The following is a 115343-nucleotide window of genomic DNA, read 5'->3' as shown; positions in this document are numbered from 1 at the left end:
ATCGTGCCGATCACCTGGATCAGCTTGCGGTTGTGCACGCCGTAGCGCGCGGCGATCTCGAGTCGCTGGCTGTCCGAGCGCTGCCGGATGCGGCTGACGACGAACTGCTCGGAGATCGCCGCCGCGAGATCGGCGCCGTGCCGGCGCCCGATCAGGTCGAGCATCATGTCGATCGACGCAGTGCCGCCCGCGCACGTGATGCGCCGGTCGTCGATCTCGAACAGTTCCTGCGTCGCGTTCAGGCCCGGATAGCGTTCGCGGAACGCGGCCAGCGCTTCCCAGTGCAGCGTCAGCGGTTGCGAAGCGTCGAACAGCCCGGCTTCCGCGAGCACGAAGCTGCCCGTATCGATGCCGCCGAGCGTCGCACCGTGCCGGTGCTGGCGGCGCAGCCAGTCGCCAATCGCGCGCGTGTAGCACACGAGCGGATCGAAGCCCGCGACGACGAACACCGTATCGACCTGCGCGACGTCCGCGCATGCGGCTTCGGCGGCGACCGGAATGCCGTTGCTCGCGGCGACCGGCGCACCGTCGGCGCTGATCACGTGCCAGCGGTAGAGCTCGGTGCGGAAGCGGTTCGCGACGCGCAACGGCTCGACCGCGGACATGAAGCCGAGCGCGGAGAAGCCGGGCAGCAGCAGGAAGTGGAAATCCTCGGGCATCGGAGCAGGGGATGGAATCCGTTGGTCGTCGCACATCGCACGGGATTGCGGACGGACGGGCACACGCCGCGGCCGGCTCGCAGGTGCCGAACGGTCAGCGGGAGATTATCGCGGGTTTTGTCGGGCTTCAGCGCGTTTTTGCGGCGCGCACGCGTTGCTCCATGATGGTCCCCAAAAAGAACAATCCCCACTCGGCGGAGTCCGCCGGGTGGGGATCGGGCTGACCATCTCACTCACGCCAGCCCGAACGGGGCTGGCGTTTCGCTTCGAGTATGACCGGTATCAGAACTGGTTCATCGTGTTGTCCTTACCCGCCGCCTTCAGCGCTGCTTCGCCGCTGAAGTATTCCTTGTGGTCGTCGCCGATGTCCGAGCCGGACATGTTCTGGTGCTTCACGCAGGCGATGCCCTGACGGATTTCCTTGCGCTGCACGCCGGCCACATAACCCAGCATGCCCTGGTCGCCGAAGTATTCCTTGGCCAGGTTGTCGGTCGACAGCGCGGCGGTGTGGTACGTCGGCAGCGTGATCAGGTGGTGGAAGATACCCGCTTCGCGCGATGCATCTGCCTGGAACGTGCGGATCTTTTCGTCGGCGAGCGCCGCCAGTTCGGTCTGGTCGTATTCCACGCTCATCAGCTGCGCGCGGTCGTATGCCGACACATCCTTGCCCTCGGCCTTCAGCGCGTCATACGCCTGCTGACGGAAATTCAGCGTCCAGTTGAACGACGGGCTGTTGTTGTACACGAGCTTCGCGTTCGGGATGACCTTGCGAATCTCGCTGACCATGCCGCCGATCTGCGCGATATGCGGTTTTTCGGTTTCGATCCACAGCAGGTCGGCGCCGTTTTGCAGTGCGGTGACGCAATCCAGCACGCAGCGTGCTTCGCCCGTGCCGGCGCGGAACTGGAACAGGTTGCTCGGCAGGCGCTTCGGACGCAGCAGCTTGCCGTCGCGCTTGATGATGACGTCACCGTTGCCCAGTTGGTCGGCCGACAGTTCTTCGCAATCGAGGAACGAGTTGTATTGGTCGCCCAGGTCGCCCGGCGTGTTGGTCACGGCGATCTGCTTGGTCAGGCCGGCGCCGAGCGAGTCGGTACGGGCCACGATGATGCCGTCGTCCACGCCCAGTTCCAGGAACGCGTAGCGGATCGCGCGGATCTTCGCGAGGAAGTCCTCGTGCGGCACGGTGACCTTGCCGTCCTGGTGGCCGCACTGCTTCTCGTCGGACACCTGGTTTTCGATCTGGATGCAGCACGCGCCTGCTTCGATGAACTGCTTGGCCAGCAGGTACGTGGCTTCCGCGTTGCCGAAACCCGCGTCGATGTCGGCGATGATCGGCACGACGTGCGTCACGTGGTTGTCGATTTTTGCCTGGATGGCTGCCTTGGCCGGGCCTTCGGCCGCGTCGAGCTCGCGGAACAGGCCGCCCAGTTCACGGGCGTCGGCCTGGCGCAGGAACGTGTACAGCTCGCGGATCAGCGCGCTGACGGAGGTCTTTTCGTGCATCGACTGGTCCGGCAGCGGGCCGAACTCGGAGCGCAGCGCGGCGACCATCCAGCCGGACAGGTACAGGTAGCGGCGTTCGGTGCTGTTGAAGTGCTTCTTGATGGAGATCATCTTCTGCTGGCCGATGAAGCCGTGCCAGCAACCCAGCGACTGCGTGTACTTCGCCGGGTCGGCATCGTAGGCGGCCATGTCGGCGCGCATGATCTTCGCGGTGTACTTGGCGATGTCCAGACCCGTCTTGAACTTGTTCTGCGCACGCATGCGGGCGGCGTACTCGGGGCTGATGGCATTCCACGCGCTGCCGTGGTTTTCTTTCAAACCGGCAACTGCCTTGATGTCGTCTTGGTACTGGGCCATGTCAATCTCCTGGGAGCAAAGCGCGTTTGAGTAAATGGTTGAGCGTGGCGCTCCGTATATCGAAGCGAACTGCATGACTGAATAGTAACGCCGCCCGATGCGCTTTTGGTGATGTCTTATATAAGACATAAGACATAAATTTCTCTTGTTTTTCAATGGGATACGCAGCGATTTTTGCGATGCAAAACAAGTTTTCAAGCGGCGAAAAAGGGATGCTGCGGGAATTCGCGGCGAGTTCCGCAATATGAAATGCCCTTTCGGTTGCTGGAGGAAGGGCTGGCACGACAGTTCGAGCAACGATGGCTGGCGGGATGATTGGGTAGTCGCCAATTTCGACGAACGAACGGACGGCGTTCCATCGTGGGATCCATCGCGCCGCGGAGGCCGCCAGGCTGACCCGGCCACTTCATCCATGCGGCTCCGACACCCCGCGCCCGAAGACATATCGGCTCCCGCCCCGTCCCGGCAGACTCGAAAGCCTCGCGCCGCATGTGGACAAGCCTGTTTTATCGAAAACACACCCGGAATCCCCGCCCATCAAGCCTCCACAAAAACCTAGTGGTTTCCACTCATAGTCGCAAATAGTCAAGAACAGGTCGCCGGCGGTCTTCTCGCGGCCAATATGGCTCGTTACTTTTACTCCCACGATGCAGGCCGGCGCACACCCCGCGCACCGGCTGCCACGAGTCCCACCGGGAGGAATCGAACCATGAAGTCGACGAAGATTGCCGCGCTTGTCGCGGCCGTGCTGGCGACCGGCGCGTTCACGAACGCGGCACTGGCCGAAACGGATGCCGCGACCTGCCGCACCGTGCGTTTCGCGGATATCGGCTGGACCGACATCACGTCGACCACGGCGCTCGCGTCGACCGTGTTCGAGGCGCTCGGCTACAAGCCGACCACGACGATCGCGTCGGTGCCGATCTCGTTCGCCGGCCTGAAGAGCAAGCAGCTCGACGTGTCGCTCGGTTACTGGTGGCCCGTGCAGCAGAAGCAGCTCCAGCCGTTCCTCGACAGCAAGTCGATCAACGTCGTCGAAACGCCGAACCTGTCCGGCGCGAAGGCGACGCTCGCGGTGCCGAGCTACGAATACCAGGCCGGCCTGAAGACCTTCGAGGACATCGCGAAGCACCGTGCGGAACTCGACGGCAAGATCTACGGGATCGAGCCGGGCAGCAGCGCGAACGCGACGATCCAGAAGATGATCGACACGAACCAGTACGGGCTCGGCGGCTTCAAGCTCGTCGAATCGAGCGAGGCCGGGATGCTGGTGACGGTCGAGCGCGCGATCCGCGAGAAGAAGTGGGTCGTGTTCCTTGGGTGGGAGCCGCATCCGATGAACATCCAGCTCAGCATGAACTACCTGTCCGGCGGCGACGCGTCGTTCGGGCCGAACTACGGCGAAGCGCGCGTGTACACGCTGACGGCGCCCGACTTCATCGCGCGCTGCCCGAACGCGGGCAAGCTCGTCACGAACCTGCGCTTCTCGACGCAGCTCGAGAACCAGCTGATGCAGTCGGTGATGAACAAGACGAAGCCGGCCGACGCCGCGAAGGCCTACCTGAAGAAAAACCCGCAGGTGCTCGACCCGTGGCTCGCGGGCGTCAAGACGTTCGACGGCAAGGATGGCTTGCCCGCCGTAAAGGCATATCTCGGCCTGTAATGGCCCGTGCGCCTCATGAGGCGCGCACCGACTGAATATCAGTAATGCGAAACAATCAGAGTCAAGCGAGGCAATCAGTATGAACCATGAAGTCATCATCACCTGCGCCGTCACCGGTGCGGGCGATACGGTCGGCAAGCATCCGGCGATTCCGGTCACGCCGAAGGAGATCGCGGCCGCCGCGATCGAAGCCGCGAAGGCCGGCGCCACCGTTGCGCACTGCCACGTGCGCGATCCGCAGACGGGGCGCGGCAGCCGCGACCCGAACCTGTACCGCGAAGTGGTCGACCGCATCCGCTCGGCCGACGTCGACGTGATCATCAACCTGACGGCCGGCATGGGCGGCGATCTCGAGATCGGCCCGGGCGAAGACCCGATGCGTTTCGGCAAGGGCACCGATCTGGTCGGCGGCCTCACGCGGCTCGCGCACGTCGAGGAACTGCTGCCCGAGATCTGCACGCTCGACTGCGGCACGCTGAATTTCGGCGACGGCGACTATATCTACGTGTCGACGCCCGCGCAGTTGCGCGCCGGTGCGAAGCGCATCCAGGAACTCGGCGTGAAGCCGGAGCTGGAGATCTTCGATACGGGCCATCTGTGGTTCGCGAAGCAGTTGCTGAAGGAAGGGCTGCTCGACGATCCGCCGCTGTTCCAGCTTTGCCTCGGCATTCCGTGGGGCGCGCCGGCCGATACGGGCACGATGAAGGCGATGGTCGACAACCTGCCGCCGGGCGCGCACTGGGCCGGCTTCGGGATCGGCCGCATGCAGATGCCGATGGTCGCGCAGGCGATGCTGCTCGGCGGCCACGTGCGCGTCGGCCTCGAAGACAACATCTGGCTCGACCGCGGCGTGCATGCGACCAACGGCACGCTCGTCGAGCGCGCCCGCGAGATCGTCGAACGGCTCGGCGGCCGCGTGCTGACGCCGGCCGAAGGCCGCCGCAAGCTCGGCCTGCCGGCACGCGGCGAGCGCCCGCTCGAACGCCGCGCGATCGCCGAATTCGCGTGAGTTTTTTCGCTGACCGATACGACAGGGCGGCGCGCATCGGCGTGGCCGCCCACCGATTTCCCCTGATTTGAAGGATGCGTTGACATGGCTGTGAAGACCGACATCAAGACGTTCGCCGCCATCGGCACCGGCGTGATCGGCAGCGGGTGGATTTCCCGCGCGCTCGCGCACGGTCTCGATGTGGTCGTGTGGGATCCCGCGCCGGGCGCGGAAGAACGGCTGCGCGCGAACGTCGCGAACGCATGGCCCGCGCTCGAACGCGTCGGCCTCGCGCCGGGCGCCGATCCCGCGCGGCTGCGGTTCGTGTCGACGATCGAGGCATGCGTCGCCGATGCGGATTTCATCCAGGAAAGCGCGCCCGAGCGCGAGGCGCTGAAGCTCGAACTGCACGAGCAGATCAGCCGCGCGGCGAAACCCGACGCGATCATCGCGTCGTCGACGTCGGGGCTGCTGCCGACGGATTTCTACGCACGTGCGACGCATCCGGAGCGCTGCGTGGTCGGCCATCCGTTCAATCCGGTCTACCTGCTGCCGCTCGTCGAGGTGCTCGGCGGCGAGCGCACGTCGCCGGAAGCGGTCGAGGCGGCGATGGAGATCTACCGCAAGCTCGGCATGCGGCCGCTGCATGTGCGCAAGGAAGTACCGGGCTTCATCGCGGACCGGCTGCTCGAAGCGCTGTGGCGCGAGGCGCTGCATCTGGTCAACGAAGGGGTTGCGACGACCGGCGAGATCGACGACGCGATCCGTTTCGGCGCGGGCATCCGCTGGTCGTTCATGGGCACGTTCCTGACCTACACGCTGGCCGGCGGCGACGCGGGCATGCGACACTTCATGCAGCAGTTCGGCCCCGCGCTCGAACTGCCGTGGACGAAGCTGGTCGCGCCGACGCTCACCGATGCGCTGATCGACAGCGTCGTCGAAGGCACGACCGAACAGCAGGGCACGCGCAGCATCAAGGAACTCGAACGCTATCGCGACGAGTGCATCACCGAGGTGCTGAAGTCGATCGCCGCGGTGAAGGCGCGGCACGGGATGCGATTCGAGGACTAAAGGACAGGCGATGACGGGCGATACCCCGCTGACGATTTACCGCGACGTGGTGCGGCCCGAGTGGGTCGACTACAACGGCCACCTGCGCGATGCGTTCTACCTGCTGATCTTCAGCTTCGCGACCGATGCGTTGCTGGATCGCATCGGCCTCGACGACGCCGCGCGTCGCGAGCGAGGCCGCTCGGTCTACACGCTCGAAGCGCACGTGAACTACCTGCACGAGATCAAGGAGGGCACGCAGGTGCGCGTCGATGCGCGCGTGCTCGCGCACGACGCGAAGCGGCTGCACCTGTATCTCGAACTGTTCGCGGATGGGCACGACGACGCGGTGTCGGCGAGCGAGCAGATGCTGCTGCACGTCGATACGCGCGACGGCGCGAAGTCGGCGCCGTTCGACGAAGACGTCGCCGCGCGCGTTGCAGAGCTTCATGCGTTGCAGCGCGATTGCGCGGCGCCGGCCTATGCGGGCCGCGTGATCGGGCTGCCGCCGCGCCGCTAGCGTCGTCAATCTTCAATCGCGGAGCGCACACGATGCTCGAAGCGGAAATCGCGGCGTTCGTCGCGGCCGTCGACGCGTGGTATCCGGCCGATGCGGCGGCGCGCTCGCCCGACGAGCAGCGCCGCCTCTACGACCGCTTCGCGGCCGAGTGGACGCCGGCGGCTCTGCCGGCCGGCATCGTGCAGCAGGATGCCGTGTGGCACGCACCGGACGGACGCGCAATCGCGCTGCGGCGCTACACGTCCGCGCACGGCGAGCCGCGCGGCACGGTGCTGTTTTTTCATGGCGGCGGGTTCGTCGTCGGCTCGCTCGACAGTCATGCGCTGATCACCGCGCAGCTGGCGGCCGACACGGGGCTCGACGTGATCGCGGTCGACTACCGGCTGGCACCCGAACACCGCGCGCCGGCCGCGCTTGACGATTGCCTCGCGGTCACACGCGCCGCACGCGATGCGCGCTGGCCGTTCGGGGCGTGCGTGTATCCGCTGACGCTCGCGGGCGACAGCGCGGGAGGCATGCTTGCGGCGGCCGTCGCGACCGCGCTGCGCGATGCGGGCGAACGCGGCATCGACGGCATCGCGCTCGTCTATCCGATGCTCGGGTTCGAACCGCAATCGCCCGCGCGCGAAACGGAAGCGCATGCGCCGATGCTGACGCTCGACGACGTTCATCGCTATCGTGCGTTGTACTGGGACGACCGGTTGGGCGGCCAGTTGGACGGTCAGTTGTCCGATGCACTGCTGGACGGCAGCCCGCTGCTGCGCGCGTCGGTGCCGCTCGCGGCGGCGCGTTTCGACGGCTTGCCGCCCGTGCTCGCGATCGGCGCGGAACACGATCCGCTGCGCGACGATGCGCGCGTGTACGTGGAACGGATTCGCGCGGCCGGCGGGGCCGCGCACTACTGGATGGGAGAGGGGCTGGTGCACGGCTGCTGGCGCGCGCTCGGGACGAGCCCGCAGGCGGCACGGATGCACCGGACGATCGGCGGGTTTCTGCTCGCACCACACGCGTAGCGGGCGTTTCCGGGAGGCAACGATGCAGGCAGCGCAACACCGTATCGAGGACTGGCGGACGTTTTCCGCCGACGCGGCCATTGCGGCGGCGACCATCGGCGACGGAGCGGTGGACGTCGAGTGGAGCGACACGCGACGATCGCCGTTCCATTTCGACTGGCTGCGCGACAACTGCGCGTGTTCCGCATGCGTGCATGCGGTCACACGCGAGCAGGTGTTCGAGATCGCCGACGCGCGCGACGACCTGTCGGCGCTCACCGTGCACGTCGAAACCGACGGCGCGCTGCATGTCGAGTGGAACGACGGGCATCGCAGCGCGTGGTCGCCGGGCTGGTTGCGCGCGCATGCGTACGACGACGCGTCGCGCGCCGAGCGCCAGGCCGCGCACGGGCGGCACGTGTGGGCCGGCGACGACGCGACGGCGATCGGCGTGTTCGCGTGGCGCGACGTGATGGAGGACGACGGCGCATTGTTCGCATGGCTCGCCGCGTTGCAGCGCACCGGGTTGACGCTCGTCGAAGGCGTGCCGGCCGAGCGTGGCCGTGTCGACGAGATCGCGCGCCGCGTCGGCCTGATCCGCGAAAGCAATTTCGGCGTGCTGTTCGACGTCGAATCGAAGCCGCGTCCGGACAGCAATGCGTATACGTCGCTCAACCTGCCGCCGCATACCGATCTGCCGACGCGCGAGCTGCAGCCGGGCGTGCAGTTCCTGCATTGCCTCGCCAACGACGCAACAGGCGGCGACAGCGTATTCCTCGACGGTTTCGCGCTCGCGGACGCGCTGCGGCGCGAGCATCCGGCCGATTTCGAGCAACTTGCGTCGACGCCGTTCGAGTTCTGGAACAAGAGTGCGAACAGCGACTACCGCTGTTCGGCGCCGGTGATCGGGCTCGATGCGCGCGGCAACGTGACCGAGGTGCGCGTCGCGAACTTCCTGCGCGGGCCGCTCGATGCGCCGGCCGGATCGGTCGCCGCGGTCTATCGCGCGTACCGGCGGTTTCTCGCGCTCGCGCGCGAGCCGCGTTTTCGCGTGCAGCGCCGGCTGCGGGCGGGCGACATGTGGGCGTTCGACAACCGGCGCGTGCTGCATGCACGCACCGAGTTCGATCCGTCGACCGGCCGCCGGCATCTGCAGGGCTGCTATGTCGATCGCGACGAACTGCTGTCGCGGTGGCGCGTGCTGTCGCGTTCGGTGCCTGCCGCAGCCGCGGCGCGCTGACCGGCGCACACGGCTTCATCCCGCATGCATGCACACACGCATGCCTCACAGACGAAAAAGCGCCCGGACGCCAAGCGCCCGGGCGAAGCCACCCGCTGCCGGGCGGCGGAGGTATGCGTTTCATAAAAAAGACGAGCCTCGCAAAGGAGGCTCGTCTTTTCCTTGCTTTATCGCGCGACGCGCGGCGCCCGCCGGGGGCGCATCGGCTTACTGGCCGAAGAAGATCGAGTCGCGTGCGTTCGACGACGCTGCGGCAGCCGGGGCGCCCGAGTGGACGAGCGGAGCCGGTTGCGCGCCGTAGCCGCTGGCGTCGGCGCCATGAACGCGCGCTTCGGCGCTCTGGATGTCGTTCGGGTAGTACGGGCTCGACACGCCCGGCTTGTAGCCGGCTTGTTCGAGCTGGACCAGTTCGTTCTTCACTTGCGCGCGGGTCACGGTGCTTTGGGCGAATGCGCCGAACGAAGCGGACAGGGCGACAGCGGCAACGACTGCGGAAACGAGCGATTTCATGATGACCTCCGGTGTTTTATTGAGTTCGCTGTCGACACCATGTCTTGAGCGATTGACCAAATCTTAGTCACCGGAGGGTTGAGGGTAAACGCTGATTTTGACGATAAATTGTTTCCTGGGCGGTAACAGTGGTGCGCCGAATCAGTCTTTCAACCGGCTTTCTTTTCGGTTGATGTAATAAGTGTGAAGAATATGGCGGATGGCGGCGCGCGGTTCAACGCGCCTCGGCTGTCGTGTCGAACGGCCGGCCCGGCGAGCGCCCGGCCGGCGCGCCCGAGCTGAGGAAGCGCACGCCGGTCGAGGCTTCCGACGCTTCCCACAGCAACGCCGCCGAAGCCACGTCGCGCGCCGAGCGCGGCACGCTCGCGGGCGCCGGCAGCCCGCGCGATTCGAACCAGCCGGACGGCCCGATATACGCACCGCCCGCGAGATCGGGCGCGGTGGCCGCGTGGATCGCGGGCAGCGCGCCCTGGTCGGCCGGCTGCGCGAGATAACGGTTCGCGGCACGCATCAGCGCGGCGCGGGCGGGCGAGCTGTCCATCGTCGGGCCCGCGAACTGCAGGTTGGTCGCCGCATAGCCGGGATGTGCGGCGACGCTGATTCCGGCGAACGCCGCGCGCTGGAAGCGGCGCTGCAGTTCGATCGCGAACACGAGGTTCGCGAGCTTGCTGTCGCAATAGGCGAGATAACGGTTGTAGCGATGCTCGGCGCGCAGGTCGTCGACGCGAATCCGGCCGCCGCGGTTGAAGCCGCTCGACATCGTCACGACGCGCGCACGCCGGGCGGCGCGCAGCGCGGGCAACAGGTGGCCGGTCAGCGCGAAATGGCCGAGGTGGTTGGTGCCGAATTGCATCTCGAAGCCGTCGTGCGTGCGCCGCAGCGGCAGGAACATCACGCCGGCGTTGTTGCAGAGGATGTCGACGCGGCCGTGGCGTTCGGAGACGTCGGCCGCGAAGCGTTCGATCGACGCGAGATCGGCGAGGTCGAGCGCGTCGACTTCGACGCGTGCATCGGGATGGAGCCGGCGGATCGCATCGGCGGCCTGCACGGCGCGCACGGCGTCGCGGCAGCCCATCACGACGGTCGCGCCCTTCGCGGCCAGCGTTTCCGCGAGCTGCCAGCCGAGGCCGCTGTTGGCGCCGGTCACGACCGCGACCTTGCCGCCCTGCGCCGGGACGTGGCGCGCGCTCCATGCATGCATGTCTGCCTCCATCGGCGCAACCGGTCGGCCGCACACGTAATCGTTACATTGAGTGGTGTAACGATAGTGCGCGCGGGCGTGGCAGACAAGCGGGGGAATTAGACCGGCACTTCTAGGGCCGGCACGCGGCGTGGCGCAGCGGGCCGCGGCACGCGGTCGGCAGGATTTACCTGCCCCCGGCGAGGCCGAGCACTTCGGCGGCGGAGATCATCGCGGCCGCATTCGCGGGCGCCGGGCGTTCGGCCGGGCGGAAGACTTCGTCGCCGCGGTGGATGACCTGGCGCGACAGTGCGCAGGTGCCCGTGCGTTGCGCGAAGCGGCGGCGCCAGCGCTGTTCACCGTAGTGACAGCGGCCGGGTTCGACCCAGCGGACGACGAGCAGCGTATCGGACTGTTCGAGGATTTCGACGTGGACGTCGGCGGGATCGAGCGCAGGCAGGGATTTGGAGGCCTTCATTTGCCGTTTCCTAAAGCTCGTGCGGTTTCGGCCGTGGCAGTGGATGTCACTACCCGATGGCGAATCCGTAGCGGTTTCCATGAGTGGTGCGCTAAATGTAAGCGTCTGTGACCGGAAAAAACATCCTGTCTGGCTCAAATTACCTTTTGCCGATTTAGAAACAATCCACGCTTATTTTCTTGGGATCCACGGACAAAAACGCCCCGGACGGAAAGTCCGGGGCGGAAAATCGGCCCGCGCGCCGTGTCTGCTCGCCCAGTCACGGAGTACATCGCCGGGGGACGGAGGTGCCCGCAGGGATCGAACGCGGGCGGGGAGGCGACGTACCGGAAGCGCGGTCCGGCAACGCCATGATGGCGCGCGCATCCCGTTGAGACCCTGACGCGGACATGACTTTTTCGTCAGTTTGGCGCGGCGGGCGCGCCGGGCGTGCGCGAAAAAGGGCTGAGGGCCCCGCCGGTATTGGGTTTGCGCGAATCCCCAAACGTGCTGCCAGGGCCGGTCGAGCGCCGGATTCTTGTCCCCCCGCCGGATTTACCTGCCCGGGTAAATACTGAATCCCAATTTCGTGACAAACGGGCGATCACTCCCTATGATTGGTTGGACCTTTAGTCCTTTGTGCCAATCGGCCGTCTGGCGGCCGGCTTTTCGGGAGAGATGCTCATGAGATTGCAGGGCAAGCGCGCGCTGGTGACGGCGGCCGGGCAGGGCATCGGCCGCGCGACCGCGCTGCGGTTCGCAAGCGAGGGCGCCGACGTGCTGGCGACCGACATCAACGAAGCCGCACTCGCGCGGCTCGCGGCCGACGCCGAGCGTGCGGGCGGACGGCTGACCACGCGGCGGCTCGACGTCACCGACGCACAGGACGTCGCGGCACTCGCCGCGAACGAACGCGCGTTCGACGTGCTGTTCAACTGCGCGGGCTACGTGCATCACGGCTCGATCCTCGACTGCGACGACGACGCATGGGCGTTCTCGCTGAACCTGAACGTCACGTCGATGTACCGGCTGATCCGCACGCTGTTGCCCGCGATGCTCGAAGCAGGCGGCGCGTCGATCATCAACATGGCATCGGCTGCGTCGAGCGTGAAGGGCGTGCCGAACCGTTTCGTGTACGGCACGACCAAGGCGGCAGTGATCGGGCTGACCAAGGCGGTCGCGGCGGATTTCGTCGGCCAGGGCATTCGCTGCAACGCGATCTGCCCCGGCACGGTCGAGTCGCCGTCGCTCGAGGCACGCATCACCGAACAGGCGCAAAAGCAGAACACGACCGTCGATGTGGTGCGCGCCGCCTTTGTCGCGCGCCAGCCGATGGGGCGCGTCGGTACGGCGGACGAGATCGCCGCGCTGGCGGCCTATCTGGCGTCCGACGAGTCGGCCTTTACGACGGGCGCCATTCACCTGATCGACGGCGGCTGGTCAAACTGACCGTGTCAAACTGACCTTGCCTCCCCATCCACTCTCCGCTTCCGTTCGGACAACTCCATGAAACTGCTGAGATTCGGCGACAAACACCATGAAAAACCGGGCCTGCTCGATGCGCAGGGCCACATCCGCGACCTGTCCGGCGTGATCGACGACATCGCCGGCGATGCGTTGTCGCCGGCCTCGCTCGCGCGGCTGCGCGACATTCCGCCGTCGTCGCTGCCGCTCGTCGAAGGCACGCCGCGGCTCGGCGCGTGCGTCGGCCGCGTCGGCAAGTTCATCTGCATCGGGCTCAACTATTCCGATCACGCGGCCGAATCGGGGATGGAAGTGCCTAAGGAGCCTGTCGTGTTCGGCAAGTGGACGAGCGCGATCTCGGGGCCGAACGACGACGTCGAGATTCCGCGCGGCTCGGAGAAGACCGACTGGGAAGTCGAGCTCGGCGTGGTGATCGGCCGGGGCGGCCGCTATATCGACGAAGCCGACGCGCTGTCGCACGTCGCCGGCTACTGCGTCGTGAACGACGTGTCGGAGCGCGAATACCAGCTCGAACGCGGCGGCACGTGGGACAAGGGCAAGGGCAACGACACGTTCGGCCCGCTCGGCCCGTGGCTCGTGACGGCCGACGAAGTGCCCGATCCGCACGCGCTGCGGCTGTGGCTCGACGTCGACGGCCACCGCTACCAGAACGGCTCGACCGCGACGATGGTGTTCCGCGTGCCGCACCTGATCAGCTACCTGAGCCGCTTCATGAGCCTGCAGCCGGGCGACGTGATCTCGACCGGCACGCCGCCGGGCGTCGGCCTCGGGCAGAAGCCGCCCGTCTACCTGCGCGCCGGGCAGGTGATCACGCTCGGCATCGACGGGCTCGGCGAGCAGCGCCAGCGCACCGTGCAGGCCTGATTTCCTTTAACGGACGGTTCGTCATGCCTATCATTCGATCGATGCGCGTCCTCGACGTGCGCTTTCCGACCTCGCAGCAGCTCGACGGCTCCGATGCGATGAATCCGGACCCCGATTATTCGGCTGCCTACGTCGTGCTCGAAACCGACCGCGACGGGCTCGAAGGTCACGGGCTCACGTTCACCATCGGGCGCGGCAACGAAATCTGCTGCGCGGCGATCGACGCGATGCGCCACCTCGTCGTCGGCCTCGACCTCGACTGGATTCGCGAGGACATGGGCCGCTTCTGGCGGCACGTCACGTCGGACAGCCAGTTGCGCTGGATCGGCCCCGACAAGGGCGCGATCCACCTGGCGACGGGCGCCGTCGTCAACGCGGTGTGGGATCTGTGGGCGAAGGCGGTGGGCAAGCCGCTGTGGCGGCTCGTCGCCGACATGAGCCCCGAGGAGCTGGTGCGTGCGATCGACTTCCGCTACCTGACCGACTGCCTGACGCCGGACGAAGCGCTCGACCTGCTGCGCCGGCAGGCGCCCGGCAAGGCCGCGCGGATCGCGACGCTGGAGCGCGACGGCTACCCGTGCTACACGACGTCGGCCGGCTGGCTCGGCTACAGCGACGACAAGCTGCGCCGGCTGTGCCACGAAGCGGTGGACGCGGGGTTCGACTACGTGAAGCTGAAGGTCGGCGCGAACCTCGAGGACGACATCCGCCGCGTGACGATCGCGCGCGAGGTGATCGGCCCGGACCGCAAGCTGATGATCGACGCGAACCAGGTGTGGGAAGTCGACGAGGCGATCGACTGGGTGCGCGAGCTGGCGTTCGCACGGCCGTGGTTCATCGAGGAGCCGACGAGCCCCGACGACGTCGAAGGGCATCGCAAGATCCGCAAGGCGATTGCACCGGTGCAGGTCGCGACCGGCGAGATGTGCCAGAACCGCGTGCTGTTCAAGCAGTTCATCGCGCGCGGCGCGATCGACGTCGTGCAGATCGACGCGTGCCGGCTCGGCGGCGTGAACGAGATTCTCGCGGTGATGCTGATGGCCGCGAAGTACGGGCTGCCCGTGTGCCCGCATGCGGGCGGCGTCGGGTTGTGCGAATACGTGCAGCACCTGTCGATGATCGACTACGTGTGCATTTCCGGCACGAAGGAAGGGCGCGTGACCGAATACGTCGATCACCTGCACGAGCATTTCGTCGAACCGTGCGTGGTGCGCGGCGCGGCGTACATGCCGCCGACGGCGCCCGGTTTCTCGATCGAGATGAAGCCCGAATCGCTGGAGCAGTACCTGTTCCGCGGCTGAAGTACGGCGCCGCACGCCGCACGACGTACGCGGCGACAACATGAACGACGGAGACGCGAAGTGGATTTGAACCTGCAAGACAAGGTCGTGATCGTGACCGGCGGTGCATCGGGCATCGGCGCCGCGATCTCGATGCGGCTCGCCGGCGAAGGCGCGATTCCGGTGGTGTTCGCGCGTCACGCGCCCGACGACGCATTCTGGCGCGAACTCGAGCAGAAGCAGCCGCGCGCCGCGTGCGTGTCGGTCGAACTGCAGGACGACGCGCAGTGCCGCGATGCGGTCGCGCAGACCGTTGCGCGCTTCGGCCGCATCGACGGCCTCGTCAACAACGCGGGCATCAACGACAGCATCGGGCTCGACGCCGGGCGCGACGCCTTCGTCGCGTCGCTCGAACGCAACCTGATCCACTACTACGTGATGGCGCACTACTGCGTGCCGCACCTGAAGGCGACGCGCGGCGCGATCGTCAACATCTCGTCGAAGACGGCCGTCACCGGGCAGGGCAACACGAGCGGCTATTGTGCGTCGAAGGGCGCGCAACTCGCGTTGACGCGCGAATGGGCCGTCGCATTGCGCGACGACGGCGTGCGCGTGAACGCGGTGATCCCGGCCGAGGTGATGACGCCGCTTTACAGGAACTGGCTCGTCGGTTTCGACGAGCCCGATGCGAAGCTCGCTGAAATTGCCGGCAAGGTGCCGCTCGGCAAACGCTTCACGACGGCTGAGGAAATCGCCGACACGGCCGTGTTCCTGCTGTCGGAACGCGCATCGCACACGATGGGCCAGTGGTTGTTCGTCGATGGCGGTTATACGCATCTCGATCGCGCGATCGGCTGAATGCAGCGGAATCCCGAACCCATGCAACCCGACCCGAACCTGAACGCCGCGCCGCCGCTGATTGCATTGAGCGGCATCGGCAAGCGTTTTCCGGGCGTGCAGGCGCTCGACGACTGCCGTTTCGACCTGCGTGCCGGCGAAGTGCATGCGCTGATGGGCGAGAACGGCGCCGGCAAGTCGACGCTGATGAAGATCCTCGCGGGCGTCTATCAGCGCGACGACGGCGAGATCCGGATGGACGGCCGCGCAGTCGAGATCGCCGATCCGCGCGCCGCACAGGCGCTCGGGATCGGCATCATCCATCAGGAGCTGAACCTGATGAACCATCTGAGCGTCGCGCAGAACATCTTCATCGGCCGCGAGCCGCGCGGCCGCTTCGGCGTGTTCGTCGACGAAGACAAATTGAACCGCGACGCGGCCGCGATCTTCGCGCGGATGCGACTCGATCTCGACCCGCGCACGCCGGTCGGCCGGCTGACGGTCGCGAAGCAGCAGATGGTCGAGATCGCGAAGGCGCTGTCGTTCGACTCGCGCGTGCTGATCATGGACGAGCCGACCGCCGCGCTCAACAACGCGGAGATCGCAGAGCTGTTCCGCATCATCCGCGACTTGCGCGCGCACGGCGTCGGCATCGTCTATATCTCGCACAAGATGGACGAACTGCGCCAGATCGCCGATCGCGTGACCGTGATGCGCGACGGCAAGTACGTCGCGACCGTGCCGATGGCGGAAACGTCGATGGACGCGATCATCGCGATGATGGTCGGCCGCCAGCTCGAGTCGGAGCACCGCACGCCGCCCGATACGTCCGCGAACGACGTCGCGCTCGAAGTGCGCGGGCTGTCGCGCGGCCGCACGATCCGCGACGTCGGCTTCACGCTGCGGCGCGGCGAAATTCTCGGCTTCGCGGGGCTGATGGGAGCGGGTCGCACCGAGGTTGCGCGCGCGGTGTTCGGGGCCGACCCGGTCGACGCGGGCGAGATCCGCGTGCACGGCAAGACCGTGACGATCCGCACGCCGGCCGATGCGGTCGCGCACGGGATCGGCTACCTGTCCGAGGATCGCAAGCACTTCGGGCTCGCGGTCGGGATGGACGTGCAGAACAACATCGCGCTGTCGAGCATGCGCCGCTTCGTGCGCCGCGGCGTGTTTCTCGATGCACGCGAAATGCGCGACACCGCGCAGGCGTACGTGCGGCAGCTCGCGATCCGCACGCCGTCGGTCGCGCAGCCCGCGCGGCTGCTGTCGGGCGGCAACCAGCAGAAGATCGTGATCGCGAAGTGGCTGCTGCGCGACTGCGACATCCTGTTCTTCGACGAGCCGACGCGCGGCATCGACGTCGGCGCGAAAAGCGAGATCTACAAGCTGCTCGATGCGCTCGCCGCCGACGGCAAGGCGATCGTGATGATCTCGTCGGAATTGCCCGAGGTGCTGCGCATGAGCCACCGGATTCTCGTGATGTGCGAAGGCCGCGTCACCGGCGAATTGCGCGCGGCCGACGCCACGCAGGAAAAGATCATGCAGCTCGCGACGCAGCGCGAGTCGACCGTATTGTCCTGATTCAGACGCTTACCCGATCATGTCCAACGATACGCATCCCGTCCCGCCCATGGCTTCCGGCGATTCGCAGGCCGGCGCACCCGGCTTCCGCGCCCGCTTCTTCAACCCGGCTGCGAGGCAGAAGCTGCTCGCGTTCGCGAGCCTCGTGCTGCTGATCGTGTTCTTCAGCATCGCGTCGCCGAACTTCCTCGAAGTCGACAACCTCGTCACGATCCTGCAGGCCACCGCCGTGAACGGCGTGCTGGCCGTCGCCTGTACCTACGTGATCATCACGTCGGGCATCGACCTGTCGGTCGGCACGCTGATGACGTTCTGCGCGGTGATGGCCGGCGTCGTGCTGACGAAGTGGGGGATGCCGCTGCCGTTCGGGATCCTGGCCGCGCTGCTGTTCGGCGCGCTGTCCGGCTGCGTGTCGGGCTTCGTGATCGCGAAGATGAAGGTGCCGCCGTTCATCGCGACGCTCGGCATGATGATGCTGCTCAAGGGGCTGTCGCTCGTGATCTCGGGCACGCGGCCGATCTACTTCAACGACACGCCGGGCTTCACGTCGATCGCGCAGGATTCGCTGATCGGCAACCTGATCCCCGCGCTGCCGATTCCGAACGCGGTGCTGATCCTGTTTCTCGTCGCGGTCGGCGCATCGATCGTGCTGAACCGGACGATCTTCGGCCGCTACACGTTCGCGCTCGGCAGCAACGAGGAAGCGTTGCGGCTGTCCGGCGTGAACGTCGACGCGTGGAAGATCGCGGTCTACACGTTCAGCGGCGCGGTGTGCGGGATCGCCGGGCTCCTGATCGCGTCGCGGCTGAATTCCGCGCAGCCCGCGCTCGGGCAGGGCTACGAGCTCGATGCGATCGCGGCCGTCGTGATCGGCGGCACGTCGCTGTCGGGCGGCGCGGGCAGCATCGTCGGCACCATCATCGGCGCGTTCATCATGAGCGTGCTGACCAACGGCCTGCGCATCATGTCGGTCGCGCAGGAATGGCAGACGGTCGTGACGGGCGTGATCATCATCCTCGCCGTCTACGTCGACATCCTGCGCCGGCGGCGCCGTTGACGCACGCAGGCATGCGCTTCACCGCCGGTTTCGGCCGGCATTCCATTCGATACGAAAAAAGGAGACGCGAAGTGATCAGGAGCAAGGTGTTGAACGCGATCGTCGGGCTGACGTTCGCCGTCGGCGTCACGGCCGGTGCGCAGGCGCAGGAAACCTATATCCCGCTGATCTCGAAGGGCTTCCAGCATCAGTTCTGGCAGGCCGTGAAATCGGGCGCGATGCAGGCCGCGAAAGACTACAAGGTGAAGGTGACGTTCGAAGGGCCGGAAACCGAGGCGATGGTCGACAAGCAGATCGACATGCTGTCCGCCTCGATCGCGAAGAAACCGGCCGCGCTCGGCTTCGCGGCGCTCGACAGCAAGGCCGCGCTGCCGCTGCTGAAGAAGGCGCAGGGCGAGAAGATCCCGGTGATCGCGTTCGACTCGGGCGTCGACAGCGACATCCCGGTGACGACGGCCTCGACCAACAACAAGGCCGCCGCATCGCTCGCCGCCGACAAGCTCGCCGCGCTGATCGGCGACGAAGGCGAGGTGGCCGTGGTCGCGCACGACCAGACGAGCCGCACCGGCATCGATCGCCGCGACGGCTTTCTCGAACGGATGAAATCGGCGCACCCGAAGGTGAAGGTCGTGACCGTGCAGTACGGCGAAGGCGACCAGCTGAAGTCGACCGAGGTGACGAAGTCGATCCTGCAGGCGTATCCGAAGCTCAAGGGGCTGTTCGGCACCAACGAAGGCTCGGCGATCGGCGTGGTCAACGGCGTGCGCGAAATGAAGCGCAAGGTCGTGATCGTCGGCTACGATTCCGGCAAGCAGCAGAAGGACGCGATCCGCAGCGGGCTGATGGCCGGCGCGATCACGCAGAACCCGGTCGGGATCGGCTACAAGACGGTCGAGGCGGCCGTGAAGGCGATCAAGGGCGAGAAGCTGCCGAAGGTCATCGATACCGGTTTCTATTGGTATGACAAGACCAATATCGACGATCCGAAGGTCGCGGCGGCGTTGTACGACTGATGGGCGGGTCATGGCGTCGCCGCACGCGGTGGGTAGCGCGTGCGGCGGCGTGAGGTGGCTGGCCGGAGCGGAACACGAGGACACCATGGGCGCAGTGCGTATCGATTCCCATCAGCACTTCTGGCGTTATCGCGCGGCCGACTATCCGTGGATCGGCGCCGGGATGGGCGTGCTCGCGCGCGATTACCTGCCCGACGCGCTGTGGCCGCCGATGCATGCGCAGGCGCTCGGCGCGTCGATCGCGGTGCAGGCGCGTGCCGGGCGCGACGAGACGGCGTTCCTGCTCGATCTTGCGCGCGACGATGCGCGCATCGCGGCGGTGGTCGGCTGGGAGGATCTCGGCGCGCCGCAGCTTGCCGACCGTGTCGCCGAATGGCGCAGCCCGAAGCTGCGCGGCTTTCGTCACCAGGTGCAGGACGAAGCCGACGTCGGTGCGTTCGTCGCCGATGCCGGTTTCAATCGCGGCGTCGCGTGGCTGCAGGCGAACGGCTATGTGTACGACGTGCTCGTGTTCGAGCGCCAGTTGCCGGACGTGCGCGCGTTCTGCGCGCGGCACGATGCGCACTGGCTCGTGCTCGATCATGTCGGCAAGCCGGCGCTGGCCGAGTTCGAGCGCGACGAAACCGCGTTGCCGCGCTGGCGCGCGGCGCTGCGCGAACTGGGCGCGATGCCGCATGTCGCGTGCAAGCTGTCGGGGCTCGTGACCGAAGCCGACTGGCGGCGCGGCCTGCGCGCGCAGGACATCCGGCATATCGAGCAGTGCCTCGATGCGGCGCTCGACGCGTTCGGCCCGCAGCGGCTGATGTTCGGGTCGGACTGGCCCGTGTGCCTGCTTGCCGCGACGTACGACGAAGTGGCGTCGATCGTCGAGCGCTGGGCCGAATCGCGGCTGTCGGCCGCGGAGCGCAACGCGCTGTGGGGCGGCACGGCCGCGCATTGCTATGCGGTGCCGTGCGAGACGAAGCGCGGCATATAAAATAGGCGCGAACGGCCTGTGCGATTCGTCGGACCGTCCGCAACGAAACCGATCACCTGCATCAACGTATGTCCATCCAGCCGATTCAGAACCGCCGCCTCTACCAGCAGATCGCCGACAAGCTCAGTGCGATGATCGAGTCCGGCGATTTTCCGCCGGGCAGCTATCTGCCGCCCGAGCGCGAACTGGCCGAACAGTTCGGTGTGTCGCGCACGTCGGTGCGCGAAGCGCTGATCGCGCTCGAAGTGAGCGGGCTCGTCAGCGTGCGCGTCGGCGACGGCGTGAAGGTGCGCCACCCCGAAACGGCCGCCGAACCCGAGCCCGAACCCGGTGCGAAGGCCGCGCCGTTCACGATCGTCGAGATCGATCCCGAACTCGGCATCGCGCTCGATCTCGACACCGAAATCCCGCCGTTCGCGCTATTGCAGGCGCGCCGGCTGATCGAGCCGGAAGCTGCGGCGCTGGCCGCGAAGCACGGCTCGGACGAGCAGATCGAAGGGATTCACGAAGCGTTCCTGCGCAACCAGGAAGACAACCGCAGCGGCTCGCTCACGCATCCGGGCGACCGGCTGTTCCATATCCGCATCGCGGAAGCGAGCGACAACCCCGCGTATGCGCTGATGATCAAGCAGTTGCTTGCGCACAAGTACGACCTGATGTTCCAGCGGCTGCAGTCGCTGTACATGCCGAACGACATGCCGCACCGGTCGGAGCTGGAACACCGCGCGATCCTCGACGCAATCCGCGCGCGCGACCCGGAGGCCGCGCGCCGCGCGATGGCCGAGCATCTCGACGAAGTCATCCGGATCTTCGGGCGGGCGCTCGACTGAGCGCGTGCGTTGATTCCCTACGTGTTCAGAACCGGTCGGCACGATAGGGCGCCGGATCGGTGAAGGGAGTCTCGCCTGTCATCATCTCGGCCAGCAGGCGGCCGGTGACGGGCCCTAGCGTGAGCCCATGATGGTTGTGCCCGAACGAGAACCACAGCCCGCGATGCGCGGGCGCGGGGCCGATCACCGGGCGCATGTCGGGCGTGCACGGCCGGAAGCCGAGCCATGGCTGCGGGTCGAGCCGCTCGCCGAAACCGAACACGGGCCGCGCGACGCGTTCCGCGCGTTCGAGCTGCACGCCGGTCGGCGGCAGGCCGCGCCGCGCGATCTCGACGCCGGTCGTCAGCCGCAGCCCGCGCCGCATCGGCGCGATCACGTAACCGTATTCGCGATCGACGATCGGCGCCGACGGCACGCCGCGCGCGGACGGCGCGTAGTGCATGTGATAGCCGCGCTTCTCGCGCAGCGGAATCTTGTAGCCGAACTTGCCGAACACCGTGTCGGACCACGGGCCGAGCGCGACGACGACGGCCCGTGCGGCGGCCGTGCCGTCCTGCGTGCTGACCTGCCAGCCGGGCGACAGCGCGTCGAGGCTCGCGGCGTCGCCCGTCAGCAGCGTGCCGCCGCCTTGCACGAAGAGCTGCGCGTACGCTTTGACGAGCGCGGACGGATCGACGACGCTTTTCGGATCGAGCCAGTGCAGCGCGCCGCAGAAGCCGGGCGCGAGGCTCGGTTCGTGCGCGAGCAGCGCGGCGGCATCGAGCGGCGTGATGCCGAGCCCGTGGCGGCGCGCGGTGAGGCCGGCTTCGGCTACGCCGCGTTCGAACGCGGCGGGTGTGCGGAACGCCTCCAGCCAGCCGTTCGCGCGGATAAGTTCGCCGGCGCCGGCCCGCGCGATCAGCGCGTCGTGTTCGACGAGGCAGCGCTCGATCAGCGGCAGCATGTCGCGCGAGGCTGCTGCATGACGCAGCGGCGCCGATTCCCACCAGAACCGCGCAAGCCACGGCGCGAACGCGGGCAGCGACGCGCTGTGCCAGTAGAGGTCGGTCGAGCGGTTCAGCGCATAGCGCATCAGCGTGAACGGGCTGCGCGGGAACGGATACGGTTCGACCGACGAGCGCTCGATCAGCCCCGCGTTGCCGAAGCTCGTGCCTTCGCCGGGCGCGCCGCGATCGACGAGGGCGACCTTGCGGCCGCGATCCTGCAGGTGCAGCGCGGCGGAGACGCCGACGATGCCTGCGCCGAGAACGATGACGTCGAAGTCCATGGGTGGTAGATGGCGGTTGGCTACGCAAGCGCGAGGTTGCATTCGCTGCGCTGCCGGTGTGGGAAGTCGTTCGAGCTACAAGCATACTCGCGAGCGCATGACGCACCAAGAACTCGGCGGCATGAGAACGCCGCCGAGCCAGGGGCGGCGGAATGCCGGGCGGTGAGGAACGCGTGGTTCGTGAGATTCGTCGAGGATGCCGGCGCGCGGTTTGACGTAATCAGGCATCTGTTGTGAATGTGCGACACGACGAAATTCGTACCGATCGTATTCGACCTATTGTGATGACTGATGAATCAATAAAACTGGTGTCAATGAAATTGAGGTTGGTCTATCGGGATAAATGATTCGCGTAATCGAAGTTCGTGAGAGCTTGGGTCTCGGTAAAGAAAATTGGATTTTGATGGAAATGTGTTTGCGAGGATATTTGTTGCGGATTCCATGAGAATAAAAATTGAGATTGTCGTGATTCGATAGCCGAAGGAGGCGGGTGAGGTGGCGTTCCGGCTGGTCAAGGTATCGAAAAATATAAACATGCCAGCGCCGAAAAAGATTTCAGATCGTCAAATTCATTGTGCTGGTGACGATGGCTGCACAAGAGGCGTCCGTAAAAATATAGGACGAGTTTGAAAGGCGAGGCGAAATAACAATCGGACGTCGATTATTCGTATTTAAGACAATATACCTGAATATGTTTCATTGGATTACGATGCGTGCGAGACCAATCATTACGCCGCCAACCCATGAAGCATCGAGAAACTTCGGCCGTGTTGATTTCGGTGTTGGCGAGTGTTTCCGCGTTAGCGCAAGGCGTTCCGTCGCCCGAAATGACGCCTGGCCCGCAAATTCAGCGTTTGCAGCAGCAACAACTGGAAGCCGTCAAGGAACTGAATCCGCGCGCCAATGTGCTGACGCCAACCGGAGAATCGTCGTCGAAGGCCGGTGTCGCGAGCCTGCCGCTCGACACGCCGTGTTTTCCGGTCACGACCATCGCGCTGGAAGGCAATACGTTCGGATGGCTCGCACGCTTTTTGCAGCCGGTCGTCGGGCAATGTGTCGGCAAGACCGCGCTCAAGCAGATTCAGGACGCCGCCAATAACGCACTGATCGGGCGCGGTTATGTCACGGCCCGCGTTCTCGTGCCGACGCAATCGATGCAATCGGGGACGTTGACGCTGCGTGTCGTCCCGGGGCGCATCAGCGACGTCCGAGCAGATCCATCCACCATCGGCTGGTTGCGCACGGTGCTGCCGACTTCGACCGGTGCGTTGTTGAACCAGCGCGACATCGATCAAGGGTTGGAGAACCTGCGCCGCCTTCAATCGCAGTCCGATGCCACCTTCGACATTGCACCGGGTGTGGAGCCCGGCGACTCGGAGGTCGTCCCGCATCCCGGAACCGGCAAGCGCTGGCACGCCGTCATCGGGTCGGACAACGCGGGCCTCGACTCGACAGGCAAGTACGAACTGTCAGGTTCGATCACGTTCGATTCGCCGTTCCACCTCTACGACCAGCTGCAAATCGCCGGTACGACGAACGCGAACTTCGGCGCATCCGACCACGGCAACCAGTCGGTGTCAGCCAACTACAGCGTGCCGATCGGTTACGCGATGCTGACGTTGAACGCGAGCCGCTCGCGCTACAAGCAGACCATCGCGGGGTTTGGCGAGCCGATCGAATACAGCGGTATTCAGTCCCAGCTTCAGGCCGGACTGTCCGGCGTGATCCATCGGAACGCCCACGCGCGGACGGAGTTGCGCGGCAACCTGTTCCGCAAGATCAGCCGCAACGCGATCGATGGCGTGGACGTTCCGGTGCAGCGTCGCGACATCATCGGTTATGAACTGGGTCTGGCGCATCGGCAAACGATCGGCAATGTCGTGCTCGACGGTTCGCTTGCGTGGCGCGCGTCGCTGCCGGGCTTGTCCGGCAACGCCGGCACGGTGGTGGGTGCGCCGGACTTCGACGGGAAGACGCAGGTCGAGCTGGCGAGCTTCAGTGCCCAAGTGCCTTTCAAGCTTGGCGGTCAGGCGTTCTCGTACCAGTTCGCGTGGAACATGCAGAACGCACGCACGCCGCTGACCCCTTCCGACTATTTCACGATCGGCACGCGTTATGCCGTACGCGGTTTCGATCAACAACTGACGCTCGCCGCGGAGAGCGGCTGGGCGGTTTCCAACGAACTCGACTGGTATGTGCCGACGCCGATCGGCACGCAGGCGCTGTATATCGGTGTCGATGCCGGGCGCGTGCGCGGGCCGGCCGCGCAATTCCTGATCGGCGAGACGCTCGTGGGGGCCGTCGTCGGCGTGCGCGGCCATCTCGCACCGAAAAACGTTCTCGGTGCGGCGCTGAACTACGACGTCTCGCTCGGCTGGCCGTTGTCGAAACCACCAGGTTTCAACACCGATTCGCCGACGTTGTTGTTTCAGGTCAGCACATTGTTCTGAGCGTAGTTGGGGTGGGCCGATCGAGGTCATGGATCTTGAGTCGGCAATTCGTTGATCGTCAAGTATAACTAAGGAGTAGCCATGAAATTGGTGTATGAGAAGCGTCATATCCTGCAAGCCGTGACGGCAACGTTTGCGGTGGTGGCCGCGCTCGGGCTGAGCGCGTGTGGTGGCGGCGACGACGGTGGCAGTGGAAGCGCCGCGGCATCGACCGACGCATCCGTCGGCGGTCATTTGCCGGGCGGTGCTGCGTCGTCGATTCGCGTAGAGGGTCAGTCGCAGGCCCTGTCGAGCAGCCTCGCGACCGTGAGTGTGATGACCCCGCCCGTATCGTGGAAAGCGGACGGTTCGTTCCCGGGTGGGTCGCTCACGCTGTCGACCAGTGGCGTCGACGCATCGCAACTCAAGTCGCAAGCACCGGGCGCGTACACCACGCTGCCGCTAAGCCGCGACTTGCTCAGTCTGTCGACCGGCACCGTGACCGACATCGCCGGCAATGGCGATTATGCGATCGGCCGCTGGACAGCGGGTAGCGACTCCGCCGGACATTCGTACAACGCGAACCAGGGCCAGGCCTGGGCGGTCGGCGCCCCGGTCACGGTCAGCCTGACCGATCAGACGCTGTTGAGCTGCACGCTTGCTGCCGCAACGCGTCCTACCTCGACCGACGGCAATACCGCACCGGGATCGCTTGCCGGTGCGACCGCGGTCGTGACCAGCCAGAAAGACGCATTCGGCAACCTCAACGCGCACGCGGCCTTGACGCTGCAGTACTCGATCGGCGCGGACACGAATCAGACGTTCATCGGCAGCACGCAGGTCGGTTCGATTTCGACGTCGGTTACGGCGCGATCGTCGCTGTTTACCCGCTTCATGGGACCGAATGCATCGATGCCGTATCTCGTCGTGTCGTATGGCGTTCATGCACCGACGGCGGGAGGTGTGAACGGTCTGGCGGTGCTGAGCTGCAAGTAACGTGTGAGCGCGGCCAGCGGCATCGAAGCATGAGCGATGTCGCTGGCCCGACGTATTTTCAGGAAGAAATCGATCATGAATTCCGGAATCTTTCGCCTGGTGTTCAATGCCGTGCGCGGCATGTGGGTGGCCGTCGACGAACATGCATCGGCGCACGGGCGCGGCGAACGCGGTGGTGTGCGGCGAACGGCACGCGCTGAAGCGGCGGAATCCGGATGCTCGATCTGGTTTGCCGCGCGTGCGATCGCGTTTGCGTCGCTGTGCACGTTCGGCATGCAACCGCTGGTCGCGGAAGCGCAGGCGACCCTGCCGATCACGCCGGATCGCAGCGGGCCGACCCATCCGGTCGTCGGCGTGTCGGCATCGGGCGTGCCGCTCGTCAACATTACCGCACCGAAGAACGGCGTCTCGCTGAACAGCTTTACGCAGTACAACGTCGGGACGAAGGGTGCGGTGCTGGTCAACAGCGGCCAGAATGCGCAGACGCAGCTCGCCGGCTGGGTTCAGGGGAATCCATTTCTCGGCAACAACACGGCGCGCGTGATCGTCAACCAGGTCACGTCGGGTCGTCCCAGTCAGCTACTCGGCCCGACCGAGATTGCCGGCAAGCGTGCGAATCTCGTGATCGCGAATCCGGCCGGCATCACCTGTGCGGGGTGCGGCTTTCTGAATGTCCCGCGCGTGACGCTGACGACCGGCGTGCCGACCTTCAATCCCGATGGCACTTTGGCCGGGTTCGACGTCAAGCAGGGGCACATCGGCGTCGGCGGCGCAGGGCTCGACGCCCACGGCAGCGCGATCGACCTGATCGCACGCGCGATGACGATCAACGGTCAGGTCTGGGCGGATTCGATCGACGCGGTGGCAGGCGTGAACCGCGTCGACTATGCGAGCAACACCGCACATGCCCAGTCCGGCACCGGCGCGGCACCGGGCGTCGCGATCGACGTGCAGGCACTGGGTAGCATGTTCGCCAATAGCGTCCGGATGATCGGGACCGAGGCTGGCGTCGGGGTGCGAGATGCCGGTTCCGTCACGTCACTGACCGGCGATATTCAAGTCTCGAACAATGGTGATGTAACGATTGCGCCGACGGCGCGTCTTCAGTCGGCCGCGAACACCCGGATCGATGGCGCCAACGTCGCCCAGCAAGGCACGATTGTCAGTACGCAGGCCACCGATCTGAACGCGTCTCAGGCGTTGTCGAATGCCGGAACGGTTTCGTCGGGTGGCAACACGAACCTGACCGCCGCCACGTCGTTCAACAACAGCGGCCAGGTATACGCGGGTGCAGATTCCGCTGGCAATCTCGTCGGCGGTGGCTCTGTCACGGCGCGCGCTGCGAATGTGACGAGCAGCGGCACGCTGGCAGCGGGCGATAACGTCAATCTGTTCGCAAACGACGTCACGCTCGACCACGGGACCGTGAACGCGGCCAGTGCAGTCAACGTCACGACGAATGGCACGTTGTCGAACGTCGCTGGCACGATGAGCGGCCAGAACGTGACGCTGAGTGCGGGGCAACTGGTCAACGATTCCGGGACGATCAGTTCGCACAACCTCGCGAACGTGACTGCGCAATCGGTTTCGAACCGGTCCGGCGCGTTGGTGGCGGATGCGCTGTCGCTGAACTCGGCTGGCGCGCTCGACAATACCCAAGGTCACATGACTGCGCGCACGGCGCAGATCGCGGCAACTGACCTGACGAACGTGGCCGGTGAGATTGGCACTTCGACGGGCGCGTTGACATTGGCGGCGACCGGGAACGTGTCGAACGACAACGGGAAGATCGCAGGCGGCAATGGTCTCACGCTGACGGCGAATACGATTTCCAACGCACAGGGCCAGATGGGCTCCGTGGCGGGCGATACTTTGCTCGACGTCACGCAATCGCTGAGCAACGCAAACGGCAAGGTTGCATCCGGTAACGACCTGTCGATTCACGCGACCCATCTCGACAACTCGGCCGGATCGATCAGCGCACACGCCGCACAGATCACAGCGACCGAAGTCGTGAATACGGGCGGCAAGATCGGCACCACTGACGCGCTGACCGTGACGGCGACGGGGGCCGTCTCGAATCAGTCCGGCTCCATGGTCGGCGGCAATGGTCTGTCGGTGACGGCAAACAGCATTGGCAACGCGGCGGGCACGATCGGATCGGCCGCCGGTGACACGACGCTGCGTGCGACGCAGTCCCTGACGAACACCGGCGGCACGGTGAGTTCGGCCAATGCACTCGTCGTTGCAAGCGACGGGATCGACAACTCGAGCGGCAGTATGACGGCCGTACGCGGTGCGCAAATCCAGACGGGGGATCTCGTCAATGCGGGCGGCCAGATTGGGTCATCGTCGGATGCATTGTCGTTGACCGCAACGCGCACGGTGTCGAACGATAGCGGCAAGCTGGTGGGGGCAACCGGGCTGACCGCAACGGCCGGCACGCTGAACAACCGTGCAGGCCAGATCGGCACGTCCACTGGCGACATGGCGCTGACCGTTTCTCAGGCACTCGACAATACCCAGGGCGAGATTACCGCTGCTGGCGTGCTGAATACGCAGGCCGGTACGTTCGACAATTCGCAAGGTGCGGTGTCGGCGAATACCGCGAAGCTCGATGTGTCAGGCGCATTGACGAATGCCGGCGGTACGATTGCGGCAACACACGACACGACCGTGACGGCGCAGACCGTGTCGAACCACGGTGGCACGATCGGCTCCGTCTCCGGCGCGTTGTCGGTGACGACATCTGGCACGACGGACAACGTTGGCGGCAAGCTGCTGGCATCGGGCGACACGGCCCTGACCAATGCCGGTTTGCTGAACTCGGGCGGCACGATCACAGGGGCGAATGTCACGCTCGCGTCCGGACAGGGGGCGATCGACAACACGCTCGGCAAAGTGGCGGCAAGCCAATCACTGACGAGCCGGTCGGGAGCGTTCGATAACCGGTCGGGGCTGGTGCAGGCAACGGGAGCGGTCGACGTCGATACGCACGGCCAGACGTTCGACGATGGAGTACTGGCAGGGCAATCTACGGGTGGTCAGGTTCTCGGCAACGGCGTCACGCTGACAACGGGGGCGCTGAGCAACGCGGGTGGTGCAATCTCGTCGAGCGGTGCGGCGACCGTCAACGCGGCATCCGTGACCAACGATGCGGGTTCGCTGGTGGCTGACGGCGCATTGACCGTACGGAGCGCCGGTACGGTGTCGAACGTGGCGGGCCAGATCGGCGGCAACAACGATGTGACGGTGTCCGGTACGATGGTCGACAACACGCGCGGGGCCATGCACGCGAGCGGCGCGCTGTCGGTGACGGGCGATACGATTCGCAATGCGCAGACCGCCAATTGGACGTTGCCGACAACGGCAGGCGTGCCGGGGCTGACTGCAGGGATGGAGGGCGCAAGCGTTACCCTTAACGCCAACCAGACGATCGACAATACGTCCGGTGCTATCCGCGCTGACAAGGAGGCGAAGCTCATCGCACCGACGATCGACAACACGTCGGGCAGCATCCAGTCGAAAGGCACGGCAACATTGACGGCGTCGAACACGCTGATCAATAGCCAGGGTGATATCAATGGCGGTCAGTAACTGACGGTCTCGACAGGTACGCTCAACCACGACGGCAAGCTCCAATCAGCGGGCGACGTCAACGTAACGACGCAAGGCGATCTGACCAACACCGGGCAGATCGTAGCGGGTCATGATCTGACGACCACGGTCGGCGGCGCGCTCGACAACAGCGGCACGCTGTCGGCAGGCAATGTTGCCAATGTGAACGCCAATTCCATTCGGAACCGCGCGACGGGCGAGATTTTCGGTGGGAGCGCTACGAACGTCCACGCGAACCAGTCGATTACGAACGAAGGTCTGATCGATGGCGGTACCACGACGGTGACGGCGGGGGACACCATCACGAACGCCGGTGGCCGGATCTATGGCGATACGGTCGCGGTGGGCGCGAACACAGTCGTTAACGACCAGAACGCGCAAGGCGTGGGCGGCGTGATTGCGTCGCGCGGCGACCTCGACATTGGCGCGCAGACGCTCAAGAACCAGAACAATGCACTGATCTACGCGAGCAACGACATCCGCGTCGGCGGCGCGCTGGACGCGAACCATCAGGCAACCGGCAGCGCGCAGGTCGTGACGAACAACGGGGCACAGCTCGATGCCGGTCGTGACATTACGATCGACGCGAACCGGTTCGAAAACCTGAATTCGAATTTCCAGACGTCGACTGTCACGACCGCCAGCGGCAACCAGCTGTGGTATCAGGTCCCCGGCTCGACCGAGAAGATCGACCCGTCGACCGTTTACCTGTACCAGAAGAACAGTCAGGAAATTCATCCGGGCACGGACTACCAGTGGGCACTGGACGACGACCAGAAGTTCATTCTGCTGCCGTCGACCAAATATCCGTTCGCCGAGTACGCGAAGTACACGATGAATGGTGTGGCGGGCAAGATCGATAACACTGCATATCCCGCGACGAACTTCGCGAATGGGGACACGGCTTCGCAGACCGGAGCTTATCGGACGGTGCCTGGCGACATCTGGGCGACGTTCGGTGTGACGCCGCCGCCTGATGCCAATTCGGCTTGGACTACGACAGGGCCGTTTTGGATGTCACCGGGCGTAGCACTGTTGACCGGTAGAAGCAACGTCGGTAGTGACTGGTTTTCCATCAAGGCTCCCACTGAAGCTGACGTAACGGGTGCAAAACCGGATCCCTTCGGTCCCCCGAGCCCGTCATGCGTGACGTCGACCAATGCGGCTTGTGCGCCTTTCCAGCAGTGGTACAAGGCGACCGTTGCCGCCTATCAGAATCTGAACCAGGCGTTGGTCGGCTATAACGCGGACGTGTCGAGCCGGCTCGTCCAGACCTATACCGTCTACACGGTCGATGTGAAATCGAGCAAGGATGTGGTAACGGCTTCACAACCCGGCACGATTACGTCTGGCCGGCACATCGCGATCAACACGCCCTCCGGCGTCAACGACAAGAGCCAGATCGTAGCCGGCGACGGCAACAATCCGACGAACGTGCAGAACATCGGTGCGACCGGTACTGAAACGTTCACCGGCTCGGGCAAGGCAATTTATACCTGGGTCCAGTCGGGCGGTGCCTTCAGTGGTGACGAACGCGCGACTTCCACGACCAACTACTCGCCGGCCATTCCGTCGCAAACGATCGATTTGCCGGTGGTACTGACCGACCCGAGCAAACCGTCCAATCCGATCAAGAGCGTGGCGGCAGCGACGTCCGTTGCGCAGGGCGCAAGCGGTACGGGCGTGACGCCGGTGGCGGGCAAGGATATTGGCGGGCAATTGCTGGTCGGCTCGGGCGTGTCCGGTGTCGGCGTGGGGAACGTATCGGCTGTGAAGGCGAATGTAGGTGATGTCGTCGTGCGCACGGTGACGCCGAACACACGTTTGCCCAACAACGCGCTGTATCAGGTCACGAGCGACCCGGGCAGCCACTTCCTGATCGAGACGGATCCGCGCTTTACCGATTACCGGAAATGGTTGTCGAGCGACACGATGCTGGATGCGCTCAAGGTCGATCCGAATGCCGTCCTCAAGCGGATCGGCGATGGCTTCTACGAGCAGCAGCTGATTCAGCAGCAGATCATCCAGACGACCGGCCAGCGTTTCATCGGCGACTATACGGACAACCAGAGCGAATATCAGGCGCTGATGGCGAACGGCGTGAAGGCATCGCAGCAGTTCGGATTGAACGTCGGTACGGCGCTGACCGACGCGCAGATGGCCGCGCTGACGAGCGACATCGTCTGGCTGGTGAATCAGACGGTGACCATGCCGGACGGCAGCCAACAGACGGTGCTGGTGCCGCAGGTCTATCTGCGCGCGAACGCGGCGGACGTGACCGGCGAAGGCACGATCATCTCTGGCAAGAACGTCACGGTCGATGCCAACGGTGCGTACAAGAACTCGGGCACAATTGCCAGCCGTAACGTGACGATCATCCATGCGGATTCGATCGACAACAGCGGTACGGTGTCGGGCGGAACGGTGCTCGCGAGCTCGAACCAGGATCTCAATAATCTTGGCGGGTCGATCCAAGGCAATACTGTAGCGCTGTCGGCCGGCCGTGATCTCAACCTGACGAGCACGACCAGTTCGGCGAAAGCGGCGAATGGCAGCGCGACCGGCATCGATCGTGTATCGACGGTCAATGCCGGCACGCTTCAGGCTGTTGCCGGTCGGGACCTGAATGCCAACGCGGCTGTTATCGCGACGACCGGCAATGCAGTACTGGCAGCGAACAACGATGTCAATTTGAATGCGGTTCGCCAGAGCAGCCAGGACGCAGTGAAGTGGGACGATCGCAACCATGCGGAACACTCTGCGTCGAGCGACACGGGTACGCAGATCGCGACGGGCGGCAACCTGGCGATTGTGGCAGGCCATGACGTGAATGCGACGGTTGCATACGCCAACGCGCAGGGCGCAATTGGCGTCAGCGCCGGGCACGATGTTAACCTGAACGCTGGCGAGCAGAGCGCGAGCGCGAACGACGAGCACTATCACAAAGAAAACGGCTTCCTGTCGTCGAAATCGACACACACGATCGATTCGAGCAGCTACACCAATGCGGTCGGCACGACGTTGTCGGGCAATACCGTCGCCGTGCAGGCTGGAAATGACCTGACGGCGAAGGCCGCAACAATCGCTGCAACCAACGACGTGAGCCTCGCCGCAGGACACGACCTGACGGTTACGACGGCGGACACGGCCTCGAGCGAGTATCACTACAAGGACGTAAAGAAGTCCGGCCTCGGTAGTCCTGGCGCCGGAATCTCGTATGGCACAAACCAGGCGATCGATGCCAGCCGCGATACGGTGAAGGGTTCGCAGGGCAGCCTGATCGGCAGCACGGACGGCAGCGTGTCGATGGTGGCTGGCAACAAGCTGCATGTGACGGGCTCCGACATTGTTGCCGGCAAGGATGTGACGGGCGTCGCGAAGGAAGTGACGATCGATGCGTCGCAGACGGATCGTCATCACGAAGAAACCCACGAGGTGAAGAGTTCGGGTTTCACGCTGGCGGTGAAGTCGCCGGTGATCGATGCGATCCAGAACGTGAATCAGCAGGCGCAAGGCGCGGGCGGTAGCCAGGACGGACGGGCGGCAGCGCTGCATGCGATTGCGGCGGCGGGCGGCATGGCCGATCTGGTCGGTGCGACGGGCAGCATGACGAATGCGCTGAACGATCCGAAGGGCAAGGTCGAGGCGAAGGTGGAGTTGAGCTTCGGCTCGTCGTCCAGCAAGTCGACGTTCACCGAGAACAGCACGCAGAACAACGGCAGCAGCGTGAAGGCCGGCGGTACGGCTGCGTTCATCGCGACGGGTGACAAGAATGCCGGACAGGGTAACGTGACGATCCAGGGATCGGACGTCACGGCGAAGAACGTGCTGCTGGAGGCGACGAACAAGGTCAATCTGATCAACAGCACGGACATGGACAGCACGCGCAGCACGAGCGAGTCGAAGAGCGCGGGCGTAGGTGTTTCGTATGGAACGGGCGGGTTCGGGGTGTCGGCGTCGATGGCGCGCGCGCACGGCGATGCGAACTCGGATGCGGCGACGCAGAACAACACGCACATCAACGCGAGCAATACCGCGACGATCATCAGCGGCGGCGATACCAATATCGTCGGGGCGAACGTCAATGCGCACAAGGTAATCGCGGATGTCGGCGGGAACCTGAATCTTGCGTCGGTGCAGGATACGAGCCAGAGCGCCGCGCATCAGAGCAGTTCGGGCGGCGGGTTCAACGCGAGCATGGGTGGCGCGAGCGCCAGCGTCAGCATGCAGAACGGTCGCGCGAGCGGTAACTATGCGGGCGTGCACGAGCAGACGGGCATTCAGGCGGGAGACGGCGGCTTTGACATCACGGTCAAGGGCAATACGGACCTGAAGGGAGCGTATATCGCGAGTACCGCGACGCGGGACAAGAACCAGCTGACGTCCGGGACGCTGATGTTCTCGGATATCCGGAATCACTCGGCATACGACGCGAGCAGCTTTGGGGTTAGTGCGGGTGGTGGTGTGGGTAATGGCGGTAACAACTACGCGACGCACGGGCCGACGAGCGGGAAGAACACGGGTGGTGTCTTGCCGCTGTATGTGAGCGAGAGCGACAGCAGTAGCGCAACGACGAAGAGCGCGGTCAGTGCCGGCAGCATCACGATTACGGATCAGGCGAATCAGAAGCAGGATGTGGCGACGCTGGAGCGTGATACGTCGAACCTGAATGGCACGGTCGGCAAGACGCCGGATTTTCAGCAGGTGCTGGGCAATCAGGCGGATCTGATCAATGCGGCGCAGGCGGCGGCGGAGACGATTGCGAAGCAGGTTGGATCGTATGCGGACAAGAAGCGCGATGAAGCGCTGAAGAATGCGGATGGCGCGAGTGATCCGGTGCTTAAGGCTCAGTATCAGCAGGACGCGAAGGATTGGGCAGAGGGTGGTGATAGTCGGGCTGCGCTACATGTTGCTGGTGGTGCGTTGACGGGCGGCTTGACTGGTGGTGGTTTGGGTGCGGTGGGCGGGGCTGCGGGTGCGGGCGTGTCGGCGAAGCTTGCGCCGGAATTGAATGAAATCGCCAAGTCGATCAAGGATGCGGGGCCGACGGGTAACGCGAACGTAGATGAGTTGCTGGGGAACCTTGCGTCGAATGTGTTGGCCGGTGGTGCGGGTGCGTTGCTGGGTGGTGGGGCGGGGGCGTTGTCCGGGGCGGGGGTGGATCGGTTTAATAGGCAGTTGCATCCTGAAGAGAAGAAGTGGATCAATGAAAAGGAAGCGACTTACGCGAAGAAATACGGCCTGACGCTCGAGCAGGCGCATAACGAACTCACGACGCAGGCCAATCTGCAAGTGCAGAACGGTTCGACTGGCACATGGAATCAGCGCGCAAGTGACTTTTTGGGTCAGGCGCACGGGATGCTGGAGGCGGATGGGAACAGCGGACTCGGGTATACGTTCTATGCGACGCCGGAGCAGAAAGCGAATGTGGAGATGTACGCGAAGCACTATCCGAATGATGTCGGGATGAACGTACCGGACGGCCAGGCGATAGCAAACTCGGCGGGCCGGGACAAGGGGCTCCAAAGCACATACGAGAAGCTCACGCTGGGTGCGGCAGTGGGTGCGGCGACGATAGCGGTAGGTGGACCAATCGCGGCGTTGCCGGGTGCGCCGATATTCAGTACGGGCGGGGTGTTGGGTTCGGGAGCGTTGGCGTCGCCGGTTGGGACGGGGGCGATCAGTGCGGGGATCAATGCAGGAACGCAGTACGGGAAGGATGGCAAGGTCAATTCAGTTGATGTGGCCGGTGCGTTTGCGACTGGTGTAGCCGGCTCGTATGGCAAGTTGGGCTGGAACGTATTCGTAAATACGATCGGTGGGGCGACGACAACTGCGTTGAATAATGTCTTGCAAGGGAAGAATGCCAGCATCGTCGATGCTGGCATTACGAGTGGCGCGCTCTCAGTGATTGGGTATTCAACCGGTAGGCTCGCTGAGTCGTGGATTAATTCAGCCCTTCGACCTACGGTTAACAATACCAATGGATGGGCTGCTAGCGAAGTTTGGGCCGGAAGTGGATGGAATCTGTTTCGGCCAAATACGACGGGAGTAATCGGAGGTACCCTTGGCGGAAGTGTGACTCAGGAAGCGGTTGGGCCGATGGTGCCTGTTCCCTCGAATGGAGGAGGAAAGAAGTGAGTCGTTGGATCGTTGCGTTTATTGGGGCTTGGGGAATTTGCATTACTGGGATGTATGTTGCGTGGCTGCTTGCACTAACTTTAAATTGTTTTTTTGCGCCGGGTTGTTTCGGGAAATTGAGCGTTGACGGATTGCTTTCGGCAGTGAATATCAGGGACGTGTTTGTAAGAGGGACTCTCCTCTCCATTGCCCTCATTGTCATTGCCCGGATTCGCCGCCAGAGACAATAACAAACCGCGAGCAGGCCGTGGTCGAGTCTGTCGATGAACAGTGGCAACGAGTCGGACGTTCGGCGGTTTGCGTATATGGTCTAATCGGAAGTCCGGACGAGGGCGGGGCAGCGTGAGCTAGCCGCACGCCCAATCTGCTGATCAATTCGCTGCCGTCCATGCTGAACCGACGATGGATGCCGCGCTCGTCACAATCGTCGTGCACAGCGCCGATTCAGCATACTTTCCGACGGTTTTAGCGGGTGTTTCCCACTGGTTGGTCATGCGAATTTTTACCTAAGATGAAGCAATCGTGCGCGCGATACGGTGCCTGCTCGCGTACGGAGGGAGGCAGGGGCAGCGCCGGAGCAACGCCAGCGGATGTTGCCATCATGGATGCAAAAGTGTGCGCGGCGGCTGTCAGTCTTGCGACTGCAATGACGCCAACGGGCGCGGCAGCGATTGCCGCGCCGAAGACGGGCCGGCACGGCCGTACTGCTTCGCTGCGCCACGCGTTACTCGCAATCGTTTGCGCACTGGGCGTAGCACCCACCATGCTCACCGGGGCGCCGGTCGATGTGGACGGTCAGGTCGAAACCATGCGCATCGTCGCCACCGCGAGCCCCGCAGATCCCGCCGTTTCGTCACACGACTCCGCCGTGCGTCAGGTCGTACTCGGCATCATCAGCTTCACGCACTGGCCGACGACGCCCGTTCGCCTGCATCTGTGCGTCACCGGTCGGCCCGACTACGCGCGCGGCCTGACCGACACGCTGCAGGCAGGCTCGACGCTGCTCGACGTGCAGCGTGTCCGCTTCGACGATCCGTCGCTCGGCATGGCCTGCGACGTCGTCTATCTCGGCATCCTGAGCGACGATGAGCGAAAGCGGGTGAGAGCCGCGGTGGCCGGCCACCCGGTGCTGACGATCTCGGAACACGATCCGTCCTGCACCGCAGGCGGCATGTTCTGTCTCAACGTCGACGGCGAACGCGTATCGTTCGACATCAACCTCGACGCGGTGGCGCGCAGCGGCGTGCGCGTGCACCCGAATGTGCTCAATCTCGCGCGACGGCCGGGGGCGCAATGACACGGTTCGCGCCTCACTTTTCCCCCTCGCGCGTGTCGCGCCCGACGCTGCAAAGCGTGTTGCGCCGCGCGCACCTGCGCCTCGCGTTCGTTGCCGTCGCAATGGCCGCCGTGTCGTTGATCGTGGTCGCCGTGATCGCGTTGCGCGCGTATGCCGGCAACAACCTGAACCTGCTCGCGCGCTCGCTCGGTTATACGGTCGAGGCGGCGCTCGTGTTCGGCGACCGCGTCGCGGCGAACGAGGCGATCGGGTTGATCGCCAGCGATGAGGACGTGGCGCAGGTGGTGGTCACGGACAGCAAGGACCAGCTGTTCGCGACATGGCAGTTGCCTGCCGCCAGCGAGATCGCCCGGCTCGAGCGCGTCGTCGCCGACTTTGCGTTGCCGGGGCCGGTGACGGTCCCGGTGATGCACGACGGTATCGTCGTCGGTCACGTCGTCGTACGCGGCCGCGGGCACCAGTTCTTCGGCTTCCTGCTCGGTGGCATCGGCGGCATTCTCGGCTGCCTGGCCGTCAGCGTGTTCGGCGCGTATGTCAGCTCGAAGCGCCTGCTGCGCAACATCGTTTCGCCGCTGCGCGCGCTGGCCGGCGTGGCGCACGCCGTGCGGCGCGAGCGAGCGTTCGCGCGACGGGTCGCGCCCGTGCCGATCGCCGAACTGAACGAACTCGGCGACGACTTCAATGCGTTGCTCGACGAATTCGAAGACTGGCAGAACACGCTGCGCGACGAAAACGCATCGCTCGAGCACAAGGCGACGCACGATGCGCTCACGGGCTTGCCCAACCGCACGCAGTTCGAGTCGCGTCTTGCACGTGCCCTCAGCGACGCCGGTGCGACGGGCGAGCGGGTCGGCATCCTGTATCTGGACTGCGACCGCTTCAAGGAGGTCAACGATTGCCTCGGCCACGACGCCGGCGACGCGGTGCTGATCGGCATCGCGGCGCGGCTGCGCACGCAGGTGCGCGAGGCCGATCTGGTCGCACGCCTCGGCGGCGACGAATTTGCGGTGATGCTGTCGGCGGCGCGCGATGCGGGCAGCGTGTGTCGCATCGCCGACGAGATATTGTCCGGCATGGCGCCGTCGATCGAACTGTCCGACGGCCGCATGGTGGCCACCATGATGAGTGCCGGCGTTGCGCTGTATCCCGACCACGCGTCGGACGCGAGCGGCTTGCTGCGCGCGGCGGATGCAGCGATGTATCGGGCCAAGCGCACTCGGCCAGGCTCGTGGCGGTTGGCTGAAAGTGTTGCAGGACCGGTTTGATGCCGATCGTTTCGCGCTGCGGGCGAGGCCGCGGCAGCGGATGACAAAAAGTGCACCCGACGCGGGCGCACTCGAAGGGGATGTGAAATGAACTACTCGTTTCCTGTGAGCCTGGGGCGGATGTGCGTCGGAAGCGCGCTGCTGCTGTGCATGCTGCTGGGGGGCTGCACGGCGCCGCCGCTTCACCGTGGGCTGACGCAGAAGCAGGTCTCGACGCTCAAGTCGGCCGGTTTCCACGAGACCGAAGAGGGTTTCGAGTTCGGCTCGACCGGACCGATCCTGTTCGATTTCGACCGCTATAACCTCAAGCCCGATGTGCGGCGGATCGTCGAGCGGATCGGGCGCACGCTCAGGTCGGCGGGGATCAACGGCGTGCGGGTTTATGGGTACTCGGATGAGGATGGCGCGGATGACTATGACGTCGAGTTGTCCAGGCGGCGTGCCGAGGTCGTGGAGATCGAGCTTGTCGACGTCGGGCTGGATGCGAAGCGCATCGCAGTCGTCGGAAGAGGGAAGCGCGACCCGGTGGGCGACAACCGTACGCCGGCCGGCAAGACGCAGAATCGGAGGGCGGCGATTGTGGTTTCGCCGCGGTGAGGAAAGGGGCGGCGCGTACTGGCACGCAGCGATGACGCTTGCGTTGCCTGCCGACAAGCAAGCCGCTCAGCCTGATCTGAAAGCACGGATACCGGACTGTCACGGTGCTGTCGGCTGTAACTGTTTGCCATCATTGCCATGCAGGCACCTGAGCGACTGTTCACAAGCAACGGACCTTGATGTTCACGGCTGATGGGACGGATCATTGGCCCAGGCTTTGATTGAAGATCGGAGGCCGCTGAATAAATTCGAAACGAGATTTTCAGTTGCCCGAATAGAATCGTTCCGCTCGATTTTTTGAATCCTGCATCGCCGCTTGGCGAGCACAGCGACGATCGGAACGTGTATGGCCATCGAACCCAAGGATCTTCTTCCGCACTTCGAACGCGAGATGGCGCTGCTGCGCCGATCGATGCAGGCGTTCTCGCAGCGTTTTCCTAAAATCGCCGCTCGCCTGGCGATCACCGGCGAGCATTCCGAAGATCCGCACGTCGAACGTCTGTTGCAGTCGTTCGCATTGATGTCGTCGTCTCACGACATCCGCCTCGACGATGATGTGCCCGCGTTTACGCACAGCCTGCTCGAGACGCTGCACGGCGCGTTCCTGCGTCCGTTTCCTTCCTGCGCGATTGCGCAATTTCATGTCGACCGAACCAGCAATCGGACAGAGCCCCGCGTCATCCCCTGCGGCGAGCACCTGGTTGCTCCGGCCGAGCGCGAAGTATTTCGCATGACGGATGAGGTCGCGATCGTGCCGCTGGCTGTTTCGGATGTGCGTTACACGACGTCGGCGATTGCACCGCGCGATGCGGCGTTGCCGCCCGAGGCGACCGGTTTGCTGACTGTCACGTTCGAGCTGACCTCGCCTGAAGCCGCGTTCGCGATCGTGCCGGACAGGTTGCGTCTGCACTTTACCGGCGCGCGCGAGATCGTCGCGGCACTCATGGACGCCATCCTGCTGTTTGCCGTACGCGGTTTCGCCGAGGCTGACGGATCCGGACGCTGGAAGCGTCTTCCGGGCGAGGTATTCACGGCCGTCGGCCTCGAGCCGGCCGATGCGCTGCTCGATATGCCGCGTGACGATGCGCTCGTGCCTGTTCACCTGCTGATGGAGTACTGCGCCGTTCCGGAGCGCTTCGATTTTGTCGACCTGGATATGCGACCGCTCAAACGGATCGCAGGCGGCAGTCGTCGCGTCGCACTGCATCTGGTGATCGCGGGCGTGCATCCGGATTCTCATCGGGCGCAACGTCTGGCCACAGCGACGGCTGAACATGTGCGTTTGTTTTGTACGCCCGCGATCAACCTTTTCCTGGACGACGCCGAGCCGATTGAGACCTGTACCGGTGGTTCGTATTACCCGGTGAAAGCGCTGGCACAGAAGAACGCGTCGCAGACGAACATCTGGTCGATCGACACGGTTCGCGAGATTTCCGACGCCGGTACGTCGCTCCTGCCGCCGTTCCAGTCGTTGCAGCATGGGATGGGCGCCCACCTCGGGCTGTACTGGGCCGTGTTGCGCGACGAGGCTCGGCGGGCGCCGAAGAAGCCTGTCGACCCCGAGGACAAAAAGGCGGGCAAGACGCCGTCCCCGGACGAGATTGCCGAGCAGCGCCGCGGCGTCGAACTGGCACTGATCGACCGGGACGGCCAACCTGCCGACCCCGGGCAGCGCAAACTGGCGATCCGGCTTTCCTGTACCCAGGGCGACCTGTCCGGGATGCAGGAACGCGAGCTGGCCTTGCGCGCAGGCGATCCGGTGGGGACGATCGCGCTGTTGAACCGGCCGACCCGGAGCCGGCCGCCGGCTTTCCGCTACGGCGAGCTGTGGGATCTGCTGTCATTGCTCGTACCGCAGGCGATTCGGCTCGACAACGGCGGTCTGGCCCAACTGACGCGGCTCTGCACCCGCTGGGCCGAATGCTCGGTCGACGCCGGGCGACGCTTCGACGCGCTCGTTTCGTTGTCGACCGCGCGCGTGCGGCGCTGGCTGCCCGGCAAGCCGGCGTCGGCGTTTGCGCAGGGGCTCGAAGTGCGGCTGGTGGTCGATGAACAGCGTTTCGCCGGGTTCAGTCTTGGCGGATTCGCACACGTGATGGATCGGTTCTTCGTGCCCTACGTTCCGGTTACCAGCTTTGTACAGGTGGTGCTGTTTTCAGCGCAAACCGGCGCGCTGCTTCGCCGTGGGCAACCGTGCCCCGGCGTCCAGCCGCTGGTCTAGGTTTTCGATTTTCGGGGCTCGAACGGAAACGTTTGCGGGTGCCTTTCGCGCGGTCGGAATTTGTCCTACATTAACGGGGCTTCGGGCCGGCCAGACGGCCCACGGAACCTGAGATCACACGCAAGGAACAAGAATGAGTTTCGCTCCGAACGGGGGTATTCCCAATGGTTTGGGCGGCAGCGCGCTCGGCTCCTTGAGCGCGCTCGGCGGCCTTGCAGGGCCGATCGCCTCGAGTGTTGCCGGGAGCCTCGGGCCGCTCGCGGGCCTGGCCGGGCACGTCGACACCGTCCAGCGTGCGATGCAGCTCGCACAGACCGGCTTCTCGCTGATGGACAAGACGCCCGGCGCGGTTGCCGAAGCGATCAACGGCGCCGCCAACCCCGCGCGCCTGACCCAGCTCAATCGTTACGTCACGCTCGATACGCCGCTCGGCCCGGATGTGCTGCTGGTCAGCGCCGCCGTCGTCGACGAGTACGTGAACCGGTTGCCGGAAATTCACCTCGACCTGCTGTCGCATCGCCACGACCTGCGCCCCGACGACCTGATCGGCCAGCAGGTCAAGATCCGGTTCGATCAGCAGGCGCGCCTGTCGACGCTCGAACGCGTCGTTGCATCGGGTGCCGGCGAGAACGACCGTTACTTCGACGGCTACGTTGCGTCGTTCGACCGCGCCGGCAATCCCGGGAATGTCACGCAGTACCACCTGACGGCGGTGCCATGGTTCTGGTTCCTGACGCGCTCGACCGACTGCCGGATTTTCCAGAACAAGACCGCGCAGGACATCCTCACCGAGATCTTCCAGGAGCACGGATTTTCGGATTTCGTGTTCGACATCCGGACGAGCCAGAAACCGCTCGAATACGTGGTGATGTACCAGGAGTCCTATTACAACTTCTGCGCGCGGTTGATGGAGCAGGAAGGGCTGGTATGGACGCACCGCTACGAGAAGGACAAGCACATGCTGGTGATCGGCGACACGAATCTGCTGTTCCGCCCGATCGACGGTCTGGCAACTGTGCCGTTCGCCGCCACCGAGGCGAGCGAGGACAGCGGCATCGACCAGTTGCACGAAGGCCGGCGCTTCGGCGTCGGCAAGGTCACGTTCCGCGACTTCAATCATCAGAATCCGTCGTCGCCGCTGATGCTGGTGGAAGCCGGCCCGCAGAACCTCAAGCACGCGCGGCTCGACTCGACCGAGCGGTTCGAGCACCAGTCGCTGTACGACCACGGCGACGACGGCAACCGCTACGCCCGTTTTGCGATGGAGGCCGAGGAGGCGCAGGCCCATCGCTATACCGGCGGCGGCTACGCGTGGCGCATGACCACGGCCGGCGCCGTCAACGTGGCGAATCACCCGGTCCTCGAGAACAACCAGGAATACGTGATCCTGCATGTGCGCCACGAGGCGGTAAACGATTACACGCAGCACAGCGCAAAACTGCCGTACCGCAACAGCTTCGCGCTGCTGCCGAAGAAGATTCCGTACCGTGCGCCGCGCGGTACGCCGAAACCGGTGATTCACGGCACGCAGTCGGCGATGGTCGTCGGTCCGAAGGGCGAGGAAATTTACACCAACGGCAGCGCCGTGAAGGTGCATTTCCCGTGGGACCGGCGCGGCAAGAAGGATGGCTCCGACTCGATGTGGGTACGCGTGTCGCAACCGTGGGCGGGCGACGGTTGGGGCGCGGCCGCGATTCCGCGGATCAAGCAGGAAGTGCTCGTCGCGTTCAATCAGGGCGATCCGGATAACCCCGTGATCGTCGGCCGCGTGTTCAACGGCGAGCAAGGCAACCCGTACCACGGCGCGGCCGGCCAGACGATGGGGATCAAGAGCCAGACGCACAAGGGGCAGGGCTCGAACGAGATCCGCATGACCGACACGAACGGCATGCAGGAATTCTTCATGCACGCGCAGAAGGACATGAACACCGTGGTCGAGAACAGCGAGACGCACAAGGTGCTGGGGCCGATGCGTACCGTGCTGGTGGCGACGGGTAGCGAAGAGAAGCAGATTCCGCAGGGCAACCTGACCGAGACGATCGCCGAGAAGCGGAGCACGACCGCGACCACGGTCGAGGTGACGACACCTGCCAAGGATGGCGGCGGCGGCACGCAGGTCTACGTGGCCGAGCGCGGCATCCTGCTGAAGGTGCAGGACAGCTCGATCTCGCTCGCGCCCGAAGGCATTCGCCTCGAGCACAAGGGCTCCGTGATCCTGATGACCGACGACGGCGTGATGGTCAACGGCCAGCGCATCGATCTCAACAAATAAACGAACAAAACCAGCCATGCACTACGCAATCCACGAAGGCACCTTCGAACTGCCGGACGCGGCGCTCGACCGCACCGTCAACATCCTCGTGATGAACGCCGGCCCCGGCGGCCTCAACCTCGTGATCGCCCGTGGGCGGCTGCGTGACGGGGAAGGTATCGATGCGTTCGTCGCGCGCGAATGGGAAGTGGCGTCGCGCGACGCGAAGATGCTCACCGAGAAGGCGCGCCGGCCGGTGACGGTGGCGGGCCGTTCGGGCATCCAGATCGATTCCACGCACGAGCGGGATGGCCGGCTCTGGCATCAGGTGCAGACCATGTTCCCGTCCGACGACGCCGGCCGCGTGCTGGTGATGACGCTGACCAGCGCGGCACCGCTGACCGCAGAGCAGCAGGCGATCGCCGACCGTATGCTCGCCAGCTTCCAGCCGCGCGCGGCTCGACCGACCCTGCTCGGACCGGGTGACGCGTCGTGAGTGCGGAAAACTTCGCGGCCGCTCGCTTCGAAGATCCGATCCAGCACACGTCGTTCCTGGGTGAGCTTGTCGGCACGGTCGGGTCGGTGGTCGGCGGTGCCATCGTCGGTGCATTGGTGGCGGAGGCGATGGAGGGGCTGGTGTTCGTCGGCCTCGCTGCGCTCGAGATCGGCACGGCAGGGTTGGCGACGCCGCTCGTGATTGCGATCGGCGTGGGGGTGGCGGTCGGCTCGGGCGCGCTGATGGAAGCGAGCGGGATGAACGAAGCCATCGACGACGGCGCGAAGGCACTGGCCAATTCGATCGTGCCGCCCGAGATCAAAGGCAAGATCGCGAGCGGGTCGGGGAACGTTTACGTCAATAACAAGCCGGCGGCGCGGGCGGCGAAGCCGGGGGATCTCGATACCGTCGCGTGTACCGATCATCCCGGGCCGCAGATGATCGCCGATGGGTCGGGGAGCGTCTATATCAACGATCATCCGGCCGCGCGCGTCGGCGACAAGACGACTTGCGACGGGACGATTGCCGAAGGGTCCGATAACGTTTTCATCGGCGGTGGTACGCAGCGGGTAAGGGACGTGAAGTCTGCTTCACGGCTTGGATGGCTGGGGGCGGCGCTTGGTATCGCGCTCGCGGTTTGCGGCCGCGGGAAGATGAGCTGGGGGCAGTTTCTGAAAGGTAAGTTGCCTTGCCTTGCGATCAATTTTGCAGCCGGTGCCTTCGGTACGTGGCTCGGCAGTTTGGCGAGGCCGTCTGCGGGCCACCCGGTCAACGTCATTACCGGCGGCAAGATTCTCGATGGCACGGACGATACCGACTTCGCATTGCCCGGGCCGCTGCCGATCGTGTGGAGACGTTTTTACAGCAGTCACGATGATCGTGCTGACAGCCTGTTCGGGCCGGGCTGGAGTGTGCCGATCAGCGTTGAGCTGCGGCTTGCGCGTGAGCATGGCGAGGTCACGTCGATCGCATATTGGGATGAGCAGGGGCGCGACATCGCGTTCCCGGCGGTGCCGCCGGGTGACAGCCATTTCAGCGTTCCCGAAGGCATTTACCTGATCTGTACGGCTGGCGGCCACTACGTGGTTGAGACGGTCGACGGGTTGTATCGCGATTTCGGCCGTGCTCGTAGCGATGCGGACAGCGAGACGCTCAAGCTGTGGCGTCTCGAGGATCGCAACGGTAACTGGATCGAGGTGGAGCAAGAGGCGGCCGATGAGGTTGTGCGGCCGGCCCGGCTGCATGACAGCGCTGGTCGCATGCTGACGCTGGTCTACGATAAATCGCAGCCGCGACGAATTGCCACGATCGAGCTGACTCGTGGTGTGGACGGTGAGCAACCCGACACGCTGGTGCGTTACGCGTACAACGGTGCAGGCGAGTTGGTGGCGGTTACCGATCGCAGTGGCCATACCGCGCGACGCTTCGCGTACGAGCGTGGACTGATGGTTCAGCACACCTTGCGCGGCGGTTTGCAGTGTTTCTATGCGTGGGAGGGCGTCGGTCGCGACGCGCGCGTCGTGCGCCACTGGACCGACGACGGCGAAGCGTACACGTTCAACGCGGACCTCGCGCAGCGTACGGTGACGATCACCGATCAGATCGGTCGCGTTACGCAGTGGACGTGGAACGAGGATCAGCAGCCGACGAGTCATACGGATGCAGAAGGTCATGTTTGGCGGTTAGAGTGGAGCGCGAAGCGGCAGTTGGTCAGTACGACCGATCCGGCTGGGAACACGACCCGCTTTGAATATGACGAGCGCGGGCGCCAGACCGAGCGCATAGACGCACTCGGTCAGGTTGAGCGCACCGAATGGAATGGGCACTACGACCTGCCTGTCGCGGAAACCGATCCAGCCAACTCGCGCTGGATCTACCGCTACGACGGTCGCGGCAACCTGACGATGACGCGCGATCCGGCGGGCTTTGCGACCGAGTATCACCGGGATGAGCGTGGGTTGGTGCACACGATCCGCGATGCGCGGGGTGGTTACAAGTTCCTCGAATGGAATGGTCGTGCGCAGTTGACCTCGTACACCGATTGTTCCGGAAAGATCACGCGGTTTGCATATGACGCACGGGGCGCGCTCGCGCGCGTGACTGATGCGGCCGGGCAGTCAACCGTGTATGAAGCGGATGCAATGGGGCGGGTTACGGGGATCGGGACGGCCGATGGTGCTCGTCAGACGTTCCGGTACGATGCGGCCGGGCGTCTCGTCGAAGTTGTCGATGCGAATCAACGCAGCACGCGCTATGAAATCAATGCGCGGGGGCTGCTGCTGTCGCGTACTGATGCGGCTGATCGTGTCGTGCGGTTTGTTTACGACGATGCGTTCAGGCTCGCGAGTTTGACCAACGAAAATCATGAGTCGTATCGCTTCCAGTATGACCGTCGTGATCTGGTTTCTGCACAAATCGGCCTCGATGGTCACAAGCGCACATATGAATATGACGTGTGCGGCCAAGGCACGATCGTACGGGATGGACAGATCGAGACGCGCTACGAGCGCGACGCGATCGGGCGACTGACGGCGAAGCAAGCTACGCATGAGCGTTGTGAGTACTTGTACGACAAGGCGAACCGAATCGCATCTGCCGAGTTGTACACGTTGGCCGCTCGTGGCCCGTCGCTGAAGAATCGAGTCAATCTGAAATACGACGCGCGCGGAGCGGTTCTCGAGGAATACACGCCGACCGGCTGGCTCGCGCATACGTACGACGAGCTTGGCAACCGTGTCAGCACCACAATCTCGGGCGAGCGCACGATCGATTGGCTGCATTACGGCTCGGGACACGTGCACCAGATCCGCGTTGACGGCGCTGCAGTTGCCGACATGGAACGCGATGATCTGCATCGGGAGGTGCTACGAACGCAGGGCAAGCTGACCAGTCATTTCGGGTACGACGCGGTTGGCCGGCGTGCGCGGCACGCTGCGCAGCGAGGCCGGGCGGCGGACGATCTGCTTGCGAAGCAGTGGCAATACGATGCAGCGGGCGACGTGATCCAGAAGCGAGATCAGCGTCATGGCACGACGAGCTATCGATATGACCCGACTGGTCGCATTGAACAGGCGGCAGGGCCGGGGGTGCCGTCGGAAGTGTTTCGCTGGGACGCGGCGGCCAACCTGGTGTCGAGCGATCACCCAGGCGGCTACGTCGAGCACAACCGGCTCAAGATGTTCGAAGACAAGCGCTTCGAGTACGACTCGTATGGACGGCTGGTTCGCAAGCTGAGTGGTCACGGGCCTGCAAAAGAGTTGGTTCTTGAATACGACGATTGGAACCAGTTGAAGACCGTCGTGACGAAGGACAGGCTAGGCATCGCGACGACGCATTTCGAATACGACGCGTTTGGCCGGCGGGTTCGGAAGCTCAATGGTGGCTATGCGAGTACTGATTTCCTGTGGGACGGCATGCGCCTCGTGCAGGAGACATATCACGACCGTCAGGGCGAGGAAGCGCTGACGTACTTGTACGAGTCCAATAGCTATGTGCCGCTTGCGCGGATCGATCAAGGTAAGCCGGCGGCTAATGATGCGGATGCGCGAGACGCCGTCTACTACTTCCACAACGACGTTTCGGGGCTGCCAGAGGAACTGACCGACGCCGACGGCGAACTGGTCTGGCAGGCCCGATACAAGGTGTGGGGCAACGCGGTGCAGGAGGAGTGGATTGCGCGGGCGCCGCAGAGGTCGACAGCCTCGTGGGGTGAAGTGTCGGTGGCCGCGGCGACGTCCATACACGTACCACGACCACAGAACCTGCGTTTCCAGGGACAGTATCTGGACCGTGAGACTGGGTTGCACTACAACACTTTCCGGTTCTACGATCCGGACATCGGGCGATTCATCAATCAGGACCCCATCGGGCTCGCCGGTGGGCACAACCTTTATCAATATGCGCCCAATCCGGTCTCGTGGATTGATCCGTGGGGATGGGCGGTAACTCCGCTGGATGCTCCTGGGTATTCCACGTATGGTCTTTACGAGCCCGGAGCGAATGAGCCCTACTACGTTGGCCATACCGGACAATCGCTCGACGATCGCCTCTCTGAACATGTAGGTACCGGACGAGCCGTTCGAGGGCAGACCGAAATTCGCTCTCTTGAAGGGCCTACAGGGACGTTGACATATAGTCAAGCAAAGGGATATGAGCAAGCATATAGAGAAAAATTCAATACCAAAACAGGGTTCCCCGGCAATGTCATCGAGCCTATCAATAAATTGAGAACAGATGAGCGCGGCCTATCTCATGTGAATTTTTATAATGATAAGGCAAAGGAAATTGGGTTGGGCCGATGTGGAGGTTAATGATATGGCATTGCTGAAAGTAATACCTGGCGATATTGTTGCAATTCCCTGCGAAATGAACGGGGAGTGGGGGTTTGTGTGTTCTCGGGTGATTCTGGTTGGGGCGACAAAATGGATTGAGGTTTTTGACGAATTTAGTGTTGACTTCAAGGTGGCATCAGAAGATGCGAAGTCGGGAAAATATTCAAAAAATTCCCGCCTATTTAATCCTATTCTGGCGTCTTTTGATTTTGGGAAAAACTTTTGCGCAGTGAAGTGGCCCATATTGTCATCAGATCCTCTCTATACGCCCGATCAATCGAATTTCTCAGAAATAGAATTTGAGGGGCCGTCATATGAGGAGTTGGGGATTTATTACAAAGGGGGCGAGAAATTTACTGAAAAGCAAGGGGTTCGCAGAAACTTAGAGGATATGACGATATTTTCCAATCCCCAGCTTGTTAGGCGTATAAATTTGTATCTTTCTGGATACATCAAAGAGGGCACGCCATGGAATTCAAGATTGGTAAAATCGATTATTGATAAAGAGGGTATGAATTGGTGGGTGGGCGGAATAAATGCATGCAATGACAAAGCAGATGCGGTCGCGCTTCTATTCAAAGAGTCGCGTACCAAAAAGAAGCGATGAAATTGTATCTGTTGACGCGGTTACAGACCGAATCAATGCGGCATGAGCGAGTGTCACGGGCGGCCATTCTCCGATATCGTGATTCTTGATGAAGCGATTTTCGCAGTGGTGTGCCATACGCGTGAATTCGTTGCCCCTCATCCAGGTGGATCGGGTTATATTGGATCTATAAAGGGGCCGGGGGCAATCCAATTTCTGCGATCACATGAAGGTAAATATGCGCCGGGTATCTTACTGGAAGCGGGAGCAATGTCGCTAGACGCATAGATCGGGGTGGGTGTAGCCTGATCCCCAACTGGAGCCGAGACGAAATGAACTGTTTGTCGGTGTTGGTCGGTCGACATTTCGAGGGGCATCTTCTAGCCCGACTACCTGTCAGATCGAGTTCCAGCTAATACATCTGATCCAATCGAACTGTTTCGAATCGTCAAGTTCTGATCAATCGCTCACTGTGACAGATCGACGTTCGCCATCAACGCTCGCAATGGCCGTAAGCATTGACCTCATTGTCTGCCTATAACCAACGGCTAACGTGTGCCCAAGCAACAAACACTGTCTAATAGGCAATGTCCAGCCGAAGATGATCGCGCGCGCGGATGGATACGTTGCACGTCCTGATCCACACGTCGAAGCCCCATTTGCACAGCCCCACCAACAAAGGAGGAATCCAAACCATCAAACCGCCGCAGTAAACGAGCGCGGGCCGCAAGTGCTACCAACACTCACGACCCGCTAACCACAGCCAACTAATGGAGAGTTGCCCATGGCTAAGCCGAATCATAAAGCACGACCACCGAAGACGGAACGTTTCGTAACGATCCAGGAAATGTGGGGTACGCCGAAAACCGACCTCAAGCCGGAGAAGTTCTACCCGTATATGAAGATCGGTGGGATGTGGCTGATCAGCGATGCGTGTTTTGTCCCGGGCCGAAAGGCGCGAATCGATATTGAGCCTGGCCGGCTGATCATCACGCAGTTGTAAAAGGCAACGCCGCGAGATGCGGCCGCGCTGCGCGAAGTCGCGCAGCGCGCGGGTAGGGCTGCTGCTACCAGCCGCCCGAACGCATCACCAGGCGATATTGCAGGACGACCGCGACGTCCTCGCACCGCCGGTAGCCGTGCAATGCGTGCCCGCGCCGTTGTCATAGAACGTGCGCGTTTCCGGTTGCGGCACCGACGGATCGAACGGATTCGGCGTACCGTGCGGGCCGCGCGCAGCATCGTACGGCCGCGTCGGCGCATACGAGCCGCCACCGCCAGCTGGGCGCGAGCCGTTATCTCGCAGGTACTCGTTCCAGTTCTGCTCGCGCTGCTTGTACCCCGGCAACGCGCGACCAAGACTATCGCTGCCACCTGCGCCGAGCGCGACGCGATTCGCGGGCAATACCAAATCGGGTTCGTGCTCCGACGAAGGCGGCGGTGCCACAAGCCTATCGCCCGACACACGCAACGGCCGCGTATCAGGCGTATCGAACGGACTACGCTCCACGGGCGCAGCGTACTGCACGCGGCGACGGTTCATATGTGCCGCATGCCCATCATCACGAGCAGCAGCACGCCGCTCCGAACGAAACACATTGGCACCAGCCGACCGATCGACGAGCGTATCGCGACCCGAAGCATCGGCAGCGGAAACAGAAAGCGCCCACGCAAGCGCGGCGGCGGAAGACAAGCGAAAAGGATGATTCATCGGCGATCCCAATCAGGTGATGTGCATTGAGCAAAAACGGCAGATCACTGGCTGGCGAGACTGAACGACGGACGGGCGTCGAAGCGGCCCTGAGGCGACGGCGAAGCGCGGCGGGCGCGACTCGCAGGAAGGCTGGCTGGATTGCAGAGGCGAATTCGTATTATTTCACACAAATATCAACGAGCTTTCGAAACAGCCGAATCTGTCGGCAAACGGAAGGATTTACCGCCCACGGCGAGCGCCCCGTGTTGGTGCTTCCCCTTCAAATCGTCAGCTGATTGATTTTCAGCGATCGGACCCTTAGCAGACCAAACACGCCCTGCACACAATCCAGGATCGCCAAACCCCATACCCAGCAAGGCAACCACCCAACCCGACACCCTCCATCGCAACCCGATTGCACCGAAAGCAAACGTTCTCGCCCCCGCCCGGTTGCCCCCCCGGTCGCCACCCCATCCCTACGTGTTTTCCCTCGGTCGACCGGCATTTTTGACAGACGATTTAAAAACGCCCATATAATTTCGACTGCCTTGCCAACGGCTGTCGGACCATCCCTCCGATCAAGCGGTTTGGCAAGCGGGGCAGGCGAAACGCTTGCGCAATGCAAGACGCATCACGATGATGTCTTTCCGAACCAGACGTCCCCTTCGGGGACTGCAAGAGCCGGGCCCCGCTACGCAACATTCCGCTGGAGTTCCGTCTTCTATGTGTCTCGGGCGTGTCCCATGTCCTCGCCCCGGGTGCTGTTCGATTGCGCAAGTCATGCCGCCTTTGCCCGTATGACTAAACAACATCGAGGAGCTCCCAGATGACGCTGTCCCGTCTTACGTCCATTTCCGTCGCCGCCGTGCTGTTCGCCGCGGGCGCCGCCGCCGCGCAAGCGGAAACCGTGAAGATCGCCATCGCTGGTCCGATGAGCGGCTCGGTCGCCCAATATGGCGACATGGTGAAGGCCGGCGCGCTGACCGCGATCGAGCAGATCAACGCGGCAGGCGGTGCGGGCGGCAACAAGTTCGAAGTCGTGCTGATGGACGACGCATGCGAACCGAAGCAGGCCGTCGCCGTCGCGAACAAGATCGTCAGCCAGAAGATCAAGTACGTGATCGGCCACGTGTGCTCGGGTTCGACGATCCCCGCATCCGACATCTACGAGAACGAAGGCATCGTGATGGTCACGCCGTCGGCCACCGCGCCGCAGCTGACCGAAGGCAAGAAGCGCCACTTCATCTTCCGCACGATCGGCCGTGACGACCAGCAAGGCCCGGCGGCCGCGCACTTCATCATCAACAACGTGAAGCCGAAGAAGGTCGCCGTCCTGCACGACAAGCAGTCGTACGGCCAGGGCATCGCATCGTCGGTGAAGAAGGACCTCGAAGCCGCGAAGATCCCGGTCGTGCTGTTCGAAGGCATCAACGCCGGCGATTCGGACTACTCGGCGATCATCACGAAGCTGAAGTCGCAAGGCGTCGATTTCGTCTACTTCGGCGGCTACCACCCGGAAATGGGCCTGCTGATGCGCCAGGCGCGCGAGCAGGGCGTGAAGGCCACGTTCATGGGCCCTGAAGGCGTGGGCAACAAGGACGTGACGGCGATCGCCGGCCCGGCTTCGGAAGGCATGCTCGTCACGCTGCCGGCCGACTTCTCGGCCGACCCGGCCAACGCGGCGCTCGTGAAGGCGTTCGCGGACAAGAAGCGCGACCCGAACGGCCCGTTCCAGATGCCGTCGTACGCAGCGGTGAAGATCATCGCCGACGCGATCGCCGGCGCGAAGACGACCGATCCGACCAAGGTCGCCGCGTACATGCACAAGACGACGTTCGACACGCCGATCGGCAAGGTGTCGTATGACGCGCAGGGCGACCTGAAGGCGTTCAAGTTCGTCGTGTACACGTGGCACAAGGACGCGACGAAGACCGCCGCCAAGTAATACGGAGTACCCGCCCCGCGCACCCGCTCTGCCCGTCACCCGGGCGGAGCGCGTGCGCATTTGGCCGTTCCGCGGCCAACGGGCGGCCCGAGACGACACCGTGCGTTGCGCGCGGCCGCAGCCGTGATCCGGCGCGGCACGCGACGCGGCGCCAACGGGAGCTTCCCGCACATGACTGACTTCTTTCCGCAATTCGCCCAGCAGCTGGTCAACGGCCTGACGCTGGGTGCGATCTATGCGCTGATCGCCATCGGCTATTCGATGGTCTACGGCATCATCGGCATGATCAACTTCGCCCACGGCGAGATCTACATGATCGGCGCGTACGTGGGCCTCGTGACCCTGACCGCCATCGGCATCTCCGCCGGCTATCCGCTGCCGCTCGTGCTCGGCGCCGCACTGATCGTGTCGGTGATCGTCACCGGCCTGTACGGCTTCGCGGTCGAGCGCGTCGCGTATCGGCCGCTGCGCGGCGGCCCGCGCCTCGTGCCGCTGATCTCCGCGATCGGCATGTCGATCTTCCTGCAGAACTACGTGCAGATCGGCCAGGGCGCACGCGACGTGTCCGTGCCGGTGCTGATCTCCGGCGCGTTCGACATCCACCTCGGCGGCGACTTCGACGTGACCATCCCGTATTCGCGCCTGATGATCGTCTGCGTGACGGTGGTGCTGATGATCGCGCTCACGCTGTTCATCGGGCATTCGCGGATGGGCCGGGCGTGCCGCGCGTGCGCCGAGGACATGAAGATGGCGAACCTGCTCGGCATCGACACGAACCGCGTGATCTCGTTCACGTTCGTGCTCGGCGCGATGCTGGCCGCCGTCGGCGGCGTGCTGATCGGGCTGACGATCGGCAAGCTGAATCCGTATATCGGCTTCGTCGCGGGCATCAAGGCGTTCACCGCCGCGGTGCTCGGCGGGATCGGCAGCATCCCGGGCGCGATGCTCGGCGGCGTGCTGCTCGGCCTCGCCGAAACCTTCGCCGCAGGCTACATGCCGGCCGAGTACAAGGACGTCGTCGCGTTCGGCCTGCTCGTGCTGATCCTGCTCTTCCGCCCGACCGGCCTGCTCGGCAAGTCGGACATCGAAAAGGTCTGAGGGAGACGCAGATGAGTACAGTCATTTCCGTTCGCCGCCCGGCCGCCGACGCTTCGTTCGGCCAGGCGCTGAAAAATGCCATGGCCGCCGCGCTCCTGACGGCGATCCTCACGATCCCGGTGCTCGGCCTGCAGCTGAAGCTCGACGGCTACCAGGTCGTGCTCACGCCGCACTGGCGGCCGGTGTGGATCGCGGTCGCGGCCGTGTTCCTGTTCCAGTTGTTCAAGCCGTGGCTCGTGCGCGCGAAATCGGCGGTGAAGCTGCCGGCGATGCCCGCGATGGGCGCGCAGCAGCAGCGCGTGGTCGTGTGGGTGCTGCTCGCGGTCGGGCTCGTGTGGCCGTTCTTCGGCTCGCGCGGCGCGGTGGACGTCGCGACGCTCGCGTTGATCTACGTGATCCTCGGCCTCGGGCTGAACATCGTGGTCGGTTTCGCGGGGCTGCTCGATCTCGGTTATGTCGGGTTCTACGCGGTCGGCGGTTATACGTACGCGATGCTGAACCAGTACTTCGGGCTGTCGTTCTGGGAGTGCCTGCCGCTCGCCGCGATCGCGGCGGCGACGTTCGGCTTCCTGCTCGGCTTCCCGGTGCTGCGGCTGCGCGGCGACTATCTCGCGATCGTCACGCTCGGCTTCGGCGAAATCATCCGCCTGCTCGCGAACAACCTGACGAGCCTCACCGGCGGCCCGGACGGCATCTCGGGCATCGCGAAGCCGACGGTGTTCGGCTTCGAGATGGCGCGCTCGGCGAGCGTCGAAGGCGCGAAGACCTTCCACGAGCTGATCGGGTTGGAGTACAGCGGCGAGCACATGGTGATCTTCCTGTACCTGATCGCGCTGGTGCTGGTCGGCTTCACGCTGTTCGTGACGAGCCGCCTGATCCGCATGCCGATGGGCCGTGCGTGGGAAGCGCTGCGCGACGACGAGATCGCGTGCCGGTCGCTCGGCCTGAACCCGACGCGCATCAAGCTGTCGGCGTTCACGCTCGGCGCGTCGTTCGCCGGCCTCGGCGGCGCGTTCTTCGCGGCGCGCCAGGGCCTCGTGAATCCTGAATCGTTCACCTTCATCGAATCGGCGCTGATCCTCGCGATCGTCGTGCTCGGCGGGATGGGCTCGCAGCTCGGCGTGATTCTCGCGGCGATCCTGCTGACCGTGCTGCCGGAAGTCGCGCGCGGCTTCGCCGAGTACCGGATGCTGATCTTCGGTCTCGTGATGGTGTTGATGATGATGTGGCGTCCGCAGGGCCTGTTGCCCGCGAGCCGTCCCCACGTGGAGCTGCCCCAATGAGCACGAATGCAGAACTGTTGAAGGTCGCCGGGCTGCAGATGCGCTTCGGCGGGTTGCTCGCGGTGGACGGCATCGATTTCGACGTGCGCCGCGACGAGGTGTTCGCGATCATCGGGCCGAACGGCGCGGGCAAGACCACGGTGTTCAACTGCGTCGGCGGCTTCTACAAGCCGACCGGCGGCGACGTCGTGCTCGACGGTCACCCGATCGCGGGGCTGCCGAGCCACAAGATCGCGGTGAAGGGGCTGGTGCGGACGTTCCAGAACATCCGCCTGTTCAAGTCGCTGACCGTCGTCGAGAATCTGCTCGTCGCGCAGCATCGCAAGGTGAAGGCGGGGCTGCTGCCCGGCCTGTTCTCGACGCCCGCGTATCGCCGCGCCGAAAAGGAAGCGCTCGAACGCGCGGCCGTGTGGCTCGAACGGATGGGGCTGAAGTCGGTCGCCAACCGGCCGGCCGGCACGCTGTCGTACGGGCACCAGCGGCGTCTGGAGATCGCGCGCTGCATGATCACCGAGCCGCGTCTCTTGATGCTCGACGAGCCGGCGGCTGGCCTCAACCCGCAGGAGAAGATCGAGCTGCAGCACCTGATCGACAAGCTGCGCCGCGAGTTCGGCGTGTCGGTGCTGCTGATCGAACACGACATGAGCCTCGTGATGGGCGTGTCGGACCGCATCCTCGTGATGGAGCACGGCCGGCCGATCGTGATCGGCACGCCGGAAGCGGTCCGCAACGACCCGCGCGTGATCAAGGCGTATCTGGGGGAAGAGTGATGCTGAAGCTGGAACAGGTCCATACGCACTACGGCGCGGTCGAGGCGCTCGCGGGCGTGTCGATCGAGGTGAACAAGGGCGAGATCGTCACGCTGATCGGCAGCAACGGCGCCGGCAAGACGACGCTGATGATGACCGTGTGCGGCACGCCGCGCGCATCGTCGGGCCGCGTGATGTTCGAGGGCAAGGACATCACCGCGATGTCGACGCACCAGATCATGCGGCAGGGGATGGCGATCTCGCCGGAAGGGCGGCGCGTGTTTCCGAGTCTGACGGTGCTCGAGAACCTGAAGATGGGCGGGTTCTTTGCGAGCCGTCACGAGATCGACGACGGGATCGAGCACGTGTTCAAGCTGTTTCCGCGCCTGAAGGAGCGTGCGACGCAGCGGGCCGGCACGATGTCGGGCGGCGAGCAGCAGATGCTCGCGATCGGCCGCGCGCTGATGAGCAAGCCGCGCTTGCTGCTGCTCGACGAACCGACGCTCGGCCTCGCGCCGCTCGTGATCGCGCAGATCTTCGACATCATCCGGACGATTCGCGACGAAGGCGTCACGGTGTTCCTGGTCGAGCAGAACGCGAACAAGGCGCTCGGTGTGGCCGATCGCGGGTATGTGCTCGAAACGGGGAGGGTGGTGCTCGCCGATACGGGCGCGAACCTGCTCGCGAACGACCGGATCAAGCAGGCTTACCTCGGCGGTTGATGATGGAGGTCGCCGGCCTGCAATGGGCCGGCGGCGCTGCTGATCTGATTGGCGTCTTCTTCTTGTGACGCTTTGGAACACAGGTTTGCAGGAAATGTGTAGCCGATCCAGCTTCGATCGTAGCCGAATCGGCTACATTTAACTTGCCGATCCGGACTGACAAGAGCATTCGTCGGGACGATATCTCGTAGCCAATTCGGCTACAATCGTAGCCAATCATGCTACGATCCATTGCCTCGACCCTATTTAGCGACTACCGGCGCCGTGTGCTGGGCCTGCTCCTGTTGCGGCCTGATCAGGCGTTACACGTTCGCGAAATTGCCCGTTTGACGGGCACAACCCCCGGTACCCTGCACAAGGAACTGAGCAAACTGGCCGAAGCTGGCATCTTGAGCCGGGATCGACAGGGAAATCAGGTTGTTTATCGCGCCAATCGAAGCTGTCCGATCTATGAGGAGCTGGCTTCGATCATGCGAAAGACCTCGGGCATGGGTGACGTGCTGGCTGAAGCACTGTTGCCTTGCGCCGAGCAAATCGCCGTGGCGTTCGTGTTCGGCTCGGTCGCGCGCGGCCAGGAGACGGCGGACAGCGATGTCGACGTGATGGTGATCGGTTCGGTCGGGTTCGCTGCGGTGGTAGGAATGCTTTACGATGCTCAAGCGACATTGGGGCGGGATATCAATCCCCAAGTATTGTCGCCCGACGAGTTTCGTGCCGGTGTCGACCGGCAAGACGCATTCTTGCGGGACGTGCTTGGAAAACCCAAGATCTTCTTGATCGGTAGCGACGATGACCTTGCAGAACTTACTCGGCGTTAGCCTCGACGCGGTCCAGCCGGACCGGGAACAAGCGACGCGGCTGCTGGCTGCTGCGGAGCGAAATCTGGCGGATGCGCAACTCGAGGGATTGAGCAACGAAAACCGCTTTGACGCGGCCTATAAGGCGATCATGCAACTTGCGATGCTGGCGTTGCACGCGAATGGCTTTCGCACGATGACGAGCCGACCGGGACATCACCAGACAGCGATCCAGACGCTTCCGCAGACGATCGGCCTGCCGGTCGATCGCATGATCGTGCTCGACGCACTGCGCAAGCAGCGCAATCTGTCGGATTACTCCGGGGACGTGGTTCAAGCGTCCGCGGTAAATGAGTGTTTTGCCAGTGCGACGGCGCTCATGATCGACGTGAAGACATGGTTGACGACGAACAAACGCGAGTTGCTGGAAGCGCAATAGCTACGGCGGTTCTGAAGCGCCATCGTGCCTGGGTTTCGACTGCGACCTCGGACAATTCTCGTGACACGACTCGCGGAGACAACCGATGAAGGTCAAACGAATCGTCGCCAATATCGACACGCAGTCGGTCGACGACGCGAAGCGCTTCTATCAGCAGATCTTCGGCCTCGACCTGCTGATGGATCACGGCTGGATCGCAACCTACGGCAATGCCGAACAGATGGATGTGCAGATCAGCTTCGCGTCGCAAGGCGGATCAGGCACGCCGACGCCCGACCTGTCGATCGAGGTCGACGATCTCGATGAAGCGCTCTCGCGTGTTCGTTCAGCGGGCATTCCCGTCGAATACGGCCCGGCCGACGAGCCGTGGGGCGTGCGGCGTTTCTATGTGCGCGATCCGTTCGGCAAGCTCGTCAACGTGCTGGCGCATCGCTGACCGCAAAACAGCGGGCTGGCACCGGCGTTCATGCATGCAATGCCAGCCCTTTCACCGCCTTGTCCACGGCCTTCTTCGGCCCGTGCAACGCGAGCCCGACCAAATCCAGATTTGCCGCATCCTCGGCGCGAAACACCTCGCGGTTGGCCGTGTCGTGCCCGGTCGAAAACATCGCGCGCACGTAGGGCACGATCGTGATTTCGCGCGACAGCGCCTGCCGGTGCGCGGCCTGCAGGCCGTTCAAATCGGCCGCGAACACCAGCATCGGCTGGCCGAACATCCTGCCGTAGCGATTGCCGGCTGCATCCTCGTAAGGCTCGCCGAGCGCTTGGGGTGCGCCGGCCGCGACGCCCGTCGCGAGAAACGCGACGACATTGAGTTTCTGCCACGCCGCGAGATCGTCGCGCACGATCAGTGCCACTTTCGTATCGAACATGCTTGCTCCTCATTGGAGCACGCATGATCGGATGCCGCGCGCGATCAGTCTGGAACGTTTGTGCACATTTGCCGGTACGCGGCCGGCGTGATCCGGTACGCGCGGCGAAACCAGCGCCCCAGATGGCTCTGGTCGGCGAAGCCGACGTCGGCGGCCGCCTGCGCGGGCGTGCGGCCGGCCGCCAGCAGTCGCCGCGCGGCGCGCAGCCGCAAGCGCACCAGATAGGCGTGCGGCGACGTGCCGAATGCGCGCTGGAACAGCCGGGTCAACCGGAACCGGTCGATCCCGGCGACGCTGGCGAGTTCGTCGAGTCCGAGGTTGCCGTCCATCTGCGCATGCAGCAGCTCGCGCACGCGCACGATCGCGGGCGGCACGACGCCGCTTTCCAGCACGAGCGGGCTGCGCAGTTCGCCGCCGAGCCGCGTCAGCAGGCGGTCGAGCGTCTGGTCGCGCGCGAGCCTGCCCTCGTTGCCGTGGATCGCGAGAAACGCCTGCCGGATCGCGTCGACGAGGCCGCGGTCGTCGACGAGCGTATGACCGAACGCGGCTTCGACGCCGCTCAGGCCCGGCAGGTCCAGCCGCTGCGCCGCGCGCTCGACCCATGCTTGCGGCAGGTACAGCATCCCGTAGGTGAAGCCGCCTGCTTCGGGCGCATGGCCGTCGTGCATCGCGCCCGGCTCGATCAGGATCGCGCGGCCGGGCACGCTCGTATGCAGCGACCGGTGGCACTGGAATTGCTGCACGCCCTGTTCGGTGAAGCCGACCAGCATGTCGTCGTGATCGTGCGCGTCGTAGGCATGGCCGTTGAAATGCGCATGCAGGCTTTCGATGCCGGTTTCCGCATCGCGGCGCGCGACGAGCCAGTGGTCGGGCGTGCCGGTGTCTTTCGTCGCAGTCGTCATCGCTCGCTTCGCTACCCGCCGTTGCCTGCCTGCCGGGTAGTGTACGCAGATCGAACGCATCCCGTGCGGCAGCGACCGGCGGCGCGACTACAGCGCCCGTTCGATTGCCTGTCCGAGCAGCGACAGGCCAAGGTCGATCTCTTCCTCGCTGACCGTCAGCGGCGGCGCGATCCGGAACACGCCGCCCATGCCGGGCAACTGCACGATGTTCATGCTGAGCCCGAGGTTCATGCACTCGCGCGTGATCTTCGCGCCGAGCCCGTCCGCCGGTTCTTTCGTCCGGCGATCCTTGACGATCTCGACACCGAGCAGCAGCCCGCGCCCTCGCACGTCGCCGATGCAGTCGAACCGCTCCATCAGGTCGAGCAGGCCGCGCCTGAGCCGGTCGCCCATCACGTTGGCCCGTGCGACGAGCCCGTCGCGCTGCACCACGTCGAGCACGCGCAGGCCGACGGCCGCGGGCAGCGGATCCGACACGTGGGTCGTGTAGAACAGGTAACCGAGTTCGTGCGCGCGTTCCTCGATCGCCGCGGACGTCACGATGGCCGCGAGCGGCAGCCCGGCGCCCAGCGTTTTCGACAGCGTCAGGATGTCGGGCGTCACGCCGTCGCGCTGGCACGCGAACATCGTGCCGGTGCGCCCGACGCCCGTCTGCGCCTCGTCGAGGATCAGCAGCATCCCGCGCTCCTCGCACTTGCGCTTGAGCGCCGCCATATAGCCTTCCGGCAATTCGATGATCCCGCCCGAACTGAGGATCGGCTCCGCGATGAATGCCGCGAGGTTGCCGCTCGACTGGCGATCGATCAGGTCGAACGCGTAGTCGAGTTCGGCGAGATAGTCATAGGCGCCGTTGCGCTCGAAGCGCGGCCGGTACGTGAACGGCGCCGGAATCGCGAACGAGCCGACGGCGGCCGGCCCGACACCCTTGCGGCCCGCGCTGTACGTGGCCGATGCGGCCGCGCCGGTCATCCCGTGCCACGACTGCGCGAAGCCGACGATCTCGTACTTGCCGGTGACGAGCTTCGCCATCCGGAGCGCCGCTTCGTTCGATTCCGCGCCGGTGCTGAGCAGCAGCGCGCGGTCGAGCCCGTCGGGCGTGATGTCGGCGAGGCGCGTCGCGAGATCGACGACCGGCCGCGACAGCATCCCGCTGAACAGATGATCGAGCTTGCCCGCGTATTCGCCGATGACGGAGACGATCTCCGGATGGCTGTGGCCGAGCACCGCGCTCATCTGCCCCGACGTGAAATCGAGGATCGCGCGGCCGTCCGCGTCGTAGACGAAGCTGCCTTTCGCGCGCTCGATGATCATCGGCTCGAACGTGCCGCCGTAGCGGACCAGGTGCTGCCTGGCGTTGCGCCAGAAGGTTGCGTCGTCGTTCAGGGACATCGGGCTTCTCCGGGCAAAAGGGGCAGGGATCGCTTGCAGTCTAGGCGCGCGTCTGGTTTGATGGAAACGAATAGTTCTTATGCAAGGTAGAAAAGGAGCTAATACCTTGGGACTTTCGCTCGAAATCGACCTGCTGCGTTCGTTCGTCGTGATCGCCGAGGTGCGCGCGCTCAGCCGCGCGGCCGCGCGCGTCGGCCGGACGCAGTCCGCGCTCAGCCAGCAGATGAAGCGGCTCGAGGATATCGTCGACCAGCCGCTGTTCCAGCGCACCGGCCGCGGCGTGGTGCTGACCCACCCGGGCGAGCGGCTGCTCGTGCATGCGCAGCGCATCCTGCGGCTGCACGACGAGGCGATGGCCGACCTGTGCGGCACGGGGTTGTCGGGGACCATCCGGTTCGGGTGCCCGGACGATTACGCGGAGGTGTTTCTGCCGTCGCTGCTGCGGCAGTTTTCGAGCCAGCATCCGCAGGCGATCGTTGAAATCGTCTGCGGGCCGACGCCGCGGCTGCTCGAACAACTGGAGAAACGCGCGGTCGATCTCGCGATGATTTCATTGCCGGACGACGGGGCGAACGACGACATCATTCGCCGCGAGCAACTGGTCTGGATCGGCTATCCGGGGCTCGAGCCCGCGCATTTCGATCCGTTGCCGCTCGCGCTTTCCGATCGCGATACGCTCGATCACATCGCGGCTTGCGAAGCATTGAATCGTGCCGGCCGTGATTACCGCGTCGCCTATGCGAGCAGCAGTCTCGCGGGGCTGATCGCGCTGGTGCGCTCGGGGCAGGCGTTCGCGGTGATGACGCAGACGGCCGTGCCGGCCGACCTCGCGATCGTCAACGGCGATCCGCGGTTGCCGCCGTTGCCGGCCGTGGGCATTACGTTGAGGTTCGACCGGAAACGGCCTTCGCATCTGACGGCGGCGTTCGCCGAGCATATCCGGCTGACGCTGCCGTTGTTGTAACGCGCAACGCGCGGCAGTGCGGACGACGCACGTGACTGTCGCGCCGCCGTTTGCCTCGGTGTCGAATCAGCCGACCATCGACGAAGCCGACACCTGCGCGCGGCCATGCGCATCCACCGCCGCATCGCGCACCCGGATCGCCGCCTGCATGCCCGACAGTTTCAGTTCGGTTTCCTGATATTCGTTGACCGGATCGGAATCGGCGACGATGCCGCAGCCCGCGAACAGCCTGCACGCACCGCCTTCGACCAGCGCCGAGCGCAGCGCGACGATGAAGTCGCCGTTGCCGTGCGCGTCGATCCAGCCGATCGGCGCCGCATACCAGCCGCGATCGAATCCTTCATGTTCGCGGATGTGGTCGAGCGCCGCGTCGCGCGGATGGCCGGCCACCGCCGGCGTCGGATGCAGCGCCGCGACGACCTGCAGCAACGTGGCGTCCGCATTCAACGTCGCGCGGATCGGCGTGCTCAGGTGCTGCAGCCTCGGCAGCCGGTGCAGCGACGGCTGCGCGGGCACGTCGAGCGCGCGCGACAGCGGCGCCAGCGCGGCGCGGATCGCGTCGACGACGAGCGCATGTTCGAGCCGTTCCTTCGCGGATGCCATCAGTGCCGCGCCGAGTGCGCGGTCGTCGTCGGGCGTGGCGCCGCGCCGGATCGTCCCGGCGAGCGCATGCGTGCGCACGTCGCCGGCCTGGACACGTGCGAGGCGTTCCGGCGTTGCGCCGACGAAGCACGCACCTTCACGGCGGACCGCGAACAGGTGCGCATGCGCGTCGCGCCGCCGGAGCCGGCGCAGCAGCGGCGCAATCGCGACGGGCCGCGCGTACTGGTCGAGCACGTCGCGCGCGAGCACGACCTTGCCGAATGCACCGCCGTGGATGGCGTCCACCGCGCGCCTGACTTCGTGCTGCCATTCGCCTGCCTGCATTGCTTGCGTATGCAGCAGGTGCGGTGCGTCGTCCTCGACGGCCGGGGCGAGCGCAGCGAGCGATTCGATCCGGGCGAGACACGCATGCGCGAGCGCAGCCAGATCGTCGTGCGCGGCGACGACATGCTGGCAGACGGCCCAGTGCGCGTCGCCTTCACGCACGATCAGCAACCTGGCCACCGTCATGCTCGCGTCGGGAAACGGCGCCCAGTGCGCGCTGCGCGTACCGCGCGGATCGAACCGGAAGCCGCCGACGATACGCGGCGGCTGCGGGCCGGCCGTCACCGCGTCGCGAGCGAGCGTGCGCCAGCGCGCATCGATCTGCGCGAAGCGTGTGTCGCCGGTCGCGGTCAGTTCGAGCGCGCAGTCCCAGCCGAACAGCGCGACGGACGCATCGCCGGCTTCGTGGAAGAACCACGGCGTGACGCCATCGTCCCATGCGGCGATCAGGTCGAAGAAATCGAGCGGCCGCAGCGGCACCGACACCGACGCGAGCGTCGGCTCGCCGGTGGCGGCGGCGCGGCCGGCCGCTCGCGCGAACGTGTCGTGCAACAGCGGGAGGCCGGCGTTCATGCGTGCCCCCGTTGGCGGCGCCAGTGCTGCGTTTGCTGCGCGATGTACCACGCGATCAGGTTGGCGAACAGCGTCTCGACATAGTCGGCGTCGAGGCCGGCCTGTTCGGCCCAGCGGCGCCGGTCGGGCAGCATCGCGGCCACCCGTTCCGGCGCGGCGATGCTCGCTTCGTCGGGTTTGAAGCGCGACGCGGCCTTTACGTACTGCATGCGCAGGCCGAGTGTTGCGACGATATCGGCGTCCAGGCGATCGATGGCTTCGCGAATATCGGCGAGCCCCGTGCAGGCGTCCGGTGTCTTCATGTGTACTCCTTTCCGTAGCGGAGGGAATGGTCGATCCGTTCGACCAGGTGCGCGATCAGCGCCGGGTACTGGTGCCGCAGGTAGAAGTGGTCGCCGTCGAATGTCGCGATGCGGATCGGGCGCGACGCGACGTCCTGCCACGCATGCGCTTCGTCGTTGTCGAGTTCGGTATCGGCGAGCGGCACCATCACGCCGAGCGGCGTGTCGAGCCGCGGCGGCCGGTCGCGTCGATATGTCTCGATCGCGCGATAGTCGTTGCGGATCATCGGCAGGTAGATCGCGCGCATTTCCGGATCGGCGAGCAGTGCGGCGTGTTCGCCGGACAGCCGCGCGACATCGCCGACGAGCGCGTCGTCGGATTGAAGATGCAGGTCCGACAGGCGTTGACGATGCGGCGGCGGCAGAGCGGACACGGCCACGTAAAGCGGCGCCGCGCCGCGCGCTTCGAGCCGCAACGCAACCTCGTACGCGAGCGCCGCGCCGAGGCTGTGCCCGAACAGTACGAGCGGCGCGTGCGCGTAGCGTTGCAGCGCGTCGGCGGCGGGGCCGGCGAGTGCGTCGATCGACGGCAGGCACGGCTCGCCGAAGCGGTCCTCGCGGCCCGGATACTGCAGCGCCAGCAGGTCGATGTCCCATGGCAGCGCGCGGCTCCAGCCGCGAAAGAAGCTCGCGGTGCCGCCCGCGTGCGGGAAGCAGACGAGCTGCGCGCGCGGGCACGGCGACAGGCGCAGCTCGCGGATCCAGTTCGAATCGGTGGTTCGCACGGTCATGCGGCCGCCGCCTGCAACTGGCGGCGCAGCAGGTCGCGCAGCGATTTCTTGCTGGTCTTGCCGATGCCGGTTTCCGGGAAGCGCGGCATGAACTCGATGCGATCGGGGATCTTGAATGCCGCGAGTCCGCAGTCGCGCAGGTAGCGCTTCAGCGTCAACCGGGTCGGTGCCGGCGCGCGGGCGACGACGAATGCGCAGGTGCGTTCGCCGAGCAGCGCGTCGGGCATCGCGACCACGGCTACGTCGTGCACCTGCGGATGCGCGAGCAGCAGGTTCTCCACTTCCTCGGCGGACACTTTCTCGCCGCCGCGGTTGATCTGGTCCTTGTCGCGACCTTCGACGACGAGGTCGCCGTCCACGGTGCGCCGCACGCGGTCGCCGCTGCGGTAGAAGCCGTCGGCCGTGAACGACGTCGCGTCGTGTTCGGCGAGCCGGTAGTAGCCGCGTATCGTGTACGGGCCGCGCACCTGCAGTTCGCCGATCTCGCCGGGCGCGACCGGTTCGCCGGCGTCGTCGACGATCCGCACTTCGTCGCCCTCCGACACGGGGCGGCCTTGCGTGTGAGCGATGCGCTCGGGTGAATCGTCGAGCCGCGTGCAGCAGATGAGCCCTTCGGCCATCCCGAACACCTGCTGCAGCCGGCAGCCGAGCACGGGCGTCACGCGCGCGGCCGCGTGATCCATCAGCCGCGCGCCGCCGACCTGCAGCACGCGCAGGCTCGACAGGTCGGCCTGGCGTTGCGGCTGCTCGTCGAGCCACAGCAGCGCGAGCGGCGGCACGAGCGCGGTATGCGTGACACGCTCCTGCGCGATCAGCGCGAAGCTCTGTTCGGGTTCGGGCCGCCCGGTCGTCACGACGCGGCCGCCCGCGAGCAGTGCACCGATCGTGCCGGGGCAGCACAGCGTGAAGTTGTGCGCCATCGGCAGCGCGGCGAGATACACGGTGCCGGCGTCGAAGCCGCTCGCGACGCTGCACGCGCGCACGTTGTACAGGTATTCGCAGTGGCGGCGCGGAATCAGCTTCGGCGTGCCGGTCGTGCCGCCCGATAGCTGGAAGCACGCGATGTCGTCGGCGCGTGCCGCGCATTCGCGCATCGGCGGCGCGTCATACAGCGCGTCGAACGGCGTGAACGCGTGATCGTCGCCGGCCATCACGACGTGCTCGAGCGTCGGGCAGTCGGCCTGCAACGCGGCCGCGAGCGGCCGGCAGTCGAAGTCGCCGAGCTGCGCTGCGCACAGATACGCGCGTGCGCCGGCAAAGCGGCAGAACGCGCCGATCTCGTACTGCCGGTGCGCGGGCAGTGCGAGCACCGGCCGTACGCCGAGCTGGAACAGCGCGAAGCAGGTTTCGATGAAGCGCGCGCCGTTCGGCAAATGGACGACGACCGCGTCGCCGCGCGACAGGCCGAGGCGCGCGAGGCCGCCTGCGAGACGCCGGATGCGCTCCAGCAGGTCGCGGTAACGCAGCCGGCATGCGCCGTCAACGATCGCGAGCGCGTCGGGATCGCGCTGCGCGCACGCGTCGAGCGCGTCGAAGAACGTCGTGTCCTGCCAGTAGCCGGCGTCGCGATAGCGGCGCGCGAATGCGTGGGGCCAGTCGGGCGCGTCGGCCGGCACGGCCGGCGCCACGGAGGGAAGGGAGGAATGCATGCGCTGACCTCGGGTTCCGCAAGTTGTCAAAAAATGTAAATGAGAGGTATTATCATTTGTAACAAGTGCCGCGATAGCGTCGTTTCTTTCGATATCGCGGCAATTTCATTCGATCGGGCGCCTGTCGCGCGGCGCCCGCCCGGCCCGGCCGGACAATCGGCCGGTAGCCGCCGGCGCGCGCCGGTCCGCGCGTGCCGCCAACCAACGGACCCTCCGATGAGCTCGACCTCCTTCGCTTCGTCACGACGTCACCCGCCGGTGCTCGTGCCCGGCAACCATCCGGGCGTGGTGCACATCGACGCGGGCATGAAACTCATGAGCGGCACGCTGTGCTCGGACAGCCGCGACTGGTACGAGGAGCCGCTCGAGAAAGGGCTGAAGCTCGTCCTCGTGCAGAGCGGGCAGCTGCGCTGCCGCGTGCCGGGCCAGCCCGAGCAGTGCATCAAGGGGCCGGGCCTGTGCGTGATCGCCAACGACGGCGAATTCACGACGCACCAGATCTACGACCGCGACGTGCCGCTGCGCTACACGATCGTGCAGCTCGGGCTCGACGCGCTCGACCGCAACCTGAGCCTGCTGCCGGAGAAGATGCTCGCGCCGACGGGCGGCGATCCGCGCATCGTCAGTTGCCCCGCATCGAAGGCGCTGCAGGCGCTCGCGGTGCAGATCGCGACGTGCCCGTTCGAAGGCGCGGTGCGCGAGTACTACCTGAAGGCGAAGGCGTTCGAGCTGACCGCGCTGAGCGCGCAGTTGCTCGCGACGCAGCGGCAGTCCGCGCCGGCCGATGTGCGCGTGACGTCGTCGGATGTCGAGCGCGTGTACGCGGCGAGCGACATCCTGACGCGCGAGCTCCAGCAGCCGCCGACGCTCGACGCGCTCGCGGGCCGCGTCGGGATGAATTCGCGCAAGCTGACGGCCGGGTTTCGCAAGGTGTTCGGCACGAGCGTGTATGCGTACCTGCAGGAATACCGGCTGCGCACCGCGCACGCGATGCTGTGCGCGGAGGATGCGAACGTGTCGACCGTGGCGTACCGGGTGGGCTACAGTCCCGCGCATTTTTCGATCGCGTTCCGCAAGCGCTACGGCATTTCGCCGAGCGATATCCGTGTGTCGTCGAACGCGATCGACGACGACCAGCTGGCGAGCGCGGCGATCTAAAACAACTGACCGGCAGCCTAAAGGAATCGACCGGGCTCATGGGTGTTAATGAGATAGATTCTCATTCGCAGGTGGCCGCCGCCGCGCGGACCCGCCGTCGAACGACCCATACAAGGCGTGCCCATGAGCCAGACCGCTGTCGATTCCAATACCGACCATTCCGATCCTTCCTGTTGTTCCCCTGTCGCCTTTCGCTCGCAGCTCGTCGCGCTGATCGCGGCGTTGCTCGACGTATCCGTCGACGAGATCGCATCGCTCGACGATGACGAAGACCTGCTGAGCTGCGGCCTCGATTCGATCCGGCTGATGTATTTGCAGACGCGCGTGAACCGGCTCGGCTACGCGCTGACGTTCGATGCGCTCGCGCGCACGCCGACGCTCGGTGCGTGGGCTGCGCTGCTCGCGAACGCGCCGCGCAGCGCGCGCGGGACGACTGACGCTGATGCCGCGGATGTCGCCGATGTCGACGTGCACGCGCCGTTCGACTTGTCCGCGGTGCAGCAGGCGTACTGGCTCGGCCGACGCGATGGCGAAGTGCTCGGCAACGTGAGCTGCCATGCGTTTCTGGAATTCCGCAGCCGCGCGATCGATCCCGTTCGCGTCGAGGCCGCATGCCGGCGCGTGCGCGAACGTCATCCGATGCTGCGCGCGCGCTTTGCCGGCGGCCGCCAGCAGATCGTCGCGGCGCCGGACGCACCGCTGTTCGAGCATGCGGACTGGCGCGGCAAGACTGCCGCCGATGCCGAAACCGAATGGGCGGCGCTGCGCGCGTTCCGGTCGCATGAATGTCTCGACGTCGAGCACGCGCAGGTCTTCATGATGGGGCTCGTGCAGATGCCCGGCGGCGACGATCGCGTGTGGCTGAGTGTCGACCTGCTCGCGGCCGACGTGGACAGCGTGCGGCTGCTGATGCAGGAGATCGGCGTCGCGTATGCGGAGCCGTCGGCGTTGCCCGATGCGCCGTCGACGTGGTTCCCGGCCTGGCTCGCGCGTCGCGCGGCCGATATGCGCGATGCGCGGGCCGCGGCGCGCGACGCATGGCAGGCGCGGCTTGCGACGCTGCCGGAAGGGCCCGCGTTGCCGCTCGCCCGAGCGCCGGAAACGATTCACGCACCGCGCTTCAGCCGCATCTCGCACACGCTGAGCACGGCCGAGCTCGCACGCCTGCACGCGCAGGCCGCGCAGCATGGCGTCACGCTGTCGTCGGTGTTCGGCGCCGCGTTCGCGGCGGTGCTTGCGCGCTGGAGCGGCCGGCAAGCGTTCCTGCTCAACGTGCCGCTGTTCGACCGGCACGGCGATGCGCCCGATCTCGGCAGTGTGATCGCCGATTTCACGACGCTGCTGCTCGTCGAATGCGACGTGCGCGCCGACGCGAGCGCGGCCGACACGGTGCGTGCGTTCCAGCAGCGGCTGCATGGCGCGATCGCGCACGCCGCGTATCCGGCGCTCGACGTGCTGCGCGATGCGCGGCGGCAGGGCACGCCGCGCGCGGCCCCCGTCGTGTTCTCGTGCAATCTCGGCGATGCGCCGTTCGTGCCCGAGGCGTTTGCGCGCGTGTTCGGCGACCTGCACGACATGATTTCGCAGACGCCGCAGGTGTGGCTCGACCATCAGCTCTATCGCGTACCGGACGGCGCGCTGCTCGCGTGGGACAGCGTCGACGGCCTGTTTCCCGACGGGATGCTCGATGCAATGTTCGGCGCGTACGTCGCGCTCGTGCAAGCACTGTGCGACCGCGACTGGCGGCTGCCGATCGCGGTCGAGTTGCCGTCCGCGCAGCGCCGCGTGCGTGATGCGCTCAACGCGCTGCCCGCACCCGGCCGGCCGCGCACGCTGCACGACGATTTCTTCGCATTGGCCGCAAGCGAGCCGGCCGCCGTCGCGCTTCGGTGCGGCGAGCAGGTGGTGACGCGCGGCGAACTCGCCGCGCAGGCGCTCGCGATCGCGGGCGGCTTGCAGGCGGCCGGTATCGGGCGCGGCGATGCCGTCGAGATCAGCCTGCCGCGCGGGCCCGCGCAGGTGGCAGCGGTGTTTGGCGTACTCGCCGCCGGGGCGTGCTACGTGCCGCTCGACATCGCGCAGCCGGTCGCGCGCAAGGCGTTGATCGAGCGCGCGGCGGGCGTGAAGGCCGCGATCGGCGACACGGCGCGCGCGGATGCGCCGCTGCCGCATTTCGGCGTTGCCGCGCTGATGCGGCATGCGCCGCTGGCCGTGCCGCTCGCGGTGGCGCCGCAGGCTACCGCGTACGTGATCTATACGTCCGGTTCGACGGGCGTGCCGAAGGGCGTCGAGATGACGCACGCGGCGGCAATCAACACGATCGATGCAGTCGATGCGCTGCTCGGCGTGAACGCGCAAGACCGGTTGCTCGCGGTTTCCGCGCTCGATTTCGACCTGTCGGTGTACGACCTGTTCGGCGTGCTCGGCGCAGGCGCCGAACTCGTGCTGCCGACCCAGGACGAAGCGCGCGATGCGGCGCGCTGGATCGACCTGATCGCACAGCATCGCGTGACACTGTGGAACTCGGCTCCCGCGCTGCTCGAGATGGCGCTGGCGGTGCCGGCCGCGCGCGACGCGTGCCGCAGCGTGCGTGCGGCGCTGCTGTCCGGCGACTGGATCGCGCTCGACCTGCCGGTGCGCTTGCGCGAACGGTGCGGCGATGCGTGCGCATTCCATGCGCTTGGCGGTGCGACCGAGGCCGGCATCTGGTCGAACGTGCAGACGGTGCGCGACGTGCCGCCGCACTGGCGTTCGATTCCGTACGGCCGGCCGTTGCCGGGGCAGGCCTATCGCGTCGTCGATGCCGACGGCCGCGATGCGCCCGACCACGTGCCGGGCGAATTGCTGATCGGCGGCGACAGCCTCGCGCGCGGCTACCGGAACGATCCCGAGCTGACCGCGCAGCGTTTCGTGCAGCACGCGTCGGGCCGCTGGTATCGCACCGGCGATCGCGGCCGCTACTGGCCGGACGGGACGCTCGAATTCCTGGGGCGCGAGGATCGGCAGGTGAAGGTGCGCGGGCACCGGATCGAACTCGGCGAGATCGAGGCGGCGCTGGCTGCGCATCCGCAGATCGACGGCGCGTGCGCGAGCGTCGTCAACGGCGAGGCGGCGCGCATCGTCGCGGCGTTCGTGCCGGCCGATCCTGCGCCGGGTGCGACGATGCCACCGGCCGCGCTTGAGCAGGCTGACCGTGTCGATACGGTGCACGCGGAAGCGACGGTCGCGCGCGCGATCGCCGATCGGCTGCTCGACGGCGACGCGGGTTGGCCGTCGTCGCTGCGTGCGCATTGGCACGCGAAGAGCGATGCATCGATCGCGATCGACGGTGCGCTCGATCAGCTCGACTGGCATGCAACCGATCTCGACGATCTGACGGCATCGCTGCGCGCGCTCGCCGCCGAGCCAGACTCCGCCGCGCAGCGCGTGCTGCTCGATTCGCGCGCGGCGCCGCTCGCGTTTGCGGCGCGGTTGCCGGATGGCGCCCGCGCGCTGCGCCAGTTCGGCGGTGCGTTGCAGGCGCACGCCGCCGCACACACCGGGGCATTGCGCGTCGCGGTGCTCGACGCGCGTGCCGGGCAATGGTTCGACGCAGGGCTCGGCGTGCTCGACGATCTGCGCTTCGACGTGACGCTGTTCGACGCGTCGCCGGGCCTGCTGCGCAGCGCGCAGGCGCGCTTCACGCAAACGACACCCGCGTTGCAGACGATGCAGGACGGCTTGCTGCCGGCCCGCCATCTTGGGCGATTCGATTGCGTGATCAGTTTCGCGGCTGCACACCTGCGCGACGATCCGCGCGACACATTCAGATTCGCGGCCGCGCTGCTTGCGCAAGATGGCCGCCTGCTGCTCGCCGACGTGTTGCGCGATTCGCCGTTGCGCGAACTCGTCGCGGGCGTGACGGGCGATGCGGCGCTGCCGACGCCGTTCACGGACGATGCGCTCGCGGCGGCCGCACACGCGTGCGGTTTCTCGCTCGATTCACGAAGCTGGCGCTCGGCCGCGTTCGCATGCATCGTCGCGCGCCGTGTCGGCGAACCGGCCGCGCAGGCGGTGCTGGCCGACTGGTTGCGCGACCGGCTGCCCGACTCGATGCGTCCCGACGCGCTGTGGTGTGTGTCGCGCTGGCCGCTCAACGCCAACGGCAAGATCGATCGCCGCGCGGTGGGCGATGCGCTCGCGCGCGCGCTCGGTGACGCGCCGGCCGCGCACGATGCGTTCGTGCCGGCCGACGAACGGCAGGCGACGCTGCTCGCGTGCTGGGCTCAGGCGCTCGGGCACCCGGCGAACGCGCGCGACGCGACGTTCTTCGCGCTCGGCGGCGACAGCCTGCTCGCGACGCGCCTGCTCGCGCAATTGCGCGAGCGGCTCGGCGTGCGGATCGGGATGGCCGCGTTCTACCGGCAGCCGACGCTGGCCGGTCTCGCCGCACAGCTCGACGCCATGGCGCCGACCGGGCAATCGCATGGCGACGCGCAGGTCGCGACGATCGAGGAGGGCGTGCTGTGAGCTTCGACGACGTGCTCGAGCTCTGCCGCGAACGGCAGATCGAATTGTGGTGCGACGACGGCGGCCAGTTGCGCTATCGCGCGCCGGCCGGCGCGCTCGACGCGGACCTGGCCGCGCGCATCAAGGCCGAACGCGACGCGTTCGTCCGCTTCCTGCAGGACGGCGCGTGGCGTTGCGATCCGGCGCGCCAGCATGAACGATTTGCATTGACGCCGGTACAGGCCGCGTATGTGCTCGGCCGGCACGAATCGTTCGAATTCGGCGGCAGTGCATGCCATCTGTACGTCGAATACGGCGAGTCGAAGGATCTCGATTGCGTGCGCTTCGAAGCCGCATGGAATGCGTGCGTCGCGCGGCATCCGATGTTGCGCGCGATCGTCGAGGACAACGCATGGCAACGCGTGCTGCCCGACGTGCCGTGGCAGCCGCTGACGGTGCATGACTTGCGCGAGGCCGATGCGACCGCATTCGACGCACACGTCGGCCGCGTGCGCGAGCGCCTCGATCATGCTGTGCACGCACTCGATCGCTGGCCGGTGCTGCAGCCGGAAGTGAGCCTCGGGCCGGACGGTGCGGTGCTGCACCTGTCAGTCGATTTCACGCTGATCGACTATGCGAGCCTGCAATTGCTGCTTGCCGAATGGCGGCGCCGTTACGACGATCCGCAATGGCGGCCCGCACCGCTCGATGCGACGTTTCGCGACTACGTCGTTCATGAAGCCGATGCCGGTACGCGCGCCGACCATGCGCGCGACAAGGCGTGGTGGCTCGCACGCATCGACGATCTTCCCGCGCGCCCGGATCTGCCGGTGGTGCCGACGATGCGAACCGAGGCACGGCCGCGCTTCACGCATCGTCATGCGCGGCTCGATCATGCGCGATGGGCTGCATTGTGCGGGCACGCGAGCCGCTTCGGGCTGAGCGCGGCGAGCGTCGCGCTGGCCGCGTTCGCCGAAGTCGTCGGCCGCTGGAGCCAGTCACCGGCGTTCTGCGTGAACCTGACGGTGCTGAACCGTCCGCCCGTGCATCCGCGCATCGACGCGGTGCTCGGCGATTTCACCGCGTTGAGCCTGCTGGCTGTCGACGCAACGCAAGGGCGCGATTTCATCGAGCGCGCCCGCACGATCGGCGCGCGGATGTTCGACGACCTCGACCATCGCGCGTTTACCGGCGTCGACGTGATGCGCGAACTCGCACGGCGGCGCGGCAAGGATGCGGCGCTGATGCCGGTCGTGTTCACGAGCGGCATCGGCAGCGTCGGCCGCCTGCTCGGCGATGACGCGGCACGTGCGGAGCCGCCGCTGTACATGATCAGCCAGACGCCGCAGGTCTGGCTCGACTGCCAGGTGACCGACCAGTTCGGCGGGCTGGAAATCGGCTGGGACGTACGCGACGATCTGTTTCCCGACGGGATGCCCGCGGCGATGTTCGATGCGTACGTTGCACTGCTGGGCCGGTTGGCCGACGACGCCGAATGCTGGTCGCGCGCGGGCGACATCGTGCTGCCGTCCGATGAGCCTGTCGCGCACACGCATCCGGACGCGGATACGCATATCGCGGCCGGCTTCGCCGCGCAGGCGTTGCGTACGCCCGATGCGCCGGTCGTGATCGACGCGCAGGGCACGCGCACGTATCGCGACGTCGCGCAACACGCGGCGGCATTGCGTACCGCGCTCGAACAGGCCGGCGTGGGCGTGGGCGACACCGTCGCGGTGCTGATGCCGAAGTGCGCGCACCAGCTCGCGGCCGTGCTTGCGATCGTCCAGGCAGGCGCCGCGTACGTGCCGGTCGACAGCCGCCAGCCGGTGATGCGGCGACAGGCGATCCTGCGCAATGCGCGGGTGCGTGCGGTTGTCACGTTGCAGGGCATCGACATCGATCACGATGGTTGCGCGCGCATCGATATCGATACATTGCCGGCCGATCCGCAATGGCCGCCACGCGCGGCGCGCGACATCGACGGCGACGCGCTCGCCTACGTGATCTACACGTCGGGCTCCACCGGCGAACCGAAAGGCGTGATGCTGAGTCATGCGGCGGTGTGCAACACGCTCGCCGACATCAGCACGCGTCACGCGGTCGGCACGGGCGACGTGGTGCTCGGCCTGGCCGAACTGAGCTTCGACCTGTCTGTCTACGACTTCTTCGGCGCAACCGCGCGCGGCGCGTGCATCGTGCTGCCCGATCCGGCGCGCGGCAACGATCCGTCGCATTGGGCGGAGCTGATGGCGCGCCATCGCGTGACGCTGTGGAACTCGGTACCCGCGCAGGGGCAGATGCTGATCGACTACGTCGAAGGCGAGCCGGCGCTCGACGTGCCGGGCCCGCGCCGCGTGCTGTGGTCGGGCGACTGGATCCCGGTGACGCTGCCCGCCCGCTGGTGGCGGCGCTGGCCCGACAGCGCGCTGTTCAGTCTCGGCGGCGCGACCGAGGCGTCGATCTGGTCGATCGAGCATCCGATCCGTCCGGAAGACACGCAGCTCGCCAGCATTCCTTACGGCCGCGCGCTGACCGGGCAGACGATGGAGGTGCTCGACGCACTCGGCCGGCCGTGCCCGCCCGGCGTGCGCGGCGAGATCCATATCGGCGGCGTCGGGCTCGCGACCGGCTACGCGAACGATCCCGTTCGAACGGCCGAGCGCTTCATCCGTCATCGCGACGGGCGCCGGCTCTACCGCACCGGCGATCTCGGTCGCGTGCGCGCCGACGGTTCGCTCGAATTCCTCGGGCGGCAGGACGATCAGGTGAAGATTCGCGGCTACCGGATCGAGTTGGCCGAGATCGACGCGGCGCTGACCGCGCACCCGCTGGTCGGCGCGGCCGCGACGATCGTGCTTGGCGAAGGCGCGGAGCGCCGGCTCGCGAGCTTCGTGTCGCTGCATGGTGCGGAGCCGGCGCCGTCCGTGCAGGACGACACGCTGCTCGAGATTACGGCGCACGTACGCGCAACGTTCGACACCGCGCGCTGGCCTTCGCATGCGGAAGTATCGCGGTCGATCGCACAGCTCGAAGCGGCATGCGTCGCGTCGCTGGCCGCGTGGATCGTGCCGGCGGCCGGCCTGACGGCCGACGAGGCGACCGGCTTTGCGACGCTGTGCGAGCGGCTGCGCGTGCCGGCTGCGCGGCAGCATCTGCTGCGCCACTGGCTCGCGATGCTCGATGCGCATGGCGTGCTGCGCGCGGAGGCCGAAGGCGGCTGGCGCATGCGGCCCGATGCCGATCGCGCCGACGCGCACGCCTGCTGGGACGCGTTCGCGCAGCACGCATCCCCCGATCTGTGGCCGGCCGTCCTCATCGACTACTTCCGCGACAGCGCGGGATGCATCGACGTGCAGGTGGACGGCAGCGTGTCGCCGGCCGGCCTGATGTTTCCGGAGGGCGCGTCGCATATCGCCGACGCGATGTACAGCAACGGCGAGCATGCGCGCGCGCTGCATCGCGGAATGGCGCAGGCCGTGCGCGCGATTGTCGAGCGCGAGCCGAAGCGGCGTTGGCGGATTCTCGAAATCGGCGCGGGAACGGCCGCGGCGACGCGTGCGATCGTCGACGCGCTCGCGCCGCTGGTCGAAGCGGGCGCGCGGATCGACTACCTGTTCAGCGACGTGTCGAGCTACTTCCTCGCGGCCGCGCGCGAGCGTTTTGCTGCGTATCCGTGGATGCGTTTCGTGCGATTCGACATGAACGCGCCGTTCGATGCGCAGGGCATCGCGCCGCATTCGGTCGACCTGACGATCAGCTCCGGCGCGCTGAACAATGCACGCGATACGGTCGCGCTGATCGCGGGGCTGCGTACGCTGTCGGCGGCCGATGCGTGGTGGGTGATCCAGGAACTGACGGCCGAGCATCCGGAGATCAGCATCAGCCAGGGGCTGATGATGGAGACGCCGGACGACGCGCGTGCCGCATCGTCGCGGCTGTTCGTGCCGCGCGCGCAGTGGCTCGAATGGCTGCAGGCAGCCGCCGGCGATCGCGCGCTCGGCTGCGTGGCATCCGGCACGCCGCTCGATGCGCTCGGCTACGACATCCTGCTCGCGCATGTGAAGCGCGGCGCGGCGCGGATCGCGCCGGATGCGCTGCTCGCGTTCGTTGCGGAGCGCGTGCCGGGCTACATGGTGCCGTCGCAACTGCGTGTGCTCGACGGTTTGCCCGTGACGGCGAACGGCAAGATCGACCGCCGTACGCTGGCTGGCATCGCCGATATCCGCGAACCGGAGCCGGCGGTCGTTCGCCCCGTGTCGACGCAGGCAGCCGATCCGCTGATCGCGCGACTGATCGGCTTGTGGGAAACCGTGCTCGATACGCGCAACGTCACTGCGGATCAGGATTTCTTCGCGGCGGGCGGCGATTCGCTGCTGATTGCGCAACTCGTGTCGCGGCTGCGCGGCGAGGAACCGCTCGCGCAAGCGCATCCGTTCGACCGGCTGCTGCGCTGGGTGCTCGCGCAGCCGACGCCGGCCGCGTTCGCGCAATGCCTGCGCGATGCGGATGCGCAGCCGTCGGGCGGCGCGTCGCCAACTGCGGCTGCGGCACCGCGCGCGATGCACGCATCGACGGTCGTCCATGCGCCGGCACCACGCGTGCGCACTGGTGTGCGGCCGATTCCGCTCGCGCCGGGCGACGGCGTGCCGCGCGTGATCGTGCACGAAGGTCTCGGCACCGTGCATGCGTATCGTCCGGTGATGCCGGCGCTCGCGCGGCTCGGCCCGGTGCTCGGTTTCGCGGTGCGCGATGCGCAGGACTATCTCGACCTGCCGGCGCGCCACCTGAACGCGACGCTGGGCCGGCGTTACGCGGACGCCCTGTGGCGCAGCGGCGTGCGCGAGGTCGACGTGCTCGGCTACTGCTCGGGCGGGCTGGTCGCAGTTGAAATGGCGAAGTCGCTGGTGCAGCTCGGCGTCGCGGTGCGCACGCTCGATATCGTGTCGAGCTACCGGATTCCCTACCTGATCGAGGACGAACGGCTCGTGCTGTTCAACTTCGCGGCGACGCTCGGGCTGCCGCTCGACGCGCTCGGCTTTCCGGAAACGTACGTGCTGGCCGATGCGCTCGCCGATGCGTTGAAGGCCGACCCCGCACGGCTCGCGCCCGGCAGCCTGCAGGCGCAGCTCGAGATCTTCGGCGATCGCTGCGAGCCGCTCGACGCGCTGCGCGGTCGCGTGCTGCGCGCGGCCGCCGGTTTGTCGATGCAGGACGCCGTAGCGCATCCGCTGCTCGACGAACGCGAGCGGCTGTACCGGCTTTTCATGCATTCGGTGCAGGCAAGCCACTGGGCCGGCGATGCGCCGTACGCGGGCGCGCTGCGGCTGTTCGTGCCCGAGCGCTGCAACCCGCTGATTCCGCAGCAGCGCGCGGCGCTCACCGAGTACTGGACGGCGCAGGCGCTCGGCGGCATCACGCCCGTCGATATTCCCGGGGGTCACTTCGACTGCCTGAACGCTGCGTTCGTCGACACCCGCCTGAAGGAGGCGCAATGAAGGTCCATCCGCTGCCGGTCGTCGTGGCCGGCTCCCGCTTCGGCCAGTTCTATGCGGCTGGCCTCGCGGCGTCCGGCGCTTATCATGTCGCGGGCATTCTCGGGCAGGGCAGCGCGCGCACGGCGGCGCTCGCCGCGCGCGTCGGCGCGCCGGTGTTCGACTGCGTGGAAGCGCTGCCGGACGACGTGCGCGTCGCGTGTGTCGCGGTCGGCGGCGCGGCGCGCGGCGCGGAAGGGGCCGCGCTCGCGTGCCGGCTGCTCGAACGCGGGATCGACGTCGTGATCGAGCATCCGCTGCTGCCCGACGAATGGGACCGCGTGCTGCGCACTGCATCGCGCCACGGTCGCCGCTGCCTGCTCAACAGCTTCTATCCGAACCTGCCGGTCGTCGCACGCTTCATCGCGGTCGCGCGGCGGCTGCGCGAAACGAGTGTGCCCGTGCATGCGGATGTCGTGTGCTCGGTGCAGGCGAGTTACGCGGCGCTCGACGTGCTCGCGGCCGCGCTGCAGGGCGTGGGCCCGTGGTCGGTAGAGCCGGTCGGGCCGGCGCTGTCGTCGATGCGCGAGTGCGCGATGGTGCTCGCGGAAACACCGGTATCGCTGCGCGTGCACAACGAGATGGCGGCGGCCGACGACGGCCGCATGAGCGTGCTGTTCGGCATCACGCTGACGACGGACGCCGGCACGTGGACGCTCGCATCGCCGCACGGGCCGCTTTGGTGGGCGCCCGCATTGCGCGAGCCGGCGATCGACGAGGACGGACTGTTCCCGATCTTCGGCGACACGGCAGGCGACGACATGCCGAGCATCCAGATTTGCGACGATGCGCAGGACACGTGGGGCGAGATCCATGCGCGATGCTGGCCGCAGGCGGCGGCGCTCGCGGTCGATCGGCTCGTGTCCGGCGAAGGGCTGCACGCGTGCAACCAGCGCAGCATCGACGTGACGCGCGTCTGGCAGCAACTGACCGCGCAGCTCGGCTTTCCCGAACAGCCGCCGGGCGATGCATGCGCGGCGACGCTCGGCATGCTGCTGGAGCGTGCCGCATGAAGGGGCCGTTGCTTTCGATGCTGCGGCCGTTCGCGGTGCCGCTCGCGGCGGCGGTCGTGCTGCAGGCGCTGGCGGGCGTCGCGTCGCTGGTGCCGTGGCTCGCGCTCGGCCGTGTTGCCGACGCATGGCGCGTGACGGCGCAGCTCGACGCGACGGCGCGCGGCTGGCTCGTCGCGGCCGTGGTGGCCGGCGTGTGCTGGCTCGGCGGCCAGACGATCGCGCTGCACCTGACGCACCGCGTCGACGCCGATCTCGGCGACCGCTTGCGCAAGCGTCTCGCCGATCATCTGCAGCGGCTGCCGCTCGGCTGGTTCGCGCGCGCGGGCAGCGACCGCGTCGCGCGTCATGTCGACCAGGACGTGCGCGCGCTGCACCAGCTCGTCGCGCACGCGCCGGCCGATGTCACGCAACTCGTCGTCGTGCCGTGTGCGGCGCTTGCGTGCCTGCTTTATCTGAATCCCGCGCTGCTCGCGTTCGCGCTCGTGCCGCTCGTCGCCGGGGCCGCGTTGTTTCGCTGGATGCGCTCGGCACGGTTCGCGCTGGCGGTCGCGGCGCGCAATGCGGCGCTCGAACGGCTGATGGGCGACTACGCGCAGCTCGCGCAGAACCCGGCGCTCGTGCGGCAGTATCCGGGCGCGGGCATCGAGGCGGCCGCGCTGGATTCGACCGGGCGTTTCGCGCACGCGTTTGCGGCGTGGGTCGGCCGCATCGGCGGGCTCGGCGCATGCACGCAGGTGCTGCTCGGCACGCCGTTCCTGCTCGCGTGGGTCGTGTTCGGTGCGACGTGGTTCACGGCGGGCAGCTTGACGGTCGGCGAACTGTGCGCGTTCGCGCTGCTGATCTGGGCGGTCGCGGCGCCGGTGCGTGCGCTTGGCCACGGCGCCGACGCATTGCGCGAGGCGCGCGCGGCCGCGGCGCGCCTCGCTGCGCTGCTCGCGCAGCCGGGCCTGCCCGAGCCCGCCGATGGCGCGGCCCGCGTGCCGCGCGATGCGTCGGTCGAGCTGCGCGGCGTGAGGGTCGACATCGACGGTACGCCGATCCTGCGCGACATCGACGCGACGATCGCGGCCGGCACGACCACCGCGATCGTCGGGTCGTCGGGCGCGGGCAAGAGCACGCTGCTGATGCTGCTCGCACGCTGCATGGATCCGGATCGCGGCAGCGTGCGGCTCGGCGGCGCCGATCTGCGCCTGCTCGCGTCGCACACGCGGCGCGCGCAGGTCGCGATGGTGTTCCAGCAGGCCGCGGCGCTCGACGTGTCGATTGCCGCGAACATCGCGCTTTACCGGCCCGACGCCGATCTCGACGAGATTCGCGCGGCCGCGCGCACGGCCTGTCTCGACGATCGTATCGACACGCTGCCGGGCGGCTATGACTGCGTGTGCGGGCGCGACGTGCGCCTGTCCGGCGGCGAGCTGCAGCGCTTGTCGATCGCGCGTGCGCTGCTGTCGACGGCGCCGTTGCTGCTGCTCGACGAACCGGCGTCGGCGCTCGATCCGCAAACCGCGCGCGCGCTGCGCAACGCGTTGCGCGGCGACACGCGTACGCGCGTGATCGTCAGTCACGATCTCGATGCGATTCGGCACGCGGACCAGATTCTCGTGATGGATCGCGGCCGCATCGTCGAGCGCGGTACGCACGTGGCGCTGCTTGCTTCGGGCGGGCTGTATGCGCGGTTATGGCGCGAACGCGGCGCGGCACGCGGGGAGGCCGCACGATGATGACATCGCTCAAACGTTTGCGGTGCCTGCCGCGCGATACGCGCCGGGCGCTGTGGCGCGGCGTCGGCTGGGCGATCGCCGCCGCAGTGCTCGATGGCGCATGCGGGCTGCTGCTCGTGCCGCTGATTCGCGCATGGTTTGCCGGTGCACAGGCGGCCGTGCTGCACTGGACGATCGCGCTCGGCGCGCTGACGCTGTGCCACGCGCTGGTGCTGTACGTCGCGCAACTCGGCGGCTATCGCGCGGGCGGCGCGCTGGCCGCCGGGCTCGTCGAATGTCTGGTGCGGCACCTGCCGCGCATCGCGTCGTGGCAGGCCGTGCGCGACAGCCATCCGGCCGGGCTGCTGCGCGGGCCGGTCATGCAGGCGATGGGCATTCCCGCGCACCTGCTCGGGCCGTTGATCGGCGCGGTCGTCACGCCGCTCGCGGTCGTCGCGGGGCTCGCATGGATCGACTGGCGCATCGCGCTGTGCCTGGCGGCGGCGGCCGTGCTGCTGTTCGCGCTGCTCGAACGCGGCGGCACGCGCACGCTCGCGTTCGAACAGGCTCGCGCGGCCGGCGATCGCGACCTGGCCGTGCAGCTTCAGACCTTCGCCGCGCATCAGGGGCTCCTGCGCTTCGCGGGCCAGGAAGGCGACGCGCGCGCGGCGCTGCAGCGCGCGTTCGATGAACAGCATCGTCGCACGCGCGCGCTGATGCGGCGTTCGCTGCCGATCGAACTCGGCTTCGCGGGCGCGGTGCAGGGCGTGTTCGTCACGATGCTGGTCGGCGGCGCGTGGGCAGTCGCGGCCGGCCGGCTCGATGCGGCGACGGCGGTCGCGGTGCTCGTGCTGCTCGTGCGCTTCATCGAACCGCTGGCGCTGCTCACGCAGCTCGACCAGGCGCTGCGTGGCGGCTGGCGCGCGCTCGATGCAGTGCTCGCGGTGCTGCATGCGCCGCGTTTCGACAGCCCCGAGCGCGGCACGCCGGTGCACGATGCGAGCGTCGACGCGCTGCGCGTCGGCTACCGGACCGCCGCCGGCGCGACGCTGCTCGACGGCGTCGACCTGCATTGCCCGGCGGGCGGCTTCGTCGCGATCGTCGGCCCCACGGGGGCCGGCAAGAGCACGCTGCTCGGCCTGCTCGCGCGGCTCGACGATCCGTGCGCGGGACGCGTGCTGCTCGGCCGCGCCGACGCGCGGCACTTGAGCGAAGCGACGCTCGCCGCGACGCGCAACCTCGTGTTCCAGGACAACGGGCTGTTTCGCGGCAGCCTTGCATGGAACGTGCGGATGGGCCGCCCGGACGCGACCGATGCCGAACTGCGCGCCGCGCTGGACGCGGTCGGGCTGCTGCACGACGCTGAGCGGCTGCCGGGCGGCCTCGACACCGACGTCGGGCCGGGCGGGCAGTTGCTGTCGGGCGGGCAGCGGCAGCGTGCGTGCCTCGCGCGTGCGTTGCTGGCGCGTGCGCCGGTGCTGATGTTCGACGAACCGACCGCGAGCCTCGACGAATTCAGCGCGCGGCGCGTGCGCGACAGCCTCGTCGCGATGCGCGGGCAGCGCACGCGCATCGTCGTCACGCACCAGCCCGCGCTCGCGGCGGTCGCCGACACGATCGTCGTGCTCGACGCCGGCCACGTGCGGGCGACCGGCACGCATGCGCAGCTCGTCGACGCCGATGCGTGGTACGCGACGTTCGCGCGCGCGGGGCGGTCGCCCGACGGGATGTCGCTTGCGGAAGCCGATGCGGACACAGGCACGGACACGGACACGGAACCGGCCGTCCGGCCCGCCGAATCCGAACACTGACATCAACAATGCGGGCCGGCGTGCCCGGAATCGATAGGAAAAGGCCCTCGATCGAAAAAGCGTCTGCCGGTTCTAATTGATAATGAGAACGATTATCAAATACGGGGGCGTGGATGCGGTACGAGGTGCTGGAACCTGGGAGATCGAAGTCGAAGGGCGCGCGAGTCGCCCGTTTCGGGCGAGGCCGCTGGCGCTCGTCACTGTATCTCGGCCTGCTGATCGCCGCGCATCCGGCGGCGGCGTCCGCCGATGCGCCGCCTGCGGCCGATGCGGAAGTCCGGAAGGAAGAGGCGGCCGCCGCGCCACCCGCCGCGGGCGAACTGAAGGCGATTTCGGTGAACGCATCGCGCAGCGTGGCCGACGATCCGTCGGTCGCGACGATCGGCAAGATGCCGCTCGCATTGCGGGAGATTCCGCAGTCGGTCAGCGTGACGACGCGCGAGCGGATCGACCAGCAGAACCTGTACTCGCTCGACGAGGTGATGCAGCAGTCGGCCGGCGTGACCGTGCAGCCCTACGTGCTGCTCACCACCGCGTATTTCGTGCGCGGCTTCAAGGTCGATTCGTTCGAATTCGACGGCGTGCCGGTCGTGATCGGCGACATGGCGAGCGCGCCGCAGGACATGTCGGTGTACGAGCGCGTGGAGATCCTGCGCGGCGCGAACGGCCTGCTGCATGGCTCGGGCAATCCGGCCGCGACCGTCAACCTCGTGCGCAAGCGGCCGCAATACGCGTTCTCCGCGCACGCGACCGTGAGCGTCGGCAGCTGGGACCGCTATCGCGCGGAAGCCGATATCGGCGGGCCGCTCAACGCGGCCGGCACCGTGCGCAGCCGGCTCGTCGCCGCATACGAGGATCGCCATTTCTTCTACGACCATGCGAAACAGGACACGCGTTCGATCTACAGCGTCACGGAAGTCGACGTGACGCGCGACACGCTGCTCACGTTCGGCGCGCAGTACCAGACGACCAGGTCGGTGCCCGACATGTCCGGCGTGCCGATGGCGCGCGACGGATCGAGCCTCGGCCTGTCGCGCTCGACCTTCCTCGACACTGCGTGGGGCCACTTCGACTGGGACACGACGCGCGCCTTCGGCTCCGTCGAGCAGAAGCTCGGCGGCGGCTGGAAGGCGAAGGTCAGCGGCGAATACCAGAGCGTGCGTTCGGACCTGAAATTCGCGGGCTCGTTCGGTGCGATCGATCCGGCGACCGGCGCGGGCGGCAGGCTGACGGGCGCCGCTTACCAGTTCAGCACCTACAGCCGCAGCATCGACGCGAACGTGCAGGGCCCGGTGCATGCGTTCGGGCTCACGCACGACCTGCTGCTCGGATTGACCTACGCGAACAGCAGCAGCGGGCAGATGACGGCGCCGCTGCTGGGCGACGTGTCCGGCACGCCGGTGAACGTGTACCGCTGGAACCCGAGCAGCGTGCCCGAGCCCGGCATCGGGCCGTACCAGCAGTCGCAGCAGAACGACATTTCGCAGAAGGGCGTCTACGGGCTCGGCCGCATCAAGCTCGCCGAACCCGTCACGCTCGTGCTCGGCGGCCGGCTGAGCTGGTGGAACCAGGACAGCCTCGGCGCGCACTACAACACCGGCCACCAGTTCACGCCGTACGGCGGGCTGATCTGGGATTTCGCGCGCGACTGGTCGTGGTATGCGAGCTACGCGGAAGTGTTCCAGCCGCAGACCAAGTCGATGTGGGGCGGCGGCATCCTGACGCCGGTGAAGGGGCGCACGTACGAGACGGGCGTGAAGGGCGAACTGGCGGGCGGCAGGCTCGACGTGTCGCTCGCGGCGTTCCGCATCGATCTCGACAACAACCCGCAGGTCGATCTCGCGCATCCGTGCGCGGGGCCGAGCTGCTTCTACGTGAACGGCGGCAGCGTGCGCAGCCAGGGTTTCGAGTTCGAGGCGAACGGTCGCATCACGCCGTGGTGGAGCGTGTGGGCGAGCTACACGTACGACACGATGCGCTTTGCGGACAACCTCGCGAACGCGGGCTCGTCGTTCGCGCCGCTGCTGAACCCGCGCCACCTGTTCCGGCTGTGGACCAACTACGACCTGCCGTGGCAGGAGCGGCGCTGGAGCGTCGGCGGCGGCGTGCAGGTGCAGAGCAATTTCTCGGCGCAGGCAAACGGCGTCACGATGACCCAGGGCGGCTACGCGCTCGCGAGCGTGCGGCTCGGCTACCGCTACGACAAGCACTGGAGCGCCGCGCTCAACGTCAACAACCTGTTCGACCGCAACTACTACCTCAGCCTGAGCCAGCCGGGCTGGAACAACCGCTACGGGGAACCGCGCAACGTGATGCTGACCGTGCGCGGGCAGTTCTGATGGCGGGCGGCTGGGGCGCTCGCGCGGCGTTCGCGATCGCCGGCGTGCTGCCGGGTGCGGCCGCGCTCGCGGTCACGCTGGCCCGTCATTACCCGGCTGACGGATTGAACCGGCTCTATGCGGCCGTGCTGCTGACGCTCGCCGCGAGCGTCGCCGCGCTGCTGTGGGTGCTGGTCGCGCCCGGGCGGCGGCAGGCCGCGTGGCGTGCAGGCGTGTGGCTCGCGGTGCTCGTGCCGTGTGCGGTGTTCTGGGGAGGGCGCTGACATGGACGCTTCGTCGCGTTCGCGCTGGCGCGCGCTGCATCGCGGTGCCGGCGCGCTGTTCGGCGTGGTGCTGTTCGTCGTGCTGTTCAGCGGCACGTGGAGTCTCGCGTTCGATGCGATGCAGGGCTGGTGGCGGCCGCCGCCGGTTGCCGTCGCGCGTCCGTCGCTGCCGCTCGATGCGCTCGTCGCGCGTGCGGCGGCGCTCGGCGTGCCGTTGCGCGATGCGCGCATCGTGCTGCCGCAGCCGGACGATCCCGCGATCCGTTTCTGCGACGCGCGCCAGGCGTGCACGCTGGCGCTCGACCCGGCGACGGGCGAGCCGCTGCCGGACAGCGGCCGCGCGGCGTTGCTCGTCACGCTGCACAAGACGCTGTTCGCCGGTTTTCCCGGACGCATCTTCGTCAGCCTGTGGGGCGTCGTGCTGCTCGTGCTGATCGTCGCGGGCCTGGTCGTGCATCGCCGGCGCTGGCCGGACGCGGCGCGCATCCGGCGCGGTAACGGATTGCGCGTCGCGCTGTTCGACCTGCACGCGTGGATCGGCTTGTGGGGTTCGCCGTGGCTCGTGCTGTTCGCGTTCACCGGCGCGCTGTCGGGGCTCGGCGCGCTCGGCACGGTGTCGCTCGCGGGCGTCGCGTACCCGGGGCAGCCGCAGCGCGCGTTCGCCGAACTGCTCGGCGGGCCGCCGCCCGCCGCGGCCGGCGGCGCGTGGCGGCACGCGCCCGATCTCGACGCGCTGCTGCGAAGCGACGCGACGCGCGTGCCGGATTTCCGGCGCGAAGCCGTCGTGCTGCATCGCTGGGGCGATGCGAACGCGAGCGTCGAGATTGCCGGCACGGCCGCCGGGCTGCCGAGCACGGCGTTGTTCGAACGCCACCTGTATCGCGCGACGGACGGGCGATGGCTCGCGGATGTCACGTCGCGCGGCCGCGGTTTCTGGTTGCGTGCGTTCATCGCGGTGCAGCCGCTGCATTTCGCGCAATACGGCTGGGTCGGCGCGATCGGCGGCGTGCTGCGCGCGCTTCATTTCGTGATGGGTCTTGCTGCGTGCGCGCTGTGCGCGACGGGGCTGCATCTGTGGATCGAGCGGCGCCGTGCACAGCGCGATCGTTCGGCGGACGTGCTGGCCGCGCTCGCCGTCGGCGTATGCGGCGGCCTGGTGCTCGCGGGCGGCGTGCTGCTGTTCGCCGGGCGTGCGTTGCCCGACGGTGCGCGCGTCGACCACGCGCTTGCGCTGCTGTTCTGGGCCGTGTGGGGCGGCGCGGTCGCGCTCGCGGCCGGTGTCGCCGATCGCGCGGCATGGTTGCGCGTCCTGATGCGTGCGGCCGGCGTGTCGTACGGGCTGGCTGGCGCGACGCATTGCGCGATCGCGCTGCTCGGTGCGGGCGAGCCCGTGTACTGGCCGCTCGATGCGTCACTCGTCGTATTCGGCGCATTGCTGCTGCGTGCCGCCCGCCGTCCGCGCCGCGATACCGCGCGGCCCGCGCGCGTGCCGGCCGGCGCCGAACCTTTTTAACCTCATGCAACTGGAGACTTCGATGCGCGATTTGCTCGAACATCGCCGCCTGGTCATCACGATCACGCTGCTCTACCTGTCACAGGGAATCCCGATCGGCATCGCGATGGACGCGATGCCGACGCTGCTGCGCCACGACGGCGCGCCGCTTCACGCACTCGCGTTCCTGCCGCTCGTCGGGCTGCCGTGGGTCGTGAAATTCCTGTGGGCGCCCGTCGTCGACAACCGCTGGTCGCCGCGCATCGGCCGGCGGCGCAGCTGGATGCTGCCGATGCAGATGCTCGTCGTGCTGTGCCTCGCCAGTCTCGCGCAGATCGGGATGACGGTCGCGACGGCCGGCTGGGCGGTCGGCCTGCTGGCCGTCGCGTCGCTCGCGAGCGCGACGCAGGACATCGCGAACGACGGAATGGCCGCCGAGCATTTCAGCGGCGACACGCTCGCGAAGATCAACGCGATCCAGATCGCGGGCGTGATGATCGGCTTCTTCGGCGGCGGCGCCGGCACGTTGACGCTGATCGGCCTGTTCGGCCAGCGTGCGGCGTTTCTCGCGCTGGCCGCCGTGCCGCTCGCGAGTCTCGTCTGCGTGTTGTGGGTGTTGCCGCGCGATGCGGACCGGGCACGCGCGCGATCCGAACACAATGCGAGCCTCGCGCGGTTCGCGAAGCGGCCGCGCTCGTGGTCGCTGCTGTCGCTCGCGCTGCTGTCGGCGATGACGGCCGTATCGGGTTTCGGCCTGTCGAAGCTGTTCCTCAACGATGCGGGCTGGACCCTCGACGCGATCGGGAAACTCGGGATGGCCGGCGGCATCGTGACGGTCGTGCTCGGCTGCGGCGGCGGTGCGTGGCTCGTGAGGCGGCTCGGTCTGTGGCGTGCGTTCACGGCCGGCGTGAGCTGTGCGGGCGCCGCGGCGCTGCTGTGGTTCGCGCAGGCGAGCGGGTGGTTGCCGGTGTCGCCGTCGTGGGCGTGGCTCTGCACGGTGCTCGGCTCGTTGTCGACCGGGATCACGTCGGTGTCGATCATGACGGCCGGCATGCGCTTCGCGGGCGGCAGCGACCAGGCCGGCACCGACGTGACGGCCGTGCAGAGCACGCGCGATCTCGGCGAACTGATCGCGTCGTCGACGATCCTGTCGCTTACCGCGAAAGTCGGTTATACGGGCGGGTTTCTGGCCGGCGCCGCGCTGGCGGTGCTCGCCGCGTTGATCGCAATGCGGTTGCGGCAGCGCGAGTCGGTTTATGCGGTGAAGGGCGACGATGCGCTGGCGTCGTGATTGATGCGTGACACGCCTGATGCGTGGCGTGCCTGACTCAGGCGGCAAGTAAGCGGAAAGCGCGGTCCAACGCTCCCCGCACCCGTTACGCGCGGGCCAATCGTCGTGCAGCCAGCAGCCCGGCGGCGAGCAATACCGCGACATACGCGGCGACGCTCGCCCACGCGCCATGCTGCCAGAACGATCCGCCGACCGAACCGAGCACGCTCGACCCGAGATAGTACGCAAGCAGGTACAGCGAAGCGGCGTGCCCCTTCGCGGATCCCGCGAGGTAGCCGACCCAGCCGCTCGCGACCGCATGGGCGACGAAGAAGCCGATCGTGACGAGCACGATGCCGACGACGATCGCGACGAGCGAGTGCGACAGCGTCAGCGCGAGGCCCGCCGCGAATACGAGAATGCCGCTGACAAGCACCGGTGCGCGTCCGAGACGGTCGGCAAGCGCGCCGGCGCTCGATGACGACACCATCCCGAACAGGTAGGCGCCGAAGATCAGGCCGCACTCGGTCGAGCTCAGGTTGAAAGGGGCCGCCGTGAGCCGGAACCCCGCGTAGTTGTAGATCGTCACGAACGCGCCCATCACCAGGAAGCCGATCGCGAAAACGTACGGGAGCCGCGCGTGACGCAGTTGCGCATTCCACAGCCGAACATGGTGACGCAGCGTCAGATCGGTGCGCTTCACGAAGCGCCGCGATTGCGGCAGCAGCATCACGAAGGCGACCGCCGCGACGAGATCGACGACGCCGATCGTCAGCATCGCCGTCCGCCACGAGAAGTGTTCTTCCAGCGCGCTCATGCCGATTCGTCCGATCATGCCGCCGAACGCGGTCCCGCCGACATAGAGCCCCATCGAGAAACCGAGCCCGTCGGACGCGATTTCTTCAGCGAGATAAGCCATTGCGACCGCCGGGACACCGCCCAGCGCGAAACCCTCGAGCGCACGCCATACCAGCAGCAGGTTCCAGTTCGGCGACAGCGCGGCGAGCACGTTGAACAGCGCGGCCAGCGTCATCGACGCGAACATCAGCCCGCGTCGCCCGACGCGTTCGGACAGCGCGCCGGCGCACAAGATGGAGACCGCCAGCATCCCGGTCGACAGCGACAGCGACAGCGAACTCGACGCCGCACCCAGCCCGAACTCCCGTGCGAACGCGGGAAGCAGCGGCTGGACGCAGTACAGCAGCGAGAAGGTGGAAAAACCGGCAAGGAAAAGCGCCAGCGCGATGCGCTTGTACGCGGCCGAGCGCGGGGACACGCCGGCAGGCAGCGCATCGGATGCGGCGTTCTGCGTTGCGGGCGTGGATCGGGAAATCGAAGCGGAGGACATGGGTGCACTCGATGTGCGACGGAATGCCTGAATTCTTGCGCACGGTCATATATATGTCCAATATATGAAAGAAACCGCAGCGATATGTTTCACCACTGGCTGACGAGCCGGTCCGACTCACCGTGAGGTCACCTGGCGAATGGAACTCCGACATCTCCGATACTTTCTGGCCGTGGCGGCCACGTCGAATTTCACCAAGGCTGCCGAAACGCTCGGCATCGGGCAGCCGCCGTTGAGCCAGCAGATCAAGGCGCTCGAGAGCGAACTCGGCGTGGAGCTGTTCAAGCGGACCGCGCGCGGCGCGGAGCTGACGCTGGCGGGCGAGGTGTTCGCGGAAGAGGCGCGCCGCGTGCTCGACGATGCCGAGCGTGCGGCACGGGCCGCGAGGCGTGCCGCCCGCGGGGAAACCGGGCATTTGCGGGTGGGCTTCACCGGAACGGCGGCGTTCAATTCGAAAGTGTCGGATCTGATTCGCCGCTTTCGGGAGGCGTTTCCGGACGCCGAACTGACGCTGCAGGAGGCGACGTCGCGCGTCCTGCTGGAGGCGCTGGACGCCGGGCATCTCGACGTCGCGATCGTGCGGCCGGAACGCCGTGTCGCCGCGACGTTGCGGGTGTCGGACTGGGACGAGGAACCGATGTTCGTCGCGCTGCCCGTCGCGCATCGGTTGGCGCAGCGTCGGCGCATCGATCTGGCCGAGCTGGCCGACGAGTCGTTCGTGCAGGTGCCGCGGGAAGCCGGCAGCGCGCTGTTCGACGACATCGTCGCCGCATGCAACGCCGCCGGATTCGAGCCGCGGATGGCGCAACCCGCGCCGCAGATCGCGTCCGCGGTGACGCTGGTCGCTGCCGGGCTCGGCGTGTCCGTCGTGCCGAAGGCGATTACGCAGGTGCAGGTTGCCGGGGTCGTCTATCGGCCGTTCGCGGGCAATGCGCTGCGTGCAAGGCTGGCCATTGCGTCGCGATGCGACGAGCCGTCGGCGGTCGTTCGCAATTTTCTTTTGCTGGCCTAGCTGCCGGCCGCCGCTGCGGGGAGAGCGGGCCTGCCGAACGTCCTGCTATTGCGCGTAGGGCGGGGTGGTGCCGACCGACGGCGACGAGCCGCTCACTGTGCCGGCTGATGGCCCGCGTTCTGTCCGTTCGACGCTGCTACGCGTGCCTGGGCGGCCTGCAGGTTTTCGGGGAACTGCGTGTTTCTGGCCATGGACGGCTTATAACCCGCCTTTTCGATCTGAATGAGCTCGTTGCGAACCTCCGCGCGGGTCTTCGCCGGATTTTCCGGTTGGGCGAACGACACGGCGGGAACGGCGATCATCGCCGCGATGGCCAAAGCCTTAATAAAGGAATCCATAATGATTTACCTCCGATGCAGTTACGCACGGCGCCTTCTACCTTCTTGTCAGCTACCGGTAAAAACAGTGTAGCCGAGACCGCATTCCGGTGCTGGTAAAACATGATTGCTCGAGCGCACAATTTGGGTTCTGCGCACGTCACTTCGAAAAAATCGATCCATTCGATCGAAACGCTTGAGACATCGAGGAAGGAAAGTGACATAGCATCGTCTGATCGAAGACATGCCGGTTCGAAGGGCGTCCTGACCGACTCCCTGATAAAGAAGCCTGCAATGATCCGGATCGGTGCGCCAGAAGTTTTCCCCGAGCGGCACGAGATTCGCTCGAATGGTGAACCGGGTCGACGTGACCGTCAGTGTTCACCGCTGCGCAATGAATTGCTCGAGCAGATCCGGGCGATCGAACTTGTCGCGCCACCATTGCAGTGCGCGCCCGGCTTCGTCGTCGCGCCATGCCAGATAGCACTGGGTCGTTTCGCGCATGCCGGTCACGTGGCGCGTCACAAGCCTGCCTTCGTCGATTGCGCGGGCGGCAAGACCTGCGGGTAGCGTGCCGACGGCAAGCCCCTCGCACTGCACCGCGAGTTTTGTCGCAAGGGTCGGCACCGCGAGATAGGGTTGCGACGGCTGGAACGCCGCCGAGCGCAGCAGCGATTCGCGCGAAGGGCCGCCGACCAGCGCGCAACGATATTGAGTCACGGCACTGAGCGTGATCGGTTCCGGCATTGTCGCGAGAGGGTGATGCGGCGCGACCGCAAACACATAACGCAGCGTGCCGATCGGGCGCGCGACGATGTCCGTCAGCGCAGGGGGCTCGCCCGTTGCGCCGACGACGAGATCCGCGCGCCCCGAGACGAGCGCATCCCAGGTGCCGCCGAGCACCTCGGTCGACAAGCGCAAACGCGTGCCCATCTCGAGTGCGTCGAATTCACGCACGTAGGGCCAGAATCCTGCAAACGGCAGCACTTCATCGACGCATACGCGCAACTCGGTCTCCCAGCCGTCGTGGATCCGCTGCGTCCTCAGTTCGAGTTGCTCGGCGGCAGCGAGCAGCCGGCGGCCTTCCTCGACGACGACGCGCCCCGCGCGCGTCAGCTTCGCACGGCGGCCGCTGCGGTCGAACAAGGTGACTCCCAAGTCGCTCTCGATCTTCTGCACGAGATAGCTGAGGGTCGACGGCACGCGGTGCAGCAGCGCGGCCGCATCGGCGAACGTGCTCGTCCGGTCGATCGCATCCAGTGCTTCGAGGGCTTCGAGTGACAGTTTCAATTCCGCTTTCCTCAGTGCAATGACGGGCGCATGTCCGACATGCTGTCGTCGATCGTGGTGTGCCGCGAGCAGTCCGCGAAAGGCCATGCGGCGTGCTGCCGGTCCGATGGACTGCCTGCTGTCGCTATCGTCATCGATCAGGAAAATTCAGGTGTCTTAAGAAAAATCATCTTGCCGTCGTGTAACTTGTGAAGGCGTGAAACGGATGAAGCCACGGTCGATGCAAGTCGAACTGGCGCCGGCACGCAGCAGCTTGTCATTCGATCATCGACGAAAAAAGGAGAATCACATGTATCAGTCCAGCTTGAGACCGCTCGCACTCGCAGTACTGACCGGAGTCGTGCTGCTGGGTGCGCCGGCAGCGTACGCACAGGATTCGGATGCTGCGCCGGCAGCGGCCAGTGCCCCGATGTCGAAGCAGCAGTTGAAAGCGCAACGCAAAGCGCAGCGCAAGGAGGCTCGGCTGAAGCGTAACCAGGAACTGCGCACGCTCGAGAAGAACGGCTATCGCATGAGCAAGGACGATCACTATCCGCAGAGCCTCCAAAGGGCGGAACACAAAGCCGCAGAACAGAAAGCCGCCGCCGGCGCGTCCGCACCCGGGCAATAACGATTCGGTGCCGCATCTGCTCCGCTGCCAGGCGGGGCAGGTGACGGCGTCCGCCTGCACCTTCTTGCGCGCGCGTCGTGCGCCCGCGTCACGCAACCGTCGGGAAACGCGCGATACCTTGGCGAGATTTCATGCAAACGGTTGCGTTCCACAGGATACCCATATTCGCCGACCGGTTTCGGTATTTTAGGGTTAACGCTCTATCTGTCCGAGAAGTTCGACGGTACTATTGCATCAACTTATGCAAACGGTTGCATGGAGGGTGTCATGGTGGAACAAGCGGTATTGAGTGCGATTACCGACGATCCCGCGTCCGTTACCGCGATCGTCAAGGCGGCGATGGCGGGAACCCGGGACGCTCGGCTGAAGGAGATCGTCAATGCATTGGTCGATCACGGGCATGCGTTCCTGAAGCAGGTGAAGCTGACGGACGAGGAGTTCGAGCGCGGTCTGTCGTTTCTCCGGGCCGCAGGGCACGCATGCAACGAGCGGCACAACGAGGTTGTGCTTCTGTCGGATGTCCTTGGCTTTTCGACGCTGGTCGCATTACTGAACAATTCCGACGCGACCGACCGCACGCCGGGCGCGTTGCTCGGGCCGTTCTATCGCGGTGGTTCGCCGGTCTACGAAGACGGCCGATCAATCGCAAGCCCGGGGTCGCCCGGCTCGCCTCTTTTCATGCGGGGTCGCGTGCTCGACGTGTCGGGCCGGCCGGTCGGGAACGCGGCGGTCGATGTGTGGCAAGCGTCGCCGGTCGGTCTCTACGAGAACCAGGATCCGGGCCAGCCTGACCGCAATCTGCGCGGCCGCTTTCATACCGATGCGCAGGGGCGGTTCAACTTTCGGACCGTGCGTCCCGCCGGTTACCCGGTGCCCGTCGACGGCCCCGTCGGCACGCTGCTCGAGGCGCAGAATCGCCATCCGTACCGGCCCGCACACATCCACTTCGTGATCGTCGCGGAAGGTCATGCGACGTTGGTGTCGCAGGTGTTCGCCGACGATTCGGAGCATCTCGATTCGGACGTCGTGTTCGGCGTGAATCGTCGCCTCGTCGGCAATTTCGAGCGCCATGACCCGCAGACGGGGCCGTACGCGGAAACGGACGAGGCGTATTACACGCTCGATTTCGAATTCATCATGGCCGACGGTACGCCGACGTACCCGACGCCGCCCATCGACTGAACAGGAGGCGGCAGTGCCACGCAATCTGAACGATAAGGTAGCGGTCATTCTCGGCGGTACCGGCGGGATCGGCGTCACGACCGCAACGCATTTCGCCGAAGCGGGCGCGCGCGTTGTCGTGGTCGGACGAAGCGACCTGGACGCCACGCAGCGCATCGCCGACAAACTGCCCGGCGAAGGGCACTCGGCCGCGCTCGCGACGATCACCGACAGCGCGACGCTCGCCGCGCTCGCCGACGATGTGCGCAAGCGTTACGGGCGAGCGGACATCCTGGTGAATGCCGCCGGCTTCACGAAGCCGGTTCGCCATGCGGACCTCGACGCGCTGACCGACGACCTGATCGACGAGATCATGAAAGTCAACTGGCGCGGCCAGTTCGCGGCGATCCGGGCATTTCGTGCGCTGCTCGACGAATCGGGTAACGGGCTCGTCGTCAATGTGTCGTCCATCGCGGGTACGACCGGCAATGGCAGCAATGTCGCGTACTGCGCCGCGAAAGCGGGAATCGACGTGATGGCGCTGTCGCTGGGCCGCGCACTTGCGCCGCGCATTCGCGTCGTGAACGTGTCTCCCGGCGTCGTGGATACGCAGTTCGTTCCCGGGCGCGGCGACGATTTCAACGAGAAGGCCGCCGCGACGACACCGCTGCGCCGGATCGGCGCACCGGACGATGTCGCTGCCGCCATCGTCGCCTGCGCGACGACGCTGACGTTCAGTACCGGCGCAACGATCGTCGTCGACGGCGGCCGCCGGCTGAACTGACTGCCTGGAGATCTTTCGATGCATGCTCGCAAGACCATCATTACGTGCGCCGTCACGGGCAACATCACGCGACCCGACCAGCACCCGGGCCTGCCGGTCACACCCGAGCAGATCGCGAATGCGTCGCTCGAAGCCGCGCAGGCCGGGGCCGCCGTCGTGCACATCCACGTCCGCGACCCGGCCACGGGCCGACCCTCGATGGACGTCGATCTCTATCGCGACGTCATGGCCAGGATTCGCGCGGTCGATCGTGAGTTGATCATCAATCTGACGACCGGCCCGGGCGGACGTTTCATTCCGAGCGACGACGATCCCAGGGTTGCCGCGCCGGGCACCACGCTTCTGCCGCCCGAAAAGCGCGTGGAGCATATTCTCGCGCTCAAGCCGGACATCTGCAGCCTCGACCTGAACACGATGAATTCGGGGGCCGAGGTCGTCATCAACACGCCGAAGAACGTCACGCGGATGGCCGAGGTGATCCGTCGGGCCGGTGTCAGGCCGGAGCTCGAGATCTTCGACTCCGGCGATATCCATCTGGCGCGCGACCTCATGGCGAGCGGCGTGCTCGACGGGCCGGGACTCTGGACGTTCGTCAGCGGCGTCAAGTATGGTTTCGCCGCGTCGCCGGAAACGCTGCTCTATGCGCGCAGCCTGCTGCCGCCGGGGGCGATCTGGTCCGCGTTCGGGATCGGCCGTTTCGAGTTTCCGGTCGTCGCGCAGGCATGGCTCGCGGGCGGGCACGTGCGTGTCGGCCTCGAGGACAACATCTATATCGAGAAAGGTGTGCTCGCCGAGAGCAACGCGGCGCTCGTTGCGCGGGCGCGCGAGATCGTCACGCTGCTCGGCGGCGAGATCGCGACGAGCCGCGATGCGCGCGAATGCCTCGGCCTTGCATCGTGAGCGCAACCCGCCGCACGCTCATTCAGAGCGACGCATGGATGTGCGGTGGGCCGACGGTCGCCGCGCCATGTGTCCGAATCGACAATTTCCAGGAAACCATCGAGCATGAAATGCATTCGCGTCCAGCAGAAAAGCGCTGATATCAGCGCGCTCGCACTGAGCATCGACACGCAGCCTGTCCCGACGATCGATACGGCCGACTGCCTGATCGAGATCGAGAGCGCGGGCGTCAATCCGAGCGATGTGAAGGCCGTGCTCGGTTTCATGCCGCACGCGGTGTGGCCGCGCACGCCGGGCCGCGATTACGCGGGGCGCGTGATCGAAGGCCCGCCGGAGCTGGTCGGCAAGGAGGTCTGGGGCAGCAGCGGCGAGCTCGGCATCCGTCGCGATGGCACCCATGCCAGCCATCTCGTCGTGCCGGCGCACAGCGTGCGCGAGAAACCGACAAACCTGACGATGGACGAGGCGGGATCGATCGGCGTACCGTTCGTCACCGCTTTCGAGGGCTTGCACCGTGCCGGCGGCGTGCGGCGCGGCGATGTCGTGCTCGTTCTGGGTGCCAACGGCAAGGTCGGGCAAGCGACCGTCCAGCTCGCGACCATGGCGGGGGCGGAGGTGATCGGTGTCGTGCGCGACGATCCGTCGTACATCGGGCACGCCACCGGCGACGTGACGATGATCAACGCGTCCGCGGAGCCGTTCGACGAACTCGTGCTCGAGATGACGGCCGGCCGTGGCGCAAACATCGTCTACAACACGGTCGGGAGTCCGTATTTCGAGCGTGCGAATCGCGCGATGGGCGTGCGCGGCACGCAGATCCTCATCTCGACGATCGAGCGCGCGGTGCCGTTCGACATCTTCGCGTTCTATCGCGGGCAGCACACCTACGTCGGGATCGACACGCTCGCGCTCGACACGCGACACTGCGCCGACGTCCTCGACGCGTTGCTGCCGTCGTTCGAGCAGGGTTCGTTGAAACCGTTCCCGATCGATGCCGGCTTCGTGTTCGATCTTGCGGATGCGGCGCACGCGTATCGGACGGTGTTCGGCGGTACCGCGAACCGGGTGCTGCTCAAGCCATGAACGTGACGCGCTTTCGCGATGCGCCCGAATACTTCCCGCCGAATCACTTCGGGATGCAATGCGTACGCCTGCAAGGGCGCGAGGCGGGCCCGGCCGAATCGCTGTGGCTCGGCGTGTCGACGATCGAGCCGGGCGGGCACACGACGATGGACGGATCGGGCGTCGAGAAGCATTACGTCGTGCTGGAAGGTCGGGTGTGCGTAGACGCAGACGGCGTCGAAGTCGAATTGCAGGTGTTCGATTCGTGCCGCCTCGCGCCGGGCGAGCGGCGTTCGCTGCGCAACCGGTCGGACCGTCCCGCCAGGATCCTGCTCGCGATGCCGTTCGCGCGCCCTCCGCGCGACTAGGCGCGGAGGCGGGGCGGGTCGCGCAACGCTGCCCGCGCCCGCCCGATGCGGCCGCGATCGGCCGCGCCGGCCGCGAAAATCGGATGATCCGGCAAGCCGCACGCCATTTCGGTCAGGTTTCCGGACGCCCGCAACCTTATATTTGTCTCGGCCGATTCGCACTGGCGCGCCGGGACGGCAACGACCGTTTCGGTGGCCGGCCGATCGGCGCGACGCGTCAGTTCGCGCGCGCCCGGCCTCCCGCCGCCCGAGGTGCGCCCGTCGACCCGCGCACGATCAGTTCGGGCGGCAGCGTGATGCGCAACGGCGCCTTGCCCGGCGTCGTGATCATGCCGAGCAACAGGCGTGCGGCCTGCCGGCCCATCTCGCGATGCTGGATTCGGAGTGTGGTCAGTGACGGATTCAGCATGTCGAGCAGCGGCATGTCGTTGTGCCCGATCAGCGAAATGTCCTTCGGGCACACGATTCGCCGCTCGGCAAACACGTCATAGCAGCCGAGCGCAATCAAATCGTTCGCCGCGATGATGGCGGTCACGCTGCGATGCGTGTCGAGCAACTGTGCGCATGCGAGACGCCCGGCTTCGCGCGTGAACTCGGCCGCCTCCACGACGACGTTGGCTGCAAGATGGTGCTGCTGGGTGGCGATCTGGAAGCCCTGCAGTCGCGACAGGCCGGTCGCGAGGCGTTCCGGCCCGGACAGGTGCGCGATGCGCGTATGCCCGAGCCCGACCAGATGCTCGACCGCGAGCCGCATCGACAGGAAGTCGTCGTTGACGACTTCGGGCACGTGGCCGCCGTCCTCGCCGCGATTGACGAGCACGACCGGCACGCCGTCGAGGGTGCAGCGCCGTACGAGCGGGTCGTGCCGCGCGGCGGTCGCGAGGATCAGCCCGTCCACCTGGCGCTCGAGCATCTGCTCGAGCATCCGTTCCTGGTTCCTGGGCTTGCCGACGATGTTCGCGATCAGCACGCCATAACCTTCGGCCGCGAGCTCCTCCTCGATCCCGCAGACCATCGGCGGGAACACCGGGTTCGAGATGTCGGGCAGGCATACGCCGATCACCTTCGATTGCCCGCCGCGCAGTGCCGACGCAAGCCGGTTCTGTCGATAGCCGAGCGACTTGGCCACGGCGAGCACGCGGCGCACGACCTCGTCGCCGATCAGGTGGCGTGTGGCCGGATTGAGCACGCGCGACACCGTCGACGCATTGACGGATGCCGCCGCGGCGACTTCGCGAATCGTTACGCGGCCGGTGCCGCGCGTGTCGGAGGATTGGCTCATGGAAGCTGCTGGTGAATAAGGATCCGATTGTATCGGTGCAATGGGTTGCGATCAATGTTGCAGGTGAAACCCTAATGTTTTCAGCACTAAACCTCATTGACAGGGTAATTCCCTTGGGTAGGATGTGCATACGTTTGCATAAAGCGAATCACACGATCGATGCAACCGGTCGAAGCGGTTCCAGCGCCGAAGATGCCATCGGCGTTCGGGCCCGCAGAAACCCGAAAAAAGACGGGTCGACTTGAAGGTGCGACATGTAACGCCGATGCGTTACCCGGCCACCTTTTGTCTGAATTTATGCAAACGGTTGCACGTTAATGCCCAGGATGTCATGCCGGAAGGCGGCGTGGCCAATGTGAACGACGTACAGGAGCCAGTGGATGGAGACGAACCCTAAACCCGAACGGCAGCCGGCACGCAGGCGGGCCGCGATGTGCATCGTCACCGCATCTGCGGCGGCGATCGGCATCTTTCATGGCGCGAGCGCGCTTGCGGCAAGCGAGACGATCGCCGCCTTCTACAAGAACCAGGTCGATCCGCATTTCGCGCTCGTTCGCGCGGGTGTCAACGCCGAGGCGAAGCAGCTCGGCGTGTCGGTCACGCACTATGCGCCGACGCGCCCGAACGATCTCGGCGAGCAACTGAGCGAGCTGGAGGACGTCGGCGTGAAGAAACCGAACGCCGTGCTGTTCATGGGCGTGAATCCGCACGGCGTCGTGCCCGCGATCCAGAAGATCAACGCGATCGGCATTCCGGTCGTCAACTACAACGATCGCGTGGCGGGCGGCAAGTTTTCGTCGGTCGTCGTCGCGGACGACTACAACCTCGGCCTCGACGTTGCGCGGTACCTGTTCAAGAGCCTCGGCGGCAGCGGCAATGTCGTGATCCTCGAAGGCGTGAAAGGCTCGACGACGAGCGACGAGCGCGTGCGCGGGTTCAGGAAGGCCCTTCAGGAATTCCCGAACGTTCACCTGCTGGCGTCGCAGCCGGCGAACTATCAGCGGCTGCAGGCGCTGCAGGTGATGGAGAACCTGATCCAGTCGAATTCGAAGATCGACGGCGTGCTGGCGGCCGCCGACGTGATGGCGATGGGTGCGATCGAAGCCCTCGAGGCGGCGGGCCAGAAGCAGGTGAAGGTCGTCGGCATCGGCGGTGTGCCTGAATCGGTCAAGGCGATCAAGGAAGGGCGTTTGCTGGCGACCGCCGAGTTCAATGGCTTCAAGATGGGCTGCATCGCGACGATGGCCGCGGTTCGCACGCTGAGGAAAGAACCCGTGCCCGATACGGTGCTGATCAAGGGCATCGTGATCGACAAGACGAACTACGCACCGTTCGAACTACCGGGCGATCAGCGTCAATGCCCGACGTGGAGCGACGTGGCCAGCAAGTGACGCGCGGCCGGGCGGGCCGCAGTGCGGTACGGCAGCCCCGGCTGTCGCATGACGCACGGCTGTCCGCCGAACAGCACCGTGGAGATGAACATGGAAACCTCGACCGGGCGCGTTCCGCGTCTCGAATTACGCAAGATCTGCAAGCATTTTCCTGGCGTGGCCGCGCTGACCGACGTCGACCTCACGTTGTATCCGGGCGAAGTGCACATGTTGCTCGGCGAGAACGGCGCCGGGAAGTCGTCGCTGATGAAGGTGCTGTTCGGCGCTTACCGCGCCGATGGCGGCGAGATCCGATACGACGGCATGCCGGTCGTGATCGAATCGCCCGCCGACGCGAAGCGCCTGGGCATCGCGGTGATTTTCCAGGAGTTCTCGCTCGTGCCGCATCTGTCGATCGCGCAGAACATCTATCTCGGCCGCGAGCCTCGCAACCGCTTCGGCCTCGTCGATCACCGGCGCATGCATGCGGACGCCGCTGCCGTGCTGGCGCAGCTCGGGCTCGCGTACGACACCCGCGCCCATGCGGCGGACCTTGGCGTTGCGCAGCAGCAGATGGTCGAGATCGCGAAAGCGCTGTCGCACGACGCAAGCGTGCTCGTGATGGACGAGCCGACCGCGGCGATCTCGGACCGGGAAGCCGACGCGCTGTTCACGGTCGTGCATCGGTTGCGCGATGCGGGCGTTGCGATCGTGTACATCTCGCACCGGATGAAGGAAGTGTTCGATCTCGGCGATCGCGTGACCGTTCTGCGCGACGGCCGGCTCGTTACGTCGATGCCGGCCGGCGACGCGACCTCCGATCAGCTGATCGCGCTGATGGTCGGGCGCAAGGTCGGCGTGGTCTATGAGCGCCGCTATTTCGGCGCATGCGGCGAGATCGCGCTCGACGTGCGCGACCTGACGACGTCGACCGGTGTGAACGGGGTCGACATGCAGGTGCGTTGCGGCGAGATCGTCGGATTGTCGGGCCTGGTCGGCGCCGGGCGGACCGAGGTCGCACGCGCGGTGATCGGCGCCGATCCGATCCAGGGCGGCCGCATCGAGATTTTCGGCAAGCCGGTATCGGGCGGCCCGCACGAAGTCGTCAGGCGCGGCGTCGGCCTGATACCGGAAAACCGCAAGCAGGAAGGCCTCGCGCTGCGCCGCTCGGTGCACGAGAACCTGCTCGTGTCGAGCCTGTGGCGCCTGTTCCCGAAGGGCTGGTATCGCCCGTCCCGCGCAACGCGAGCGACGCGCGACCTGATCGACATGCTGCGGATCGCACCGGGCGATCCGGCGAAACGGGCGCGCAACCTGAGCGGCGGCAACCAGCAGAAGATCGTGATCGGCAAGTGGCTCAGTGCCGAGTGTCGCCTGTATATCTTCGACGAGCCGACGCGCGGCATCGATGTCGGTGCGAAGACCGAAATCTTCAACCTGATCGAGCGGCTGGTCGAGGAGGGCGCGGCCGTCCTGCTGATCAGCTCGGAACTGTCGGAGATCGTGCATGTTTGCGACCGCGCATACGTGATGCGCGGCGGTGCGATTTCGGGCGAACTGCAGCGCGAACAGTTGAGCGAGCAAAACATCCTGGGTCTGGCAATGCACGGAGGTTGACGATGTCGGTTGAAACGAAACGTAATGGCGGTGATCCGGCAGCGCGGCGCAAACGGCCGCTGCCTTCGATCGTGTGGGCCAGTGTCGCGTTGGTCGCAGCGGCGGCCTTCGGCGTACAGGGTTTCGCGTCGCGCGCGAATCTGGTCGACATCGGCCTCCAGGTCTCGATCCTCGTGATGATCGCGATGCCGATGACCCTGGTGATCCTGAGCGAGGGGCTCGACCTGTCGGTCGGCGCGCTGCTGAGCCTCGGCGGCGTCGTGTTCGCGCAGTCGCTTGGCGCCGGCGCCGGCATCGGTGCCGCGCTCGGCGCGGCGGCGGCGGTCGGTATCGCGATCGGCTTCCTGAACGGCACGCTCGTCGCGCGCCTGGGGCTGCCGCCGTTCGTCGTGACCCTCGGCACGCTCGGCGTCGCGCACGGTGTTGCGCTCGTGATGACCGACGGTAATGCGGTGGTCGTTTCGAATCCTGCCGTCGGCGCGCTTTACGGCTCGTCGGTACTCGGCGTGCCGTTTCCGATTGTCTGCGCGCTCGCGGCATACGCCGTCACGCATCTGCTGCTCTACCACACCCGGTTCGGCGCCTATGTGTTCGCGATCGGCGGCAACCGGGACGCTCTGACATTGGCGGGTGTGCGCGCCCGTGTCTATCACGTCGCGATCTACGTGATGAGCGGCCTGTTCGCCGGACTTGCCGCGCTCCTGCTCGTCGGACGCATGAATTCGGCGGAGCCGAATGCCGCGATCGGCATGGAGTTCGACGCAATCGCGGCAGTCGTTCTCGGCGGCACTTCGTTCGAGCGCGGCGAAGGGTGGTTGCCCGGTACGGCGATCGGCGTGTTGACGATCGGCGTGCTTCGCAATGCACTCAACCTGGTCGGCATCGAATCGTCGCTGCAGGTCGTGACGATCGGCTTGCTGGTTCTCGCGGTCGTCGTCGTCGATAGTGTCCGTAAATCCCGCGTCGCAGGAGCACAAGCATGAGTACCCGGAATCAATCTCCGTTTGCGGCGATGCGCGTCATGGGCCTCGAGCATCGTGGTCGCCTGTCCGAAGACGCGACCGCACTGATCTATCGCGCAGTGTTCGTCGGTGCGCTTGCCATCGCGCTCGCGTTCGCATCGGACAGTTTCGCTACATCGGGAAACCTGCTGAACGTGCTGCGGCAGGCGAGTCTGATGTTCCTGCTTGCGTCCGGCCTCACGATCGTGATCCTGTCGGGCGGGTTCGACCTGTCCATCGCCGCGAACCTCACCCTTTCCGCCTGTCTGGCGGCGGGCGCGATGAAAGCCGGCGTGTCCCCGTGGTTCGCCGTTGCGATTGCGATGTCATGCGGCGCGTCGATCGGGCTTCTGAACGGATTGGCGGTCACGCTCCTGCGGCTGCCGCCGTTCCTCGCGACCTACGGGATGCTGTGGGTCGTTCAGGGGCTCGCATTTCATTACATGGGCGGCAACGAGATCTTCGGTTTCCCGGCCGGCTTTCGTGCCCTCGGTACCGGCTTCTGGTGGGGCGTGCCGATTCCCGTCTACATGATGCTGCTCGTGCTCGTCGTCGGCTCGGTCGTCACCGCGCGCCTGAACATCGGTCGCGAGATCTACGCGATCGGGGCGAATCCGGAAGTTGCGCGGCTGTCCGGGATTCCGGTGCGCCGCCGCCGGATCGCGGTCTACACGATCAGCGGCCTGATGGCAGGGATCGCCGCGGTCGTCTATCTCGCGCGCGTGAATGCGGCCGATTCGGCGATGGGCGATCCGATCCTGCTGCCTGCGATCGCGGCGATCCTGATCGGCGGTGCGTCGCTGTTCGGCGGAACCGGCACCTTGCTCGGCACGCTGCTTGGCTGTTTGACACTGGCGCTCGTCATCGACGGGATGAACCTGCTGAATCTGAACGCGAACCTGCAGCCGCTGGTCGTCGGCGTGGTGCTCCTGATAGCGGTGCTCACCGACGCGCTCGGCCGCCGGCATGCCGAGCGGGTCGGCTGACGGCCCGCAAGCAAGACTCGCCCGACGAAAACAAAGGGACGATTTGACAAGCGACGGGACTCTTCGGCGACGGTCACCGACCGAAGTGTCCTTAACATGAACTCCAGGTGATCGGCATTACGCGATCCGGTTCGGGCGGTAAATCAGATCGGCTCTCGTGACCTTTCGCTTTCGAAGTAGCCGTCGGAATGATTAGCTATACATATTAAATAAGGCATTCCATTCACGGGCATCCGGTATCGAACGACTGAAATGGAGGGGTAGACAGTGGTGGAGATGAAAAAAACAGCGATCACGGCAGTGATCGGCATGGTGTTGAGCGGATCGGTCTTCGCACAGAGCAGCATCACGCTCTCCGGGAAGATCGACAACGGCCTGACTTACGTGACGAACGAAGGCGGGCATCACAACTTCAAGATGGACAGCGGCGTGCTGTTCCCGAACCTCTGGATCATGTCGGGTGCGGAAGAACTGGGCGGCGGTTACCGGGCGGTGTTCAAGCTGTCGTCGCTGTACAACCTGAACAACGGACAGTTGAATCAGCCCAATACGTTGTTCGGGCAACAGGCGTATGTCGGCGTACAGACGCCGTACGGCGTGATCACGCTGGGCAAGCAGTTCGACTTCACTGCCGAATTCCTCGCGCCGCTAAACGTCAGTTCGGCCGGCAGCGGCTATGCGATTCACCTCGGCGACTTCGACCGCACGAACAACGACCGGCTGACGAATTCGATCAAGTACATGAGCCCGACGTGGGGTGGATTCCAGTTCGGTGCGATGTACGGGTTCAGCAATACCCCCGGCAGCTTCCACGACGGCAGCGGCTGGAGCGCCGGTCTGCAGTACACGAACGGGCCGCTGACGCTCGCGACGATGTACACGTTCGTCGCAACACCGACGATCGATCCGTACGCGCAGATCGGGGTGCATTCGTTCTTCGGCCTTCCCGTTGCGACCGGGTCGGGAGACAGCGTCACCGACACTGCGCCGTCGTTCCAGATCCGCTCGCTCGGCACGCTCGGTGTCGGCGGGTCGTATGCGATCGGCGACGTCACGCTGTACGCGGACTACACCAATACGGTGCTGAAGTTCCAGGACGCGAAGTCGGTCATGAACGTCTATGAAGGCGGTGCAACGTGGCAGGTGACCCCCGCGTTCCAGCTCGTCGGCGGCTATCAGCACACCAGCTTCGAAGCGCACGCGTGGAATCAGGTAACGGCCGCGGCGCTGTATTCGCTGTCGAAGCGCACGACGGTCTACCTGTCGTCCGATTACCTGAAGGCGTCCGCGGGAGTGGATGCGGTGATCGGCGCGAGCTTTGCGCCGGCGCCGACCGGCCATCAGGCGGACATCCGGATCGGCCTCGCACACACGTTCTGACCGTATCGCGCGGCGGTCCGCCGACAGCGTGTCGGCAGACCGCGAAAGCTACGCATTCCGGTTCGTACCGGGTCTATCGATGAGTACCAGGAGGAGTCAAAGATGAAACAAGCCTATGTCGCATTCGCCATGATGAGCCTGACGGCCGCCGCCGCCGTAGCGTGGGGTGCCGATGCCGCCGGCGGCGGACCGAAGTTGATTACGACCATTCCGGTCACGAGCGAAAAGCCGTTCGGTTTCGATATCAGCGCAGCATCGGACGGCAACTACTACCTTGCTGACGGCGCGAACGGGACACTCGACGTATTCGACGCGACCACGATGAAGCTCCGCGACCGGATCAAGGCCGACTTCGCGGGCATCGGTCCGTCGCACGAAAAGTCGGGCCCGTCGGGCGTGCTGCCGATTCCCGGCACGTCGTTGGTGTATGTGGGCGACGTGAACGCCGTCAAGGTGATCGACGTCGCATCGAAGCAACTCGTCAAGCGCATCGAGGTCAGCTCGTCGGGCATTCGTGCGGACGAAGGCTGCCTCGCCCCCAAGCATCATGTCGCGATGTTCTCGAGCGGCGCCGAGCAGCCCCCGTTCGTGACCTTCATCAATACCGACACGCATTCGGTGATCGCGAAGATGCCGCTCGCGGATTCGACCGGCCTCGAGGCGTGCGAGTTCGACCCGAAGAACGACAACTTCGTGCTGAACAACGACGGGACGAAGGCCAACCCCAAGGGTGAGGTCGACCTGATTCCGGTGAAGTCGGTGCTCGAAGGCAAGCCGATCGTCCAGGCCGCGCTGAAGCTGAAGGGCTGCGAAAGCCCGAGCGGTCTCGCGCTCGGGCCGGGCAACGATGCGCTGATCGGCTGCGATCCCGACGAAGGCGGCAAGCAGACGACGCTGATCATCGACCGGACGAACGGTACGCCGCTCGCTCAATTGCCGTTCGGCGGCGCCGACGAGGTGGCCTACGACCCGGTTTCGAATCGCTACTTCCTCGCCGGCGGCCACCACTCGGCGGACAACGTATCGCGGGTCGGCGCGAAGGACGCGAAGTTCGACCCGTCCCTCGGGATCATCGACGCCAGCACCCGCAGCCTCGTCGCGATCGTTCCGACCGGCAAGTTCTCGCATTCGGTCGCGGTCGACGGTGCGTCGCATCACGTTTTCGTTCCGTACGGCGCCGGCTCGTCCGCGCAGTTCCCGGGAACCGGCATCGCGGTGTTCGCGACGGAATAAGGTCTCCAGTGTGGTGATTCTCCGCGGGAGATGGACTCCCGCGGATTTTTTTGAGCACCGCGCTCGACCGCTGCGTGAAACCGAATATCGGACTCGACGGTAAATCGCGAGGCTGGATGGTCAGGTCACGCGGCCTGGCCGGACGTACGCTGGGACTCGAGCGTGCTGGGCGAAGCGGAATCAGGAGATAGAAGTGAAATTCAGGTTACGGGTTCGGTGGTGGGTGAAGGTGCTGGGCGTCTGGGCCGGATTCGCCGGCGCGATGCATGCTTCGTTCGCCGAAGACACGCACGGCAACGTCGCGATGCCGACCTACGTTCTGAGCTACGCACAGACGCAGACGCTGCTCTCGCTCGCGATCGCCGACGCGAACGCGCGACACCTGGCGATGGGCTTCGCCGTCGTCGATCCCGGCGGGCATCTGCTCGCTGCGGTGCGGATGGACGGCGCATCGTTTTCGAGTATCGACTTCGCGCGCGGCAAGGCATTCGCGTCGGTCGCGCTCGGCGGCCAATCCGGCGTCACGCTCGAACATCGCTATCGCGACGATCCGTCCGAGTACAGCAACATGTCCGGCGCCGGTTATTACGCGCCGTTCCTGCCCGGCCGCGGCACGTTCCCCGTGTTCATGAACGGCCATCTGCTCGGCGCGATCGGCGCCGCCGGCGCGCCGTCGGAGATCGACGATCAGGTGGTCCTGAAGGCGATCGCCGGGCTCGGCGCTCAATCCGCGCGTTGAACGCGCATTGTCCTTAAAACCAGGTCTGGAAGACGTATGAGACACAACATGGAAATGGAACACTCGGGCGACGCCCCGGCAAGCGACATGGAGACGAGCGGCGCGGTGACGATGGACGGGACCGCGCAATGCCGCCGCACCCTGCTGAAGCTCGGCTTCGGCGCGATCGCGGCCGGTTTCGTCGGCGTCGCACGCGCGCAAACGGCGGCCCCGAAGGCGCGCGCAGCCACGATGCGTGTGGTGCCGGGCGGCAAGACGGTGAAGCTCGTGCCGTCGTGGAAAACGGTGCAGGTCGGTCAAATGACGCCCGATGCAGAGGCCGCGGCGTCGATCCGGTCCGGCGACACGGTCTGGTACGACGGCACGTGGACCAACTGGGGCAATGAAGCGAAGTACGGAATGGGATTCAAGGAGCGCGAGCCCATCCGCAAGAAATATCCGAACGGCGCATTCTCGTTGATCGGGCCCGTGGAGATCGCAGGCGCCGAACCTGGCGATGTCGTCGAATGCCGCATGCTGAAGATGCGACCGATCGATTGGGGCTGGAATTCCGCGCCCCCGGGCGTCGGCGCACTGCCCGGCGATTTCGGTCCGTATCTTCGTTACCTGAAGTTCGACGACGCGCGTACCTACGCGTCGTACGTACCGGGCGTGCAGATTCCGCTGAAGCCGTTTCAGGCGTATCTCGGTACCCAGCCGCCCGGCGACCGGGTGACCAGCGCGAACTTCGCCGGCAGCTACGGCGGCAATCTCGACTGCGCCGTGCTCGGCGTCGGGACGTCGGTATTCCTGCCCGTGCAGGTCGCCGGCGCTCGCGTGTGGACGGGCGGGTCGATGGGCGCTTCGGGCGAGGGCAATGTCGATCAGACGTCGATCGAATCCGCATTCGAGGAAATGCGGATCCAGTTCCTGCTCCACAAGCGGTCGTCGCTCAACGGCCCGATGGCCGAGACCCCGGAGCACTGGATCGGCTTCGGTTTCGCCGATAGCCTCGACGGTGCGCTCGTCGCATGCATTCGTCAAACGATCGGCTGGATGTCATCGGCCACCGGGATTCCGGCGGTCGATTGCTACGGCATCCTGAGTGTTGCCGGGAGCTTCCGGATCACGCAGTACGCGCACCAGACCGGCACCGTCTACAAGACGGAACCGCCGAAAGGCGTGCACTGCATGGTGCCGAAGAATATTTTCTCCGCCGAGATGCTGCGGCGTCTGTCGGATTCCGTGCGCGCGTAGGCGCACATTCCTTACGGCTTTGGAACGAGCGGCCGCACGGGCTGGGTCCGCGCTTCACGGCGAACCGGGCCGCGCGCGCCGCAGGAGGTTGCGTAGTGAAACTGAATGATCAAAAGACCGCAGGCGACGCCGGCATGTCGGCGGTCGGCGGCATGAGCCGGGCAGTCGCGCTGCTCGTTTGCTTTCTCGTCGTCGTGCTCGACGGCTTCAACACGACGTCGATCTCGTTCGTCGTTCCGACGCTGGCCCGGGAATGGCATCTCGCGCCCGCTGCATTCACACCGGTTTTCGTCGCGACGAACGTCGGCGCGGCGATCGGCTTCATCGTCACGGGCTCGCTGGCCAATCGCTTCGGACATCGCGCTGTCGGGCTCGCCAGCGTCGTGCTGTTCGGCGGCTGCACGCTGCTGACGATGTCTGCGAGCAGCGTAGCGTTGCTGTCGGTGCTGCGGGCCCTGGCGGCGATCGGGCTCGGTGCGGCGCTGCCGATCGCGATCACGGCCTCGGCGTCCATCATCGGCACGAAGCACAAGGTCGCCGCGTCGGTGCTGGTGACGACCGGGATGTCGGTCGGTGCCGTGACCGGCGGTCTGATCGGCGGCCCGCTGATGCACCGCTTCGGCTGGCAGTCGGTGTTCCTGATCGGCGGCGTATTGCCGTTCGTGGTCGCGCCGGCGTTTTTCCGGATCCTGCCCGCGCCCGCATCCACGACAACGAACGCGCAGCATCCGGAGCAGCCGGTGGCGAGTCCGGTGCGCGCGCTGTTCGCTGACGGGCGCGCGGGCTATACCGGCGTGCTGTGGCTGTTCTCGTTCCTGATCTTCATGGACGTCTATGCACTGTTGTTCTGGCTTCCGACCATGCTTCTGTCGTTCGGCTTCTCGCTCGATCGCGCACCGGCCGGCATGGCCGCGTTCAGTGTCGGCGGATTGAGCGGCAACCTGCTGATGACGGCTGCGGTGACGGCGATGACGGTTTCGGGGAGGCTGCGCGTGAAGTCGGCGCTGGCGGTGGGGATCGTCTGCGTGATCGCCGGCATTGCGGCGCTGAGTCAGGCCGTGTTGTCGCCGTCGACGGTGCTGCTGTCGATCGGCGTGATCGGCGCGGGACTCGTGAACGGGATCATGGGTCAGACGGCGCTTGCGGTCGCATTTTATCCGCCGGGCATCCGCGCCACCGGAGTCGGCTGGGGCCATGCCATCGGGCGGATCGGTTCGTTCGTCGGCCCTGCAATCGGCGGGGCGCTGCTCGCGACAGGCTGGGATCCGCGCGACATCGTACTCGTCGCCGTGGTGCCGGCGATCGCCGCGATCGCTGCGCTCGGCGTGCTGGCGATCGTCGGCCGCCGTGCGGCCAGTCGCGAACCGGCTGCGGGCGGCGCGCCGGCCGCGCACTGAATCGCTTTCGACACGTCTTCCTGGAAACTTGCGGAATCACGCTCAATCATGAAAATCATTGCTTACTCGGACGCGGGCCATCGAGCGCTCGGCGTCGTCACCAGCGACACGCATTTCGTCCCCGTCGCGGAAATCGCACCGGATCTGCCCACGAATCTGATCGAGATTCTCGAGATGGACGACGGGCTCGAACGTCTGCGCGCATCGGCCGCCGGCAAGACCGGCAATCGACTGCTCGCGTCCGTGACGCTGAAGCCGTTCCTCGGCCGGCCGAACGCGATGTGGGCGCTCGCGCTGAACTTCAAGAGCCACATCGCCGAGACCGGCCTGCAAACGAATCCCGACTATCCGCACCTGTTCCTGCGCACCGCCGCGTCGTACGTCGGCGCGGGCGAGTCGATCGTCGCGCCGCCGGAAGCGGTCGCACGCGCATTCGACTACGAGGGCGAGCTCGGCGTGATCATCGGCAAGCCGGGGCGCTACATTCCCGTCGAGCGCGCGCTCGAATACGTCGCCGGCTACACGTGCCTGAACGAGGGCTCGGTGCGCGAATACCAGGTGCACAACCGGCAATTCGGCCTCGGGAAATGTTTCGAAGCGTCGGGGTCGTACGGCCCGTGGCTGATGACTTCGGACGAGTTCGGCGACCCGGCGAAGCACACGGTGCTCACGCGCATCAATGGCGTCGTCCGGCAGCGCGCGCCCTTCGACGACATGCTGATCGACGTCGCGCGCACGGTCAGCTACCTGAGCCGCGGCTACCGGCTGCGACCCGGCGACCTGATCGCGATGGGGACGCCGGGCGCGCTGAAGCCGGGGCCGGACGACGTGGACGGGAATGACCTGTCGCGACAGTACGGGCCGTTTCCGACCCCGGGTCTCGTGCACATGCGCCCGGGCGACTGGGTCGAAATCGAGATCGACGGCCTGGGCGTGCTCGGAAATCCGGTGATTGCCGACCCGTCCGACCTGCTGGCCTGACCTGCGCCGCATGTGCGCAGCCGCGCGCATGCGGCAGACCGACCGCGCCGGTCAGTCGAGTCGCTCGAGATCGAGCTTCACCGAATGCCGGCGAAAATCGCTCGGCGGCACGCCCATGTGCTGCGCAAAGAAGCGAGTGAAGTGGCTATGCTCCTCGAAGCCGAGCTCGTCCGCGATGTCGGCGAGCGGCCGGTCACTCTCCGCGAGCAGCCGGATCGCGTGCGACATTCGAACCCAGTCGATGAAGTGCTGCGGCGAGATGCCCATGCAGCGCCGGAATTGCTCGAAAAAACGCGATCTCGACAGCCCGACCTCTGACGCGACCTGCGTGACCGTCATGTTCGCGGACGGCGCGCGCTTGATGAAGTCGAGCGCCTTCCTGATTCTGAAGTCGACCGGACGCGTCGACGGCGCGATGCGTGTCGTCAGCTCCGGATCGGCAAAATCGCGGCCGAGCGCCGTGACGAGATCCTCGAGGATCGGCAGGCAGCCGGCATCCTGCGCAACGAGATGATTCGTGATGGCGGCCGCCAGACGATCGACGTGATGCTGCACGTCCGGCGTCACGACAACCATCCTGCGCGGGAAAATATCGGCCGGGCCGCCGTCCGCCAGGCCGAGCCGTTTGCGCAGCCAGGGCGTTTCGATCACGAGCGACAGGATCAGCGACGGGGTGTCCTCGTTTGCGCACTTGGCGTGTTCGACCCATGGATTCAGGCAGATGGCGGCGTCGGCGCTGAGCGTGCATTCCTCGGCACCCATCCGGAAAGCGCAGTCGCTCCCGCCAAGCTTGAACAGGAACTGGTACTGCGAGTGCGCATGCGCGACAAGCGGCCGGCTGATGAAGTTCACCGTGGCACGGCCGAATTCGCCTTGCAGTATCCATACCGGCTTTTCCGATTCCATTGCTGCTAGCACCATTTCAACCTTCTCCGGTATCGCCGCGGCTGGCGCGCCGTCGCGATAAAGAAGCATCGCTTGAACGTCCGCACCAGCCGTCTACTTAATCAAATGCCCGGCGGCCCGTCAATCCGGGGAAGATCGCAGATGTTGCTTGCGCAACGCTCGACACGCATCGCCGTAAAAAACCGGACGATCGGGTAAGTGATCGCTTCAATCGACCATCGCCGAAGCACCGCGCACGATAGAGTGTGACGCGAGCGGGCCGCATGGCGCAGCCCCGATTGGTGTGAGCTGACGAGAGGCTGAGGATGAAGGCATGGTTTGAACGCGAGGGTATCCGTTTCGCCTATGAGGAATCGGGCCCGCAAGAAGCACCGGTGGTGGTTTTCAGTCATGGCTTTCTGATGGATGGCGAAATGTTTCGCCCCAACGTCGCGGCGCTGAACGACACGTTTCGTTGCGTCGTCTGGGATCAGCGCGGCTTTGGCTCGACGGGCCCGATCGACCGGGCGTTCAGCTACTGGGATTCGGCGCGCGACCTGCTCGCGCTGCTGGATCACCTTGAAATTGCGTCGGCTTCGCTGGTCGGGATGTCGCAGGGCGGGTTCGTGTCGATGCGGGCGGCGCTGCTCGAGCCTGCCAGGTTTCGCGCGCTCGCGCTTATCGCGACGCGCAGCGATCTCGACGACGCGTCGGTGACCGCGTCGTTCGAGGAACTCAAGACGGAATGGGCGCGTCATGGCGCGGCCAACGTCGCCGCGCACCTCGCCGGGTTCTTGCTCGGTGCCGGCTATCCCGCGTCGGCGTGGATCGGGAAGTGGCTGAAAATGCCGCGCGAAAACTTCGAATACCCGGTCGATGCGCTGACGGCGCGCGACGATATTACGCCGCGGCTCGGCGAGATCACGCACGCGTCGATCGTATTCCATGGCGATGCCGATGCAGCCATCCCGCTCCGTTGCGGCGAGGCGCTTGCGGAAGGGCTGCCGAACTCCAGGGGACTGGTCGGTGTGACCGGTGCCGGACACACGCCGAACCTGACCCACGCTGACGATGTCAATCCGAAGCTGAGGGATTTCCTGTTGCGCTACGGGCGCTGATCGAATCGATTCTTTCCCTCTGACGAGGCGGCTCTACTCGCGCATTCGCCAGATTTCGGGATTGAATAGAGGAATCCGAATGAAATCGGGTGTTCGTTGATCCGTCGAAGTCGATTCTATTCGTGAGTTGTTCTGCTTGGCGACGTGCGTGCTGGTCTTCGTATCTCGCATCGCCGAGACAGCCGGCGCAGACGATGAAATGCGGACGATCCGGTAAGCGGGCGCACCTTTCGGTCAACGCTCCGTGCGATGCGAGCCGTATAGTCGTGTCAACGAGAACCTGGACACGTCATCCGATGTGCGCCATTCGGCAGAGGCGGGCGGAGCGGGTCTCGCCGATGTCCGGCGGCGCTGCCGTCGGCGGCTCGCATCCCCCAAGGAAGGAACATGCTCTTCATCGTTTATTGCGTCGATCACCCGGGTATGGCGGAGCGTCGCCAGACCCACTTCGCAGCGCATAAGGCGCGGTTGCTGGCTTCACCGTTGAAGGCGCGGATTGCCGGGCCGCTCATCGATCCGGACGGCTCGGTGGGCGGGAGCCTGTTTCTCTATGAAGCGGACGATATCGACGCAGTGCGGCGACTCGTGCACGACGACCCGTTCAACACGGAAGGCATCTGGAAGACGGTCGATATCCGGTTCTTCCTGAACCGGGCAGACGAGCATTGATGCGTTGTTGCGCGCGGCCCATCGGATTCGGGTGGCGCTTCCGTGAGCGGGCACATGCAGATGCAGGCCGCCTGTTGCACGGTGTCGCCGGTCCGGTCCGTTTCAGTCGTTCCGCTGCGGGACATGGAACACGATGAATACAAAAAACCCGCGAGGCCATGTGCTGTCGCGGGTTGTTGAACATGCTCGAAACGCGGTGAAACCGCATCTGGTGCCGACGGCGAGACTCGAACTCGCACAGCTTTCGCCACTACCCCCTCAAGATAGCGTGTCTACCAATTTCACCACGTCGGCACTGCACTGCAAGGGGCGCAATTCTAGCGTCACATTGCGCGTTTGTGAAGGGGGGATGACACGATTGCGGTGTGCATGAGTGCGATCCCGGTAGAATTCGGGCGATCGGTCCGACGACCATCGCCATGGCTATCCGCTTTCTCCCCGTGACCACGACCCTCGAACAACTGCAGGCCGGACAACTGTCGGGCGCCCGGCAACTCAAGCTCGCGTGCGGCTTGACCGAGTTTCCGCGCGAGATTTTCGATCTCGCCGACACGCTCGAAGTGCTCGACCTGTCCGGCAACGCACTCGCCGCGCTGCCGGACGACCTGCCGCGGCTGCATCGCCTGCGCATCCTGTTCGCGTCCGGCAACCGCTTCACCGCGTTCCCGGACGTGCTCGGCGCGTGTCCGCAACTGGACATGATCGGCTTCAAGGCGAACCGGATCCGCACGGTGCCGCGCGGATCGTTGCCGCGTGCGCTGCGCTGGCTGATCCTGACCGACAACGAAATCGACGCGCTGCCCGCTGAAATCGGCGACTGCTCGCGATTGCAGAAGCTGATGCTCGCGGGCAACCGGCTGCGTGCGCTGCCTGCCGAAATGGCCGCGTGCCGGGCACTCGAACTGGTGCGCCTGTCGGCGAACCGGCTGGACGAACTGCCCGACTGGTTGCTGCGCCTGCCGCGCCTCGCGTGGCTCGCGTACTCCGGCAATCCGTTCAGCGCCGCGCCGGAAGCCGCGGCGTCGGCCGGGCCCGAGGTCGCGGACATCGACTGGGCATCGCTGTCGTGCGATCAGAAGCTGGGCGAAGGCGCGTCGGGCGTCATTTACCGCGCGCAATGGCGTGCGGACGGTCATCCGTCACGGGCGGTCGCGGTCAAGCTGTTCAAGGGCGCGGTGACGAGCGACGGGCTGCCAGACTGTGAAATGGCCGCGTGCCTGCACGCCGGCCGCCACCCGAACGTGATTCCGGTGATCGGCAAGGTGCGCGGTCATCCGGACGGCACGCACGGCCTCGTGATGGAACTGGTCGACCCTGCGCTCACGAACCTTGCCGGGCCGCCGAGCTTCGCGACCTGCACGCGCGACGTGTATGCGGCCGACGCGCGATTCGAGCCGGCGGAGGCCGTGCGGATCGCGCACGGCATCGCATCGGCCGCACGCCATCTGCACGCGCGCGGCATCATGCATGGCGACCTGTATGCGCACAACATCCTGCACGACGGCGCGGGCGGCGCGCTGCTGGGCGACTTCGGCGCGGCATCGTTCTACGACGCGAGCGATGTACGGCATGGCGCCCGGCTCGAACGGCTGGAGGTTCGAGCGTTCGGCCACCTGCTCGGCGAATTGCTCGCGCATTGCGCGCCGCACACGTGGGCCGGGGAGCATGAGCTGGAAGCGCTCGCGGCGGCCTGCGTGAGCGAGGACATCGACACCCGGCCGTCGTTCGACGGGATTGTCGACGCGCTGGACGGGTGGAAGGTCTGAGGGAGACGGGCTGCTCGCCGGGTCGTTCGTTGCCCGGCGTGCGTACGGTCGTCAAACCTGTCGCGCGGTCAGCAGCTTGATCCCGAGCCCGACGAACAGCAGCCCGCTGGCGCGCTTGAGCGCGCGCACCGCGCGGCTCATGCCGAAGCCGCGATGGAACCGGCGCACGCCGGCCGAATAGACGCTGTGAACGACCACGACGGTGCATGCGATCGTCGCGTACATCACGACGAACTGCAGCGCGAGCGGGCGGTCGTGCACGATGAACTGCGGCATGAACGCCGACAGGAAGATCATCGTCTTCGGATTGCTGCCCGACACGAACAGCGCTTCGCGGAACAGCTTCCCGCGGTCGGGCGCGGCGATCTCCGCCGCGCCGGTCGACGCGGCGGCCTTGCGGTCGCCGCGCAGTTGCCGGACGCCCAGCACCATCAGGTACGCGGCGCCGACGACCTTCATCGCGACGAACAGCGGCGGCATCGCGGCGAGCACCGCGCCGACGCCGAGTGCGACGAGCAGCACGACCACGCCCTGCGCGACGAGGTTGCCCGCGATCGTCGCGGCGGTGCCGTGCTTGCCGTAACGCACCGTGTTGCGGATCACGAGCAGCACGTTGGGCCCCGGCGACAACGTCGTGGCGAGATACGCTGCGGCAAACAGCATCCAGGTCTGAATGGACATGCGTCGCTCCGAAAGGCGGTTCCGGCGGTCGGGGTGACGCGATGATGCCACGCCAAAATGGCGCAAGCATCCGCCGGAACCGGCGCGGCGCGTCAGCGCGCGTCGCGCATGCAGTACGCGGGGATCGACGGCGGCGTATCGATCGCGGCAGGCCGCGTCATCCACGCGATCCACGCGGCCCATAACCCGCAGGCGATCAGCACGGCGACATTCAGCGGCGTCCGGTAGCGGACGATCAGGTCGGCCAGCGGCAGGCGGTTCTTCATGTGCGTCTCCATCTGTCGTTGCGCATGCAACGTTACTGACCGGTGTATGCCGGCGCCTTCGCGTCGCAGGTCACCGGCACCGTCGAGCCGTCCGCGAAATGCAGCCGGAACGGCACCTTCGCGCCGGGCGCGACAGGCTGGCGCGGTTGCTCCAGCATCACGTGATAGCTCTTCGGCCTGAACGTCACGGTGCCGTGCGCGGGCACCTCGACCGCGTCGACGTGAACCATCTTCGCGGTGCTGCCGTTCGTCTGCGTTTCATGCACCATCGCCATCCCGTATGCGGGGGTGTCGATGCCTGTCAGCCTGGCGGGCGCATCGCCGTCGTTCTTCAGCGTGAAGTAACCGGACGACGGCACCGTCGCCGGCATCGCACGGATCCAGCAGTTGTCGGCCTGCACGGCCGGTGCGGCGAACGTGGCGGGGGCTTGCAGCGCCAGCAGCGCGAAGAGCAGGCTGGTCGGAATCGGGCGTTTCATCGTTGGTTTTCCTTATGGGTGTGCCGCATGGGGCATCTAGGGCAATGCGATCGGTGCGGTATGCCGATGCGCATCGCGTCCATCACTTCAGCGTGAACGTGTAGCGGCCTTTCGTGCGATGGCCGTCGCTGGCTACCGCGATCCACGCGACCGTGTACGTGCCGGCCGTCAGGCCGGCCAGCGCGACGTGCATCCGCTTCCGGTTACCGGCGTCGACGGCCGATTTCCCGTCGGCGACCGACTGCCCGTGGCTGTCGGTGACGGCGATCGAGCTGAAGGCCGGTTCGAGCGCTTCGCTGAAATCGATCGTGACCGCGTGCGGGGCGCTCGAAAGCGTGGCGTTGGCGGCGGGTTCCTGAGTCTTCGGGAGCGCGTGTGCCTGGGCGGCCTGGATGACGAAGAAGCCGAGTGCGGCGAGTGCGCCGCGAACGAAAAGGGCGGTTTTCATGGCTGGTTGTGCGAGTGGCGAATCGGAGGGAGACACACGGAATCGACGGACGGATGCGCGAGCCGCATCGCAGCGGCACCGATGCCGGCTGCGGCCGGCGCGCACGTGCGCGGCCGGACGTTCGCAGGAGAGCGATGGTCGGCGCGGCAGTACGAACCGGAAGCGGCCAGCCGCACGCACGGCACGGCGCCGCGCGCAATACGGTGAGACATGATCGTCCTTCGAAACGTGACACGTCGCGCACGCCGGTGGCGCGCGCTGACCGCGCGATGCATTAC

General features: G+C 66.0%; 93 protein-coding genes and 1 tRNA gene (1 of these 94 only partly in view). 68 read left to right on the top strand and 26 right to left on the bottom strand.

The genetic code is table 11. From position 1 onward, the window contains the following. From LXM88_RS26980 to LXM88_RS26970, 3 genes are all read right to left on the bottom strand, one after another. On the bottom strand, positions 1–659 hold the 5' portion of the coding sequence (locus tag LXM88_RS26980; protein ID WP_111018779.1) for a GlxA family transcriptional regulator. It extends 286 nt beyond the left edge of the window; the window shows 659 of its 945 coding nt (coding positions 1–659); the start codon lies at positions 657–659; its stop codon lies off the left edge, out of view. A gap of 282 nt (positions 660–941) precedes the next feature. Beyond that, complete coding sequence (locus tag LXM88_RS26975; protein WP_262545766.1) at positions 942–2522, bottom strand: isocitrate lyase; 1581 nt, start codon at positions 2520–2522, stop codon at positions 942–944. Between the two features lies 1 nt (position 2523). Further along, positions 2524–2805 (bottom strand): hypothetical protein, encoded by a 282-nt coding sequence (locus LXM88_RS26970; RefSeq protein WP_262545764.1) that lies wholly within the window; start codon positions 2803–2805, stop codon positions 2524–2526. 426 nt (positions 2806–3231) lie between these two features. Here LXM88_RS26970 and LXM88_RS26965 point away from each other — a divergent pair, with 426 nt between their 5' ends. From LXM88_RS26965 to LXM88_RS26940, 6 genes are all read left to right on the top strand, one after another. Further along, positions 3232–4185: a choline ABC transporter substrate-binding protein gene (locus LXM88_RS26965; RefSeq protein WP_096473626.1), complete on the top strand. Its 954-nt coding sequence runs from the start codon at positions 3232–3234 to the stop codon at positions 4183–4185. A gap of 79 nt (positions 4186–4264) precedes the next feature. Beyond that, on the top strand, positions 4265–5194 hold the full coding sequence (locus LXM88_RS26960; protein WP_043180376.1) for a 3-keto-5-aminohexanoate cleavage protein: 930 nt from the start codon (positions 4265–4267) through the stop codon (positions 5192–5194). A gap of 84 nt (positions 5195–5278) precedes the next feature. Then, positions 5279–6244 (top strand): L-carnitine dehydrogenase, encoded by a 966-nt coding sequence (locus LXM88_RS26955; protein WP_072441925.1) that lies wholly within the window; start codon positions 5279–5281, stop codon positions 6242–6244. Between the two features lie 10 nt (positions 6245–6254). Further along, entirely contained in the window at positions 6255–6743 is a 489-nt protein-coding gene (locus LXM88_RS26950; RefSeq protein WP_072441924.1) for a thioesterase family protein, read from the top strand. Positions 6744–6775: 32 nt separating this feature from the next. Beyond that, the gene (locus tag LXM88_RS26945; protein WP_262545761.1) at positions 6776–7756 is read left to right on the top strand and encodes an alpha/beta hydrolase; all 981 of its coding nucleotides are present in this window, start codon (positions 6776–6778) and stop codon (positions 7754–7756) included. 22 nt (positions 7757–7778) lie between these two features. Continuing rightward, positions 7779–8975, top strand: a complete 1197-nt coding sequence (locus LXM88_RS26940; RefSeq protein WP_262545760.1) for a TauD/TfdA family dioxygenase — start codon at positions 7779–7781, stop codon at positions 8973–8975. Between the two features lie 207 nt (positions 8976–9182). Here LXM88_RS26940 and LXM88_RS26935 read toward each other — a convergent pair whose 3' ends face one another. From LXM88_RS26935 to LXM88_RS26925, 3 genes are all read right to left on the bottom strand, one after another. Then, positions 9183–9485 (bottom strand): DUF4148 domain-containing protein, encoded by a 303-nt coding sequence (locus LXM88_RS26935; RefSeq protein WP_096473632.1) that lies wholly within the window; start codon positions 9483–9485, stop codon positions 9183–9185. A 214-nt stretch (positions 9486–9699) separates the two neighbouring features. Continuing rightward, positions 9700–10686, bottom strand: a complete 987-nt coding sequence (locus LXM88_RS26930) for an oxidoreductase (RefSeq protein WP_262545758.1) — start codon at positions 10684–10686, stop codon at positions 9700–9702. Positions 10687–10852: 166 nt separating this feature from the next. Beyond that, the gene (locus LXM88_RS26925) at positions 10853–11143 is read right to left on the bottom strand and encodes a DUF3331 domain-containing protein (RefSeq protein WP_262545757.1); all 291 of its coding nucleotides are present in this window, start codon (positions 11141–11143) and stop codon (positions 10853–10855) included. 663 nt (positions 11144–11806) lie between these two features. Between LXM88_RS26925 and LXM88_RS26920 the strand changes: the two genes are divergently transcribed. The 9 genes from LXM88_RS26920 to LXM88_RS26880 all read left to right on the top strand — a co-directional run bounded on the left by LXM88_RS26920 (position 11807) and on the right by LXM88_RS26880 (position 21045). Continuing rightward, entirely contained in the window at positions 11807–12571 is a 765-nt protein-coding gene (locus LXM88_RS26920) for an SDR family oxidoreductase (protein ID WP_262545755.1), read from the top strand. A 57-nt stretch (positions 12572–12628) separates the two neighbouring features. Next, positions 12629–13471 (top strand): ureidoglycolate lyase, encoded by an 843-nt coding sequence (locus tag LXM88_RS26915; RefSeq protein ID WP_065501325.1) that lies wholly within the window; start codon positions 12629–12631, stop codon positions 13469–13471. Positions 13472–13494: 23 nt separating this feature from the next. After that, positions 13495–14772, top strand: a complete 1278-nt coding sequence (locus LXM88_RS26910) for an L-fuconate dehydratase (protein ID WP_262545754.1) — start codon at positions 13495–13497, stop codon at positions 14770–14772. A gap of 60 nt (positions 14773–14832) precedes the next feature. Beyond that, positions 14833–15609 (top strand): SDR family oxidoreductase, encoded by a 777-nt coding sequence (locus tag LXM88_RS26905; protein WP_262545753.1) that lies wholly within the window; start codon positions 14833–14835, stop codon positions 15607–15609. A gap of 21 nt (positions 15610–15630) precedes the next feature. Further along, positions 15631–17169, top strand: a complete 1539-nt coding sequence (locus LXM88_RS26900) for a sugar ABC transporter ATP-binding protein (RefSeq protein WP_262545751.1) — start codon at positions 15631–15633, stop codon at positions 17167–17169. A gap of 19 nt (positions 17170–17188) precedes the next feature. Then, positions 17189–18226, top strand: a complete 1038-nt coding sequence (locus LXM88_RS26895) for an ABC transporter permease (RefSeq protein WP_262545749.1) — start codon at positions 17189–17191, stop codon at positions 18224–18226. Between the two features lie 71 nt (positions 18227–18297). Next, the gene (locus LXM88_RS26890; RefSeq protein WP_262545747.1) at positions 18298–19239 is read left to right on the top strand and encodes an ABC transporter substrate-binding protein; all 942 of its coding nucleotides are present in this window, start codon (positions 18298–18300) and stop codon (positions 19237–19239) included. 85 nt (positions 19240–19324) lie between these two features. After that, positions 19325–20215, top strand: a complete 891-nt coding sequence (locus LXM88_RS26885) for an amidohydrolase family protein (protein ID WP_262545746.1) — start codon at positions 19325–19327, stop codon at positions 20213–20215. A 68-nt stretch (positions 20216–20283) separates the two neighbouring features. Further along, positions 20284–21045 carry a FadR/GntR family transcriptional regulator gene (locus LXM88_RS26880; protein ID WP_262545745.1) on the top strand — a complete coding sequence of 254 codons (762 nt, stop codon included), beginning with the start codon at positions 20284–20286 and terminating at the stop codon, positions 21043–21045. Between the two features lie 25 nt (positions 21046–21070). Here the strand turns inward: LXM88_RS26880 and LXM88_RS26875 are convergent, their stop codons facing one another. Next, positions 21071–22312, bottom strand: a complete 1242-nt coding sequence (locus LXM88_RS26875; protein WP_262545744.1) for an NAD(P)/FAD-dependent oxidoreductase — start codon at positions 22310–22312, stop codon at positions 21071–21073. 743 nt (positions 22313–23055) lie between these two features. On the opposite strand from LXM88_RS26875, the gene LXM88_RS26870 reads away from it, so the two are divergent. The 4 genes from LXM88_RS26870 (at position 23056) to LXM88_RS26855 (ending at position 35496) form a co-directional block, all read left to right on the top strand. After that, a complete protein-coding gene (locus tag LXM88_RS26870; protein ID WP_262546935.1) occupies positions 23056–24762 on the top strand; it encodes a ShlB/FhaC/HecB family hemolysin secretion/activation protein in 1707 nt (568 codons plus the stop codon). Positions 24763–24843: 81 nt separating this feature from the next. Then, positions 24844–25737: a hypothetical protein gene (locus tag LXM88_RS26865; RefSeq protein WP_262545743.1), complete on the top strand. Its 894-nt coding sequence runs from the start codon at positions 24844–24846 to the stop codon at positions 25735–25737. A 36-nt stretch (positions 25738–25773) separates the two neighbouring features. Beyond that, entirely contained in the window at positions 25774–29334 is a 3561-nt protein-coding gene (locus LXM88_RS26860; protein WP_262545742.1) for a two-partner secretion domain-containing protein, read from the top strand. Between the two features lie 183 nt (positions 29335–29517). After that, a complete protein-coding gene (locus LXM88_RS26855) occupies positions 29518–35496 on the top strand; it encodes a hemagglutinin repeat-containing protein (RefSeq protein WP_262545741.1) in 5979 nt (1992 codons plus the stop codon). Positions 35497–35867: 371 nt separating this feature from the next. Here the strand turns inward: LXM88_RS26855 and LXM88_RS26850 are convergent, their stop codons facing one another. Next, on the bottom strand, positions 35868–35990 hold the full coding sequence (locus LXM88_RS26850) for a hypothetical protein (protein WP_262545740.1): 123 nt from the start codon (positions 35988–35990) through the stop codon (positions 35868–35870). A gap of 107 nt (positions 35991–36097) precedes the next feature. Here LXM88_RS26850 and LXM88_RS26845 point away from each other — a divergent pair, with 107 nt between their 5' ends. The 9 genes from LXM88_RS26845 (at position 36098) to LXM88_RS26805 (ending at position 49543) form a co-directional block, all read left to right on the top strand. Beyond that, entirely contained in the window at positions 36098–36793 is a 696-nt protein-coding gene (locus tag LXM88_RS26845; RefSeq protein WP_262546933.1) for a YfiR family protein, read from the top strand. Continuing rightward, complete coding sequence (locus LXM88_RS26840; RefSeq protein ID WP_262545739.1) at positions 36790–38058, top strand: diguanylate cyclase domain-containing protein; 1269 nt, start codon at positions 36790–36792, stop codon at positions 38056–38058. The genes LXM88_RS26845 and LXM88_RS26840 overlap by 4 nt, the downstream gene beginning before the upstream one ends. Positions 38059–38145: 87 nt before the next feature. Further along, positions 38146–38655: an OmpA family protein gene (locus LXM88_RS26835; RefSeq protein ID WP_262545738.1), complete on the top strand. Its 510-nt coding sequence runs from the start codon at positions 38146–38148 to the stop codon at positions 38653–38655. A 346-nt stretch (positions 38656–39001) separates the two neighbouring features. Next, positions 39002–40876: a type VI secretion system baseplate subunit TssF gene (gene tssF, locus LXM88_RS26830; protein ID WP_262545736.1), complete on the top strand. Its 1875-nt coding sequence runs from the start codon at positions 39002–39004 to the stop codon at positions 40874–40876. A gap of 133 nt (positions 40877–41009) precedes the next feature. Then, positions 41010–43148: a type VI secretion system Vgr family protein gene (locus LXM88_RS26825; RefSeq protein ID WP_262545734.1), complete on the top strand. Its 2139-nt coding sequence runs from the start codon at positions 41010–41012 to the stop codon at positions 43146–43148. Between the two features lie 16 nt (positions 43149–43164). After that, positions 43165–43623 (top strand): DUF1795 domain-containing protein, encoded by a 459-nt coding sequence (locus tag LXM88_RS26820; protein WP_262545732.1) that lies wholly within the window; start codon positions 43165–43167, stop codon positions 43621–43623. Next, positions 43620–47933, top strand: a complete 4314-nt coding sequence (locus tag LXM88_RS26815; protein ID WP_262545730.1) for an RHS repeat-associated core domain-containing protein — start codon at positions 43620–43622, stop codon at positions 47931–47933. The genes LXM88_RS26820 and LXM88_RS26815 overlap by 4 nt, the downstream gene beginning before the upstream one ends. Positions 47934–47937: 4 nt before the next feature. Further along, positions 47938–48561 carry a hypothetical protein gene (locus LXM88_RS26810; RefSeq protein ID WP_262545729.1) on the top strand — a complete coding sequence of 208 codons (624 nt, stop codon included), beginning with the start codon at positions 47938–47940 and terminating at the stop codon, positions 48559–48561. Between the two features lie 763 nt (positions 48562–49324). Further along, positions 49325–49543 carry a hypothetical protein gene (locus tag LXM88_RS26805; protein ID WP_065501341.1) on the top strand — a complete coding sequence of 73 codons (219 nt, stop codon included), beginning with the start codon at positions 49325–49327 and terminating at the stop codon, positions 49541–49543. Between the two features lie 84 nt (positions 49544–49627). On the opposite strand, the gene LXM88_RS26800 is transcribed toward LXM88_RS26805, so the two are convergent. Further along, the gene (locus tag LXM88_RS26800) at positions 49628–50251 is read right to left on the bottom strand and encodes a hypothetical protein (protein WP_262545728.1); all 624 of its coding nucleotides are present in this window, start codon (positions 50249–50251) and stop codon (positions 49628–49630) included. An 808-nt stretch (positions 50252–51059) separates the two neighbouring features. On the opposite strand from LXM88_RS26800, the gene LXM88_RS26795 reads away from it, so the two are divergent. The 8 genes from LXM88_RS26795 to LXM88_RS26760 all read left to right on the top strand — a co-directional run bounded on the left by LXM88_RS26795 (position 51060) and on the right by LXM88_RS26760 (position 57702). Further along, the gene (locus LXM88_RS26795; protein ID WP_047902577.1) at positions 51060–52178 is read left to right on the top strand and encodes a branched-chain amino acid ABC transporter substrate-binding protein; all 1119 of its coding nucleotides are present in this window, start codon (positions 51060–51062) and stop codon (positions 52176–52178) included. A gap of 171 nt (positions 52179–52349) precedes the next feature. Next, positions 52350–53276: a high-affinity branched-chain amino acid ABC transporter permease LivH gene (livH, locus tag LXM88_RS26790; protein ID WP_069748923.1), complete on the top strand. Its 927-nt coding sequence runs from the start codon at positions 52350–52352 to the stop codon at positions 53274–53276. Positions 53277–53287: 11 nt separating this feature from the next. Next, positions 53288–54559 carry a high-affinity branched-chain amino acid ABC transporter permease LivM gene (locus LXM88_RS26785; protein WP_262545727.1) on the top strand — a complete coding sequence of 424 codons (1272 nt, stop codon included), beginning with the start codon at positions 53288–53290 and terminating at the stop codon, positions 54557–54559. Beyond that, positions 54556–55329, top strand: a complete 774-nt coding sequence (livG, locus tag LXM88_RS26780; protein ID WP_111018740.1) for a high-affinity branched-chain amino acid ABC transporter ATP-binding protein LivG — start codon at positions 54556–54558, stop codon at positions 55327–55329. Before LXM88_RS26785 ends, livG begins: the two co-directional genes overlap by 4 nt. Beyond that, on the top strand, positions 55329–56030 hold the full coding sequence (locus LXM88_RS26775; protein WP_262545724.1) for an ABC transporter ATP-binding protein: 702 nt from the start codon (positions 55329–55331) through the stop codon (positions 56028–56030). Before livG ends, LXM88_RS26775 begins: the two co-directional genes overlap by 1 nt. A gap of 218 nt (positions 56031–56248) precedes the next feature. After that, positions 56249–56848, top strand: a complete 600-nt coding sequence (locus LXM88_RS26770) for a nucleotidyltransferase domain-containing protein (RefSeq protein WP_034180684.1) — start codon at positions 56249–56251, stop codon at positions 56846–56848. Then, positions 56820–57266, top strand: a complete 447-nt coding sequence (locus LXM88_RS26765) for a DNA-binding protein (protein WP_262545720.1) — start codon at positions 56820–56822, stop codon at positions 57264–57266. The genes LXM88_RS26770 and LXM88_RS26765 overlap by 29 nt, the downstream gene beginning before the upstream one ends. Before the next feature lie 85 nt (positions 57267–57351). Further along, positions 57352–57702: a VOC family protein gene (locus LXM88_RS26760; RefSeq protein WP_262545717.1), complete on the top strand. Its 351-nt coding sequence runs from the start codon at positions 57352–57354 to the stop codon at positions 57700–57702. Between the two features lie 28 nt (positions 57703–57730). Here LXM88_RS26760 and LXM88_RS26755 read toward each other — a convergent pair whose 3' ends face one another. The 3 genes from LXM88_RS26755 to LXM88_RS26745 form a co-directional block, all read right to left on the bottom strand. Then, entirely contained in the window at positions 57731–58138 is a 408-nt protein-coding gene (locus LXM88_RS26755; RefSeq protein WP_262545715.1) for a DUF2000 domain-containing protein, read from the bottom strand. A gap of 44 nt (positions 58139–58182) precedes the next feature. After that, entirely contained in the window at positions 58183–59040 is an 858-nt protein-coding gene (locus tag LXM88_RS26750) for an AraC family transcriptional regulator (protein WP_262545714.1), read from the bottom strand. An 87-nt stretch (positions 59041–59127) separates the two neighbouring features. After that, positions 59128–60429 (bottom strand): aspartate aminotransferase family protein, encoded by a 1302-nt coding sequence (locus LXM88_RS26745; protein ID WP_262545713.1) that lies wholly within the window; start codon positions 60427–60429, stop codon positions 59128–59130. Positions 60430–60508: 79 nt separating this feature from the next. Here LXM88_RS26745 and LXM88_RS26740 point away from each other — a divergent pair, with 79 nt between their 5' ends. Further along, on the top strand, positions 60509–61393 hold the full coding sequence (locus LXM88_RS26740; RefSeq protein WP_262545711.1) for a LysR family transcriptional regulator: 885 nt from the start codon (positions 60509–60511) through the stop codon (positions 61391–61393). Between the two features lie 66 nt (positions 61394–61459). Here LXM88_RS26740 and LXM88_RS26735 read toward each other — a convergent pair whose 3' ends face one another. Genes LXM88_RS26735 through LXM88_RS26720 form a run of 4 tightly spaced genes read right to left on the bottom strand, consistent with a single transcriptional unit; the run spans position 61460 to position 65614 of the window. Next, positions 61460–62893, bottom strand: coding sequence for an isochorismate synthase (locus LXM88_RS26735; protein WP_262545709.1), 1434 nt, complete (start codon positions 62891–62893; stop codon positions 61460–61462). After that, positions 62890–63195 (bottom strand): isochorismate lyase, encoded by a 306-nt coding sequence (locus tag LXM88_RS26730; protein WP_262545707.1) that lies wholly within the window; start codon positions 63193–63195, stop codon positions 62890–62892. Before LXM88_RS26730 ends, LXM88_RS26735 begins: the two co-directional genes overlap by 4 nt. Continuing rightward, the gene (locus LXM88_RS26725; protein ID WP_262545705.1) at positions 63192–63965 is read right to left on the bottom strand and encodes a thioesterase II family protein; all 774 of its coding nucleotides are present in this window, start codon (positions 63963–63965) and stop codon (positions 63192–63194) included. Before LXM88_RS26725 ends, LXM88_RS26730 begins: the two co-directional genes overlap by 4 nt. Continuing rightward, a complete protein-coding gene (locus LXM88_RS26720; protein WP_262545703.1) occupies positions 63962–65614 on the bottom strand; it encodes a (2,3-dihydroxybenzoyl)adenylate synthase in 1653 nt (550 codons plus the stop codon). The genes LXM88_RS26725 and LXM88_RS26720 overlap by 4 nt, the downstream gene beginning before the upstream one ends. Before the next feature lie 216 nt (positions 65615–65830). On the opposite strand from LXM88_RS26720, the gene LXM88_RS26715 reads away from it, so the two are divergent. The 10 genes from LXM88_RS26715 (at position 65831) to LXM88_RS26670 (ending at position 86700) form a co-directional block, all read left to right on the top strand. Next, complete coding sequence (locus LXM88_RS26715) at positions 65831–66772, top strand: helix-turn-helix transcriptional regulator (RefSeq protein WP_262545701.1); 942 nt, start codon at positions 65831–65833, stop codon at positions 66770–66772. Positions 66773–66895: 123 nt separating this feature from the next. Next, positions 66896–71281, top strand: coding sequence for an amino acid adenylation domain-containing protein (locus LXM88_RS26710; protein ID WP_262545700.1), 4386 nt, complete (start codon positions 66896–66898; stop codon positions 71279–71281). Beyond that, positions 71278–76755, top strand: coding sequence for a non-ribosomal peptide synthetase (locus LXM88_RS26705; RefSeq protein WP_262545699.1), 5478 nt, complete (start codon positions 71278–71280; stop codon positions 76753–76755). Before LXM88_RS26710 ends, LXM88_RS26705 begins: the two co-directional genes overlap by 4 nt. Next, positions 76752–77804, top strand: coding sequence for a Gfo/Idh/MocA family oxidoreductase (locus tag LXM88_RS26700; RefSeq protein WP_262545697.1), 1053 nt, complete (start codon positions 76752–76754; stop codon positions 77802–77804). The genes LXM88_RS26705 and LXM88_RS26700 overlap by 4 nt, the downstream gene beginning before the upstream one ends. Then, a complete protein-coding gene (locus tag LXM88_RS26695) occupies positions 77801–79525 on the top strand; it encodes an ABC transporter ATP-binding protein (protein ID WP_262545694.1) in 1725 nt (574 codons plus the stop codon). Before LXM88_RS26700 ends, LXM88_RS26695 begins: the two co-directional genes overlap by 4 nt. Beyond that, entirely contained in the window at positions 79522–81315 is a 1794-nt protein-coding gene (locus tag LXM88_RS26690) for an ABC transporter ATP-binding protein (protein ID WP_318654710.1), read from the top strand. Before LXM88_RS26695 ends, LXM88_RS26690 begins: the two co-directional genes overlap by 4 nt. 113 nt (positions 81316–81428) lie before the next feature. Next, positions 81429–83654, top strand: coding sequence for a TonB-dependent siderophore receptor (locus LXM88_RS26685; RefSeq protein WP_262545692.1), 2226 nt, complete (start codon positions 81429–81431; stop codon positions 83652–83654). Then, entirely contained in the window at positions 83654–83917 is a 264-nt protein-coding gene (locus LXM88_RS26680; protein WP_262545691.1) for a hypothetical protein, read from the top strand. The genes LXM88_RS26685 and LXM88_RS26680 overlap by 1 nt, the downstream gene beginning before the upstream one ends. 1 nt (position 83918) lies before the next feature. Beyond that, positions 83919–85430, top strand: a complete 1512-nt coding sequence (locus LXM88_RS26675; protein WP_262545689.1) for a PepSY-associated TM helix domain-containing protein — start codon at positions 83919–83921, stop codon at positions 85428–85430. A 22-nt stretch (positions 85431–85452) separates the two neighbouring features. Then, a complete protein-coding gene (locus tag LXM88_RS26670; protein WP_262545688.1) occupies positions 85453–86700 on the top strand; it encodes a RhtX/FptX family siderophore transporter in 1248 nt (415 codons plus the stop codon). 85 nt (positions 86701–86785) lie between these two features. Here the strand turns inward: LXM88_RS26670 and LXM88_RS26665 are convergent, their stop codons facing one another. Beyond that, entirely contained in the window at positions 86786–88027 is a 1242-nt protein-coding gene (locus LXM88_RS26665) for an MFS transporter (RefSeq protein WP_262545686.1), read from the bottom strand. A gap of 139 nt (positions 88028–88166) precedes the next feature. Between LXM88_RS26665 and LXM88_RS26660 the strand changes: the two genes are divergently transcribed. Then, positions 88167–89039 carry a LysR family transcriptional regulator gene (locus LXM88_RS26660; RefSeq protein ID WP_262545684.1) on the top strand — a complete coding sequence of 291 codons (873 nt, stop codon included), beginning with the start codon at positions 88167–88169 and terminating at the stop codon, positions 89037–89039. Positions 89040–89131: 92 nt separating this feature from the next. On the opposite strand, the gene LXM88_RS26655 is transcribed toward LXM88_RS26660, so the two are convergent. Both LXM88_RS26655 and LXM88_RS26650 read right to left on the bottom strand, forming a co-directional pair. Further along, positions 89132–89377, bottom strand: a complete 246-nt coding sequence (locus LXM88_RS26655) for a DUF4148 domain-containing protein (RefSeq protein ID WP_262545682.1) — start codon at positions 89375–89377, stop codon at positions 89132–89134. A 360-nt stretch (positions 89378–89737) separates the two neighbouring features. Beyond that, on the bottom strand, positions 89738–90646 hold the full coding sequence (locus tag LXM88_RS26650; RefSeq protein WP_262545680.1) for a LysR family transcriptional regulator: 909 nt from the start codon (positions 90644–90646) through the stop codon (positions 89738–89740). Between the two features lie 30 nt (positions 90647–90676). Here LXM88_RS26650 and LXM88_RS26645 point away from each other — a divergent pair, with 30 nt between their 5' ends. The 7 genes from LXM88_RS26645 to LXM88_RS26615 all read left to right on the top strand — a co-directional run bounded on the left by LXM88_RS26645 (position 90677) and on the right by LXM88_RS26615 (position 95531). Next, positions 90677–90838, top strand: a complete 162-nt coding sequence (locus LXM88_RS26645) for a hypothetical protein (RefSeq protein WP_262545678.1) — start codon at positions 90677–90679, stop codon at positions 90836–90838. Positions 90839–90866: 28 nt separating this feature from the next. Beyond that, positions 90867–91256 carry a hypothetical protein gene (locus tag LXM88_RS26640; RefSeq protein ID WP_262545677.1) on the top strand — a complete coding sequence of 130 codons (390 nt, stop codon included), beginning with the start codon at positions 90867–90869 and terminating at the stop codon, positions 91254–91256. A gap of 267 nt (positions 91257–91523) precedes the next feature. Beyond that, entirely contained in the window at positions 91524–92438 is a 915-nt protein-coding gene (locus LXM88_RS26635) for a dioxygenase family protein (protein ID WP_262546930.1), read from the top strand. A 13-nt stretch (positions 92439–92451) separates the two neighbouring features. Continuing rightward, a complete protein-coding gene (locus LXM88_RS26630; RefSeq protein ID WP_262545676.1) occupies positions 92452–93201 on the top strand; it encodes an SDR family NAD(P)-dependent oxidoreductase in 750 nt (249 codons plus the stop codon). 18 nt (positions 93202–93219) lie between these two features. Further along, a complete protein-coding gene (locus LXM88_RS26625) occupies positions 93220–94101 on the top strand; it encodes a 3-keto-5-aminohexanoate cleavage protein (protein WP_262545675.1) in 882 nt (293 codons plus the stop codon). A 105-nt stretch (positions 94102–94206) separates the two neighbouring features. Continuing rightward, complete coding sequence (locus LXM88_RS26620; RefSeq protein ID WP_262545673.1) at positions 94207–95184, top strand: quinone oxidoreductase family protein; 978 nt, start codon at positions 94207–94209, stop codon at positions 95182–95184. Continuing rightward, on the top strand, positions 95181–95531 hold the full coding sequence (locus LXM88_RS26615) for a cupin domain-containing protein (RefSeq protein WP_262545671.1): 351 nt from the start codon (positions 95181–95183) through the stop codon (positions 95529–95531). The genes LXM88_RS26620 and LXM88_RS26615 overlap by 4 nt, the downstream gene beginning before the upstream one ends. A 217-nt stretch (positions 95532–95748) precedes the next feature. Here LXM88_RS26615 and LXM88_RS26610 read toward each other — a convergent pair whose 3' ends face one another. Next, on the bottom strand, positions 95749–96813 hold the full coding sequence (locus LXM88_RS26610) for a LacI family DNA-binding transcriptional regulator (protein WP_262545669.1): 1065 nt from the start codon (positions 96811–96813) through the stop codon (positions 95749–95751). A 380-nt stretch (positions 96814–97193) separates the two neighbouring features. Here LXM88_RS26610 and LXM88_RS26605 point away from each other — a divergent pair, with 380 nt between their 5' ends. From LXM88_RS26605 to LXM88_RS26560, 10 genes are all read left to right on the top strand, one after another. Next, complete coding sequence (locus LXM88_RS26605) at positions 97194–98204, top strand: sugar ABC transporter substrate-binding protein (protein ID WP_262545667.1); 1011 nt, start codon at positions 97194–97196, stop codon at positions 98202–98204. Positions 98205–98294: 90 nt separating this feature from the next. Continuing rightward, positions 98295–99800 carry a sugar ABC transporter ATP-binding protein gene (locus tag LXM88_RS26600; protein ID WP_262545665.1) on the top strand — a complete coding sequence of 502 codons (1506 nt, stop codon included), beginning with the start codon at positions 98295–98297 and terminating at the stop codon, positions 99798–99800. A 2-nt stretch (positions 99801–99802) separates the two neighbouring features. Next, the gene (locus LXM88_RS26595) at positions 99803–100783 is read left to right on the top strand and encodes an ABC transporter permease (protein WP_262545663.1); all 981 of its coding nucleotides are present in this window, start codon (positions 99803–99805) and stop codon (positions 100781–100783) included. Beyond that, positions 100780–101787, top strand: a complete 1008-nt coding sequence (locus LXM88_RS26590; RefSeq protein WP_262545662.1) for an ABC transporter permease — start codon at positions 100780–100782, stop codon at positions 101785–101787. Before LXM88_RS26595 ends, LXM88_RS26590 begins: the two co-directional genes overlap by 4 nt. 276 nt (positions 101788–102063) lie before the next feature. Then, positions 102064–103167 (top strand): porin, encoded by a 1104-nt coding sequence (locus LXM88_RS26585; protein ID WP_262545660.1) that lies wholly within the window; start codon positions 102064–102066, stop codon positions 103165–103167. A gap of 102 nt (positions 103168–103269) precedes the next feature. Further along, entirely contained in the window at positions 103270–104400 is a 1131-nt protein-coding gene (locus LXM88_RS26580) for a YncE family protein (RefSeq protein ID WP_262545658.1), read from the top strand. 193 nt (positions 104401–104593) lie between these two features. Further along, a complete protein-coding gene (locus LXM88_RS26575) occupies positions 104594–105139 on the top strand; it encodes a GlcG/HbpS family heme-binding protein (RefSeq protein WP_262545656.1) in 546 nt (181 codons plus the stop codon). 48 nt (positions 105140–105187) lie between these two features. Then, positions 105188–106375, top strand: a complete 1188-nt coding sequence (locus LXM88_RS26570) for an acetamidase/formamidase family protein (RefSeq protein ID WP_262545655.1) — start codon at positions 105188–105190, stop codon at positions 106373–106375. A gap of 95 nt (positions 106376–106470) precedes the next feature. Beyond that, entirely contained in the window at positions 106471–107772 is a 1302-nt protein-coding gene (locus LXM88_RS26565; RefSeq protein ID WP_262545654.1) for an MFS transporter, read from the top strand. A 48-nt stretch (positions 107773–107820) separates the two neighbouring features. Next, positions 107821–108753, top strand: coding sequence for a fumarylacetoacetate hydrolase family protein (locus tag LXM88_RS26560; protein WP_262545653.1), 933 nt, complete (start codon positions 107821–107823; stop codon positions 108751–108753). Between the two features lie 51 nt (positions 108754–108804). On the opposite strand, the gene LXM88_RS26555 is transcribed toward LXM88_RS26560, so the two are convergent. Then, complete coding sequence (locus LXM88_RS26555) at positions 108805–109674, bottom strand: helix-turn-helix domain-containing protein (RefSeq protein WP_262545652.1); 870 nt, start codon at positions 109672–109674, stop codon at positions 108805–108807. 398 nt (positions 109675–110072) lie between these two features. On the opposite strand from LXM88_RS26555, the gene LXM88_RS26550 reads away from it, so the two are divergent. After that, positions 110073–110756, top strand: coding sequence for an alpha/beta fold hydrolase (locus tag LXM88_RS26550; RefSeq protein ID WP_262545651.1), 684 nt, complete (start codon positions 110073–110075; stop codon positions 110754–110756). A gap of 387 nt (positions 110757–111143) precedes the next feature. Then, entirely contained in the window at positions 111144–111425 is a 282-nt protein-coding gene (locus LXM88_RS26545) for a YciI family protein (RefSeq protein ID WP_262545650.1), read from the top strand. A gap of 209 nt (positions 111426–111634) precedes the next feature. Here LXM88_RS26545 and LXM88_RS26540 read toward each other — a convergent pair. After that, a tRNA-Leu gene (locus LXM88_RS26540) sits at positions 111635–111719 on the bottom strand. 146 nt (positions 111720–111865) lie between these two features. Between LXM88_RS26540 and LXM88_RS26535 the strand changes: the two genes are divergently transcribed. Beyond that, positions 111866–113191, top strand: a complete 1326-nt coding sequence (locus LXM88_RS26535; RefSeq protein ID WP_262546929.1) for a leucine-rich repeat-containing protein kinase family protein — start codon at positions 111866–111868, stop codon at positions 113189–113191. Positions 113192–113242: 51 nt separating this feature from the next. Here the strand turns inward: LXM88_RS26535 and LXM88_RS26530 are convergent, their stop codons facing one another. From LXM88_RS26530 to copC, 4 genes are all read right to left on the bottom strand, one after another. Next, complete coding sequence (locus tag LXM88_RS26530; protein ID WP_262545647.1) at positions 113243–113872, bottom strand: LysE family translocator; 630 nt, start codon at positions 113870–113872, stop codon at positions 113243–113245. A 92-nt stretch (positions 113873–113964) separates the two neighbouring features. After that, complete coding sequence (locus tag LXM88_RS26525; protein WP_165948044.1) at positions 113965–114138, bottom strand: hypothetical protein; 174 nt, start codon at positions 114136–114138, stop codon at positions 113965–113967. Between the two features lie 32 nt (positions 114139–114170). Then, positions 114171–114617, bottom strand: a complete 447-nt coding sequence (locus tag LXM88_RS26520; protein ID WP_262545637.1) for a copper chaperone PCu(A)C — start codon at positions 114615–114617, stop codon at positions 114171–114173. An 82-nt stretch (positions 114618–114699) separates the two neighbouring features. After that, positions 114700–115065: a copper homeostasis periplasmic binding protein CopC gene (copC, locus tag LXM88_RS26515; RefSeq protein ID WP_262545636.1), complete on the bottom strand. Its 366-nt coding sequence runs from the start codon at positions 115063–115065 to the stop codon at positions 114700–114702. Positions 115066–115343 lie beyond the last annotated feature (278 nt).

The organism is Burkholderia sp. S-53 (assembly GCF_025560745.1).
In the GTDB taxonomy this organism is placed as follows: domain Bacteria; phylum Pseudomonadota; class Gammaproteobacteria; order Burkholderiales; family Burkholderiaceae; genus Burkholderia; species Burkholderia pyrrocinia.
Note: the sequence above shows the minus strand (reverse complement) of the source record. Positions and strands in the feature narration are given on the sequence as shown.

What these genes read in the sequence shown, in the direction of transcription:
- LXM88_RS26620 (WP_262545673.1), top strand. Translation starts at nt 94,207, where the DNA reads ATGAAATGCATTCGCGTCCAGCAGAAAAGCGCTGATATCAGCGCGCTC.
- LXM88_RS26585 (WP_262545660.1), top strand. Translation starts at nt 102,064, where the DNA reads ATGAAAAAAACAGCGATCACGGCAGTGATCGGCATGGTGTTGAGCGGA.
- LXM88_RS26690 (WP_318654710.1), top strand. Translation starts at nt 79,522, where the DNA reads ATGATGACATCGCTCAAACGTTTGCGGTGCCTGCCGCGCGATACGCGC.
- LXM88_RS26645 (WP_262545678.1), top strand. Translation starts at nt 90,677, where the DNA reads ATGTCCGACATGCTGTCGTCGATCGTGGTGTGCCGCGAGCAGTCCGCG.
- LXM88_RS26595 (WP_262545663.1), top strand. Translation starts at nt 99,803, where the DNA reads ATGTCGGTTGAAACGAAACGTAATGGCGGTGATCCGGCAGCGCGGCGC.
- LXM88_RS26555 (WP_262545652.1), bottom strand. Translation starts at nt 109,674, where the DNA reads ATGGTGCTAGCAGCAATGGAATCGGAAAAGCCGGTATGGATACTGCAA.
- LXM88_RS26530 (WP_262545647.1), bottom strand. Translation starts at nt 113,872, where the DNA reads ATGTCCATTCAGACCTGGATGCTGTTTGCCGCAGCGTATCTCGCCACG.
- livG (WP_111018740.1), top strand. Translation starts at nt 54,556, where the DNA reads ATGAGCACGAATGCAGAACTGTTGAAGGTCGCCGGGCTGCAGATGCGC.
- LXM88_RS26820 (WP_262545732.1), top strand. Translation starts at nt 43,165, where the DNA reads ATGCACTACGCAATCCACGAAGGCACCTTCGAACTGCCGGACGCGGCG.
- LXM88_RS26615 (WP_262545671.1), top strand. Translation starts at nt 95,181, where the DNA reads ATGAACGTGACGCGCTTTCGCGATGCGCCCGAATACTTCCCGCCGAAT.
- LXM88_RS26870 (WP_262546935.1), top strand. Translation starts at nt 23,056, where the DNA reads ATGAAGCATCGAGAAACTTCGGCCGTGTTGATTTCGGTGTTGGCGAGT.
- LXM88_RS26825 (WP_262545734.1), top strand. Translation starts at nt 41,010, where the DNA reads ATGAGTTTCGCTCCGAACGGGGGTATTCCCAATGGTTTGGGCGGCAGC.
- LXM88_RS26675 (WP_262545689.1), top strand. Translation starts at nt 83,919, where the DNA reads ATGGACGCTTCGTCGCGTTCGCGCTGGCGCGCGCTGCATCGCGGTGCC.
- LXM88_RS26525 (WP_165948044.1), bottom strand. Translation starts at nt 114,138, where the DNA reads ATGAAGAACCGCCTGCCGCTGGCCGACCTGATCGTCCGCTACCGGACG.
- LXM88_RS26920 (WP_262545755.1), top strand. Translation starts at nt 11,807, where the DNA reads ATGAGATTGCAGGGCAAGCGCGCGCTGGTGACGGCGGCCGGGCAGGGC.
- LXM88_RS26955 (WP_072441925.1), top strand. Translation starts at nt 5,279, where the DNA reads ATGGCTGTGAAGACCGACATCAAGACGTTCGCCGCCATCGGCACCGGC.
- LXM88_RS26840 (WP_262545739.1), top strand. Translation starts at nt 36,790, where the DNA reads ATGACACGGTTCGCGCCTCACTTTTCCCCCTCGCGCGTGTCGCGCCCG.
- LXM88_RS26845 (WP_262546933.1), top strand. Translation starts at nt 36,098, where the DNA reads ATGGATGCAAAAGTGTGCGCGGCGGCTGTCAGTCTTGCGACTGCAATG.
- LXM88_RS26700 (WP_262545697.1), top strand. Translation starts at nt 76,752, where the DNA reads ATGAAGGTCCATCCGCTGCCGGTCGTCGTGGCCGGCTCCCGCTTCGGC.
- copC (WP_262545636.1), bottom strand. Translation starts at nt 115,065, where the DNA reads ATGAAAACCGCCCTTTTCGTTCGCGGCGCACTCGCCGCACTCGGCTTC.
- LXM88_RS26795 (WP_047902577.1), top strand. Translation starts at nt 51,060, where the DNA reads ATGACGCTGTCCCGTCTTACGTCCATTTCCGTCGCCGCCGTGCTGTTC.
- LXM88_RS26775 (WP_262545724.1), top strand. Translation starts at nt 55,329, where the DNA reads ATGCTGAAGCTGGAACAGGTCCATACGCACTACGGCGCGGTCGAGGCG.
- LXM88_RS26935 (WP_096473632.1), bottom strand. Translation starts at nt 9,485, where the DNA reads ATGAAATCGCTCGTTTCCGCAGTCGTTGCCGCTGTCGCCCTGTCCGCT.
- LXM88_RS26735 (WP_262545709.1), bottom strand. Translation starts at nt 62,893, where the DNA reads ATGAACGCCGGCCTCCCGCTGTTGCACGACACGTTCGCGCGAGCGGCC.
- LXM88_RS26810 (WP_262545729.1), top strand. Translation starts at nt 47,938, where the DNA reads ATGGCATTGCTGAAAGTAATACCTGGCGATATTGTTGCAATTCCCTGC.
- LXM88_RS26885 (WP_262545746.1), top strand. Translation starts at nt 19,325, where the DNA reads ATGGGCGCAGTGCGTATCGATTCCCATCAGCACTTCTGGCGTTATCGC.
- LXM88_RS26730 (WP_262545707.1), bottom strand. Translation starts at nt 63,195, where the DNA reads ATGAAGACACCGGACGCCTGCACGGGGCTCGCCGATATTCGCGAAGCC.
- LXM88_RS26915 (WP_065501325.1), top strand. Translation starts at nt 12,629, where the DNA reads ATGAAACTGCTGAGATTCGGCGACAAACACCATGAAAAACCGGGCCTG.
- LXM88_RS26625 (WP_262545675.1), top strand. Translation starts at nt 93,220, where the DNA reads ATGCATGCTCGCAAGACCATCATTACGTGCGCCGTCACGGGCAACATC.
- LXM88_RS26950 (WP_072441924.1), top strand. Translation starts at nt 6,255, where the DNA reads ATGACGGGCGATACCCCGCTGACGATTTACCGCGACGTGGTGCGGCCC.
- LXM88_RS26800 (WP_262545728.1), bottom strand. Translation starts at nt 50,251, where the DNA reads ATGAATCATCCTTTTCGCTTGTCTTCCGCCGCCGCGCTTGCGTGGGCG.
- LXM88_RS26910 (WP_262545754.1), top strand. Translation starts at nt 13,495, where the DNA reads ATGCCTATCATTCGATCGATGCGCGTCCTCGACGTGCGCTTTCCGACC.
- LXM88_RS26640 (WP_262545677.1), top strand. Translation starts at nt 90,867, where the DNA reads ATGCAAGTCGAACTGGCGCCGGCACGCAGCAGCTTGTCATTCGATCAT.
- LXM88_RS26755 (WP_262545715.1), bottom strand. Translation starts at nt 58,138, where the DNA reads ATGTTCGATACGAAAGTGGCACTGATCGTGCGCGACGATCTCGCGGCG.
- livH (WP_069748923.1), top strand. Translation starts at nt 52,350, where the DNA reads ATGACTGACTTCTTTCCGCAATTCGCCCAGCAGCTGGTCAACGGCCTG.
- LXM88_RS26835 (WP_262545738.1), top strand. Translation starts at nt 38,146, where the DNA reads ATGAACTACTCGTTTCCTGTGAGCCTGGGGCGGATGTGCGTCGGAAGC.
- LXM88_RS26865 (WP_262545743.1), top strand. Translation starts at nt 24,844, where the DNA reads ATGAAATTGGTGTATGAGAAGCGTCATATCCTGCAAGCCGTGACGGCA.
- LXM88_RS26750 (WP_262545714.1), bottom strand. Translation starts at nt 59,040, where the DNA reads ATGACGACTGCGACGAAAGACACCGGCACGCCCGACCACTGGCTCGTC.
- LXM88_RS26545 (WP_262545650.1), top strand. Translation starts at nt 111,144, where the DNA reads ATGCTCTTCATCGTTTATTGCGTCGATCACCCGGGTATGGCGGAGCGT.
- LXM88_RS26760 (WP_262545717.1), top strand. Translation starts at nt 57,352, where the DNA reads ATGAAGGTCAAACGAATCGTCGCCAATATCGACACGCAGTCGGTCGAC.
- LXM88_RS26765 (WP_262545720.1), top strand. Translation starts at nt 56,820, where the DNA reads ATGACCTTGCAGAACTTACTCGGCGTTAGCCTCGACGCGGTCCAGCCG.
- LXM88_RS26740 (WP_262545711.1), top strand. Translation starts at nt 60,509, where the DNA reads ATGCAAGGTAGAAAAGGAGCTAATACCTTGGGACTTTCGCTCGAAATC.
- LXM88_RS26580 (WP_262545658.1), top strand. Translation starts at nt 103,270, where the DNA reads ATGAAACAAGCCTATGTCGCATTCGCCATGATGAGCCTGACGGCCGCC.
- LXM88_RS26670 (WP_262545688.1), top strand. Translation starts at nt 85,453, where the DNA reads ATGCGCGATTTGCTCGAACATCGCCGCCTGGTCATCACGATCACGCTG.
- LXM88_RS26710 (WP_262545700.1), top strand. Translation starts at nt 66,896, where the DNA reads ATGAGCCAGACCGCTGTCGATTCCAATACCGACCATTCCGATCCTTCC.
- LXM88_RS26930 (WP_262545758.1), bottom strand. Translation starts at nt 10,686, where the DNA reads ATGCATGCATGGAGCGCGCGCCACGTCCCGGCGCAGGGCGGCAAGGTC.
- LXM88_RS26900 (WP_262545751.1), top strand. Translation starts at nt 15,631, where the DNA reads ATGCAACCCGACCCGAACCTGAACGCCGCGCCGCCGCTGATTGCATTG.
- LXM88_RS26895 (WP_262545749.1), top strand. Translation starts at nt 17,189, where the DNA reads ATGTCCAACGATACGCATCCCGTCCCGCCCATGGCTTCCGGCGATTCG.
- LXM88_RS26560 (WP_262545653.1), top strand. Translation starts at nt 107,821, where the DNA reads ATGAAAATCATTGCTTACTCGGACGCGGGCCATCGAGCGCTCGGCGTC.
- LXM88_RS26875 (WP_262545744.1), bottom strand. Translation starts at nt 22,312, where the DNA reads ATGGACTTCGACGTCATCGTTCTCGGCGCAGGCATCGTCGGCGTCTCC.
- LXM88_RS26860 (WP_262545742.1), top strand. Translation starts at nt 25,774, where the DNA reads ATGTCGCTGGCCCGACGTATTTTCAGGAAGAAATCGATCATGAATTCC.
- LXM88_RS26520 (WP_262545637.1), bottom strand. Translation starts at nt 114,617, where the DNA reads ATGAAACGCCCGATTCCGACCAGCCTGCTCTTCGCGCTGCTGGCGCTG.
- LXM88_RS26945 (WP_262545761.1), top strand. Translation starts at nt 6,776, where the DNA reads ATGCTCGAAGCGGAAATCGCGGCGTTCGTCGCGGCCGTCGACGCGTGG.
- LXM88_RS26680 (WP_262545691.1), top strand. Translation starts at nt 83,654, where the DNA reads ATGGCGGGCGGCTGGGGCGCTCGCGCGGCGTTCGCGATCGCCGGCGTG.
- LXM88_RS26785 (WP_262545727.1), top strand. Translation starts at nt 53,288, where the DNA reads ATGAGTACAGTCATTTCCGTTCGCCGCCCGGCCGCCGACGCTTCGTTC.
- LXM88_RS26965 (WP_096473626.1), top strand. Translation starts at nt 3,232, where the DNA reads ATGAAGTCGACGAAGATTGCCGCGCTTGTCGCGGCCGTGCTGGCGACC.
- LXM88_RS26660 (WP_262545684.1), top strand. Translation starts at nt 88,167, where the DNA reads ATGGAACTCCGACATCTCCGATACTTTCTGGCCGTGGCGGCCACGTCG.
- LXM88_RS26960 (WP_043180376.1), top strand. Translation starts at nt 4,265, where the DNA reads ATGAACCATGAAGTCATCATCACCTGCGCCGTCACCGGTGCGGGCGAT.
- LXM88_RS26725 (WP_262545705.1), bottom strand. Translation starts at nt 63,965, where the DNA reads ATGACCGTGCGAACCACCGATTCGAACTGGATCCGCGAGCTGCGCCTG.
- LXM88_RS26570 (WP_262545655.1), top strand. Translation starts at nt 105,188, where the DNA reads ATGGAAATGGAACACTCGGGCGACGCCCCGGCAAGCGACATGGAGACG.
- LXM88_RS26635 (WP_262546930.1), top strand. Translation starts at nt 91,524, where the DNA reads ATGGTGGAACAAGCGGTATTGAGTGCGATTACCGACGATCCCGCGTCC.
- LXM88_RS26975 (WP_262545766.1), bottom strand. Translation starts at nt 2,522, where the DNA reads ATGGCCCAGTACCAAGACGACATCAAGGCAGTTGCCGGTTTGAAAGAA.
- LXM88_RS26605 (WP_262545667.1), top strand. Translation starts at nt 97,194, where the DNA reads ATGGAGACGAACCCTAAACCCGAACGGCAGCCGGCACGCAGGCGGGCC.
- LXM88_RS26805 (WP_065501341.1), top strand. Translation starts at nt 49,325, where the DNA reads ATGGCTAAGCCGAATCATAAAGCACGACCACCGAAGACGGAACGTTTC.
- LXM88_RS26550 (WP_262545651.1), top strand. Translation starts at nt 110,073, where the DNA reads ATGTTTCGCCCCAACGTCGCGGCGCTGAACGACACGTTTCGTTGCGTC.
- LXM88_RS26770 (WP_034180684.1), top strand. Translation starts at nt 56,249, where the DNA reads ATGCTACGATCCATTGCCTCGACCCTATTTAGCGACTACCGGCGCCGT.
- LXM88_RS26695 (WP_262545694.1), top strand. Translation starts at nt 77,801, where the DNA reads ATGAAGGGGCCGTTGCTTTCGATGCTGCGGCCGTTCGCGGTGCCGCTC.
- LXM88_RS26720 (WP_262545703.1), bottom strand. Translation starts at nt 65,614, where the DNA reads ATGCATTCCTCCCTTCCCTCCGTGGCGCCGGCCGTGCCGGCCGACGCG.
- LXM88_RS26590 (WP_262545662.1), top strand. Translation starts at nt 100,780, where the DNA reads ATGAGTACCCGGAATCAATCTCCGTTTGCGGCGATGCGCGTCATGGGC.
- LXM88_RS26610 (WP_262545669.1), bottom strand. Translation starts at nt 96,813, where the DNA reads ATGAGCCAATCCTCCGACACGCGCGGCACCGGCCGCGTAACGATTCGC.
- LXM88_RS26745 (WP_262545713.1), bottom strand. Translation starts at nt 60,429, where the DNA reads ATGTCCCTGAACGACGACGCAACCTTCTGGCGCAACGCCAGGCAGCAC.
- LXM88_RS26600 (WP_262545665.1), top strand. Translation starts at nt 98,295, where the DNA reads ATGGAAACCTCGACCGGGCGCGTTCCGCGTCTCGAATTACGCAAGATC.
- tssF (WP_262545736.1), top strand. Translation starts at nt 39,002, where the DNA reads ATGGCCATCGAACCCAAGGATCTTCTTCCGCACTTCGAACGCGAGATG.
- LXM88_RS26940 (WP_262545760.1), top strand. Translation starts at nt 7,779, where the DNA reads ATGCAGGCAGCGCAACACCGTATCGAGGACTGGCGGACGTTTTCCGCC.
- LXM88_RS26655 (WP_262545682.1), bottom strand. Translation starts at nt 89,377, where the DNA reads ATGGATTCCTTTATTAAGGCTTTGGCCATCGCGGCGATGATCGCCGTT.
- LXM88_RS26685 (WP_262545692.1), top strand. Translation starts at nt 81,429, where the DNA reads ATGCGGTACGAGGTGCTGGAACCTGGGAGATCGAAGTCGAAGGGCGCG.
- LXM88_RS26880 (WP_262545745.1), top strand. Translation starts at nt 20,284, where the DNA reads ATGTCCATCCAGCCGATTCAGAACCGCCGCCTCTACCAGCAGATCGCC.
- LXM88_RS26715 (WP_262545701.1), top strand. Translation starts at nt 65,831, where the DNA reads ATGAGCTCGACCTCCTTCGCTTCGTCACGACGTCACCCGCCGGTGCTC.
- LXM88_RS26925 (WP_262545757.1), bottom strand. Translation starts at nt 11,143, where the DNA reads ATGAAGGCCTCCAAATCCCTGCCTGCGCTCGATCCCGCCGACGTCCAC.
- LXM88_RS26665 (WP_262545686.1), bottom strand. Translation starts at nt 88,027, where the DNA reads ATGTCCTCCGCTTCGATTTCCCGATCCACGCCCGCAACGCAGAACGCC.
- LXM88_RS26850 (WP_262545740.1), bottom strand. Translation starts at nt 35,990, where the DNA reads ATGACCAACCAGTGGGAAACACCCGCTAAAACCGTCGGAAAGTATGCT.